Source organism: Aeromonas sp. S15(2024) (assembly GCF_041402265.1).
GTDB lineage: Bacteria > Pseudomonadota > Gammaproteobacteria > Enterobacterales > Aeromonadaceae > Aeromonas > Aeromonas dhakensis.
Window position 1 is genome coordinate 169,731 of the sequence record NZ_JBGLQY010000005.1, and the last position, 99,815, is coordinate 269,545.

Below are 99,815 nucleotides of genomic sequence, written 5' to 3' on the forward strand. Positions count from 1 at the left end.
CGCCAGGGTCAGCTCCTGCTCGGCACTGAGCGGATGCTGCTCCGGCACCACTATGTTGTGGTGCCAGCGGTAGTAGGGAAACGCCACCACCCCTTCGCTCTTGTCGAGCTGCTCGCTGCTGATGCCGATGTCCACCTCGCCGGTCTGCACCAGCCGCACTATCTCCTCCGGACCGCCCTGGCGCAGCTCCAGCTGCACCAGCGGGAACTGCTCGCGAAACGCCTTCACCACCCGCGGCAGGGCGTAGCGGGCCTGGGTGTGGGTGGTCGCCACCAGCAGCCGGCCCGAGTCGCGGTTGGCGAAGGTGCTGGCCAGCTTGCGGATGTTCTCGGCATCCCCGAGGATGCGCTCGGCGATCACCAGCAGCTCCTTGCCCGGCTCTGTCATGCCGAGCAGCCGCTTGCCGTAGCGGATGAACAACTCGATCCCCAGCTCCTCTTCCAGCTCGCGGATATGGCGGCTGACCCCGGACTGGGAGGTAAACAGGGCATTGGCCACCTCGGTCAGGTTGTAATCCCGCCGTGCTGCCTCCCGAATGATTCGCAACTGCTGAAAATTCACGTCATCGCCTCCTGCGCTGACCGGCCGGTCGGGGCCCTCCCCGCCGCCTTGTTGTTATCTTGTCTGGCTGCCCGAGCCTGAACTCTGACCGCCATACTGCCCCTGTTGCATCCCAGGCGGGCAGACCCCGCCCTGGTCACGCTGCTTGCCTGCACGGCCCTCCAGGGGCTTGCTACTTAAATCTGGTAATCCGGGTAGAGCTGGGCCTGTCTGGCCACCAGCCGCACCCCCTGGCCCGGGCTGAAGGCGCGGGCCGCCTCCTTGCTCAGCTCGGCCTCGAAGTGTGCACCGTTTGTATCCCCATTGCCACGCAGTTCCACCCGGATGCGCGGCCCCATGGGCAGCAATCTGGTGATGGTGGCGCTGATGCCGCCCGGCGCATCCGCCGGCACTATCTCCAGCTCGTGGGGACGCACATAGGCGACGGCCGCGCTGCCCTCCGCCAGCTGGGAGCTGATGGGCCCGCCCAGCAGCTGCTCGCCGATGCCGAGCCCCTGCCCGGCCACCCGGCCGCGAAACAGGTTCACGCTGCCGAGGAAGCTGTGCACGAAGGAGCTGGCGGGCTGGTCGTAGACCTCGGCCGGGGTACCGATCTGCTCGACCCTGCCGGCGTTCATCAACACCACCCGATCCGCCACCTCCAGCGCCTCCTCCTGATCGTGGGTGACGAACAGGCTGGTGACGTGCAGCTCGTCGTGCAGCTCGCGCAGCCAGCGGCGCAGCTCCTTGCGCACCTGGGCGTCGAGGGCGCCGAAGGGCTCATCCAACAACAGCACCTTGGGCTGCACCGCCAGCGCGCGGGCCAGCGCGACCCGCTGACGCTGGCCGCCGGAGAGCTGGGTCGGGTAGCGCGCGGCCACATGGCTGAGCTGCACCAGATCCAGCAGCTCCTTGACCCGGGCGCGGATCGCCGCCTCGGCCGGTCGCTCGCGGCGCGGCTTGACCCGCAGGCCAAACGCCACGTTCTCGAACACCGTCATGTGGCGAAACAGGGCGTAGTGCTGGAACACGAAGCCGACGTTGCGCTCTCGCACGTGCAGATCCGAGGCATCCTCGCCGCGGATGATGACGTGGCCGCTGTCGGCCTGCTCCAGCCCGGCGATGATCCGCAGCAAGGTGGTCTTGCCGCAGCCGGAGGGGCCGAGCAGCGCCACCAACTCACCGTCGTGAAAGTCGAGGTTGATGTCGGCCAGCGCCGCGTACTGGTTGAAATGCTTGTTGAGTCCTTGTACCTGAATGCTCATGGCAGCCTCTTGAATTCGGTGATCAGTGAGAGTGAGTGGGCTGGGCACGCAGCCGGGCCAGCAGGGTTTCCCCCAGCAGGGTGAAGATCCCGAACAGGGCCAACAGGCTGGCTACCGCGAAGGCGGCGCCGGTCTGGTACTCGTTGTAGAGGATCTCGATGTGCAGCGGCAGGGTGTTGGTCTGGCCGCGAATGTGGCCGGAGACCACCGACACGGCGCCGAACTCCCCCACCGCCCGGGCGGTACAGAGCAGCAGGCCGTACATCAGGCTCCAGCGGATGCCGGGCAGGGTGACCCGCCAGAACATCTGCAGGCCGCTCGCCCCCAGCATGATGGCGGCCTCTTCCTCTTCCGGGCCGCGCGCCTCCATCTGGGGCAGTAGCTCGCGCACCACGAAGGGCACAGTGATGAAAGTGGTGGCCAGGATGATGCCGGGGGTGGCGAAGATCACCTTGATGTCGTGCTCGCTCAGCCATTCGCCAAACCAGCCGCGGCTGCCGAACATCAGCACGAACATCAGGCCCGCGATCACCGGCGACACGGAGAACGGCAGATCGATAAGGGTGATGAGCAACTGCCGGCCCGGGAAGCGGAAGCGGGCGATGGCCCAGGCGGCGGCGATCCCGAACAGCAGGTTGAGGGGCACCGAGCAGAGGGTTACCAGGGCGGTGAGGCCGAGGGCACTGAGGGCGTCCGGCTCGCTGATGGCGTGCCAGAAGAAGGCCAAACCAGGGCTCAGCGCCTGGATGAAGACGGTGGCCAGCGGCAGCAGCAGCAGGGCGGCAAACCAGCCGAGACCGACCGTGATCAGCAGCCACTTGACCCAGACCGGCTCGCGGATGACAGGGGGCTGGCGCACCGAGGTAGTCGGCGCCGCCTCGCCCGTGGACAGCGTCAGGCTTGCGTTGGATGCGTTCATATCCGGCTCCCTCCGATACGGGCCCAGCTCCAGGCCTGCAACTTGTTGATAAGCAGTAACAAAATGAAAGAGATCAGCAGCATGACCACGGCGATGGCAGAGGCGCCGGCATAGTCGTACTCCTCCAGGTGGCTCATGATCATCAGCGGCGCGATCTCCGACACCATCGGCAGGTTGCCGGCGATAAAGATGACTGAGCCGTACTCCCCCACCGCCCGTGCGAAAGCCAGGGCAAAGCCGGTGAGCAGAGCCGGCACCAGGGTCGGCCACAGCACCCGGATGAAGGTCTGCCAGCGATCGGCGCCCAGGCTGGCGGCGGCCTCCTCCTGCTCGGTTTCGGCTTCCCGCAGCACCGGCTGCAGGGTGCGCACCACGAAGGGCAGCCCGATGAAGGTGAGCGCAATCACCACGCCGATGGGGTTGTAGGCGAGCTCGATGCCAAACGGGGCGACCCACTGCCCGATCCAGCCGTTGGGGGCGAAGATGGCGCACAGGGCGATGCCGGAGACGGCGGTGGGCATGGCGAACGGCAGGTCGATCAGGGCATCCACCAGTCGACGACCGGGGAAGGTGTAGCGCACCAGCACCCAGGCCAGGATCAGGCCGAACAGGGCGTTGAGCAGCGCAGCCACCAAGGCGGCCCCGAAGCTCAGACGAAAGGAGGCAAGCACCCGCGGCGAACCTATCACCTGCCAGAACTCGGCCAGGGTCAGATTGTTCACCGCGAACAGCACCAGCGCCGAGAGCGGCAGCAGCACCAGCACGCCCAGATAGAGCAGGCTGAAGCCGAGGGTAGGGCCGAAGCCCGGCAGCACGGAATAAGAACCAAATCGCATAACGCATCCGTTTGTTATGAAAAACATTAGATACAGCGATTCTGCGCACTCCTGTCAGGGGCAACAAACACCAATAACGCCTTTGCTAAGCACTTTTTTATCTAACAACGACATACAAGGCTTTTAGAGCCATAAAATGAAAAAAGGTCTTTTATATAAATAAAAGACCTAAAAATGGAGCGTCGTGCAATGTACCAAGCTATCCAAATCAGACTGTGGTGGTGTCGGCTACCTGCCCTCCTTCTCTGTTCCAAACCTGTGAGATCAAGGCTCGCCGCTTAGCGAAAACTCAAGGCCGCCCGCCGCTCCCACACCGCCGGCGTCGGTGCCACCACCATCTCGGCCCGCCGATAGAGGGTGCCGAGCAGGTTGAGCCCCTGGTGCCACTCGCCGTGGCCGGACTGGGCATTGAGGTGGCCCACCTCGCCGGCATCGAACAGCGGCACCTGCCACTGCCGGCTCCAGTACTCGGCCCGCTCGAAGCTCATCCAGGGATCGTTGCGGCTGGCCACCAGCTGGGCCGACACCTTGAGCGAGCCTGCCAGCAGCTCGTCTGGCAAGCCGAAGCGGGCCGGATCCGCCGGCGCCACGATAAACAGCGAGGCCACCTTGTCGGGCTGCCGGCGCGCCGCCGTGATGGCCGCCAGCGCGCCGAAGGAGTGGGCCACCAGGTGAGCCCGCCCGCGCCGGCTTTTGAGCTTGCTCGCCAGCTTGGCGCTCCAGACCGTGAGGTCGGGCCGATCCCACGGCAGCCCCACCATCCGCTGCCAGTGGGGGAATTGTTGGTGCCAGCGGCTCTGCCAGTGATCCGGCCCGCTGTTGTGCAGACCGGGAACCAGGAGGATCTTGTTCATCTTGGTGCTCCTATCAGCTGGCACAGGGGCCAGTTCAGTTGACGATGGCCGGCCGCTCAGCGACCCGGCTGGTAGATCTGGTCAAACAGGGCGCCCTGGGCGAAGTGCTTCTTCTGCGCCTTGTCCCAGTCCCCTTCCAGATCCTTGACGGTGAACAGGGTCAGCTGCGGGAACTGGGCTGCGGTCTCCTTCAGGATCGCCGGGTTGCTGGGGCGGTAGTGATATTTGGCGACGATGCGCTGCCCCTCGTCGGAGTAGAGATAGTCGAGGTAAGCCTTGGCCACCGCCTCGGTGCCGTGCTTCCTGGCCACCTTGTCCACCACAGCCACCGGCGGCTCGGCCAGGATGGAGACCGACGGCACCACCAGCTCGAACTTGTCGCGATTGCCGGGCTGACCCAGCACCAGCAGGGCTTCGTTCTCCCAGGCCAGCAGCACGTCGCCGAGGCCGCGCTCGATGAAGCTGGTGGTGGCGCCACGGGCGCCGGAGTCCAGCACCTTCACGTTCTTGTAGAGATCGCCGACGAACTGCCTGGCTCCCTCCTCGCTGCCGCTCTTCTTCAGGGCGTAGCCCCAGGCAGCCAGGTAGTTCCAGCGCGCCCCGCCGGAGGTCTTGGGGTTGGGGGTGACGATGGCCACGTCCTTGCGCACCAGATCATCCCAGTCCTTGATCTGCTTGGGATTGTCCTTGCGCACCAGGAACACGATGGTGGAGGTGTAGGGCGCCGCATTGTTGGCCAGCCGGCTCTGCCAGTCGGCGCCAATCAGCCCCTGCCTGGCCACGGCATTGACGTCGTAGGCCAGCGCCAGCGACACCACGTCCGCTTCCAGCCCGTCCACCACGGCGCGCGCCTGCTTGCCGGAGCCACCATGGGACTGGCTGACCACCACATCGTCGCCGGTCTTCGCCTTCCACTCCCTGGCGAAGGCGCCGTTGTACTCCTGAAACAGTTCGCGGGTCGGATCGTAGGAGACGTTGAGCAGGCGGATCTCGGCGGCATTGGCCTGACCAAGGGCCAGCAGGGAGAGCAGGGTCAGGGCGGTCGTTCGCAGTTTCATGGGGATACTCCATATCTCGTTGGGTTGAGTTCAGCATGCCGCGGGCTTGTTATGCCGAGAACCAAGAAATAACGCTTTGCTTATCTCATTTGCTCATATCAGGAGGCCGCAGGCGCCATTCGCGCACTCTGTGAGCCAGGCCGCGCTGGCCCGGTGCCGGCTGTGCCATCATGGATACAAGGCAGGCAGATGACGAACAGGAAGTCGTTATGTGGATCAATGCAGAACCCGTCAATGGTGCCCTGGTGTCGCTGGCCATCGGCCTCATCATAGGGCTGGAGCGGGGCTGGCAGGTGCGCCAGCTGGGGGACAACCAGCGCATCGCCGGGATGCGGACCTACGGTCTCATCGGCCTGCTCGGCGGGGTCTGCGCCTTGCTGCTGCCCACCCTGGGTCCCTGGCTGCCGCTGCTCGGCCTGCTGGCGGTGGTGATTGGCTGCGGCCTCTCGGTCTGGCTGGCCCAACGCTGGCAGGGGGAGTTCGGTCTCACCAGCTCGGTGGCCATGCTGCTCACCTATCTGCTGGGGCTGATGTCGGTGCTGCTGAGCCCGAGCGAGGCGGTGGCCTGCGCCGTGCTGGCGGCGCTGCTGATGGGGCTCAAGGGCAAGATCCAGCAGGGGATGCTGTTTCTGAGCGAGACCGAATTTCACGCCACCCTGCGCTTTTTGCTCATCTCCCTGGTGCTGCTGCCGGTGCTGCCCAACGAGGAGATGGGCCCGCTCGATGCCTTCAACCCCTTCAAGATCTGGCTGATGGTGGTGGTGATCGCCGGCATCTCGTTCTGCGGCCACTTCGCGGTACGCCTGCTCGGCACCCGCGCCGGGCTGGTGCTCACCAGCATGCTGGCCGGGCTTGCCTCCTCCACCGCCCTCACCCTGCAGTTCGCCCGTCTCAACAAGGAGCAGGGGGGGCTGGAGCGGCTGCTGGCCACCGGCATCCTGCTGGCGGGGGCCACCATGTGGCTGCGACTGCTGGTGCTGGTGCTGCTCATCCACAACGAGCTGGCGATGCGCCTGGCGGCGCCCCTGCTGCTGCTGGCAGCCACCGTCTACGGCTTCGCCTTCTGGTTCTGGCGCCAGCGCGAGGAGCTGACCGACGGCCCGGTGCAACCCCAGACCAGCAACCCGCTCGATCTCGCCACCGCCATCAAGTTCGGCCTGCTGCTGGCGCTCATCGGCTTCATGGCCACCCTGTTGCAGAGCAAGGTGGGCAACTCCGGGGTCTATCTGCTGTCGCTGGTCTCCGGCATCACCGACGTGGACGCCATCACCTTGTCGCTCTCCCAGCTCTCCCACAAGGAGCTGGCGCTGGAGGTGGCGGCCCGCGGCATCCTGCTGGCCGGGCTGGTCAACTCGCTGGTGAAGGGGCTGCTGGCCCTGGGGATCGGCGGTCGCCGGCTGGGGCTGCGGGTGCTGCTGCCCTACTTCGTCTCGGCCCTGCTGATCCTGCCGCTGATCTGGCCCGGTGCCTGAGGTTGCAGCAAGTGACAGCCTGACGCCGCCAAAGTGCTCGCGTATACTGGCTCCTCTTGGCACATGAGAGGAGCGGTAGCATGGCAAGCGATTGGGACAAGGTTCTGGCGGGCGGCGCCCTGGACAGCCAGAGCGAGGAGATAGCGAACGACCGGATCCGCGGTCAGGCGCTGCTGGCACAACTCAACGCCTCCCCGGCCGGTGACCAAGCCCTGCGCCAGCGCCTGTGCGGTGAGCTGTTCGGCCACTGCCCCGACTCCTGCTGGATCAGCACTCCCTTCACCTGCGAATTCGGCCGCAACATCCACATCGGCGAGAAGACCTTCTTCAACTTCAACATCACCATTCTCGACGTGGGCGAGGTGCACATCGGCAGCCATGTGCTGCTGGCCCCCAACGTGCAGATCTACACCGCCACCCACACCATGGACTATCTGGAGCGACGCAACTGGACCGCCTACAACAAGCCGGTGCGGATCGGCGATGACTGCTGGATTGGCGGTGGCGCCATCATCTGCCCCGGCGTCACCATAGGACCCCGTTCCATCATAGGGGCCGGCGCCGTGGTCACCCGCGACATCCCGGCCGACTCGGTGGCGGTGGGCAACCCGGCGCGCGTGATCCGCAGCCTGAGCCCGGACGCCCCCCGCGGCTGGGAGCTGGCCCTGTGATCTGGCTCGCCCTGCTTCCCCTGCTGTGGACGGCCTGGCTCGGCCTGGCCGACGCCAACTGGTGGCCGCTCGCCATCGTCACTACCATGAGCCTGCTGACGATGCTGGCCTACGCCCACGACAAGCGCCAGGCGGTGCGCGGCGGCTGGCGCATCCCCGAGTCCCGGCTCCACCTGCTCGAGCTGTTCGGCGGCTGGCCCGGCGCCCTGCTGGCCCGCCACTGGCTGCGCCACAAGACCCAGAAGGGGAGTTATCGCAGGGTATTCTGGTTCATCGTGCTGCTGCACCTGACCCTGTGGGGGCTCTGGCTCGGCCGTCCGCTCTGGCAGACGGTCTGACGCGAGCAAAGCAGCCTCTCGACATTCCCGTCCACCCCCTTGCCGGCCATTGCAGCCGGCAATCGGGTATGAGACAACAGATGGCAACAAGGCTGTTTTCTCGTTTATTCATCGGCAAGGAGTCATTCATGACCATGTGGACCGGTATCGTGCTGATCGTCTTCATCAGCGCACTGTTCGGCTTTCTCAGCAAGCGGGCCCGCTACCAGTTGGGGGATGCCCGCATCACCGATCGTCTCGGCAAACAGGACGTGCTCATCAACCAGCTGCAGGAGCGCATCGCCAATCTGGAGGCCATCGTCATCGAGGAGGAGAAGCGCCGCCCGTTCAAGGAGCTCTGATCCGGCAAGCCGGGCGGCAAACCGCCAGCCCCCGGGCTGCAAGGATTTGCCGCCGCCCTCTCTCGCGCTCGCTCGCCCTCTGCCTGGCAAAAACTAAATTCACCGCAGGATCAGTCCCCTGCCATTTTCAGACTAAATTTTCGCCAAGCTGGCCCGTTCCCTGCTCCGTCATGACATCAGTAGTACGGAGAGTGACATCATGATCGCCATCGGCACCCTGCTTCCCCTCGCCTCCCTCGCCCTCAAGCTCGGCAGCAAGCTGCTTGGGGACAGCACGCCACCGGCCCAGACCGACCCCCCCGTGCAGGAAGAGCGGCTCGCCCCCACGGTGCAGAGCCTGTTCCAGCGGCTCGGCGTCAGGGATGCCAACAGCGAGCAAAACCGCCCCGCCATCAACCACTTCATGGGGGCGCTGATGCAGACCCTGGGGCAGGAGTTCTCGGGCCAGTCGCTGCCCCAGGCCATCGACGCCGCCCGCACCCAGCTGGCAAACGGTACCCAGAGCACCCGTCTCGACGCCCTGCAGGGCGAACTCGACACCCTCAAGGGCTCCCTTGGCAACAGCGACCTCAGCCTCGAACAACTGCTCTTCGCCTTCAAGCAGACCCTGCCCAATGGCAAGGGGGAAGGCGTCGGCAAGCTGCTCAATGCCAGTGCGTGAACGGCGGTGAGCAATAAAAAACGGCAACCTCCTGGTTGCCGTTTTTGCCGGGCCGGATCCCATGATGCCACGCTAGGGTAGTGAGGAAGGTGGAGTCAGCATCGCCTCTGCCAGCGCACTCTGCCCGCGATCCTGCAGGGCATTGGCCGCGCCCAGACGATCCGCCGCCTCCTTGTTCTGACCCAGCTTGAACTTGCCGACCAGCCCGGTTATCTCGATTTCGATGCCGACGACCGCCTGCACCATGGCCTCGAGATAGTCTCGCGGCGCATCCGCCATCTTCCAGGGGGTTGGCTCTGCGGCTTCATGGGTGCGGGTCAGATTAGCCAGCAGCCGGCGCACGAAGCGGGCATCGTCGCGGATCTGGATGCGACCGTGAGCATGCACCACGCTGTAGTTCCAGGTCGGCACCAGCTTGTGATGCTCCTGCTTGCCCGGATACCAGCTGGGAGAGATGTAACCATCTGCAGCCTTGAAGATCACCAGCACCTCGTCGCCGTCTTTCACTTCCTTCCAGAGCGGATTGTTGCGGGCCACATGGGCACGCAGGACGCCATGATCCCCCTCTCCAGCATCCAGCTCGAACGGTAGGTGGTTGGCATTCAGTCCCCCTTCACCATGGGTGATCAGGGCCCCCAGCGGATAGGCTCGGATCAGCTGGTGCAGCCTCTCGGGATCGGTAACGGCGAAATGGGGTGGTTGATACATAAGGGCTCCTTGAGCGAGGCACTGGCGTCCATGCAGAAGCCCATTCTTGCGCAATCGGGAGTGGCAGGCGATGGCATAGACATATAAAAGAGGGCCTGGGCCCTCTTCGTTTCATTCGGCTTGGCAATCAGCCGCGCTTGGCCAGCCAGGTTTCGGCGGCGACCAGTGCGCCTTCGATCTGCTCGCGGATGACACCAACCCTAACACTTAATGAAATAAAATAATTATTAATCAACATGTTATGATGATTTCGTCGTTGACGAAAATCGGACTAGGTTGATAGATTTCCATTTGATATCCTTTGCTTCTTGAGAGTAGGCAATATCATTCCCTCTTCCATTCTTTTATACCTATATTCTCTCGGTCCCGTCCTTGGACAGGCTAAGGACATCCACTACCCAGTCAAGTCGTCCAGATATAGAAACTTGCTATGTTTCTTGCGGATAAAACAGCCAAAAAACTATCGCATACACACTATTTTCTGGGTCAAAAATGCGCATCTGGCCAAGGTATATAATAGAACTATCGTCTGGCATATCATCACTACCATAAATCTTCCGCCGCAGGGTATCTCGGTGCTCAATACAAATTATGATTACTATATTCATCTACCTCGGTGTCACACAAAACACGGCCAAGGCAACTACTTGGTACAAAAAAAACCGCCATGCAAGGGTATGGCGAAGCACAATTGTCCTTAGGTAAAATTTACCTCTCTGGCAGTAGTGTGCCTCAGGAGAACGAACTGGCATATTACTGGCTTAGCAAGGCTGCAGCACAAGGAGAAAGGGAAGTATTATTGCAATTATGGAAAATAACCGATAAGGACATTCCCCCTCCAGGATTCGATCTAGATAGTATGATTGCACATTACGAGCTGGATGACCTAGATGATCCCGACGTTCAATTTTTGCTGGGGATTAAAGCATCTTGCTTTATATACAGTCAGAGCATTCTCTTACAGCCAGCAACTTGGTTTAGTAAAGCAGCCAGACAAGTGCTCCGATCTGCACAATATCGACTTGCTATTCACTACGCCCTTGGTCTTGGTGTTTCACAAAGCTCTTATAAGGCTTATTTTTGGTCTCATCAAGCTGCAACTCATGATAGTAATCCGACATGGCAGCAGCTTTAATATATAGGCTCGTTCGCAATCAGAAAAACAATAGATATCCAAAAATCTAGCCGACCAACAGCAAAAGAGTGCAGCGATCACTCTCAACACGCTCACTCAACTACCTTTGTCAAAAACACTTCCGAGTATAAATTTATTTTTGTGGGGAAAATCACATTTTCACACTAAAAATAAAACACAAGCAGCCAAGATATATATTGATACTGCTTAAGATTATAAACTCCCCCCCAGAAAGAGGACTATTTATGACTAAAGTAATCAGCAATCCGACAGTTATCATTAAACGAGGGATGCTCACTCCTGCTATTGAGATCGATCTCGACAGGATTACAGGACTGTATGCTAATGAGGGGTGGAATCAACTTGTTCAGTCATTTACCGCAAAATGGATAAAGCAACATCGTGTTACTGGTCCTGCTACCATATGGAAATTTGACACCTTTAGTATCTCATTTGGCCACCCGGGATACTCTGTTTTTATCGCGCAGTTTGGTCTTCCTGATTCATATCTTGAGGCATTACTGGATTGTCTCGCTCAAGAATTGGGGACCAGCGTTCGCTTGTCTGATTTTGTGCAACCCAGTTTACGGGAGGGGTGGGAGCCAAGAATACATATTCAGAATAATGAAGCATGGCAACAGGAAGACGAAATAGAATGGTCTAAAATAAACATATAAGTACATTGTTATATTTGATTTGGTATTTCACCTAAACATGACAGCCTTAACTTAATTTATTGCGAGAAATTAATAGTGGAAAACAATCTTTTCATTGAAGATCATGTGGTACCCCAACTATTTACATCAGCTATTGAAGCATACGAGTTTGAGCATAGAGCACACAAAAATGGAAAATCCTATACTGAATTAGAAACCTTTGGCCTCTTGTGGGGATATTCTATTCCTAAGAAAGGTGACTTGCCCGCAAAAATAATTTCAACCATGTCGACTATTGAAACATCGGCAACAAGGCATAATGAATGGGTTAAGCCTGACATTGAGTCGATTATTGCCAAAAAACAGTTCTTTGAAAAATACTGGCCCAGTATTGAATTGGTCGGTACTTTTCACTCCCACCCTTACTCTAGCTTAACCGAGGTTAATGATCGCAAAGGCTGGCGAGCCTCAGGAAATGAAAAAAATAGTCGCGATGGGGATGTACATTTTTGGCCATGGTTCCATGAAAATATATCACCTGAGCAACCCATGCTAGCACATATTATTGTGACTATTACAGGGCTGCAAAGAAAAGGGTGGGCATATCCAGCCAGATTGGAAGGGGGAGAAAATAGAAAAGGCTATGTTCTCTCTGCGGACGACCGAAAACTATGGCTCAGATCATATTCCAGCGAAATGAAACTGGATGAGAATGACGAGAGAACTTTCGTTTTTTCTGATAATTTGAATCTTGAAATCCCTTCTCTTCAAAATAGATTCTGGTAATAAAAAAGACGATAACACTGGACAGGCACACTATATAGTCGTGTATTCATTCAGTATTCGAAATGCAATTCAATCTATGAAGTGAAAAAACGGCAACCCTTGGTTGCCGTTTTGCTTTCTATCTATCGCGAATAGAGCCGCTGAGATATTAACCTGCTCGCTTGGCCAGCCACTGTTCGGCGGCGGTGAGGGCCGATTCGATCTGCTCCCGGGCGACGCCGCCCTTGGCGACCCGCTTGGCCAGGGTCGCCTCCAGCTCCAGGTTCGGATACACATCTTCGCCCACGACAGGGCTGAAACGCTGGAACTCAGGGATGGAGAGCTCCTCCAGGGGTTTCTTCACCTGAATGGCATAGACCACGGTCTCGCCGACGATATGGTGCGCCTCGCGGAATGGTATGCCCTTGGCGACGAGATAGTCCGCCAGCTCGGTGGCGTTGGCGTAGCCACCCTGAGCCGCCGCCTTGGTGCGCTCGCCGTTGACCTTGAGATCAATCAACACCAGCGCCGCCATGTCGAGGCAGTCGTGCCAGGTGTCCAAGGCATCGAACAGCCCTTCCTTGTCTTCCTGCATGTCCTTGTTGTAGGCCAGCGGCAGCGCCTTGAGGCTCATCAGCATGCCCATCTGGGCACCGACCACCCGGCCGGTCTTGCCACGAATGAGTTCCAGCGCATCCGGGTTCTTCTTCTGGGGCATCAGGGAAGAGCCGGAGGTGACCGCATCGGACAGCTCGACGAAGCCCGCCTCGCCGGTGTTGTAGAAGATAAGGTCTTCGGCGAAGCGCGACAGGTGTGCCATGGAGAGGGACGCCACGTGCATCAGCTCCACCACGTGATCCCGATCGGACACCGAATCCAGGCTGTTGCGGGTCGCGCCGCTAAAGCCCATGTCCAGCGCCAGCGCCTCCCGGTCGATGGCGTAGGCGGTACCGGCCAGGGCACCGCAGCCGAGGGGGCTGGTATCGAGGCGTTTCAATGCATCCTGCAGACGGGAGTGATCCCGCTCCAGCATCTCCACATAGGCCAGGGCCCAATGGGCGTAGGTGACCGGTTGGGCGCGCTGCAAATGGGTGTAGCCCGGCAGCACGGCGGCCTGATTGGCACGAGCGGAGGCCACCAGCCCCTGCTGCAGGCTGGTGATGGAGGCAAGCAGCAGCTCCCCTTGCGCCTTGCACCAGAGTTTGAGGTCGGTCGCGACCTGATCGTTGCGCGAGCGGCCGGTGTGCAGCTTCTTGCCGAGGGTCCCCACGGCGTCGATCAGTTTGCCCTCAACCCAGGAGTGGATGTCTTCGGCGTCCGAGCTCAGGATCTGCTGGGGATCCTGCTGTACCGAGGCCAAGAGCACTTCCATCGCCTGTTGCAGCTGTGCCTGTTCATCGCCGGTCAAGACGCCGACCTTGACCAGGGCGCGGGCCCAGGCCATGGAGCCCTGGATATCCTGCTCCGCCAGGCGGTAATCGAAGCGCAACGAGTCGTTGAACTGCTTGAATCTGCTGTCTGCTCCCTGACTGAAGCGTCCACCCCAAAGTGCCATACTGCTCTCCTTGAATGCGTTGCCGGTAGGCGTTTGCGCCTGCCGTACTCGCGCGGCCTCTTGGCCTGCGCGCAGAAATCTTGCCCTGTATTTTCCTGTATAACAGTGCGGTGGTGAGGAGTGCTGTTGCCGTTAAACATGTCACATCCAGCAACTGCGAACCGGTTCCCTCTCCCTTTGGGAGAGGGCTAGGGTGAGGGCAATTTTCCCCCTCATCCCCAACCCTTCTCCGCCTGTTTTCCACGTAAGCGGGAGAAGGGGGCAAAGCACACCCCTCATTGAAAGCCGCCCCTGTTATCTCACAGAAGCGGCCGGGGCGCTGCCGCTCTTGTCACAGCTCATCGGTTATCCTTCCCCCCGCTCACAGGCGAGGGAATCAGGTCGCCGCTTATGAGTGAGGGGGCCAAGCCCCCTCACCTGTTTCTGCGGCTTGGAACCTATAGGGTTAGCCGTGGGTGTGATCACCACCGATGGCCTGATGCTGCTCTTTCATGGCGCGGATCCGGCTCGCCAGGGTGTAGAGACGGATAAAGCCTTCGGCATGGCTCTGGTCGTACACTTCGTCGGCGCCGAAGGTGGCGAAGTCTTCGGAGTAGAGGCTGTTCGGCGACTTCTTCTGTACCGCGGTGACCTGACCCTTGTACATCTTCAGCACCACTTCACCGTCGAGATCTTCGGCGATGGCGTTGGCAGAGGCAACGATGGCCTTGCACAGCGGGGTGAACCAGCGACCGTCATAGACCAGGTGGGAGAACTCGGCACCCAGCTTCTCGCGCCAGGCGCGGGTCGGGCGATCCAAGACCAGCTCTTCCACCGCGCGCAGCGCGGCGACCATCACGGTACCGCCCGGGGTCTCGTAGCAGCCACGGGACTTCATGCCTACCATCCGGTTCTCGGTGATATCGATGCGGCCCACGCCGTGCTTGCCGGCACGCTCGTTCAGGGTCATCAGGATCTGGTGCGGGCTGAGCGACTGGTCATCAACGGCCACCACTTCACCCTGGGCCACGGTCAGCTTGACGTACTCCGGCTGATCCGGAGCCTGTTCGGCGGAAACGGTCCACTGCCACACCGCTTCGGACGGCTCGTTCCAGGTGCTCTCCAGCTCGCCACCCTCGGTGGAGATGTGCCAGGCGTTGGCATCGCGGCTGTAGATCTTCTTCAGGGTCGCCTTGCAGGGGATCTGACGGGCTTCCAGGTAGGCCAGCAGATCTTCCCGGGAACGCATGTCCCACAGACGCCAGGGGGCGATCACTTTCAGCTGGGGCGCCAGCGCGGCGACCGCACCTTCGAAACGCACCTGATCGTTGCCCTTGCCGGTGCAACCGTGGGAGATGGCGTCGGCCCCTTCCGCCAGTGCGGCCTCGACCATCGCCTTGGCGATCACCGGACGGGCCATGGAGGTACCCAGCAGGTAGGTGCCCTCATAGACGGCGCCGGTCTTCAGGGTCGGGTAAACGTACTCTTTGACGAACTCTTCCCGCAGATCCTTGACGATGCACTTGGTGGCGCCGGAGGCGATGGCCTTTTGCTCGATCCCTTCCAGATCGTCACGCTCCTGACCGACGTCGGCGACGAAGGCGATAATCTCCGCGTCATAGTTTTCCTTCAGCCAGGGAATGATGGCCGAGGTATCCAGTCCGCCCGAGTAAGCCAGTACGATCTTGTTGATTCCGCTCATTTACTTCTCTCCATGATGATTCGATAAAAGGGTGTGATTTGGGGTCGGTTGCCGTTATTTGTGCCCCTGACCATGTCCAAGCAAGGTCAGCAGTACGGCGTTCTGGATATGCATCCGGTTTTCAGCCTCGTCCATGATGAGGGAGCCAGGCCCGTCCATGACCTGAGAGGTGATCTCCAGCTCCCGGTGCGCCGGCTGGCAGTGCAGCACGTGCTGGATGCCGGTCCGATCGAGCAGGGCCTGGTTGATCTGATAAGGCATAAAGATATCTTTTACCTGCTCCATTGGCGTGTTGTCACCCATGGAGACCCAGGTATCCGTGTAGGCCACGTCAAACCCTTCGATGGCCGCCACGTCGTCGCTGATGTGGATGGTCGCCCCCGACTGGGCCGCCAGCGCCTGGGCTTGCAGGAAGATCTGGGTATCCGGCCCGTGGCCTTTCGGGCAGACCAGGGTCACGTCGGTGCCGAGGGTCGCACCCAGCAGCAGCAATGAGTGGCTGACGTTGTTGCCATCGCCGAGATAAGCCAGCTTCACCTTGGACAGATCCCCGTAGTGCTCGCTGATGGTCATGAAGTCCGCCAGCCCCTGACAGGGGTGGTAGAGGTTGCACAGGCTGTTCACCACCGGCACAGTGCCGTGCTCCGCCAGCTCGACCAGGGTCTGGTGATCGAACACCCGGGCGACGATGGCATCACACCAGCGCGACAGGTTGGCGGCGAAATCCTTCACCGATTCGCGCTTGCCGAGTGCGCCGTTCTGCTGATCCAGATAGACGCTGTGGCCGCCCAGTTTGGCGATGCCGATGTCGAAGGTGACCCGGGTGCGCAGGGAGGGTTTTTCGAACAGGGTCACCACGCTCTTGCCCGCCAGTGCCTGGCCGTACTTTTTCGGATCGGCCTTGACCGATTTGCCCAGGGCGATCAGCGCCTCGATCTGGGCCTTGCTCAAGTCGCTGTCTTTCAGAAGATGTTGCATCGGATGTTCCTTGTTCCGGTGGAGATCAGAGAGATACCTGGGTGCCGACGGCACCGCCAGCCAGCAGCTTGAGCAGCTGATCCGGGTAGCGCCAGCTGGCGACACAGACCGGTTTGCCCAGGGTCTCAGCGGCATGCAGGGCGGCTTTCACCTTGACCGCCATGCCGTCGCTGATCACCCCCTTCTCCATCAGATCCAGCGCGGTCCCTTTGTCGAGCTGGGGCACCAGCTTGCCCTTGCCATCCAGGATGCCGCTCACGTCGGAGAGCATCACCAGGTCGGCGCCGAGCGCCTCGGCAATGGCTGTGGCCGCCTGATCCGCGTTGACGTTCATCAGCTGCCCGTCGGCGGTGATGCCGATGGAGCTCACCACCGGCAGGAAGCCCTGCCCCAGGATCCCCGCCACCAGCGCCGGGTTGCCCGGCTGACAGTCACCGACCGCGCCGAGTGCCGGGTCGAGCTGGGTCACCTGGCACAGACCGCCATCCGCCAGACAGAGCCCCACTGCCGGGATGCCGGTGGCGATGGCCTTGGCCATCATCTGCTTGTTGGCGGTACCGGCCAGCGCGCCGGCGATAAACGGGATCTGCTCGAACGGGGTCACCCGCAGACCGTTCTTCTTGGTGGAGGTGAGACCCAGCCCCTTGAGCAGGTCATCCACCAGGCAGCCACCACCGTGCACCAGCACCAGGGGTCTGTGCTGCTCGTCAAGAAAGCTTTTGAGGGTGGCGAACAGGGCGGTCAGCGCCTCGTCGTTCTCGATCAGTGCGCCACCCAGCTTGATTACCAGAGTCTGCTTGTTCATCGTTGCGATCCTTCCTTGAGTCCTTAAATCAGGCCGGTGGCCGGTTCAAATCCGAATTTGATATTTATGCACTGCATGGCCTGGGAGGCGGCGCCCTTGAGCAGGTTGTCGATGGCGGATACCACCACCAGCATGTTGCCCTGCTGTTGCCAGGCGAGGTCGCAGTAAGGGGTGCCCGCGACGCCACGGATGGAGGGCATCTGGCCGGTCAGACGCACCAGCGGCTTGCCCTCGTAGGCCTTGAGATAGGCCTGATCCACCTGGGTCGGCGTCACGCCGTCTGCCAGCTGTACATAGATGGTGGCCAGGATGCCGCGCACATAGTTGCCAAGGTGAGGCTGGAACAGCACCTCCTTGCCCAGGTGGTGGCTGATCTCCGGCTGGTGCCTGTGATTGAAGGTGCCGTAGGGGTTGAGGCTCACTTCGCAGAAGCTGGTGTTGATGGCCGCCTTGCGACCGGCACCGGAGACCCCGGAGACGGCGTTGATGATGGGCTGCCACCCCTTGGCGATGAGACCGGCCTGCTGCAGCGGCTTGAGGGCGCAGAGGGAGGCGGTCGGGTAGCAACCTGGCACGGCAATCAGCTGGGCCGCCTTGATCGCTTCGGCATTCCACTCGGCCAGGCCGTAGGCGGCCTGATCCAGCCACTGCTCGCTCTCATGGGTGAAGCCGTAGTAGGAGGCGTAGAACTGCTGATCCCTGACCCGGAAGGCCCCGGAGAGATCGAACACCGGCAGCCCCTTGGCCAGGAACTTGGGTGCAAGTTCCGCGCTCACCTCGTGGGCGGTGGCCAGCAACACCAGATCGGCCTGGGTCAGGATCCGGGTCATGCCATCTTCGTCCAGCGGCAGCAGCGGCTGATCCAGCGCGCCGACCCACTGGGGATGCAGAGAAGAGAAACGCTTGTGGGCGTCCTGGCTGCCGGCGGAAACATAGAGGCCGAACAGCTTGAGTTGTGGATGGTTCTGGACCAGGGCGGCCAGCTCGGCTCCCGCGTAGCCACTGGCACCGACGATAACGGTGTTAAGCATGTTGAGTATTCCAAGTCAGAGTTCGAGATTCACAGCATGGTGCTGCGGTGCACAAGGGGGTTCGATGCCCCATGCACGAGTGCGGAGGGGCAATTCAGGCGGGTGTGTGTCGTCGGTTATAGATCAGGTGACAGAACATTAACTTTCCCTTACAACTAGAAGCCTTGTCGATGAGCCACGTATTCAGGCAAACTTACAGAATATTCATGCACTCACTTTGCATTTGTATTTTCTAACAGAAACATTCCGGGGAAGCAAGGAGGAGCAGGTGGCCAATCTGGATTTTTTTTCACTCTACAAGAATATTATTGCGATTCCGTCCATCAGCAGCACGGATCCCCGCTGGGATCAGAGCAATGAGGCGGTGATCCGGCTGCTGGCCGACTGGTTCGGTCAGCTCGGTTTTCAGTGCGAGGTGACTGCCCTGCCCGATCTGCCGGGCAAATTCAATCTGGTGGCGACGATAGGTCAGGGTGAAGGGGGGCTGTTGCTGGCGGGCCACACAGATACGGTGCCGTTCGACGAGGGCGCCTGGCGCAAGGATCCCTTCAAGGTGACCGAAGAGGGCAACCGCCTCTATGGCCTCGGTACCATCGATATGAAAGGCTTCTTCGCCTTTATCGTCGAGGCGCTCAAGGAGATCGACCTCAAGACCCTCAGCAAACCGCTGCGCATCCTAGCCACCGCCGATGAAGAGACCACCATGGCTGGGGCCCGCGCCATCGCCGCCGCCGCTGAGCTGAAACCCGACTACGCGGTGATTGGCGAGCCGACCGGACTGGTGCCTGTGGTGGCCCACAAGGGCCACATGTCGGAAGCCATCCGTATCACCGGCAAGAGCGGCCACAGCTCGGATCCCGCCAACGGCGTCAACGCGCTGGAGATCATGCACCAGGCCATGGGTCAGGTACTCAAGCTGCAGCACAGCCTGAAGGAGAAGTACGCCGACCACAGATTCGCCGTGCCGCAGCCGACCCTGAACCTCGGCTACATCCAGGGGGGCGACAGCCCGAACCGCATCTGCGGCTGCTGCGAACTGCACATCGACATGCGCCCCACCCCGCAGGTGGGCCCCGACGAGCTGATGGGCATGCTCAAAGAAGCGCTCTCCCCCATCGAGATCCACCAGCCGGGTTGCCTGCACCTGCAGCACCTGCACGAGCCCATCCCCGCCTACGCCTGCGCCGATGACTCGGAGCTGGTGCGCGAGGCCGAACGGGCCAGCGGTCGGGCCGCCGAATCCGTGAACTATTGCACCGAGGCCCCCTTCATCCAGCAGCTCGGTTGTGAAACCATAGTGCTGGGCCCCGGCCACATCGCCCAGGCCCACCAGCCGGACGAATATCTCGATCTGTCGTTCGTCAAACCGACCACCAGCGTATTGCAGCACCTGATCCGCCGTTTCTGCCTCTGAACTGACGGGAATGTAAGTAAGTTACATGACATCGAACCTCGGGACAGGTGATGGAAATACATGTTCTGAATCGGCCTGTTATTTGACCTTGCGCAGACAATCTGGGTAGATTGTCACCCTAAGATGACGGAGCATATGTTGTAATCGCACAACAATAAGTGAGGTCGTCTCGCACCCCGGATGGGTGTCAGGCACCAACAAGATAAGGATGTGGAATGAACGAAAAGTACGCCGCACTACGCGCCAACGTAGGCATGCTGGGTCAACTGCTGGGCAAGTCCATCAAGGATCATCAGGGACAGGCCTTCCTCGACAAGATCGAAACCATTCGCCAGCTGGCCAAATCCTCCCGCAAAGGCAATGAGACGGACCGGGAACGTCTGCTCGACACCCTGCGCAACCTGAGCGACGACGAGCTGCTGCCGGTGGCCCGCGCCTTCAGCCAGTTCCTCAACCTGGCCAACGTGGCCGAACAGTTCCACACCATCTCCCGTCGCTGCGAAGAGCAGGTCTGCACGCCGGATCCGCTCGAGCAGATGTTCGACAAGCTGAAAGCCTCCAACCTGTCGCAAGAGGCCATCATCCAGGCCGTGCGCGAGCTGGACATCGATCTGGTGCTGACCGCCCACCCCACCGAGGTGACCCGTCGTACCCTGATCCACAAGCATGTGCAGCTCAACGACTGCCTCGAGGCGCTGGAACTCTCCGATCTGCTGCCCCGCGAGCGGGACAAGATCCTCAATCGCATCGAACAGCTGGTCAACCAAGCCTGGCACACCAACGAGATCCGCGAACAGCGCCCGACCCCGGTAGACGAAGCCAAGTGGGGCTTCGCCGTGGTGGAAAACAGCCTGTGGCCGGCCATCCCCGAATTCATGCGCAATCTGGACGAGCGGCTGCAACACCACCTGGGTGTGCGGCTGCCGCTGGATGCCGCGCCGGTCAAGTTCACCTCCTGGATGGGCGGTGACCGCGACGGCAACCCCTTCGTCACCGCCAAGGTGACCGCCGAAGTGCTGGAGCTGGGCCGCTGGATGGCGGTGAGCCTGTTCTACAAGGACATCAAAGAGCTCACCTCCGAGCTCTCCATGTCCGACTGCACCGACGCCGTGCGCGAGCGGGTCGGCGATCACCCCGAGCCTTACCGCGCCCTGGTGCGCGAGCTGCGCGAACAGCTGCGCGAGACCCAGGAGTTCCTCACCGCCAAGGTGCAGGGCCAGGCGAGCGAGAGCCGGGATCTGGTCAAGACCACCGCCCAGCTGCGCGAGCCACTGGAGCTCTGCTACCACTCTCTGCACGCCTGCGGCATGGGCAACATCGCCGACGGCATGCTGCTTGACGTGCTGCGCAAGCTGGCCTGCTTCGGCATCCATCTGGTCAAGCTGGACATCCGTCAGGATGGCGAGCGCCACGGCCAGGTCTTCTCCGAGCTGACCCGCTACCTCGGCATGGGTGACTACGCCGAGTGGAGCGAAGATGACAAGCAAGCCTTCCTGCTCAACGAACTCAACTCCCGTCGCCCGCTCATCCCGACCGACTGGGCGCCGAGCGACGAGACCCGCGAGACCCTGGATACCTGCAAGGTCATCGCCCAGCACGATCCCGATGCGTTCGGCATATACATCATCTCCATGGCCGGCGCGCCGTCCGACGTGCTGGCGGTGCAGCTGTTGCTCAAAGAGGCCGGCTGCAAGTTCCGCATGCCGGTCGCCCCGCTGTTCGAGACCCAGGAAGACCTGATGGCGGGCACCGCCGTGATGGAGCGCCTGCTGTCGGTGGACTGGTATCGCGGTTACATCCAGGGCCGTCAGTACGTGATGATCGGCTACTCCGACTCCGCCAAGGACGCGGGCATGATGGCCGCCGGCTGGGCCCAGTACGCCGCCATGGAATCCCTGGTGGCACTGGCCGAGGCCAACAACCTGCGCCTGACCCTGTTCCATGGCCGTGGCGGTACCGTCGGCCGCGGTGGCGCTCCTGCCCATCAGGCCATCCTGTCGCAACCGCCGGGATCCCTGCGCGGTGGCCTGCGGGTGACCGAACAGGGCGAGATGATCCGCTTCAAGTTCGGCCTGCCCAAGGTGGCCATCCAGAGCCTCAACCTCTACACCAGCGCCGTGCTGGAGGGGAACCTGCTGCCGCCGCCCAAGCCCAAGGAGTGCTGGCGCGCCGTGATGGAGCAGCTGGCCTCTGTCTCCTGCGATCACTACCGCAGTATCGTGCGCGGCCATCCGGACTTCGTGCCCTACTTCCGCGCCGCCACCCCTGAGATGGAGCTCGGCAAGCTGCCGCTCGGTTCGCGCCCCTCCAAGCGCAAACCCAACGGCGGGGTCGAGAGCCTGCGCGCCATCCCCTGGATCTTCGCCTGGACCCAGAACCGGCTGATGCTGCCGGCCTGGCTCGGTGCCCACAAGGGACTGCAGCAAGCCATCGCCGACGGCCAGAAGGGCGTGCTGGAAGAGATGAGCCGCCAATGGCCCTTCTTCCGCACCCGCCTCGAGATGCTGGAGATGGTGTTCCTCAAGGCTGACGTCTGGCTGGCCGAGTACTACGACACCCGGCTGGTGCCCAAAGAGCTGTGGGGCCTCGGCAAACAGCTGCGTCAGGAGCTTGCCGACTCCATCCAGGTGGTGCTGGAGCTGCGTCCGCAGGGCGACTTGCTCGACGACCAGCCCTGGATCAAGGAGTCCATCAAGCTGCGCAACCCTTACACAGACCCGCTCAACGTGCTGCAGGTCGAGCTGCTGGGCCGCTCGCGCAACCACCCGGAGACCCTGCATCCCGAGCTGGATCAGGCGCTGATGGTCACCATCGCCGGTATTGCCGCAGGTATGCGCAACACGGGTTGATAGTCGGGGCTATCAAGCTCCCCTCAATGACAAAGGGCGCCTCGGCGCCCTTTGTCATATCGACAGGGCCCGCTGGAGCCATGCTGCCGGAGAATCCTTGGTCGTTAGGCGTTGCCATGGAATCGCAGGGTCGATTAGCTATCAGGGGCAATCGCCCACTTTACAGCTTTAGAGGATGGTGGATGCAAGCCTGCCGGTCTTGAAGGGGTTTCGCCCGCCCTTCGGGCTGGGGCGAGTGACTTTGGAAAGACCCAAAGTCACCAAAGGTCTTCTCCCCCGCTTCTTCGCCCGACTACGTCGGGTTCCTTCGTCTCACCCGCTTGTCCGACGGCACGCACCGACGGGCCGTCCATGGCCCGGCGCTGCTCGCTCGACATCCTGTCTCGCAGCCTGAACAAGCGGGCTCGCCTCAGCGAATAAGAGGGGGAACCAATACCGTGCCCGTTCTTGGCCAGTCTGTGCGGGAGTAGTGCCCGTTCATGCTACCTGTGCAAGTCCGGTTATTACCTGACTCCTGCCAACAACCTGTTGAAGACGCTCAAAAACGGGCCGCTTACGGGATAGGGAAATCAGCCCGTAGACCTAAAAACCTGCCGCTAAACAATAAAAAGAGGCGCCACTGGCGCCTCTTTGACTGAACGGCTTGTCCGCTGTTACAGGCTGGCACAGATCTGCCAGAGGTCGTACTGGATGGCGGCGGCCGTCACTTCCCGGCCAGCGCCCGGGCCCTGAATGACCAGCGGGTTGGTGCGATAGCTGTCGCTCTCGATGGCAAACACGTTGTCGCACGGCAGCAGGTTAGCGAACGGGTGGTGCGGCTCCAGCGCCTCCAGCCCGACCCGCGCCTTGCCGTCGTGCTCGAAGCGGGCGACGTAGCGCAGCACCTTGCCGACTCGGCGCGCCCCCTCGAAGGCGGTCTGGATCGGGTCATCCAGCTCTTTCAGCCTGTCCATGAACTGATCCGTGCTCACCTTGCGCAGGGAGACGGGCACCAGGTTCTCCAGCTCTATGTCGGCGGAGTCGAGCTCGAAGCCCGCCTCCCGCGCCAGAATCAGCAGCTTGCGGCGCACATCCTGGCCGGAGAGATCCTCGCGGGGATCCGGCTCGGTCAGGCCGTGCTGCCACGCCTCGTCCACCAGCTCGGAGAAGGGGCGTGTGCCGTCATATTGCTGGAACAGCCAGGATAGGGTGCCGGAGAAGATGCCGGAGACCCCCTGGATGCGGTCGCCGCTCTGGCGCAGCATCTGGATGCAGGACTGGATCGGCAGCCCGGCGCCCACGGTGGCGTTGTAGCGCCACTGCACCTGATGGTCGCGGCAGGTCTGCTTGATGCGCTGGTAGAACTCGCTGTCGGCGGCGCCGGCAAACTTGTTGGCGGCGATGATGTGAATGCCGAGCTGGGCAAAGTCCGGGTAATAGCTGCTCACCGTCTCGCTGGCGGTCATGTCCAGCGCAATCAGGGTATCGAAGCCGTGCTGCTCCAGCTGGGCCAGCAGCTCGGGCCAGATCAGCGGCTTGGGATTGAAGTTGTCCTGTACCTTGAGCGGATCCAGCCCCTCTTCATCCAGCAGGCCCCCTTCCGAGCTGAACACCCCGTAGAGGGTGAGTGCCAGGTTCAGTTCATGCTCGAGCCGCGCCTTCTCGCGGGCATAGAGGTTCAGCCAGTGGCCGCCGATGTTGCCCTTGCCGAACACCACCAGGCCGACCCGGTTCGGGCGGCTGAACAGGGCGCTGTGCAGGGCGATCAGCAGCGGCTCCAGCACCACCTGGCGCAGCACGGCCACCAGGCTCAGGCCATCTTTGGCCACCTGCACGAACTCCAGCGGCTGATCCGCCAGCAGCTGGTAGAAGCGGTGACACTGCTCGGCGTTGTCGGTGACGCCGGCCCCCACCAGCGCCACCAGGCTGTAGCCTTCGCGCTGGATGAGAGCGGTGAAGCTGCCCTGCAGCTGGAAGTCGCGCAGCAGCTCGAACGCCCCTTGCGCCACCTCGAGGGTGTAGGCGAGGCGCAGGATCCGGCGATCCGGCTGGCGCTGCAGAGTCAGCGGATTGAGGCGATGGCGGGCCAGATGGGCTTCGATGGCCGCCACCGTCTGCTCATAATGGGTCTGCGGCAGCACCTTGAGCTCGATGAGGGCGATCTGATCCACCGAGGAGACGATGCGAGCGCCGCCGGAGCGGGGAGCGCGGCGCAGAATGTGGGTGCAACCCTCGTCCGGGTTGTAGCTGCAGCGCAAAGTGAGGCGCTGGCGGCTGTCGGCCACCGGCTGCAGGGTGCGCGAGTGGAGCACCGAGGAGCCGAGGCGGGCCAGCTCGTTCGCCTCGGCGAGGCTCAGGCGCTCCAGCAGGCGTGCTTCTTTCACCCGGCGCGGGTCGGCGCTGTAGACCCCGGCCACGTCGCTCCAGATGGTGGTGGATTCGCCGTCCGCCAGCAGGGCCAACAGGCTGGCGCTGTAGTCGGAGCCGTTACGGCCGAGCAGCAGGGAGCGTCCCTCCATGTCGGCGGCGATAAAACCGGTCACCACGATGCGCCCGGCGTGCTCGGCCAGTCGCGCCTTGAGCAGCTCGCTGGAGAGGGCGGTATCCACCTTGACCAGGGCGCCATCCTCGGCGCGCAGGAAACTGCGGGCATCGAGCCAGATGGCCTTGTCACCGCGACTGGTGAGCAGGGCCGCCAGCAGGCGCGCCGACCACACCTCGCCAAAGGCGAGCAGGCCGTTGCGCTCGAAGCGGTCAAACTGCCCCTCCAGGGTCTTGGCGATGAGCTGCATGTCGTCGGCCAGCTGCTGGCTCAGTTCGAGGTGCAATTCCCCCTCCAGCAGACCGTCGATCAGGCTCTGCTGATAGGCCTGCAGGGCCGAGATGGCCTCGCCGGCGGCTTCATCGCCGGCTTCGGCCAGCTCCACCAGCTGGATCAGCCGGTTGGTGGTCTTGCCGGCAGCGGAGACCACCACCAGCTCTCGCCCGCCCCCCTGCTGCTCGGCTTGTTGTTCGAGAATGCTGGCGACCCGGCGGTAACAGACCGGATCCGCCAGGCTGCTGCCACCGAATTTGTGGACGTGACGTCGCTTCAAGCCTGCTTCTGTTGCCACCGCGATCTCTCCTTGTTGCTGCTGTTCCATTACTTCGCTACCTGCTCTGCATGCTGTGCTTGTGCAAACGCCTGGGCCAGATCGGCCACCAGATCCTCACCGTGTTCGATACCGACCGACAGACGCAGCAACTGGCTGCTGATGCCTGCCGCCTGCTGGGCGGCCGGGGTCATGGCCCTGTGGGTCATGCTGGCCGGATGGGCCACCAGACTCTCCACCCCGCCGAGGGATTCGGCCACCGAGAAGAGGGTGAGGGCCGCCAGGAAGGCGCGAATGCCCGCCTCGCTACAATCGAGCTCAAAACTTAGCATGGCGCCGAAACCGGACTGTTGACGGCGCGCAATATCGTGGCCCGGATGGCTCGGCAGGCTGGGGTGATAGATGCGTTTGACCAGCGGTTGCTGCTGCAGGAAGGCAAGGATGCGGTCGGTGTTCTCCTGATGGGCGCGCAATCTGGGAGCCAGGGTGCGCAAGCCGCGCAGGGTGAGGTAGGAGTCGAACGCCCCGGAGGTGAGCCCCAGACAGTTGGCCCACCACACCAGGGAGTCGGCCAGCTCGGGTTCCTTGGCGATCGCCACCCCGCCCACCACGTCGGAGTGGCCGTTGATGTACTTGGTGGTGGAATGCACCACCAGATCGGCCCCCAGCGCCAGCGGCTGTTGCAGCAGTGGCGAGAGGAAGGTGTTGTCCACCGCTACCTTGGCGCCCGCCGCGTGGGACGCCTCGGCGATGGCGGCGATGTCCACCACTCGCAGCAGCGGGTTGGAGGGGGTCTCCACCCATACCAGCGCGGGCTGCTGGGCCAGCGCTTCGGCCAGTGCCGCCGCATCCCCCTGATCGACGAACTGCACCCGGTAGTGGCCCTTGGCCGCCAGGTACTCGAACAGGCGCCAGGTGCCGCCGTAGCAGTCGTGGGGAGCGATCAGCAGATCCCCCGCCTTGAGCAGGGCGGTGGTGACCAGATGGACAGCCCCCATGCCGGTGCCGGTCACCACGGCGCCGGCGCCCCCTTCCAGGGCCGCCAGCGCGTCCGCCAGATTGGTGCGGGTCGGGTTGCCGGAGCGGGCATAATCGTATTGACGGGGCTCGCCAAAGTCGGCAAAGGTGTAGTTGCTGGAGAGGTAGATGGGCGGCACCACGGCACCGTGTTGCTGATCAGTCTCAATCCCGGTGCGCACTGCCTGGGTGGCCTTGTGGGTCATGTCACTCTCCTTGATGTCTCTTCACACGCTGGCATGCTGTTTCTGCCACGCGCCATCCCGCCATTGCAGGCTCATGGTGACCCACACTACGCCAGCTTAAAAAGGCCGTCAACACTTCTAGACGTCTAAATGGCTTTGCTGTTGGATTGCCATTGATTTCCTTAAGGGTTAAAATCCGCGCTCACGGCTAAACGAGAACAGGTGGATCATGGGTACAGAGTGGAACGGCGACTACGTCAGCCCCTACGCGGAGCACGGCAAGAAGAGCGAACAGGTCAAGAAGATTACCGTCTCGATCCCGCTCAAGGTGCTGAAGGTGTTGACCGATGAGCGCACCCGCCGTCAGGTGAACAACCTGCGTCATGCGACCAACAGCGAGCTGCTCTGCGAAGCCTTCCTGCACGCCTTCACCGGTCAGCCGCTGCCCTGCGACGAAGATCTGCGCAAGGATCATCCGGACAGCGTCCCTGCCGAGGCGCGTGCCATCATGGAAGCGCTGGGCAAAGAGATCGAAGATTTCGACGCCGAGTAATCTGCAGCAGATGCCAGACAGCAAACCCCCTTCGATGACGCGGCCCCAGGCCGCGTCATCGCTATCCGCCCCTTTCAGCCTGCGTCGCTACCAGAGCGACGTCTGCAGCCACAGCCACGACCATGCCCAGCTGGTGATCCCCCTCGACGGTCCCATCGAGATCGAGGTGCAGGGCCAGGGGCGGCGGCTTGCGCCCGGCTTTGCCTGCATCATCGCCCCCGGTGAGCGGCACGACTACGCCGCCGATCCGGCGCTCTCGTTTCTGGTGCAGGAGAGTCACTGGCTGCCCGGCGAGCTGGGCGAGCGCCCCTTCATCGAGCTGGACGAGGCTCAGCGCCACTACCTCGCCTTCCTGCACCGCATGGTGGCCGAAGGGCGCCACGTGGCCGGCATGGAGCAGGTGTGGCTGGGTCTGCTGGCAGAGGCGCAGCAGGCAGGCTCGCGCGGCCGTGCCCGCCTCGCCCCGCGCATCGGCAAGGTGCAGCGCCATATCGAGGCGCATCTCGCCGAGCCCCTCAGCAACGAGCGGCTGGCCGCCATCGCCTGCCTCGGCCAGAGCCAGTTCAAGCACGCCTTCCAGCAGCAGGTGGGGATGAGCGTCTCCCACTACATCCGGGCGCGGCGCATGGCGCTGGCGCGTACCCTGCTCGCCCACACCGCCCTGCCCGTCGGCGACGTGGCCAGCCGCTGCGGTTACCAGAATCAGGGGGCCTTCGGCGAGCGCTTCCTGGCCGAAACCGGGCTGCCCCCTTCCCTCTGGCGCCAACAAAACGGCCGCTTGCCGTAACCGGGCGGCTGTTTGCCGAAGACGGCGCAGGTGGTTTCGAGGCATGCTGAGGCTCATGCAAGGTATGGGCAACGAGGAGCCAAGATGCAGACCATAAGCTGGCAGGATTTCGAGATGGTGGAGCTCAGGGTGGGCACCCTGGTGCGGGTCGAGCCCTTCCCCGAGGCGCGCCGCCCGGCCTACAAGGTGTGGGCGGATTTCGGCCCCGAGCTCGGGGTGCGCAAGAGCAGCGCCCAGATCACCGACCTCTATCAACCGCAGACGCTGGTGGGCCGCCAGATCGTCGCCGTGGTGAACTTTCCCCCCAAGCAGATAGGGCCGATCCAGTCGGAGTTTCTGCTGACCGGTTTCTACCGGCCGGACGGCGCCGTGGTGATCGCCATCCCCGAGCAGACGGTGCAAAACGGCGCCAAGCTCGGCTGAAGCCACCACCGGACCGATACAAAAGAGGCGACCCTGGGGTCGCCTCTCTCTTTTGCGGCTGGTTGCTCGCCGTTACTTCAGCAGGCTGAAGATCAATGCCGACACCGCCAGCGCGCCGGTCAGCAGGATGAAGCCGTTGGCCCAGCGCTGGCGGAAGCGGGCCAGCGCCTCCACCTTGTAGATGGCCACCACCGGCATGATGAACAGGATCATGGCGATCACCGGGCCGGAGAGGGTCTCCATCAGCCCCAGGATCCCCGGGTTGATGATGGCGGCGCCCCAGATGGAGAAGAACATCAGGGCGATGCCGAGCTTGTCCGCCTTCGCCAGCGACAGGCCGGTGGGCTTGGCGATCAGGCTTTTCAGGCTCTCGCGGGCACCGAGGAAGTGACCGAGGAAGGAGGAGCTGATGGCGATGAAGGCGATGAGCGGCCCCAGGGTCACGATCACCGGGTTGTCGGTGATGTTGGCAAGATAGGAGAGTACCGAGACGTTCTGGGCCTTGGCCTCGGCCAGCTGGGCCGGCGAGAGGCTCAGCACGCAGGAGAAGACGAAGAACAGCACGAAGCCCACCAGCATGACGGTGGTGTTGCGCAGGATCAGACTGCTCTTGGCTTCCGCCTGCTCGCCGTACTCCCGGCGCTGCACGTTGGCAAAACCGGAGATAGCGGCGGCGTGGCTGAAGGCGAACACGGTGACCGGCAGCGCCAGCCAGACGGTGTTGAGGAAGCTGCCGCCCTCCAGGCTGCCCAGCTGTGGCCACTGCCACTGGGGGATCAGGTAGCAGGAGAGCGCCGCCAGGATGGCCGCCAGCGGATAGACCATGACGGCAAAGGCGCGCAGCATCGCCTTCTCACCGGCCAGCATCACGGCGATCATGGCGAACACCAGCATGCCGGAGAGCATCACCCGGTTCGGGGTCGCCATGCCGAGCTGATTGATCATGAAGCTCTCCACCGTGTTGGTCAGCCCGACCCCGTAGATGAGCAGGATCGGGAAGATGGAGAGGAAGTAGAGCGCCGAGATGAGGCGTCCGGCCATCTTGCCGAAGTGCTCCTGGGCCACCTCGGTGAAGTCGGCGTGGGGGCGCGAAGAGGAAAGCACGAAGCGCGCCAGCCCGCGGTGGGCCAGGAAGGTCATGGGGCCGGCCAGCACGGCGACTATGATGAGGGGCCAAATCCCGCCCAGACCCAGGTTGATTGGCAGGAACAGGATGCCGGCACCGACGGCGGTACCAAACAGGCTGATGACCCAGTGGGTGTCGTGGCGGCGCCAGGGGGTGGCGCTGACGGTGGTGGAGCGGGAACCGGACAGCTCCCCTGTGACGTCTACAGATAAACTCATTACTAATTCACTTTTTGTCAGTGTTTTAATCTGAGTTCATTGTGGTTTATCGGGATTTAATTCTCAAAAATCCCCCCTGAAACATATCACTACCATTACGGGCTTCAGCCAGTGAGATTGGGAATGGAATCGGGATCACATAAATGAGTAAAACTAAATTTAGTCAAATTAACGAAATTTAAAACCAAATTTTCATTCATGGTCAATTTTTTATTTTGGCCAAATGATCGTTTGCAGAATTACCTGAAAAATCGTGCCATTCCTCAGCCCTCCCTTGTGATGATTCACTGTCATTCCCGCGCTTTGCCAGCGGATATTCCTGTTCATCCCCGATAAAACCAGCGGATCACACCAAGCAATCAGGCGGCCATGGGGCCGCCTGATTGCCGTCAACGATGATATATTCACCCGCTCAGTGAGCCAGAATGCTGCCCCAGGCGAGATCCGGATCCCCCATCACGATGAAGTCCGGGTTCTCCAGCGACTCCGTCTCGTTGTAGCGCAGCGGCTGCAGCGCCAGGCTGAGGATGCGGCCACCGGCCGCCTCGACGATGCACTGGGCGGCGGCGGTGTCCCACTCGCCGGTGGGGCCGAGCCGCACGTAGCAGTCGGCCGCCCCTTCCGCCACCAGACAAGACTTGAGCGAGCTGGAGCCAAGCGGGATCAGCTCGTAGTTGATGGCCGGGTTGAGGCGGCGGGTCAGGTTCTCCAGCTTCTGGCGGCGGCTGATGGCCACCACCAGCGAATCGGGCTGATCGTGTTCGTGGTGCATGGCGCTGATGGGGTGCACCTCGCCGTTCGCCTCCTTGAAGGCGCCATGGCCGCGCACCGCCCAGTAGAGCACGTCCGACTCGGGGGCATAGATGACACCGAGTACCGGCACATTGTCCTGTACCAGGGCGATCAGGGTGGCGAAGTCACCGCTGCCGGCGATGAACTCGCCAGTGCCGTCGAGCGGATCCACCAGCCAGTACTGGCGCCAGTTGGCACGCTGGCTGAAGGGGATGTCGGCCGCCTCTTCGGTCAGCACGGGCACGTGGGGAGTGAGCGCCGACAGCGCCTGTTTGAGGTAGGCATCGGCAGCAAGATCGGCACTGGTGACCGGGGTCGCATCCTCCTTCAGCTGACGCTCGAACTGACCGCCGTGATAGATTTCGTGAAGGATCCGGCCCGCTTCGCGCGCGATCTCCTTGACCCCCGGCACCCAGGCCAACAACTCCTGCATCTTGTCATCCTCTGTATTCAAACTGCCCCTGCGGGCTACTCTGCCTGCTCCGCCAGCCAGCGTTGGGCCAGCAGCAGCGCACTGATGCTGCGCGACTCGGTGAAGTCGGGGCGCGCCAGCAATTCGTCGATCCGGGTCAGCGGCCAGGGGATCACCTCGAGGGGCTCGGGCTCGTCCCCCACCCGCTGCTCGGGGAAGAGATCCCGCGCCAGCAAGATGTCCATCCGGCTGGAGAAGTAGCCCGGCGCCAGCGACACCTGCTTGAGCAGGGTCAGGCTGTTGGCCCCGAAGCCCGCCTCCTCCATCAGCTCCCGGTTGCCCGCCTCGAAGGCATCTTCACCCGGGTCGATCAGCCCCTTGGGAAAGCCCAGCTCGTAGGAGTGGGTACCCGCCGCGTACTCGCGCACCAGCAGCAGGGTGTGGGCATCAAACAGCGGCACCACCATGACGGCGCCCCGGTTGCCGCCACGCATCCGCTCGTAGACCCGCTCCTCGCCGTTGGAGAACTTGAGGTGGAGCGACTCCACCTTGAACAGCCGGCTCTCGGCCACGATCTCGGCCTTGAGGATCTCCGGCTTGCTCTTGTCGTGCGCCATGGTCTCGACGCTGAGGTGGACGGGTTTGCGTTGGTGGTGATCACTCATCGGGGCTGGCTGCTCGTTAAAAAATCGTGTTTCAAGAGTAAACGACTCCCCTCTCGAACACCACGGGGCAAGGGTGGGAAAGCGGCGGGAAAAATCCGTTATAATGCCCGCCCGTTTCGACCCGACCACCGAGGCCCCATGCCGACCCCACTGCCCTGGCACCAGATAGACACTGTCCTGCTCGATATGGATGGCACCCTGATCGACCTCCATTTTGACAACCACCTCTGGCAGCAGCTGGTACCCGAGCGCTATGCCGAGCGACTCGGCCTGCCGCTGGCCGAGGCCAGAGTGCAGATCGAGGCGCACTACCAGGCCGTCAGCGGCACCCTCGACTGGTACTGTGTGGATTACTGGAGCGAGACCCTGGGGCTCGACATCCGCGCCTTCAAGCAGGAGATCCTGGAGAAGATCCAGTGGCGCCCCAACGTCATCCCCTTCCTGGCCGCGCTCAAGGCCGCCGGCAAGCAGCTGGTGCTCTTCACCAATGCCCACCCCGCCAGCCTGTCGGTCAAGGATGCGCACCTCGGCCTCGCCGAGCACCTCGATCTGATGGTGAGCACCCACGAGCTGGGCTGGTCGAAGGAGAGCCAGCACTGCTGGCAGGCGCTGGCCGAGCGGCTGGCGTTCGACCCGGCCCGCACCCTGTTCGTGGATGACAGCGAGCGGATCCTGCGCGCCGCCGCCGATTACGGCATCGGCTACCAGCTCGCCATCCAGAATCCGGACAGCCGGCAGCCCGAGCAAAGCATCACCGCCTTCCCGGCGATCCGCGACTACGCCGAGCTGTTGCCGCTCGGCACCTGATACGCTCAAGGCCCTCATCGCGAGGGCCTTGTCATATCGGCTCAGCAGCCAGTCCGCTGATTAAAGCCCTCAAGCTGCATCGCGCGGGGCCAGTACCCCCATGCCGGCCAGGTAGTCGAGGGCACTCGGTGTGAAGCCAAGCTCTGCAAGGTGCGCCGCCGTGAAGGGGGCGCGGTGCAGGGGCAGGCCGCGGCTAACCCGCGCCATCCAGTCCGGATTGCCGATCGCCGCCGTGCCCACCGCCACCAGATCGGCGCCGCCGGCCAGGGCCAGCTCGGCCGAGACGGCGTCGTGGATCTTGCCCGCCACCATGAGCGGCACCCGCCCGGCCAACCCGACCCGCACCGCCTCCAGCAGGGCGCCGCCATCGGGATCCCCCGCCACCGCCTTGAAGCTGTCCCCCATGGAGAAGTGCAGGTAGTCGATCCCCTCGTCCGCCAGCAGGCGCGCCACCGCCAGCTGATGGGGCAGTTCGATGCCCTGGATATGGGCATAGCTCTCGGGGGAGAGGCGCACCCCGACCAGAAAGTCCCGGGGCAGGCGGGCGCGGATGCCGCGCACTATCTCCACCAGGATCCGCGCCCGGTTGGCGATGCTGCCACCCCAGCGGTCGGTACGCCGGTTGTGCAGGGGGTTGAGGAAGTTGCAGAGCAGGAAGTTGTGGGCGGCGTGCAGCTCGACCCCGTGCAGGCCGGCGCCATGGGCCCGCTCGGCGGCGCGCACGAAGGCTTCAATGAGCGTAAGAATCCCCTCCTCCGTCAGCCCCTTGACCCCGAGGGGGTAGCGCCCACCCGGTGCCAGCTCGCACGGGCCGACCGGCGCCCCGTCGTTCAGTTCGGGCAGGGCCCGCATCCCGCCGTGATGCAGCTGCACCACCGCCAGCGCCCCGGCCTGCCGCGCACTGTCGGCCAGGGCCGTGAAGGCCTGCTGCTGGGCGTCGGTCATCAGGGCCGGCTGCCCCGCCCAGCAGCGTCCGCCGGGCTGTACCTGGGTAGCGGCGGCGATGAGCAGGCCGAAACCGCCCCGGGCGCAGCGCGCCAGCCAGTCGAGCTCGGCCTGACCGGGATCGCCGTCGGCGCCGCTCATGTTGTGGGTCAAAGGGGCCAGCACGGCCCGGTTCTTGAGCCGCAATCCGGCCCGTTCGAAGTGGAAGCTGTCGCCAAGTGCCTTGTTCATCGCCCTCTCCTGGGATCGCAATGGAATGTCGCCACTATAATCCCGGGCATTCAGGATATAATCAGGTGCACAAGCAAGGCATTCATTCCCAGCAAGACACAATAGGCCGCCACACATGAGTCACCACAAGCTCGACACCCTCTACCTGATGCGCCTGCTGGTCGCCATCGTCCGCTGCGGATCCTTTGCCGCGGCGGCGGCCCACCTCGGCATCACCCCGAGCAAGGCGTCCAAGGATCTGCGCCACCTGGAGCAGAGCCTCGGCAACACGCTCCTGAGCCGCACCACCCGCCGGGTGCAGCTGACCGACGCGGGGGAGCTCGCCTACCGCCAGGCTGACCAGATGATCGCCCTGCACGAGCAGCTGCTGGACGGCCTGCAGCGCCGCCGCTCGGCACTGTGCGGGGAGCTGCGCATCACGGCGCCGGATCTGTGGGGCGAGGTGGTGCTGACCCCTGTGCTGCTGCGCTTTCGCGCCGACCACCCCGAGGTGCGGATCATCGCCGACTTCAGCAATACCCCGGCCGACCTGCTGCGCGACAACCTGCACGTGGCGTTTCGCAGCACCGAGCTCGGCACCCAGCCTTACCTGGCGCGCCCCATCGCGGTGGACGATCTGGTGCTCTGCGCCAGCGCCGACTACCTGAACCGCCACCCGCCCTTGAGCGGGCCGCAGGATCTGCAGCAGCACCCCCTCATCACCCGCTGTCAGGAGTACAGCCGCCACGAGCGCTGGACCCTGCTTGCCCAGGGACGCGAGATCCCCCTCGAGGTGGCGGGCGAGCTGGCCTTCAGCAGCAAGAAGGCGATCCACCAGGCGATGCGCCAGGGGCTGGGGATCGCCCGCCTGCCGCGCTACCTGGTGGCGGCCGAGCTGGCCGAGGGAGTGGTGCGCGAGGTGCTGCCCGACTACCGTCCCAAGGGGGCCAACTTCTACGCCCTCTACACTCAGCGCCGGGCCGAGTCGGCCCTGGTCGGCCACTTCCTCGACTACGTCATCGAGGCGCTCACCCCCTCATGAGCGGATCACCAGGTGGTACTGCTTCTTGCCCCGGCGCAGCAGCAGGTAGCGGCCGAACAGCCAGTCGCCGTCGGTCACTGGCCCATCCTGGCGGATAACGCCGTTGAGGCTGATTGCCCCCGCCGCCAGCAGCTCGCGAGCGATGCGCCTGGAGTTCGCCAGGCCACACTCCACCAGCAGGGTCACGAGATCCGTTTTCCCCTCGATACAGCTGCTCGGCAGGCCATCCTGGGCCAGCTGGGCCAGATCGCTCTCGCCGAGGCGGGCCACGTCACCGCTGAACAAGAGCTCGCTGATGCGCCGCGCCGCCGCCAGCGCCCCCTTGCCGTGCACCAGCTCGGTCAGCTCGTCCGCCAGCACCTGCTGGGCCAGCTTGCGCCCCTTCCGCTTGGCATCCTCCGCCTCCAGCACCTCAATCTCGGCCAGCGCCATAAAGCTGTAGTAGCGCAGGAAGCGGTAGACATCCTCGTCCGCAGTGCCTAGCCAGAACTGGTAGAAGGCGTAGGGCGAGGTGAGCGCCGGGTCGAGCCAGATTGCGCCCCCCTCGGTCTTGCCGAACTTGGTGCCGTCGGCCTTGGTGATGAGTGGCAGCGTCATGCCATACACCTGGGCCTGATGGAGGCGGCGGGTGAGATCCATGCCGCTGGTGATGTTGCCCCACTGGTCGTTGCCACCGATCTGCAGGGTGCAGCCGAGGCGCTGGTTGAGCACCGCGAAGTCCTGGGATTGCAGCAGGGCGTAGGAGAACTCGGTGAAGGAGATGCCCTGATCCGGGCGGGCCAGCCGCTGGCGCACCGACTCACGGGCCAGCATGGCGTTGACCGAGAAGTGCTTGCCGATGTCCCGCAGAAAATCGAGGGCGGACATCTGCCCCATCCAGTCGGCGTTGTTGACCAACAGCGGCGCCGCCAGCCCGTCGCTCGCCGGCAGCAGCGCGCTTATCTGGGCCGACAGGCTGGCTACCCAGCCCTGCACCGTCTCGGCGCTGTTGAGGCTGCGTTCGCTTGCCTTGAAGCTGGGATCGCCGATAAGACCGGTGGCCCCGCCCACCAGGGCCACCGGGGTGTGGCCCGCCAGCTGGAAGCGGCGCAGCATCAACAGCGGCACCAGATGGCCGATGTGCAGGCTGCCGGCGGTGGGATCGAAGCCGCAGTAGACGGTGCGCGGGGTGGCTAGGTGATCGCTCAGCGCCGCCGGGTCGGAATTCTGGGCCACCAGGCCGCGTCGGGTCAGCTCATCGAGCAGGTGAGGGTTGATCATGGGTGCTCCAACAGCAGGGGAAAAGCCCACATCCTCGCCGCTCCGGCCCGCGCCGAATATGTCCCCTAGGGGACAGTTTTGCCACTCTCGTGCTAGCATCCGGCCATCGTGTGACCATCGCACAACCATCGCGGGAAGCCCGCCACCCGGAACTTATCGCCATGACCCAGCGCCCATGATCCAGCCACTCGCCACAGAAGCCCTGACCCGCAGCATGACCGAGGTGGTCGATGCCCTGCATGGCAGCGGCTTCCCGGCAGCCCTGGTGCGCCTTATCCAGCAGCAGGTGGCGTTCGACTGCGCCCTGCTGCTCGGGGTGGGGCAGCGCCCCGTCTACCTCTACGACAACCTGCACCACCAGCGGGCCCTGCTGTTCGATCGCTACCTCACCCGCCACTTCAGCCAGGATCCCTTTATGCAGGCGCTGGAACGGGGGCTGGGGGCCGGGGTCTGGACCCTGGCGCAGGTGTCGCGCGGGCGGCTCGACCCCGAGTATCGCCACCACTTCTATCAGGCCACCGGCTGGCAGGAGGAGGTGGGGCTGATCCTGCCGGTGCGTGGCGGCCTCACCCTGATGCTGTTTCTCGGGCGACTCGACAAGCGCAGCTCCCTCAGCCGTGACGAGCTGGCCCGGTTGGAAGCGCTCTTTCCACTGGTGCATTCGCTGTGCCGCCAGCACTGGCGGGAGGGAGCCGCCCTGCTGGCCCAGAGTCCGATGCTACCGGGTGGCGCCGATCTCAAGGCGACCGTGGAGCAGGCCATCGCCAGCGTGGGGGGCGCAAGCCTCACCCGCCGCGAGCGTCAGGTGGCGGGATTGTTGTTGCAGGGGTTGGATACCGAGGCCATTGCCGGTGTGCTCGGCATCGGCAGCGGCACGGTGAAAAATCATCGCAAGCACCTCTACGCCAAGCTGCGCCTGCGTTCGCGGGCCGAGCTGTTCCGCTTCTTCCTCAATCACCTCATCACGGCGCCAGCCGCCGCGGCCCCATAACGACACCACCCCGCCGGGGCGGGGTGGTGTTGATGCATGCCAGATCAGACAGCAAGCCGTCAGATGCGGCCCTGGTAGCGCAGCGGGAAGCGCCCCTGCCCATCGGGCTGGCCGAGGAAGGGCAGCCCCTGCTTCATCTGCTCCGGCAGCTCAGGCCCGGGTTTGAGGGTGCCCTGGAACAGGTACTGGCGATTGGCCTGCAGCTCCAGCTTGCCCTGCACCTGTACCGCCTCCGAGCCCTGCTTGAGCTCGGCCACCAGCCGGGAGTCGATGCAGGTCAGCTTGATCTCGGGATCCCCCAGCACCAGCTTGCCGGCCGGGGTATCGGCATCGGCCCCGTACCAGTAGAGGTTGCCGTAGAGGTTGTCGCACCAGGGGTTGCCCTGGGCAAACTGATCGAGCTTGAGCTGCAGCTGGCCAGCCACCGTCACCGGCACGGGCAACTGCATCGGCACCCGCGCCAGCAGCCAGGGGGCCGGCACGTTGAGGGTGATGTCGCGGCCGAAGGCGGCGCCGCTCCAGCCGACCACCCCCTGCCCGTTGAGGCCACTGCGCTCGCCAAAGCGCAGGGAGACCTCAGGGGCAAAACGCAGCAGCGACCAGCCATTGAGCTCCCAGCGCAGCTGGGTCAGCGACTCGCTGGCGTATTGCAGGCGGGCAACCTGGCCGTTCCAGAGGGTACCGCTCACCCCTTCCAGCTGCACCAGGGGCGGCAGCGGCAGATGGCGTACCACCAGAGAGGCCGGCAGCTTGGCCAGCAGGAAAACCAGATAGGCCGCCAGAAACAGCACGGCAATCAGCACTCTTTGCTTCATAGAAAACGACTCGACTGCAAACGCCCGATCAGGCGCGAGGCCCTGCTCGGGACGCGTGGTTTCATTGGGGACGGCTCAGCTGCAAGCGGCGAACCTTGACCAGACCGGGCGCCAGATTCTCGCTGGCCAGCTCGATCACCTGTACCTGCACGCCATGGCGATCCGCCAGGGTCGCCAGCCAGATCAGCAGATCATCGAACGCCACCGTGTCGATCCATACCTGCAGCTCCTGGCCCTGGGGCTGCAGCCGGGCAATCTTGATCTTCTGGTTGAAGGCGGTGCGGTTGACCACCCCTTCCAAGGTGCCACTGGTATCGAGCTGGCGGCCCTGGCCACCCTGCAGCGCCAGCACCTCTTCACCCTTCTCTTTCAGCCAGGCAAGGGTCTGCTGCTGGCTCAATACCTGCCGCTCGCGCTCGTCGATGCGATTGCCGATGGGCTGCCAGATGACCCAGTAGCAGAAGCCTATCAACAGTACGCTGCCGCCCACCGCCACCAGCCGCTGCTCGCGGGCGCTGATGCCGCGCCACCAGCCTTGTAGTTTGTCCATCATGATGATTTACCCTTCAGCACCAGTGCCCCTTCGACCTTGCCTTCGGTGCTGCGCACCTCTCCCTGCTGCACCTCGAAGCGCTTGCCGGCCAGCTCGCGAAAACGCTCGATCTCGGCAAAACCGGGGGCCGTCACCTGCAGCCTGAGCTCGCCGCGAGCCGCGTCGAAACGCAGTACCTCGGGCTTGAGGCCAGGCACTTCGGCAAAGGTGGGCGCCAGCTCGGTCAGTACCATCAACACCCCGTCCTGGGGCGTCTGCCCCAGCTGCTGGAGGTGCTGGGTCATCTGGCTGCGCACGTTGACGATGCGGCTCTCCCCCGGGAAGATCCGGGTGTAGACCTGCCGGATCTCCGCCTTGAGCGCCTTGTCCTGCTCCGCCAGCTGGTAGAGCTGCACGCCGCGCTGGGCAAACGCCACCACCAGCAGCGCTCCGGCCACCACCGCCACCTTGCGCCACTGCTGCCAGTAGCGGGAGTATTCGGTCTGCGGCCGGTAGGGCCCCTGCAACAGGTTGGCCTGACTGGCAAGCGCGCCCCGGGCCAGCAGCAGCATGGGCAGCTCGGGATCGGCCGCCTGCCAGCTGGCCGCCGCAATGGCCGGCGGCGGGGTATGGCAGTGAATGGTCACCGGTGCCGGCTCCGCCGCCAGCAGCACGGCCAGCAGCGGCTCGTCGGCGACTATGCCCTGACAGGGGCCCTGGCGCAGCAGCCACTCTTTGCCCAGTTGCAGCGCCGACCAGCCCTCGCTCGCCTGCGGCAGCGCCAGCACGTCCGGCAGCAGTTGCCGGCTCTTGAGACCGGCCTGCTCCAGCCAGCCGAGCCAGGTCTGCATCTTCTCCTTGTCGACCGCCATCAGGTCCACCTCGTGACCCTGATGACCCAGCACCACCAGGTGCAGCTCATCCACGTCGGAGGCGATTTGCTCCTCCAGCAGATAGGGAAGCGCGGCCGCACTCTGGCGGCTGTATTTGCCCGGCAGGCTCACCCGCCGGAAGATAAGATCGCTGCCGGGCACCAGCACCACCGCCGGGCGGCCACCGGCCCGCTCCTGCAGCTCGCCAAGGGCATGGGCCGAGGCCAGGGTACCGGAGGCGATCACCTCCTCTTCCCCGCCCGACCACACCAGCCACTCGACCGGCTGCTGCGCATTGGTCCCCAGACGGATGACCAGACTCTCGCTCACTAATGTCTCTCCTGCCATGCTCGCTCGCACCCCTCGGGATGGGCGGGCGCGCAGCCATGGGCTGCAGTCCAATCGGGGGATGGCGCGGGCCGGCCAACGACCGTCACCCGCCTCCCTTGTTATTCGGCGCCGCCGTTCAGACGGCGCAGCATCACCAGCTTGTTGTCCTTGCCGCGCACGAAGACGCTCTCCAGCCTGGCCCGGGTGTCACCCACCTCGGCAAGCAGCCTGGCCTCGAAATAGCTGCTCTTGACGTCCAGCGCCGCATCCAGACCCTGGATGTTGCCCACCTGCACCGGCATCTGGTCCGTCATCTCCTTCTTGTTCTTCCACCCCTTCTGGGGACGGCTGGTCAGCACCCGCTTGGCATCGTCCAGCCCCACCTTGTCCAGATAGAGCGCCACCAGCAGGGCCGACTGCTCCGGCCGGATGGTGTTGACGTTCACCACCAGCTTGTCGTTGGGCAGGGCGCACACATAGGGCGCCAGCCGGGCATAAAGTTTGGCGCTCACCCCGCGCACCGCCCGCAGCTCGTCGGTGCCGAGCATCCACTGGTTGGCGGTCAGATAAGGGGGGGTAAGCCCTTCGTAATAGGCATCCTCGGCGCCGTAGCTCGACACCAGCACGGTATCCTTGTCGGTCCAGTCGCGGATGGCATCGGTCAGCTGCACCGCCTCGTAATCTTCCACCTCGAGCTGCTTGAGCAGCGCCTTGAACACCTTGACCGGATAGGGCTGCTTCTCCAGATCGTCGCCGCTGATCCCGTCCTTCAACGGCACGCTCAGGCTGTTGAGGTTGAAGCAGGATTGCAGGTCTCGCACCCTGCCGGTGAGCTTGCCGTCATCCACCGGGAAGACCGCATCCTGGCGCGCCCAGTTCTGCCCCAGGCTGACCACGTTGGGGTCATCCTTGAAATCCTGGGCCAGCACCTTGCTCACCAGCGCCTCCGCCGACATGGCATACCACCAGGCCTGCTTGCCGGCGGTGAGGTTGGCGGTGCGGCGCAGCTCCAGCTGCAACCGGCCGCTCATGTTGCTGGCGATGATCACCATCACCGACAGGATGAGCAGCACCACCAGCAGGGCCATGCCCCCCTGGCGGCCCGGAGTGGTGCGGGATCGGTCCCGGCCGCGCTTAATTGCCATTGTCCGCTCGCTGGCCGCCTGCGCCGACCAGGAACTGGCGGCGAATGGTGCCATAGTCTTCAAGATCCAGCTCTACCGCCAACCCGTAGGGCAGCACGTTGCGCTGGGTCCACTCCTCTTTCCAGCTGCCCTTGTCGTAGAAGTAGAGTCGCAGCGCCGTCACCCGATCCAGCATCGGCTGAATGCGCGGCTCGGTGCCTATCACCGGATCCGGGTAGAGGTAGCTCAGCCGCTCCAGCTTGTGATCCTTGAGCCGCCAGCCGACCCGCTGCAGGCCGGAGCGCGGCAGCATGCCATCGGGGTTGAGCCAGCCGCCGCGCATGAAGGCCATGCCCCAGTCGTCGCTCTGCTGGCCGAAGCGGGAGGCCGCCAGCAGCACCTTGTTGCTCTCGCCGTCGATGCGGCCGCTGCGCGGCACCATCTGGGTGACGTCCCGCTCCAGCACGGAGAAGGCCAGCTGCAGTTCGGAGAGACGTGCCTCCTTGCGCTTGGCCACCTCGTCGCTGGTGAGCACTCCTTGCAGCACCTGATAGGCGCCCAGGCTCAGGCCAGCGAAGATGGCGATGGCCACCAGCATCTCCAGCAGGGTAAACCCCGCCTGACGCCGGCTAATGGAGAGACGTTGGTGAATGTTCATCGGCTGATGCCGGCTCCGGCTTATGGAGACACCTTGATGCAGGTTCATCGGCTGATATAGGTCCGGATCATGGCCACCGGGCTGTCGGCCTTGGGCGCAGTGCGCACTTCCATGTCCAGCGCCTTGAAGTTGCTGTCGGCGGTGGCGACGCCGCGATAGCGCCAGTACCAGGTCTGGCCCGCCATCTGCTCGTCCCCCTCCACCCAGCTGTCACCTGGCCACTTGGCTTCGAGCTTCTGCTGCACCAGCTGGTTCTCCACCACCCAGGTCGCCAGGGTCTTCTGTTCCAGATAGTTGAGGCCGGAGAGGTGCTCGCTGGCGGTCTTCATCACCGCCAACCCGGCGATGGCGAACACCGCCAGCGCCACCATGACTTCCAGCAGGGTCATGCCGCGGGCGTTCATTCCTCTTCCTCCTCGTCCTGCAGCAGGCGCAGGCGGCCGAACTCGTCCGCCTTGACCGTGCGCACATAGCGCTGATCGTCGTCCTGCTGGGTCAGGGTCAGCACGAAGGGGGTCAGCTCGCCACCGGGAAAGATGAACACCTGAGGCGTGCGCTCCTTCTCGTCGCGCCCCTTCTCGTACTTCTCGTCGGAGTCGGTCCGCCAGCTGAAGCCCTCGAGCTCGATGGCCAGCTGCATGTTGTCGGGCAGCTCGACCCGATCCAGCAGCTTGTCGCCGCTCATCACCTGCCACTTGCGATCCTTGGCCGCGCGCTGCATGAACTGCCAGCCGTTGTCCTCCACCCGCAGGCCCACCAGCCGGCCATCCATCACCGAGTACTCCTGCGCCTGCTGCAGCACGGCCATGAAGCGGCGCGCCTGCTTGTCGAGCTCCCGATCCCCCCTGGCGCCACCCATGCTAAGGGTGACGGCAGTGGCAACCAGACCCATCAACATAGCCACCAGCAACACTTCCAGCAGGGTAAAACCGGCCTGGCGACGGGCAGAAGAGGCCACCTTCATTCAGTCAGCCCCGGGATGACTCGGTGAGCGCGACGCGGCGAGATCACTTATTGGAAATCCTTCAGGTTCCAGTTACCGATGTCGTCATCGGTACCGGCTTCGCCATCCAGCCCCATGGAGAAGATGTCGATCTTGCCGAACTGACCCGGGCTCAGCATCTGGTACGGGTTGCCCCAGGGATCCTGCGGCAGGCGCTTGATGTAGCCCCCTTCCCGGTAGCTGCGCGGCTCAGGTGCGGCGGTCGGCTTGTTGACCAGTGCGTCCAGCCCCTGCTCGGTGGTCGGGTAGCGGTTGTTGTCCAGCTTGTACATGTCGAGGGCGTTTTCCAGCGCCACTATGTCGGAGACCGCTTTCTGCTGGTCGGCCTTCTCCTTGTTGCCCATCAGGTTGGGCACCACCAGGCTGGCCAGGATCCCGAGGATCACGATGACCACCATCACTTCCAGCAGGGTAAAACCCGATTGACGACGCTTTTGCATGACTTACTCCCTCACGAAATGAGATGGCATGAACCATCAACGATTAACTGTTAAACCACGATCGTTCGATGACGCCTGTCGGCTAATCGAACCTACGGAGTTGATTGGATTGGTAGGTTCGAATAGCGAAGCGTATTCGAACGTCCGAACCTTACAAATTCACCATATTGTTGAGCTCGAGGATCGGCTGCAGGATCGACATCACGATAAACAGCACCACACCGGCCATGGAGACCACCAGCATGGGTTCGAACACCCCGAGGGCGATGTTCACCTGGGTTTCGAACTCCCGGTCCTGGTTGTCTGCCGCCCGCTCCAACATGTTGTCGAGCTCGCCGCTCTGCTCGCCGGAGGCGATCATGTGCAGCATCATGGGCGGAAAAATTTTGGTTTCATCCAGCGACTTGCGCAGGCTGGTCCCCTCCCGCACCCGCTCGGTGGCCTCACCGATGCGCATGCGGGCAAAGTCGTTGGAGAGCACTTCGCCGGAGATCTTCATCCCCTCCAGCAGCGGCACGGCGCTGGCGTTGAGGATGCTCAGGGTGCGGGCGAAGCGGGCGGTGTTGAGACCACGGCTGACCCGACCGATCACCGGCAGGCGCAAGATCACCTGGTGCCAGTGACGGCGACGCTTGTCGTCGGTCAGCCACCAGCGCCAGACAAAGCCGCCCACCAGCAGCAGCAACAGGAACCAGAGGCCGTAGTGCTGCATCAGCTCGCTGGTACCGATGAGGAAGCGGGTGGTGGCCGGCAGTTGCTGGCCCATGTGTTCGAACTGGGCCACCACCTTGGGCACCACGGCGGTGAGCAGGATGGAGATGACGCCAATGGCGACGCAGGTGAGGACGATGGGGTAGATCATCGCCTGCAGCAGCTTGGTGCGCATGTGCTGACGCTGCTCTGTGTAGTCGGCGAGGCGGTTGAGCACCTTCTCCAGGTGACCGGACTTCTCGCCGGCCGCCACCATGGAGCGGAACAGCTGATCGAACACATGGGGGAAGGCCCCCAGCGAATCGGCCAGCGAATAGCCCTCCACCACCTTGCTGCGCACCGTGGCCACCATGCTGCGCAGGTGGGCCTTCTCGCACTGCTCGGCGACGGCCTTGAGCGCCTCTTCGATGGTGAGGCCGGCCCCCACCAGGGTCGCCAGCTGGCGGGTGATCATCGCCAGCTCAGCGGTGCTGGCACCACGGCGGAACAACACGAAGCGGTTCGCCTCGCGCTTGGCCTTCTCGGTGGTCTCATTCACCTCGAGCGGGGTCAGCCCCTGCTCGCGCAACAGCTGGCGTACCTGACGGGCGGAATCCCCCTCCAGTACGCCGCTCTTGTTGCGACCCTTGCCATCGAGGGCCTTGTATTCAAATGCCGCCATCTCAGTCTTCCCGGGTCACGCGCAGCACCTCTTCGAGGCTGGTCTGCCCCTTGAGCACCTTGTCGATGCCGTCGCGGCGGATGCTGGGGGTATGGCCCCGGATCAACCGCTCGATGGCCAGCTCGCCGCTGGCGCTGTGGATCGCCTCGCGTACCGCCTCGTCCACCACCACCAGCTCGTGGATGCCGGTCCGGCCGCGATAGCCGGTGTGGTTGCACTGCTCGCAGCCCACCGGCCGCCACACCTGCTGATCAGGCGCCAGCTCGATGCCCATGGCGAGGCGCTCCTGCTCGGTAATGGGGCGCGGGGCGCGGCAATCGGGGCAGAGGGTGCGCACCAGCCGCTGGGCCAGTACCGCCAGCAGTGAGGAGGAGAGCAGGAAGGGCTCGATGCCCATGTCCCGCATCCGGGTGATGGCGCCGATGGCGGTGTTGGTGTGCAGGGTCGACATCACCAGGTGACCGGTCAGCGACGCCTGCACCGCGATCTGGGCGGTCTCGAGGTCACGGATTTCCCCCACCATCACCACGTCCGGATCCTGACGCAGGATGGCGCGCAGGCCGCGGGCGAAGGTCATGTCCACCTTGCTGTTGACCTGGGTCTGGCCCACCCCTTCGAGGTCATATTCGATGGGGTCTTCGACGGTCAGGATGTTGCGATCCCGCGAGTTGATCTCGGAGAGGGCCGCGTAGAGGGTGGTCGACTTGCCCGAACCGGTCGGGCCCGTCACCAGAATGATGCCGTGAGGCTTGCGAATGAGTTCGCTGATGATGTTGCGGTTGGCCAGCGTCATGCCAAGCTGCTTGAGTTCCAGGCGCACGTTGTTCTTGTCGAGCAGTCGCAATACCACCCGCTCGCCATAGCTGGACGGCATGGTGGAGACCCGCACGTCCACCGCCCGGCCGCCGATGCGCAACGAGATGCGACCATCCTGCGGCACCCGCTTCTCGGCGATGTCCATGCGCGACATCACCTTGATGCGCGACACCAGCAGGGAGGCGAGCTTGCGATGGGGGCGCAGGATCTCCCGCAGCACCCCATCGATGCGAAACCGGATCACCAGGGCCCGCTCGAAGGTCTCGATGTGGATGTCGGACGCCTCTTCCTTGATCGCCTCGCTCAACATGGCGTTGATGAGGCGGATGATGGGGGCGTCGTCGTCGGCGTCCAGCAGGTCTTCGCTCTGGGGCAGCTCTTCGGCCAGCGCGAAGAAGTCCATCTCGTTGCCAAGATCCTCCATCAGCTGGCGCGCCTCGGAGGAGTCACGCTGGTAGTGGGCCATCAGCAGCTCTTCGAAGGCCTCGCCATCCATCTGCTCCACCGTGAAGGCACAACCCGCCACCCGCCGCACTTCCAGCAGGGTTTGCGGCGTCACGCCCTGGCGGCAAAGCAGCACCGGGGCCCCCTGCCGCTCGGTCAGGATCACCCCGAAGTTGCGGGCGAAGGCAAACGGCAGCTCGGGTAGGGCTGCCGGCATGTCGACGCCATCCAGCTGGTATGCCGCCATTACTTGTTACCCACGAATGGCTGGGATCCGCCGTTCGTCTGCGGGGCCGACTGTGTCCGCTGGAGCTGTTTCTGCACCTCGGGCGAGACGGTCACGTCCTGGCCGTACTGGGGCAGCACCTGGCGCTTGGGCGAGGTGAGATACCCCTCCTGCGCCGCCGCATCCAGTTGTTCGGAGCGGAACTGGGAATACTTGTTGCCGGAGATACCGCTGTAAACGTCGGAGTCACGCAAGATGGTGGGCCGGATAAACACCATCAGGTTGCGTTTGGAGGTGGTATTGGTAGTGGAGCGGAACAGGTAGCCCAGCACCGGGATGTCGCCCAGCAGCGGCACCTTGGAGACCTTCTCCTGGGTCTTCTCGTCCATCAAGCCGCCCAGCACCACTGTCTCGCCACTCTTCACCAGCACGGCGTTCTTGATGGTGCGGGTATCGAAGGTCGGGCCCAGAGTGGCGGTCCCGGTCGCCTGGGTCTGCGCCACGCTGGAGACCTCCTGCTCGATGTTGAGCAGCACGGAGTCCCCTTCGTTGATCTGCGGCGTCACCACCAGCTTGGTCCCCACCGTCTTGCGCTCTATGGTGTTGAACACCTGGTCGCTGGTGGTGGAGCTCTGGGAGCCGCTCTGCACCGGCACTTCCTGGCCGACGTTGAAGGAGGCTTCCTTGTTGTCCATGGTGACGATACTCGGGGTGGAGAGAATATCGTTCTTGGTATTGGTCGACAGGGCCGTCACCAGCGCGGCCCAGTTGCCTTTGTAGAAGCCGGCCGCCATGCCGTCGAAGCCACCGGCCAGTTTGGACAGCGCATCCGTGTTGCCGTTGTCCTTGTAATCCTTGGCCGCGATGGCCACCGAGCCGATGGGCAGGTTGGTGTCGGTGAACTGGGTGCCGCCGCCATTGGTGTTGGCCCACTGCACCCCGAGGTTGAGACCGTCGCCATCGGCGATCTCGACGATGATCGCCTCCACCAGCACCTGGGCACGGCGGATGTCGAGCTTGGCCACCACCTGCTCCAGCTCGGACATCACGTCCGGCTGGGCGGTGATCACCAGCGCATTGGTGGTCTCGTCGGCGGAGATGGCCAGCTTGCCACCGCCGATGCTGGCACCGCCACCGCCTGTGGTAGTAGCCGCGCCGCCCTTCTTGTCCGCTTCGATGCTGGAGCTGACGCCCTTAAGCACCTCCACCAGATCCTTGGCCTTGCCGTATTTCAGATAGAAGACCCGGGTGTTGCCTTGGCTCTGCAGGTCACGGTCGAGCTGGTGCACCATCTGGATGATGCGGGCGCGCGCCTTGGGCTCGCCGCTCACCACCACGGAGTTGGTGCGCTCGTCGGCCACCACCTTGGGGGCCAGCAGCAAGGAGGTGTTGGCCCCCTGGTTGTTGCCGTCCTTGTTGAGGTTGGTCACCAGCCGCACCATTTCACCGGCGGAGGCGTACTTCAGCTTGACGATGTCCACTTCCTGGTCGCCCGCCTTATCGACCCGGCGCACCACTTCCACCAGCCGGTTGACCACGGCGGCGCGGCCGGTAATCAGCAGCACGTTGGAGGGATCGTAGTGGACCACGTTGCCGCCGCCGGCGTTGTCGTTGAGCTGGCGCAGCAGCGGCGCCAGCTCGCGCACCGAGACGTTGCGCACCGGCACGACCCGGGTCACCATCTCGTCACCGCTGCCAGGGTTGCTCTCGTCCACTACCGGGATGGCGGAGGTTTTGGCATCCTTGGAGCGCACCACCTTGAGCACGCCGTTGTCCATCGGGACCACGGCGAAGCCATAGACGTCGAGCACGCTCAGGAAGAACTGGTAGTACTGGTCTTCGTTGAGCAGGTCATAGCTGCGGACGTTGATCTTGCCCCGTACCGACGGCTCTATGATGATGGTCTTGTTCAGGTTCTTGCCGACCGTGTTGATGAACTCTTCGATGTCGGCATTCTTGAAGCTGGCGGAGTATTCGGTGGCCCAGGCTGAGCCTGCCATCATCAACGCCGCGGCCACGGTGGCCAGACGCCAGCCCTTCCCTTTATTTGTCATTCTTGGTGCTACTCCAATTCATTATTCTGACAAGCCGACATAAACGTCGTAGAGCTGTCCTTGCCGCTCGACGGTGACGGTCATTTCCGTTGCGCCAGCCACCTGCTGCATCGCCTGCATGGCCTGAGCGTTATCCCGCAGATCCAGCCCGTTGATGCTGACCGCCATGTCGTTGGCGACCAGCCCGAGTTGATTGAACAGTTCCGGATTGCGACCCGGATTGAGGCGATAGCCGACCATGCGACCATCGACCCGGACCGGGGAAATATTGAGGTAATCAGTGATCTTGCCGGGGTTGCCCATCAGTTCGTTGCGCACCGAGGAGAGCTTGTCGTCCTGCTTGCCCTGCTGGGGCAGCGGCTTGCCGTACTCTTCCCCGTCCAGCATCAGGGTCTCGTCGCGCCCATCCCGCTCGATGATGACACGGTCGGCAAATACCTGGCGGATCTTGGCCTGGGTGCCGTCGATGAGGTCACCGATGCCATAGGAGTTCTGCAGCCCGTTGTGGGCGATGATGGCGATGGACTTGGCGGGATCCGAACTGGCCAGCACGCCATTGAGCTGGGCGTTGAGCTGGGTCTTGGGAGCATCGGCTGCGACAACATCGGCCGCCTGGGCCTGCTGCTTGGCCTTGCCGAACAGCGCCAGCCGGCTGACGCCGCTCAGATCGAGCCGGCTTGAACCCTGGCCCTGACTGGCTACCACCGACGGCTGCCAGGGCTGACTGACGGGGCGGCTGCCGAGATCCAGCAGACGCCAGGTGAGACCGGCACACTGGTGGGCCAGCAACAGCAGCAGAAGCCAGAACAGAGGCTGGCTGAAACGGGAGAGTGGCACGGTTTTACAACGGGCCAGAAGGGAGCTCAACAAGTCATCCCTGAACGGTAGCGTCATGTTTATCAATATTTTCTGGCATCCAAATCGGTTGGCTATTGTGTACGGCAATGGACCCAGAGACAACCGACCGGATGGGAGTAAGCTGCGAAAATTGACATTCCGTCACACCCTTGGGCCCCCTGTTTCTATCCCAGGGCCTGCCTCTGGTATAATCAGGCACCCCTTTCAGCCATTCCGGAGTCGATTCATGCCGAACCCCGCAGAAATCCCAACCCAGGTCCGTCTCGACAAGTGGTTGTGGGCGGCACGTTTTTACAAGACCCGCAGCCTGGCCCGCGACCAGATTGAAGGGGGCAAGGTGCACTACAACGGCCAGCGCAGCAAGCCGGGCAAGCATGTCGAGGTCGGCGCCCTCATTCGTTTCTGGCAGGGCCAGGACGAGCGGGAGGTGCGGGTGCTCGAGGTGAGCGAGCAGCGCAAATCCGCCCCGCTGGCCCAGCAGCTCTATGAAGAGACCGAGGCCAGCCTGAAACGACGGGCGGAAAACAGCGAGGCACGCCGCTTCAACAGCCAGTTTGCCCCGAGCCCCGAGCGTCGCCCCGACAAGCAGGAGCGGCGCCAGCTGATCAAGGTCAAGCAATATTGACCCGCCAAGATGGCCCTTTTATGACGACAGATGGCGGAATAAGTTCCTAACCACCTGTTTATTAATGTTTTTATCTATTTACCCCACCGAAGAACCCAGGAATGCATGATGAGTAACCAAGATCTCCTGTATCGCTATCTGTTCGAAGAGTACGAAGTCCGGGGCGAGCTGGTCCAGCTGGACCACACCTACCGCCACGTGGTGGAGGCTCAGAACTACCCGGTACAGGTGCAAAAACTGCTGGGTGAACTGCTGGTCGCCACCAGCCTGCTGACCGCCACCCTCAAGTTCGAAGGCTCCATCACGGTACAGCTGCAGGGCAACGGCCCGGTACGGCTGGCCGTCATCAACGGCGACAACAACCAGCAGCTGCGCGGCGTGGCCCGCTACGAGGGTGAGCTGCCGAGCGATGACAAGCTGCAGAGCCTGATCGGGGAAGGCCAGCTGGTCATCACCATCACCCCGGAGCAGGGTGAACGCTATCAGGGCATCATAGCGCTGGACGCCGACACCCTGGCCGGCTGCCTGGAGCAGTATTTTACCCAGTCCGAACAGCTGGCGACCAAGCTCTGGATCCGCACCGGCTACCACCAAGGCGCACCGCGCGCCGCCGGCATCCTGCTGCAAGAGCTGCCCGCCCAGAGCGAGGATCACGGCGACGACTTCGAGCACCTGACCCAGCTCACCAGCACCATCAAGGATGAAGAGCTGTTCGGCCTGGAAGCGGAAGAGATCCTCTACCGTCTCTACCACCAGGACAAGGTGCGGGTATTCGATCCGCAGGCGGTCGAGTTCCGCTGCACCTGCTCCCGCGAGCGTTGCGAAGGGGCCCTGTTGCAGATCGAGAAGGAAGAGGTAATGGAGATGGTGCAGGAGCTCGGCAAGATCGGCATGCACTGTGATTATTGTGGCGCCCAGTACGAATTTGACGGGATCGATGTCGAAACCCTGTTCAGCGGGGCTCCCGGTAATGATGCAAACAAGTTACACTAATTGAAGGCGGGCAAAACCCGCCTTTAACTTAAATAACAAAAAAATACCCTATTTTATAAAGTTTGATGGCGATCGCTAAACTCTACCACCTAAGTGATAGGATGAACGCCAGATAGAACCCTACCAACCTCTGAACCCAGGAGAATACAATGACAATCGTGGCAGAACCCACCCTGGCCCAACAATTAGGACTGGACCAGTACGGTATCAAGAACTCCACTGAAATCCTGCGCAACCCTTCCTACGACCAGCTGTTCGCGGAAGAGACTCGTGCCGACCTGGAAGGGTTCGAGCGCGGCGTGGTGACCGAACTGGGGGCCGTCAATGTCAATACCGGCATCTTCACCGGCCGCTCCCCGAAAGATAAATATATCGTCAAAGACGCCACTACCCAGAATACTGTGTGGTGGTCTGACCAGGGTAAAAACGATAACAAAGCCATCAGCCCGGAAGTGTGGTCACATCTGAAATCCCTGGTGACCAAGCAGCTCTCCGGCAAGCGCCTGTTCGTGGTGGACGGCTTCTGCGGTGCCAACCCGGACACCCGCCTGGCCGTGCGCATCATCACCGAGGTAGCCTGGCAGGCTCACTTCGTGAAAAACATGTTCATTCGCCCGAGCGATGAAGAGCTGAAAACCTTCAAACCGGACTTCGTGGTGATGAACGGTGCCAAGTGCACCAACCCGAACTGGAAGGAACAGGGTCTCAACTCCGAGAACTTCGTCGCCTTCAACCTGACCGAGAAGATCCAGCTCATCGGCGGCACCTGGTACGGTGGCGAGATGAAGAAGGGGATGTTCTCCATGATGAACTACTTCCTGCCCCTGCGCGGCATCGCCTCCATGCACTGCTCCGCCAACGTGGGCCAGGACGGCGACGTGGCCATCTTCTTCGGCCTCTCCGGCACCGGCAAGACCACCCTCTCCACCGATCCCAAGCGTCAGCTGATCGGCGATGACGAGCACGGCTGGGACGACGACGGCGTGTTCAACTTCGAAGGGGGCTGCTACGCCAAGACCATCAAGCTCTCCAAGGAAGCCGAGCCGGACATCTACAACGCCATCCGTCGCGATGCGCTGCTGGAGAACGTGACCGTGGCGGCCGACGGCACCATCGACTTCGACGATGGCTCCAAGACCGAGAACACCCGGGTCTCCTACCCCATCTATCACATCGAGAACATCGTCAAGCCGGTTTCCAAGGCGGGTCACGCCACCAAGGTGATCTTCCTGACCGCCGACGCCTTCGGTGTGCTGCCCCCGGTCTCCAAGCTGACCAAGGAGCAGACCAAGTACCACTTCCTGTCTGGCTTCACCGCCAAGCTGGCCGGTACCGAGCGCGGCATCACAGAGCCGACCCCGACCTTCTCCTCCTGCTTCGGCGCGGCCTTCCTCTCCCTGCACCCGACCAAGTACGGTCAGGAGCTGGTGAAACGGATGGAAGCGGCCGGCGCAGAAGCCTATCTGGTCAACACCGGCTGGAACGGCACCGGCAAGCGAATCTCCATCAAGGATACCCGCGCCATCATCGACGCCATCCTGGATGGCTCCATCGAGAAGGCTGAGACCAAGGTGCTGCCGATCTTCAATCTGGAAGTGCCGACCGCCCTGCACGACGTGAACCCGGCGATCCTCGACCCGCGCGACACTTACGCCAACAAGGCCGAGTGGGATGCCAAGGCGCAGGATCTGGCCCAGCGTTTCATCAAGAACTTCGAGCGCTTCACCGACAACGACGAAGGCAAGCGTCTGGTCGCGGCGGGTCCGCAGCTGTAACAGCGACCCCGTTCACAACCAATCTCATACCGGTCAGCCCAGCTGACCGGTATTTTTTTGAGCAGAGCGCGGCGTTTGACTCCCGCCAAACCTTGCCTTGTGGGCCCTTGCGCGTTAGATTCAGCCCAACTTTATACAATATACAATTTTGTAACGATTCCCCTGTGACCCGATCATGACCCCACCCTACAAGACCCGTACCCAAATGGTGATGGAAAACCTCCGTGGCCGGATCCTGCGCGGTGAGTTTCCCGCCGGCGCCCCCCTGCGCCAGGACGCCATCGCCAAGGAGCTGGCGGTGAGCCGCATTCCGGTGCGGGAGGCCCTGATGCAGCTGGAGGCTCAGGGGCTGGTGAAGTTCGAGGCCCACCGCGGCGCCGTGGTCACCATGCTGGACGCCGCGGCCATCGAGGAGCTCTTTTATTTGCGAGCCCTGCTGGAAGCCGATACCCTGTTCCACGCCGTCGACCTGATGACGGAGGAGACCTTCGCCAAGGCGCAGGCGATCCTCGCCCAGTTCGACCAGGCCCTCGAGTCGGGCACCCAGATCGAACACTGGGCCGAACTGAACCACAGTTTTCACGCCACCCTCTATCAGGCCGCCGGCCGCCCCCAGGCACTGGAGCTGATCGCCCAGATCAATCTGAGCTGTGACCGCTATGTGCGCTTCGAGCTGCTGTTCGCCAGCGATGGCGTCGACAAGGCGGAGCGGGAACACGCCCAGCTGCTGGAGCTGTGCCGCGCCCGCCGCAAACACGAGGCGGTGGTACTGCTCAAGCAACATATCGAGGCGGCTGGCCAGTCAATCAAGCGGATCCTGGACAGCGGCCACAACCACTGAACACTCACATCACTACAATCTGGCATTAACGACATGAATCATTTCGAGATTATTGAAACCCGCGTCGCCCAGGTCAGGGCCGAACTGGCCATGATGGAGCTGGACGCCTTCATCGTCCCCCATGACGACGAGCACCTGGGGGAGTACATTCCCGCCTACGCCGAGCGACTGGACTGGATCACGGGTTTCAACGGCTCCGCCGGCCTCGCCATCATACTGGCGCAGCGGGCGGCCCTGTTCATCGACGGTCGTTACACGGTGCAGGCCCGCATGCAGGCACCGGCCGAGCTCTTCGAGTTTCTCCATCTGAACGAAGATCCCCACGTGCAGTGGCTGGCCGAGCAGCTGCCTGCCGGTTCACGGGTCGGCTTCGATGCCCGCCTGCACAGCCTGGCCTGGTATCGACACGCCAAAGAGATCCTGACCGAGCGCGGCATCGAGCTGGTGCGTGTTGATCAGAACCCCATCGATCTGCACTGGAGCGATCGCCCCGCTCCCACCAAGAATCCGGCCATCCTCTACAGCGAGGCGCTGGCGGGCCAGTCCAGCCAGGCCAAGCGTGAGCTGCTGGCCAGCGATCTGCGCAAGCGCGGGCTGGATGCGGTGCTGCTGACCCAGGCCGAGCCCATCAACTGGCTGCTCAACCTGCGTGGTCGCGACGTGGAGCGGCTGCCGGTGGTGCTGGGCTTTGCGGTGCTCTACGCCAACGCCACCATGGATTTCTTCGTCGACACCGACAAGATCGACTGCTTCGCCTTCAGCCAGCACGTGGGGCAGGATGTCTCCGTCTACCCCATCGACAAACTGGGTGATGTGCTCAAGCGCATCGGCGAAGATCAGCAGAAGGTGCTGGCCGATCCCAACACCGCCAACGCCTGGACCCAGCTGGTCATGGAAGAGGCGGGCGCCATCCTGGTAGCCGGTCAGGATCCGACCATGCTGCCGAAGGCGTGCAAGAACGAAGTGGAGCTGGCCGGCATGCGTGCCGCCCATCTGCGCGACGGTGTCGCCGTCACCCGCTTCCTGGCCTGGCTGGATCGGCTGATCGCCAGCGGCGAGTTCGACGGCGTGGATGAAGGCACCCTGGCCGACCAGCTGGAAGCCTTCCGCCGCGAGCAGGAGCACTACGTCGAGCCGAGCTTCGACACCATCTCGGCGCTCGGCCCCAACGCCGCCATGTGCCACTACCGCCACACCAACGGCACCCCGCGCACCTTTGGTCAGGACAGCATCTATCTGGTGGACTCCGGCGCCCAGTATCTGGACGGCACCACCGACATCACCCGCACCATCAAGGTGGGTGAGCTGACCGACGAGCACAAGGCAATGTTCACCCGGGTGTTGCAGGGTCACATCGCCCTGGATCAGGCCCGCTTCCCGCGCGGCACCGCCGGCATCCAGCTCGACGTGCTGGCCCGCATGCCGCTGTGGCAGGCCGGTTACAACTACGACCACGGCACCGGCCACGGCGTCGGCCACTTCCTCAGCGTGCACGAAGGCCCGCAGCGCATCGCCCCCAAGGGCAGCCTGGTAGCCCTGCAGCCGGGCATGGTGCTCTCCAACGAACCCGGCTACTACCGGGAAGATGCCTTCGGCATCCGCTGCGAGAACCTGGTGGTGGTCACCGAACAGGAGCAGATCGGCGAGCTGCCGATGCTGGGCTTCGAGCGGCTGACCTATGTACCGTTCGATACCCGCCTGATCGATCGCAGCCTGCTGAGCCCGGCCGAGTTCCGCTGGATCAACGAGTACCACGTCGAGGTCTACCGCCGTCTCAGCCCGCTGCTGGAGGGTGAGGATCTCGCCTGGCTGGAACAGGCGACCAGCCTCATCTAAGCGCAGACAACTCTGCTTGTCTGATAAAACAGGGCCTGCGGGCCCTGTTTTTTTGCCCGCCGGTTTGACCTGTATCAAGGCCCCGCCGCCCCAGGTCAGGACAATGCCCCTCATGACGACCCATCACTCCCACCCCGCGCGCCCGGCCCGCGCCGACAAGGCGCCCATGCACCCCAGGCTCAAGCGGGAGCAGCAGACGGTCAGCGCCATGATCCGCCTCTACTGCGACCACCATCACCAGGACCCCGCCTGCCGGCACTGCCAGCAGTTGCAGGAGTTCGCCCACCAGCGGCTGCGCCGCTGCCGCTATGGTCACGGCCACAAACCCACCTGTGCCAACTGCCACATCCACTGTTATGCCCCGGCCATGCGCAAGCAGATCCAACTGGTGATGAAGTGGAGCGGCCCGCGCATGCTGTGGCATCACCCCTGGCTGGCCCTGCGCCACCTGCTGGACAGTCGTCGCAAGGCCCCCAGACGCCCCCACAGCCGCCCGCTTCCCCCCTGATCACTCATGCTGGATTCAGGAATCAGCCGGTAGACTCCATCCCGTCCGGACCGCCTCTGCGGTCTGCATCTGACAGTGGAGATAAGATGGGCTGGTTTACCCGTTTTCGTGAGCGTCGGGCCCTGCGTCGCTATCTGGCGATGTCGGCTATCCTGGCCAAAGAGTATGGTGCCCGCGAGCAATACAGTGCGGGGCAGTTGCTGACCCAGGCCAGGATCCATAAACTGCCGCCCCGCTGGCTCCATTACTACTTCGCGCTCTACCGCCACGAGAGCGCGCCCGAGCTTGCCAGTGGCTGGCAACTCGACGATCAGCGGCTGCTCGCACTGCGCCAGTCGCTCGCCGAGAGCCTGTTTCACCACGATATCGCCTATACCGCTCTGGATGTCCGCGAGCTGGCGCGCCCTGCCCAATGGCGAGGCGGCAGCGACCGCAAGGTACAGACCCAGGGCATCACCTTTCGCCAATATTGACCGAAGGAGTTTTGATGCACCACACCCCGCCCCTGCTGCGCACCGCCACTCACACCGACATGCACGCCATCTGGCAGATCGACGTCAATGTATTCGGGGAGGATGTCTATCCCGGCTTCTTCTTCCGCCAGGCCATGGATCTGTGGCCCGAGCTGCTGCTGGTAGCCGAGCTGGACGGTAGGCTGCTGGGCTATGCCCTGGGTGGACTGGGACAGGATCGGTCGCAGGGCTGGCTGCTGTCGCTGGCGGTGCTGCCGGAGGCGCGCGGCTTCGGCCTGGCCGAACGCATGATGCTGCAGGTGGAGCAGTCACTGCTGAAACTGGGGATCGAGCGGGTCAGACTGACGGTGGATCCGGCCAATCCGGCCCAGCGCCTCTACTTTCGACTCGGTTATCAGCAACTGGCCGAGGAGCGCGACTATTTCGGCCAAGGCGAGGATCGCCTGCTGCTGGAAAAACGGCTCGACTGAGCCGGTGGGGACGGGGTTTACAGGGTCCGGGCCTTATAATTGGTTACACTTTGCTGGTTTCATGCTCAATCCGGTTGGCGTAGAGTTGAATCACTGACCGAACAAACCAGATTAGATGCCAGCCCAGGAGGCCCATCATGTTGAAACGCATTACCCTCATCGCCCTGTTGGCCACCACCACCGCCACCACCCTCAGCGGCTGTGCCAACAGCGACGTCTACTCCGGCGATGTCTACACCAAGGATCGCGCCAAGCAGGTACAGACCGTCAGCTACGGCACCATCCTCTCCACACGCCCGGTCAAGATCCAGGCCGATGAGAACTCGTTGATCGGCACCATAGGCGGCGCCGTGGTCGGCGGCCTGCTCGGCAGCACCATCGGCGGCGGGCGCGGCAGCGACATCGCCGCGGCCGGTGGCGCCATCGCGGGTGCAGCGGCGGGCAAGGCGGCCGGTGACAAGCTCAATCAGGTGGACGGCGTCGAGCTCGAGATCAAGAAAGAGAACGGCGAATCCATCGTGGTGGTGCAAAAGGCCAGTCCCACCTTCGTACCGGGCGCCCGGGTCCGCATGACCCAGGGCAACGGCACCATCAACGTGGCCGTGGTCAACTAAGCCATCTAGGCCTCCGCCCATGAAAAAGCCCTCGCTGTGCGAGGGCTTTTTTTATTGCCATGTCGGCCGGGAATTACTGGCGAACCAGCCGGAAGATGGCGTAGCCAGGGTGCTGGGCGTCATCCATCGGCAGAGTGGACTTGTACTCCAGATCCGCACCGGCCAGCTGTTTGGCCTCCTCGCGGGGCGAGGAGTAGAGCCGCACGTCCACGTTGGCCGGCAGGGCCTTCATGTGCCAGTTGTTGTTGGCCGCCGGGCTGAAGCCGGCCGGGTTCTCGGCAGACTGGGCCTTCAGGTACTGGGCGATGATCTCGCGCGTCTCGAAGGGATCTTCATGGACGATGTTGCTGCCGTCGATGCCCGGGAAGTGGCCGCCGCCGCTGGCACGGTAGTTGTTGGTCACCACGTAGAACTTCTGGGCCGGATCGATGGGCTGGCCGTTGAAGGTGAGGCTGCTGATGCGCTGGCCGTCGCTGACCTTGGCCCCTTCCTTGTTGTAACGGGCCGGCTGGGTGATATCCACCTCGTAGTTGACCCCGTCGATCACGTCGAAGTTGTAGGTGGGGAACTTCTCGTTCACCAGCCACTGCACCTCAGTCTTGCCGGAGTCGATCTGGTTGAACTGGCCGGCACTCATCTCCAGCCACTCCTTGACGGTGGCCCCGTTCACCTCGACCACCTGCAGGGTGTTCGGATAGATGTAGAGGTCGGAGACGTTGCGCAGGGAGATGTCGCCCTGGGCCACGTAGGTGAAGTCGTTGATGCCGTTGCGACCGCCACGGAACGGTGCCGCCACCGACAGGATGGGGTAGGACTCCTTGAGCAGACCATCTTTTTGCAACTGCTCGGCGTAGCGGCGCTGGGCATCGCTCACCAGCTGTACCGAGGGATCGTCCTGCACCAGGGCGAAGAAGCTGTGGATGGAGGAGGTGATCTTGCCAAGCGGCTCGTCCAGCCACTGGTTGGTGGCGTCGTGGTCGGCCTGTACCAGGTCCACCACCCGCTGATCCACCGCGCTGCCCTCGCTGGAGTCGATCTTGCGCAGGCTGGCCTGGCTCTGCTTCACCTGCCACTTGCCGTCCACCTGCTCCAGCTTGAGGTCGATGATGCCGAGGTGGTTGCCCCAGTAGCCAGGCATCACGGTCGGAATGCCGCTCAGGGTACCGGCCTGGTTGTCCACCTCCGGCAGATCCGGGAAGTCACCCGGGAAGTTCTTGTGGGCGTGGCCCAGCATCAGGGCATCCACCCCCTTCACCTTGGCCAGGTGCCAGGCGGAGTTCTCCATCATGGCCTCGTAGCTGCTGGCGTTGATGCCGGTGTGGGCAACAACGACGACCACGTCGGCGCCCTTGGCGCGCAGCTCGGGCACATAGTGATTGGCGGTCTCGACCATGTCGGCCACCACCACCTTGCCTTCCAGATGGCGCTTGTCCCACTGCAGCACCTGCGGCGGGGTCAGCCCCAGGATGCCGACCTTGACGGTCTGCAGCTGGCCCTTGTCATCCTTCACCTTGCGCTCCAGCAGCAGGTAGGGGGTGAACTTGTTGCCGCTCCAGTCTATTTGCCCCTTGGCATCGCGCTTGAAGGCGCCCGCCTCGAACACGTTGGCGTTCACATAGGGGAACTTGGCTCCCTGCAGGGTCTTGGTGAGGTAATCCAGCCCGTAGTTGAACTCGTGGTTGCCCAGGTTGCCGGCGTCGTAGCCGAGCTCGTTCATCGCCTTGAACACCGGGTGGGCCTGCTTGTCGAGGTAGCCGGCACCGGACTGCTCGAAGATGTAGTCCGCCAGCGGCGTGCCCTGGATCAGGTCGCCGTTGTCGAGCAGCAGGTTGTTGGGGTTTTCGGCGCGGGCCGCGAGGATCAGCAGCGCGGTGCGGGAGAGGCCGAACTTGCGATCCTCCTTGTTCTGGTAGTAGTCGTACCCCAGCACGTTGGAGTGGATGTCGGAGGTCTGGATCAGACGCAGGGCAACCTCGCCCGGTTGCGTCTTGCTGTCGTTTTCGTTGCTACAGGCAGACAACAGCACGATGGCTGCAATAGCACCCAGCTTCATGGATTTATTCACTGTTTTGTCCCTTTTATTAGAGTGTCGCTTTACCAGCGACGGGAATTTAACAGACGAATATGTCAGCGGATGAAGCCGGGGTGAATTTTTATGAGGTGCGGCACAAAAATAGCCTTATGACGCCAGCAAAGCCCCGCTCGCCAGCTGCAGCGCCAACCCCAGCATGATGAAACCAACAATAGTATCAATAGCTTGCTGTACCCTGCCGCGAGCAAGCCAGGGCGAGAGGGCGGCCGCCCCGAACGCCAGGCTGTAGAACCAGACCAGCGAGGCCAGCATGGCCCCCGCCGCGAAGGCGGGGCGCAGCTCCTCGGCAAACTGGCTGCCGAAGGAGCCGAGCAGCATCAGGGTATCCAGGTAGACGTGGGGGTTGAGCAGGGTCACCCCGAGGGTCATGGCCAGCACGCTCTTGACCCCCATCAGCTGGGGCGAGTCAGCAAGTGCAGCCCCCTGCCCGCGCCAGGCGCTGCGCAGGGAACGGATACCGAACCAGCCGAGGAACAGCACGCCACCCCAGGTCAGCAGGGCCAGTCCGATCGGGCTGGCCGCCAGCAGGTTGGCGCCGCCGAACACCCCGATGCCGATCAGCACGAGATCGCACAGGCAGCAGAGGGTCGCCGTCAGCAGATGGTGGTTGCGGTGGATGCCCCGGCTCAGCACGAAGGCATTCTGGGCACCGATGGGGATGATCATGGCAAGGCCTAGGGTGAAGCCTTGCAGGGTGGTTGCAAACATGGATGAACCGTCCAGCAGAGTGATTGGACGGCACTATAAGGGGCGGCCAGACGTTTAGAGAAATTCATTAATCTGCTGAGCAATTTGTTTTGCTAATGACAGAGGGCTCGACCCAACCCCTTCGAGGTAGAAGGGGCTAGACCCGTTCATGGCTGTCAATTGCAGGATCTGACAATTGTTAGCCAGTCACTCTGCCCCGAGAATCATCGGGTTTTATTGCATCAGCTTGGGGAAGTTGGTGACCACGACCTGCTCGAGATTGGGCAGCAAGATGCCACTGCTCACCCCCTTGGCGATGGCCTGGTAGCGATTCATCGACCCCGTTTTACGGGTGACCTGATTGAGATGGTAGTTCACGGTTCGCTCCGTGATCCCCAGGATGCAGGCGATTTCACTCGACGTTTTCCCTTCACTGGCCCAGAACAGGCATTCGGTCTCCCGGTCAGTCAGGGCCTCCTGAGGGTCATCGTCCCGCAGACTGACCCGCACAATCCGGATCGCCGCCTCGAAGATGTAGTTGGACATCCAGGAGAGGACGGGCGAGGACTCCAGCAGCAGATCGCTCGATGCCCGCTCGGCGGTGATGAACGACAGTATGCCGTTTTCTCCCGCCGCCCCGTGCAACGGAAACGAGATGCCGTTGCGCAGCCCGAACTCCGCCGCCAACCCCATCACGTCCAGACTGCCCTCTTGCAGAAAACGTGCTCGCTCATCCAGCCGGTTCCAGTAAATGGGCAAGGTCTGCTTGCGGGCCAATTGAATGATGGGATCACAGGCCAGCATATGGTTTGCCGTATAGGCCTGCACCCAGGAGTCGGGGCACTGATTGAACAGCACCACCTTGGGTCTTTGCATCGACATGGGAATGATCAGCGCAAACCGGTAGTAGTCGTAACCCATACCGAGCGTGAACCGACCGATCAACTCGGCCAGACGATCCCCGTCCGTTACCGAAGTGAAATGTTCGAGGTACTCAAGCAGTTGGTCTTGTTTCATAGGCTAGCCCCCCTGGCCAGGGCCTCGATTATAGCGCCGAACACTGAAATGGAGACATCTGAATGCTTGTTTTCAAAGGAAAATTAAAAGAACACCCCAGATGGGAGGTAGAAAACGAGCTTTATCGCTTTCGCAATCGCGTCTTCTCCGATCGCCTCGGCTGGGATGTGGAATCTCACCGTGGTCTGGAGCAGGACAGTTTCGATACCCCTGACACCCATTGGGTTCTGATTGAAGACGACTCAGGCCTGTGCGGCTGCATCCGTCTGCTCAGTTGTGCCCAGGATTACATGCTGCCCAGCATCTTCCCCACCGCCCTCGCCGGCGAAGCCCCGCCGCGCAGCAACGACGTGTGGGAACTGACCCGCCTCGCCATCGATGCCGAACGGGCACCGCGCCTGGGCAACGGGGTCAGCGAGCTGACCTGCGTCATCTTCCGCGAGGTCTATGCCTTCGCCAGGGCGAAGGGGATCCGTGAGCTGGTCGCCGTGGTCAGCCTGCCGGTGGAACGCATCTTCCGCCGCCTCGGCCTGCCCATCGAGCGGCTCGGTCACCGCCAGGCGGTGGATCTGGGCGCCGTGCGCGGAGTGGGGATCCGCTTCCATCTGGACGAGCGTTTCGCCCGTGCCGTCGGTCAGCCCCTGCAGGGTGCCTATGACGAAGCCCGCGAGCTGGTCACCGAATAAGGGTGACGCAAAAAAATCCCGGGGTAAGACCCGGGATTAAAAGTTCTCGCTATGGCCCGTTTCCACCCCATGCAAAAACGGACGCAAAAGAGTATCCCCTGAATACCTTTTGACCACCACTGTCACATCTCACAGTGACAAACCCGCTTTGACCCCACAGCCCTTGTCCCGCCTGCGCTGCCGACATTTTCAGCGCTCTCCGGTTGTTCTCTCGCCACCACTTGAGTAGCATCCCTTCTCAATCTCCCTGCTGATAAGGAATGCTGATGAAGGCGTTGGACTACAAGCTGCTGCTGGCGCTGGATGCGGTGATGCAGGAGCAAAACTTCGAGCGGGCCGCCCAGCGCCTGCACATCACCCAGTCCGCCATCTCCCAGCGCATCAAGCAGCTGGAGCAGCAGTTTGCCGAGCCGCTGATCATTCGCGGCCAGCCGCTGCAGGCCACCGCGCTCGGGCAGAAGCTGCTGGCCCACTACCGCCAGGTACGCCAGCTGGAACTGGAGCTGGCCGGCGAGCTCTCTCCCGCCGAACCCCAGGCGCCGATCCGGGTCAGCATCGCCGTCAATGCCGACAGCCTGGCCACCTGGTTTCTGCCCGCCCTGGCGCCGCTGCTGGAACAGCACCCCATCGAGCTCAACCTGCTGGTGGATGACGAGAGCCGCACCCTGGATCGGGTGCGCGAGGGGCAGGCGTTCGGTGCCGTCAGCCTGCACGGCCAGCCACTGGCGGGCTGCTGCGTCGACGAGCTCGGCGAGATGCGTTACCTGCTCACCGCCAGCCCCGCCTTCGTCGAGCGCCACTTCCCACAGGGGCTGACCCTGGCGGCGCTGGCCAAGGCGCCGGCGGTGGCCTTCGATCAGCGTGACGACATGCACGTCAGCTACATGGCCCGCCACTTCGGGCTGGAGCCCGGCGGCTACCCCTGCCACACGGTGCGCTCGTCCGAGGCCTTCGTCGCCATGGCCGAGCAGGGGCTGGCCTGCTGCCTCATCCCGGAACTGCAGATCCGTCGCCAGCTGGCGGAGGGGTCATTGCTCGATCTCAACCCGGATCAGCACCTGGTAGAACGACTCTACTGGCACCGCTGGGTGCTGGAGCGCGGGCTGCACAAACAGATATCCCAGCGCCTGATCGAGCAGGGTCGCCGGGCGCTGCAACGCCCCTGACAGGGCCATTCACCTTGGCTTTGGAGGGGTAAAAACGTATAGTGCTGGGCGATTAACCACCAGGTCTCCACTCAGGTTCCCCATTTATGTTCCAAGACAATCCGCTGCTGGCCCAGCTCAAGCAACAAATCCGCGAAAACATCCCCAAGAAAGAGGGTGTGATCCGCGCCTCCGATCGGGGCTTCGGCTTCCTGGAGGTCGATGAGAAGACCAGCTATTTCGTGCCGCCTCCCTACATGAAAAAGGTGATGCACGGTGACCGGGTGACCGCCCTGATCCGCACCGAGAAAGAGAAGGAAGTTGCCGAGCCGGATGAGCTGCTGGAGCAGTCCGTCACCCGCTTCGTGGCCCGGGTCAAGATGTTCCGCGACCGCCTCAACGTGGTGGCCGATCATCCGCTGATCAAGGATGCCATCAAGGCCCGCGTCAAGAAGGGTCTGGACGAAAAAGAGTTCAAGGAAGGGGACTGGGTGGTCGCCACCCTCAAGCGTCACGCCCTGGTGGACGGCAACTTCTCCGCCGAGATCACCCAGAAGATCGCCGCCCAGGAAGATCACAACGTGCCCTGGTGGGTGGTGCTGGCGCGCCACAACCTGGCCCAGGTCGAGCCGGCGGATCTGCCGGAGTGGAAGGTGATCGAAGAGGAAGAGCTGCCCCGCACCGATCTGACCGCGACCCCCTTCTTCACCATCGACGGCGCCAAGACCAAGGACATGGACGATGCCCTGGCCATCCGCAAGCTGGACAACGGCTGGGAGCTGCTGGTCGCCATCGCCGACCCGACCGCCTATGTGGCCGAAGGGAGCGAGCTGGACAAGGAGGCCGCCCAGCGCGCCTTCACCGTCTACATGCCGGGCCGCAACGTGCCCATGATCCCGCGCACCCTCTCCGACGAGCTCTGCTCCCTGAAAGAGGGCGAGGAACGCAACACCCTGTGCGCCCGTCTGCTGATCGCCGAGGATGGCCTACTGCTGGAGGAGACCGAGTTCTTCGCCGCCCGCATCTGCTCCCACGCCCGCCTCAACTATGACGATGTCTCCGACTGGGCCGAACACGGCAAAGCGCTGGATATCGACGCAGGCGTGCTGGCCCAGCTGCCGCTGATGAAGGCGATGACCGAGGCGCGCATCAAGTGGCGCACCGAGCACGCCCTGGTGTTCCCGGACCGCCCCGACTACGACTTCGAGCTGGGTGAGAACGGTGCTGTGCTGGCCATCCACGTCGAGCCGCGCCGCATCGCCAACCGCATGGTGGAAGAGTCGATGATCGCCGCCAACATCTGCGCCGGCCGCGTGCTGGGCAAGAGCGTCGGTTACGGCATCTTCAACGTCCACACTGGCTTTGACGAGGAGTCCCTCGACGGTGCCATCGATCTGCTGAAAAGCGCCGAGGCCCCGTTCGAGAAGGAAGAGATCGCCAGCCTGTCCGGCTTCTGCGCCCTGCGCCGCTGGATCGACAGCCTGGACACCCGCTGGCTGGACGGCAAGATCCGCCGCTTCCAGAGCTATGCGCTGATGTCCGCCGAACCGGGTGCCCACTACGGCCTGGGGCTGGATGCCTACGCCACCTGGACCTCACCGATCCGCAAGTACGGCGACATGGTCAACCATCGCCTGCTCAAGGCCGTCATCGCCGGCAAGACCCCGGGTGAGCGCCCGAGCCTGGAGCTGACCGAGCACCTGACCGCCTGCCGTCGCCTGCACCGCATGGTGGAGCGTGACATCGGCGACTGGCTCTATGTGCGCTACCTGAAGGCCGATGCGGGTACCGACAAGGTGTTCAACGCCGAGATCATCGACGTGATGCGTGCCGGCCTCAAGCTGCGCCTGCAGGAGAACGGTGCCGTGGTGTTCATGCCCGCCCGCCACATCCTCGACAACAAGGAGCGGCTGGAGTGCAACTGGGACAACGGCCGCGTCTATCTGGACAAGACCGAAGTGGTCTACGAGCTCGGCCAGATCATCGAGGTCAAGCTGACCGAAGCGGTGGAAGAGACCCGCTCCCTCATCGCCAAGCCGGCGGTAGAGCTGGTGCCGGGCCCGGCGCCGGTCGCCCCGGTGAGCGAAGCCGAGGCCGCACCGGCGGCGGAAGCTCCCAAGGCTGAATAAGCCAGCCCTCTCCTCCTTGCAAAAGCCCGCACCCTGCGGGCTTTTTTATTGGGTCATGCCGCCCGCCTGGTCAGTAGATCACTTTTTGTACGCCCCCCCTAGCTTGCCAGTGGCTCGTCACGGGCATAGAGTGGATCCGCCAATGAACGAACGTTCGCTCATATAAAATTTTCAGGCAAGAGGCATCACTATGACCCCCAACAACCTGCGGCTGGAGCAGCGGCGCGAGCAGATCATCCAGGCGGCGCTCGGCTGCTTTATCGAGCGGGGCTTCCACCAGACCGGCATGCGCGACATCGCCGCCGCTGCCGGGGTGAGCCTTGGCAACCTCTACAACCACTTCGCCCGCAAGGAGGAGCTGATCGCCCACATCGCCTCGCTGGAGGCGGCCGAGCTGCAACCCCTGCTGGATGCGCTGGCACAGGGGCCGGCCCGGGCGGCGCTGGCCCGCTTCGCCGCCGGCTACCTCGCCTGGTCGCTCACCCCGGAGAACCTGCTGCTCGGCACCGAGATCCTGGCCGAGCTGACCCGCCATCCCGAGATGGCGGCCACCTTCGCCAGCAACCAGCGCCAGCTGTGCGATGCCCTGGCGGCGACGGTGCGCCGTGGCCAGCAGGCGGGGGAGCTGGCAACCCACCTGCAGCCGGACCTCACCGCCCAGCTGCTGCTGGACGCGCTGGAGGGGCAAGCCCTGCGCCACGCCCTGGCCCTGCATCCAGAGCAGGCACCGGTGGAACAAAGGTTGCCGTCCCTGCTGGACCAGCTGTTGGGCCCAGCCTGCTGATCACCTCAAGGAGTCACCACCATGACGACCCCGCACCATCGACTGGAAGGACTGGATCTGGCCCGCGCCATGGCCCTGCTCGGCATGGTGCTGGTGAACTTTCGCATCGCCATGGGGGTGTTGGCGGGTGGGCCGGCCTGGCTCAAGCCCCTGCTGGATGCACTGGAGGGGCGCTCCGCCGCAAGCTGGCGTGGTCGGCGGCCATGACCCACACCGCCAGGCGGGCCCTGTTTCTGCTGATCGTGGGGCTGCTCAACTACCTGGTGTTTCCGGCCGACATCATCCACTACTACGCCGTCTACTTTCTGCTGGGGGCCTGCTGTCTCCGGCTTCCCTCCCCCTGGCTGCTGGCCCTGATCCCGCTGCTGGCGGCAAGCTTCGTGGGGCTGCTGTTCCTGCTCGACTATGATCGGGGCTGGCAGTGGCACAGCTTCAGCTATCCCGAGTTCTGGACCCTGGCCGGCTTCGTCCGCAATCTGCTGTTCAACGGCTGGCACCCTGTGGTGCCCTGGCTGGGCTTTCTGCTCTACGGCCTCTGGCTGAGCCGCCAGTCTCTGGCCAATCCGCTCACCCAGCGCTGGCTGCTGGCCGGTGGTGTGAGTGCCATGGTGCTGGCCAAGGGGCTCTCGCTCTGGTTGCCGACCCTCTTGCCGAACCCAGAGCTGGCACCGCTGCTGGCGACCCAGCCCATTCCCCCGGCGCCGCTCTACCTGCTGTTCGGCATGGGTTCGGCCAGCACCCTGATCGCCCTCTGCCTCTGGCTGGGACGCGCCCTGCCCGAGGCCCGCTGGTGGCGAGTGTGGCTGCCGGTCGGCCGGCAGACCCTGACCCTCTATCTGGCCCACATCATGCTCGGCATGGGGATGCTGGAGGCGATCGGCTGGCTGCAGGGGCAGGATCTGCCCGAAGTAGTGCTGGCCACCGGCCTCTTCGCCCTGGCGGCCCTGCTGTTTGCCAATCTCTGGAGTCAGCGCTTCGAGCGAGGCCCGCTGGAGTGGCTGATGCGCCGGCTCTGCGGCTGAAGGAGAGCATGAAAAACTGAAAGTAGGCTACAAAATAATTGATTCATTGGTTATTTGAGTGCTAATTCAATCAATCCATCGTCAACATCCTCAGTTTTCAGGTTGGGTGAATTGCTCCAATTGAATACAAATAATAGAAATGAGAAACAGATCACATTGACAACGAGTTTGCGCAAACAGCAAAGAGTGACTTATGTCACATAAAAACGATAGTGGAGGCAGCAAAGATCGAAATGTAGCCGAAATACAGAGAGTGAATGTGATCGACATCACTATGAAGGGAGGGGGGAGGTCGGGGTATTTGAGATCTGCGTCACAAGACACCCCGTTTTCAGCCTAATTTGATCACAAGCTGGTAGATTGAAGTTGCTTAGACGACAGGGATGGCGGTTCGGCAAAACCGGCCAGCCCGACTACCACTTTTAATCAAACAGGCTTAAAACGGGGTCCCGACATGTTATCACCGGATACCAAAGTCAAGATACAGAATTTTGGACGCTTCCTGTCCAATATGGTCATGCCCAACATAGGCGCCTTCATCGCCTGGGGCTTTATTACCGCCCTCTTCATCCCCACCGGCTGGCTGCCGAGCGAAACGCTGGCCAAGCTGGTCGGCCCCATGATCACCTACCTGCTGCCGCTGCTGATTGGCTATACCGGCGGCAAGCTGATGGGCGGTGAGCGCGGCGGCGTGGTCGGTGCCATCACCACCATGGGCGTCATCGTGGGGACCGACATCCCCATGTTCATGGGCGCCATGATGGTCGGCCCGCTCGGTGGCTGGGCCATCAAGCGTTTCGACAAGGCGATGGAAGGTCGCGTCAAGAGCGGCTTCGAGATGCTGGTCAACAACTTCTCCGCCGGCCTCATCGGCATGCTGCTGGCGATCCTCGCCTTCTTCGTGATCGGCCCCTTCGTCAAGGTGCTCTCCGGCGTGCTGGCCGGTGGCGTCGGCTTCCTGGTGGACAACAACCTGCTGCCGCTCACCTCCATCTTCGTCGAGCCGGCCAAGATCCTGTTCCTCAACAACGCCATCAACCACGGCATCTTCTCGCCGCTGGGGATCCAGCAGGCCACCGAGCACGGCCGCTCCATCTTCTTCCTGATCGAAGCGAACCCGGGCCCGGGCATGGGCGTGCTGCTGGCCTACATGGTGTTCGGTCGCGGCGCCGCCAAGCAGTCCGCTGCCGGTGCCTCCATCATCCACTTCTTCGGCGGCATCCACGAGATTTACTTCCCGTACGTGCTGATGAACCCGCGCCTGATCCTGGCGGTGATCGCCGGCGGCATGACCGGGGTGTTCACCCTGACCCTGTTCAACGCAGGTCTGGTCTCCCCCGCCTCGCCGGGTTCCATCTTCGCCGTGCTGTTGATGACGCCGAAAGCCTCCCTCATAGGGGTTGCTCTCTCCATCATCAGCGCCACCCTGGTCTCCTTCCTGGTCGCCGCCGTGTTCGTGCGTGCCCAGCAGCCGGAAGCCGACGAGGCCGATGCATTGGGTGAAGCCACCCGCAAGATGAAAGCCATGAAGGGTGCCAAGCCCGAGAGCGCAGCAGCCAAGAAGCCGGGCGGTGAACTGATGGCGGTACGCAACATCGTCGTCGCCTGCGATGCGGGCATGGGCTCCAGCGCCATGGGCGCCGGCCTGCTGCGCAAGCGGGTGCAGGCCGCCGGCCTCGACATCAGCGTCACCAACCGCGCCATCGATCAGCTTGACGATCAGGTGGACTGGGTCATCACCCACAAGGATCTGACCGAGCGGGCCCGTCGCCACGCGCCGCACGCTCACCACATTTCGCTCACCAACTTCCTCGACAACGGCCTCTATCAGGAGCTGGTACAGAGCCTGACCCAGGCCGCCAACGATGACGTCGCCAACCCGCAGTTGCTGGTGGCTGCCAACGACGACAGCTACGAGCCGCAGGCCGCCGAAGTGTTCACCCTGAGCCGTCATGACGTGCACCTGGGGCTCAAGGCCGACAACAAGGAGGCCGCCATCCGGGCTGCCGGCAAGCTGCTGGCGGAGCGGGGCTACGTGGCGCCCGACTACGTCAACGCCATGCTGGAGCGTGAACAGCTGGTCTCCACCTACCTCGGCGAATCCATCGCCGTGCCGCACGGCACCATCGCCGCCAAGGAGTTTGTGAAGCGCACCGGCATCGTCATCTGCCAATACCCGGCCGGGGTCGCCTTCGGCGAGGCAGCCGATGAAGTGGCGCGGCTGGTGATCGGCATCGCCGCCCGCAACGACGAACACATGCAGGTGATAACCCGCCTGACCAATGCACTGGACGAACCCGGCCTTATCGACCGGCTGGCCAGCACTCAGGATCCCCAGGAGTTCCTGGATCTGCTGGGTGCCGAACAGGCTGCCTGATCGTCCTTCATCGTCTTTGGTTCAAGAGGTTAATATCATGAAAACATTGCATTTTGGTGCCGGTAATATCGGTCGCGGCTTCATCGGAAAACTGCTGGCTGACGCCAACCATCAGGTCACCTTCGCCGACGTCAACGAGACCCTGATCGACCAGCTCAACCACCGCCAGGAGTACAAGGTGCACGTGGTGGGAGCAGATCAGAAGCTGGACGTGGTGCGCAACGTGGCGGCGGTGAGCTCCGCCGGCCACGAGGTGATCGCCCGCATCATCACCGCCGATCTGGTCACCACCGCGGTCGGCCCCAACATTCTGGACAAGATTGCCAGCACCCTGGCCCAGGGGCTGCAGGCCCGCTTCGATGCCGGCAACCTGACGCCGCTCAACGTCATCGCCTGCGAGAACATGGTGCGCGGCACCAGCCACCTCAAGCAGGAGGTACTCAAGTACCTGCCGGTCGCGTATCATGCCACCCTCGACGCCTGCATCGGCTTCGTCGATTCGGCGGTGGACCGCATCGTCCCGCCGGCGGCGGCCAACGATGATCCACTGGAAGTGACGGTGGAGAGCTTCAGCGAGTGGATCGTCGACCAGACCCAGTTCAAGGGCGAGCTGCCGCAGGTGGCGGGCATGGAGCCCACCGACAACCTGATGGCCTTCGTCGAGCGCAAGCTGTTCACCCTCAACACCGGCCACATCGTCACTGCCTACCTCGGCAAGCTGAGGGGCTATCGCACCATTCGCGAGGCGATCGAGGATCCGCTGATCCGCAGCAAGGTACGCCGCGCCATGGAGGAGAGCGGCGCCGTGCTGGTGCAACGCTACGGTTTCGACCCGCGCCTGCACGCCGCCTACATCGAGAAGATCCTGGCCCGCTTCGCCAACCCCTATCTGGTGGACGAGATTGACCGGGTCGGCCGTCAGCCGCTGCGCAAGCTGGCGGCGGGGGATCGGCTGGTGAAACCGCTGCTCGGCACCCTGGAGTACGGCTTGCCGAACGATCACCTGCAGGAGGGGATCGCCGCGGCGTTGCACTATCGCAATGCCGATGACCCGCAGGCGGTGGAGCTGCAACAGCTGCTGGCGGAGCTGGGCCCGGCCCAGGCCCTGGCGCGCATCACCGGCCTGGCCGCCGACAGCGACATCGTCAGCGCCATCGTCACCCGTTATGGCAATTTGAAGTGACCTGATGAGGCGCCACCGTGCCGGCCCGCGCAGGCCGGCCACCTAAGCGCCTCATACGATAAAAACCGGGAGAGAGGCCCACTCTCTCCCAGTCAGCTGGACCCAATGCACTTATGACCACACACCAGGAAGATGAAGTACTGGAACGACTGAACGAGCAGGATGGCCCCCGCGGCTTCTTTCTCGAGGTCGTCACCATCCTGGAAGAGGCGGTCGACTCCCTGATGCGACGCGCGTTCCGTCAGGAGGAGTATGCCGTCAAGTACGCCATCGAACCTTTGCTCAACCAGAGCGGCCCCCTCGGCCAGCTGGAGGTACGCCTCAAGCTCATCTTCGCCCTCGGCCTCATCTCCCTCGAGCGCTATCAGGATCTCGAGGCTTACCTGAAAATCCGCGATTTTCTGGTACGCGACCCCAAGGATTACCGCTTCAGCGACAAGCCGATCCGCGATCTGCTGGCACGTCTGCACGGTGTCAGCCAGGGCGGCATGATGCCGCAGGAGGCCCCCGCCAACGAGGAGGACTGGCCCTTCTACCAGATGCAGCTGAACCGGCTCGATCAGGTGGTGCGCTCGGCGCTGGTGCTGGCGGTGGCCGACTGCGTCACCGAACTCCACAAAGAGAGCCCCATCTAATCCGGCTGGTGGCCGTAGCCAGCGGCCACACCCCGCCCCTCTCCCGCAGCCATGCCCCCGTGACGCCCGCTGTCGCGCGATCCGCTTCCCCCTTGTTCCCGCCGCCGGCTGGTGTCAATCTGACCATCTTCCCCACTACACTTCCTCCAGGTCCATTGCCCCAACCGAGGTCTGCATGATTGCTCTCTCCCTGGCCGGGATCGCCCTGGTCTCAGTGCTGGCCCAGTGGCTGGCCTGGTCGCTGCGGGTGCCCGCCATCCTGTTTCTACTGCTCACCGGCCTGTTGCTGGGGCCGGTCGGCGGCCTGCTCGACCCCGATGCCCTGCTCGGCGACCTGCTGTTCCCGCTGGTCTCTCTGTCGGTCGCCATCATCCTGTTCGAGGGGGCGCTCACCCTGCACCTGGCCGAGCTCAAGGGGATCGGCAAGGTGGTGCGCAACCTCTGCTCCACCGGCATGCTGGTGAGCTTCGCCGTCATCGGCAGCGCCGGTTACTTCCTGCTGGGGCTGGACTGGCGGGTCGCCATGGTACTCGGCGCCGTGCTGGTGGTGACCGGCCCTACCGTGGTCGCCCCCATGCTCAACGTGATCCGCCCGACCCGGGAGGTGGACCGCATCCTGCGCTGGGAGGGGATCGTCATCGATCCCATCGGCGCCCTGTTTGCGGTGCTGGTATTCGAGGCGGTACGCCTCGGCAGTCAGGGGGATCTGGTCGGTCACACCCTGCTGGCGCTGGCCAAGACGGTGGGGGTGGGCTCGCTCATCGGGGTCGGTGCCGGCTGGCTCACCACCCTGCTGATCCGCAAGGACTGGCTGCCGGTCAGTCTGCACAAGTTCGGCGTACTGGCGCTGGTGCTGGTCACCTTCAGCCTCTCCAACTGGCTCAGCCACGAATCCGGCCTGCTGGCGGTGACCGTGTTCGGCATCTGGCTCGCCAATCAGGAGGGGCTGGATCTGGAGGAGGTGCTGGCCTTCAAGGAGGATCTCGCCGTCATCCTCATCTCCTCCCTCTTCATCCTGCTGGCGGCCCGCCTCGATCTGGCCCAGCTCTGGCAGCTCGGCCCCATGGTGCTGGCGCTGCTGTGCGTGGTGCAGTTCGTGGCGCGTCCGCTCTGCATCCTGGTCTCCACCTGGGGATCCGATCTCTCCTGGCGGGCCCGCGCCCTGCTCGGCTGGATCGCGCCGCGCGGCATAGTGGCGGCGGCGGTCAGCGCCTCCTTCGCCATCAGCCTGCATGAGGCCGGCATTGCCGATGCCGACAAGCTGGTCCCCCTGGTGTTTGCGGTGATCATCTCCACCGTGGTGCTGCAGAGCCTCACTTCGGCACCGCTGGCCGGGCTGCTCAAGATGCGCCAGAGCGCCCCCAACACCTGGCTCATCATAGGAGCCAACTCGGTGGCGCGGGCCATCGGCCGGGCACTGGCGGATCAGGGGGTACCGGTCCAGCTCTGCGATCCAGCCTGGGAGTTCTGCCGACAGGCGCGGATGAGCAACCTGCCCTGCTACTTCGGCAACCCGCAATCCGAACACGCCGAGCTGCACCTGCCGCTCACCAGCATCAGTACCGTGCTGGCCCTCTCCCCCAACCGCCACAACAACGCCCTCGGCGTGCTGCACTTCGCCCACCTCTACGGCGAGGAGAAGGTCTACTCGTTGCGCTCCAGCGAGCAGCACGGCAAAGCCAACCGGGAGAGCGCCACCTTCCGCGCTCGCCAGAACCTGTTCGGCCCAGACATCAACTACGCCAGGCTGAGCGGCCTGCTGAGCCGGGGCGGCCAGATCAAGGCAACCCGGCTGAGCGAGGCGTTCGACTGGGCCCAGTACCAGGAGGCCAACCCGGGCGCCATCCCGCTGTTCGTGCTGGACGGCAAGGGGCGGACCCGCATCGTCACCGGACCCGTCGAGCCGCTGGCCGGGGAGCTGCTGATCGCCCTGCAGCCCCCCAAAGAGGGGGCCGGCCAGTGAACTCTGCCGAATCGACCGCCAACCCGCTGCTCGCCCCGCTGCTGGCACTGCTCAGGCAGGCCAGCGGCAGCTACAAGGTGCACGAGCTGCTGGCCGAGCTGCGCCGCCAGGAGCTCATCCCGCCTCTGCCGGGGGACGAGCAGCAGCAGCTGTTTCGGCTCAACTTCCTCATCATGAACGCCCTCTACCAGCTGCAGGCCGAGCTCCACGATGAAGGGTGGTGGCTGCTGATCAGCACCCTGGATATCCGGCTCGAACCGCTCGCTCCTCGCAACACGGCAAGCGCCCTCGCCCAGGGTGAGGCGCTGCGCAGTTACTACCTCGACTGGCAGGTGTTCTGGCAGACAGACCGGGAGGAGGTGGAAGCCCTGCTCGGCAGCTTCTGGCGGGCCTGTGAGCGGGATGAACACAGGGCCGAGGCGCTGACCCTGTTCGCCCTGCCGACCGGGGCAGGGCCTGACGCCATCCGCCGCCGCTGGCGTGAGCTGGCACTGCAACACCATCCGGATCGGGGGGGCGATGCCGACACCTTCATCCGCCTGCGCTGGGCCTGGGAACACCTCAAGACGGCCAAATGAGCCGCCTGATGGCGGCCGCAACCACTAGACTTGAAGTGGCATCAAGCGTCACGGGAGGATGTCATGACAGTCAATGAACTTCGTCTGCTCTACCAGCAACAAGCCTTCAAGGAAGCCGAGATCCTGCAGGATGCCATCCTGCCCGGCTGGATCGTGGAGTTCAGGGGACAGGACGGCAAACTGTACGAGATGACCGACACCCTGGGTTGCCCCCTCAGCTTCGGCTCGGTCGAAGAAGCCCGCCAGCACGTGCATCTGGTGGCGGACTGCCCGATCCAGATCGAGCACCTCTACCGCTTCTTCGAACGCTGAGAAGCTGGCAGGCGCAAAAAAGGCTCCCACGGGAGCCTTTTCTCATTCTGGTTGCAGGGGTTCAGCCCCCTTGCCCTCCAGCCGTCTGACCGGCTTTTGCAGGATCAGGTTGGCCGGATAGGTGACCAGATCGCCGTTGTCATCGCGCACCCGCACGTAGAAGAGGCCGATCTCGGTGATGACGCCGGTGACCGAGTCATCCTTGTCGAGGATCCGGATCCGATCGCCAATCCGGTAGGGGAAGGCGAAGAAGATGGTGATGCTGGCGGTGATGTTGGAGAGGATCGACCACTGCGCCACCATGGCGACCCCCAGCACAGCGAAGAAGGAGGAGGCCAGCACCACCAGCCGCGAGAAGTCGAGCCCCCACACCCCGGCCAGGATCAGCAGGGTGGCGCAACCGAGCAGGAAGTGGAACACGTGCTCCACGTAGAGCACCCGGTTCTCGCTCACCTGCCGGCTCTGGCCGAGGGCCATCAGGCTCTTGTGAATGAGGCCGCGAATGAGGGTGTGGCCCAGCAACAGCAGCAGGGTCACGCCAAAAGATTCCCATGTGGTCATGTCGGCTCCTTACCACCAGCGTCTGTGTTTGAGCCAGACCGCCAGCCCGGCGGCCAGCGCCACCAGGGATCCGCAGAAGATCCAGAAGGCGGTCGGGCTCTCGGCTCCGGGGATGCCTCCCAGGTTGATGCCGAACAGGCCGGTCAGGAAGCTGGCGGGCAGAAACAGCAGCGCCATCACCGACATCTGGTAGGCGCGGCGGTTGGTCGCCTCCGCCATCAGGTTGTTGATCTCGTCCGCCAGCACGGCGGTGCGCGCCACCCCGGCATCCAGATCGTCGAGCCAGCGCCGCAGCCGATCGGCGATGTCGAGCAGGCGGCGCCGGTCGTCCTCGTCCAGCCAGCTGATCTTCTCGTTGGCGAGGCGCGCCACCAGATCCCGCTGCGGCGAGAGGTAGCGGCGGATCATGATAAGCTGCTTGCGGATCAGCGCCAGCCTACCGTTGGCGGGCAGGTCGCGCATCAGCACCTGCTCTTCCAGATCCAGGATCTGATCGTGCAGCTCCTCGACGAACTCTCCGGCCCGATCGGTCAGGGCGTCGCAGATCTCCACCAGCCAGTCGGCCGGGGTGTCGGCGCCGCCCCCCTGCTTCAGCTGTTCGAAGACATCTTTTTCCGACAGCAGCGGCCGCCGCCGACTGCTGATGATGAGGTCCGGCGTGATGAAGATCCGCAGCGCCACCATCTCTTCGGGCCTGTGATCCTTGTTGTGGTTGATGCCGCGCAGGATCAGCAGCACAGTCTCGCCCATCCGCACCAGCTTGGGGCGATTGCTCTGGCCGAGCAGGGATTCGCGCGCCGCCTCACCCAGCAGCGGCGTCTGCAACAGCCAGCGCGCCGCCTCCGGGTTGCCATAGTCCAGATGCAGCCAGCCCGGCTGCGCTGCCGGAATCTCGCTGCCCGCCGCCAGCGGCTGCATGCCCCCCCTGCCATCCAGGGTCAGGCCATAAATCACGTCACTGGGCACCCGATCCATCTGCTCGTCCTTCTCGCTCATGTTCATCGGCCCAGCTTACACCAAAGCCGGACCCGACTCAGCCCCGGGGCAGCCGGCCGCCCCCGGCCGTGCTAAGATGCGCCACTCGTTTCAGACACAGGAAACCATGCCATGCCCATCTGGGTTGATGCCGATGCCTGCCCCATTCCGGTCAAGGAGATCCTCTACCGTGCCGCCCACCGCGCCCAGGTGGTGACGACCCTGGTGGCCAATCAGGGGCTGCGGGTGCCCCCCTCCCCCTTCATCAAGACCCAGCAGGTGGAGAAGGGCTTCGATGTGGCAGATCATGTCATCGCCCAGCAGGTCAAACCTGGCGATCTGGTGATCACCGGCGACATCCCCCTCGCCGCCCTGGTGATCGATGCCGGCGGCGAGGCGCTCAATCCCCGCGGCGAGATCTACACCCGCGAGACCATCAAGGCGCGGCTCGGCATGCGCAACTTCATGGAAGAGCTGCGCTCGGCCGGGGTCCAGACCGGTGGCCCGGCCCCCCTCAACGCGGCCGACAAGCAGCGCTTCGCCAACGCGCTGGACAAGTGGCTGGTCAGGGGCAAGCTGAGCTGAGCCCGCTCCCCGGCGCCCTGCCGGGGAGACCCGTTCATCCCCTTCTGCGCTTAATTCTTTCTTAAGGGAGCTGAACTAACCTTGTGGCTGTTGACCCAACCACCCGCAAGGAGCAAGCAATGAAACTGACCCCCCTGTTGTTACTGATCCCTCTGTTGAGCGGCGCAGCCCTGGCCGATCCCCAATGTACCCAGGCCGACAAGAGCAAGTGGATGAGCGAAGCCGACGCCCAGCAGAAGATCAAGGCGATGGGCTATGACATCAAGAAGTTCAAGGTCACCGAGACCAACTGCTACGAGATTTACGGTTGGGACAAGGATAAGCGCAAGGTCGAGATCTACTTCGACCCGACCGATCTGAAGAAAGTGAAAGAAGAGATCGACGAATAACGCCGCGTTGGGCCGGCAATGCGCCGGCCCCAGCCTTGGAGCCTTGCCATGACCCCTACCTCTGAAGTGAAAGTCTGGGATCCCCTCATCCGGGTGTTTCACTGGGCCACCGTCACCCTCTGCCTGCTTAACTTCTTCATCCTGGAAGAGGGGAGCAAGCCGCACAAGTATGCCGGCTACGCGGTGGGCATCCTGCTCATCATCCGCCTGCTGTGGGGACTGATCGGCCCTCATTACGCCCGCTTCGGCCAGTGGTGGCCGACCCCGGCCCGGGTGCGCTACTACCTGCGCCAGCTGGCCAGCGGGCATCACCCCTACTACCTAGGCCACAACCCGGTCGGCGCCCTGATGATCTGGCTGCTGCTGCTGTCTCTGGTCGGCACCGTGGTCACCGGCTGGCTCACCACCTGGGATGCCTTCTGGGGCGAGGACTGGCTGGAGGAGCTGCACGGCATCCTTGCCAACACCCTGATGGCCGCCGTCGGTGTCCATGCGGCCGTGGTGATCCTGACCGATCGCCTCACCCGCAGCGACCTGGTACGCGCCATGGTGCTGGGCAAGAAACGGGTGCCCGCCGACACCAAGGTGGAAGATCCGCGCAGTTAATGACCGGGCCGCCCGCCGGGCCCCGGTTTTTTGCTGCAATGGCCCGCGACACTGGTAAGATGCGCCGCCATTTTCCCATGTCGTAGCCATCATGACCGCCCAAGGGCACCTGCTGTTTTCCGTTACCTGCACCCTGATCGCCCACAAACTCCAGCTGACGCCGGCCCTGGCCGACACCAGCCTGTGGCAGACCGTGCCCGCCGCCCTGGCCAGCGCCCTGCTGCCCGACCTCGACCACCCCAAGTCGGTATTGGGGCAGCGGCTGCCCTGGATCTCGAAACCCCTCTCTCGCCTGTTCGGTCATCGCGGCTTCACCCACAGCCTGCTGGCGGTGGCGGTCGCCATCTGGGGGCTCAACCAGCAGTTGCCGCCCGATACTCTGCCGGTCGGGGTCAAGGATGCCCTCATCATCGGCTACCTCAGCCACCTGCTGGGGGACTGGCTCACCCCGGCCGGCATCCCGCTCTTCTGGCCCAGCAAGCGCCGCTACCGGCTGCCGGGCTGGCCACTCAGAAGCGGCGGCGCCCTCGAGACCAGCTTTTGCACCCTCACCCTGCTGGCCGCCGGTTACTGGGCCCACTGGCCCGGCTAGGCAGTCGGCCGCCAAAAAACAAACCCCTGCCGAGGCAGGGGTTTGTCGTGGTGAGGGCGGGTGGATGACTTACAGCATCACACCGGCGATCACGGCGGAGAGCAGGCTCACCAGGGTGGAGCCATAGACCAGCTTCAGACCGAAACGGGAGACCATGTTGCCCTTCTCTTCGTTCAGCGCCTTCACCGCACCGGCGATGATGCCGATGGAGCTAAAGTTGGCGAACGACACCATGAAGATGGAGAGGATGCCGACGGTGCGCGGAGAGAGCTGGGCCGCGATCTTGCCCAGATCCATCATGGCCACGAATTCGTTGGTCACCAGCTTGGTCGCCATGATGGAACCGGCCTGCAGCGCTTCACTGCCCGGGATGCCCAGGATCCAGGCGATGGGGTAGAAGATGTAGCCCATGACGTGCTGGAAGTTGACGCCGAACGCCATCTCGAACAGGTAGTTGATGAGGGCGATCAGGGCGATGAAGCCCACCAGCATGGCACCCACGATCACCGCCACGGTGAAACCGGCCATGATGTACTCGCCCAGCATCTCGAAGAAGTTCTCTTTCTTCGGGGTGTGGTGCTCGTCACCCTCGGACAGCGCCTTGGCGTCGGTCACGGTATTGTCCGGCTCATAGGGGTTGATGAGCGACAGCACGACGAAGGTGCTGAACATGTTGAGCACCAGGGCGGCGACCACGTAGCGCGGCTCAATCAGCTGCATGTAGGCACCGACGATGGACATGGAGACGGTGGACATGGCGGTGGCGGCCAGGGTGTACATCTGCTTCTCGTTCAGGTGCGGCAGTATGTTCTTGAGCGCGATGAAGTTCTCGGACTGGCCGACGATCATGGAGCTGATGGCGTTGAAGGATTCCAGCTTGCCCATGCCGTTGATCTTGGCCAGCACGGTACCGATGCCGCGGATCACCAGCGGCAGCAGACGGATGTACTGCAGGATGCCGATCAGCACAGAGATGAAGACGATGGGCATCAGCACCATCAGGAAGAAGGAGAAGGCCCCTTCATTGACCAGGCCGCCGAACACGAAGTCGGTCCCCTGCTTGGCAAACTCCATCAGCTTGGTGAAGCCGGCGGCAAAGCCACCCACTACCGCCAGACCCACTTCGGAGTTCAGCATGAACCAGGCCAGCGCCAGTTCGACCACCAGCAGTTGGCCGATATAGCGCGGCTTGATCAGTTTCCAGTTGCGGCGGTTTGCCAGCAACGCCAGAGCGAGGACCATGACGAGTCCGAGCACAAAGTGAACGTATTCCATACCTGTAGCACCTGAGTGAATTGTAATTTTTGACCGGCGCCATCATAGACATTTGCATATTTAAAAATTCAGATAGCCATCACAATCTGCGGTAAAAATATGCATGTTGGATAATACAAACGTTTTTAAATTAATTAAACGCTCACACAAGCATCCAATCATTGTTCAATAAATAACAAAACACAATATAAACAATCACTTAAAAATAAATCAGGTATTTGTAAAGTCCTGTTTTCACAGCTTAATTACATTCACTTAATACTCGCAAGGCCGCGCAGAAGTGGTCAGAACAAATTTACGACAAATTTATTTAATCAAGGCAGGATGAAAAACGTTTATCTTATTTGCGATGAATGTAGACAGTGCCAAATACATATTTCCGCGACCGCGAACCGCTGCTCCGGATTGCCAGGGGGCAGTCGATGAGCCGGCCCCTTGCCACCGGGCTGACAGTCACGAACAGAAGCAGTCGCTCAAATTTGCAGCACATCCAACGGCGGATTCTGGTACAATGCGCGCCCTTGCGCCCGGCGCAGCCCGTTTTCTCCCATATAGAGTCCTTTTGTGAACAACGAATTTAGCAGCCTGAACCTCTCCCCCGCCCTGCTCGAGAACCTCGCCAGCCTGGGTTATCTGCAGATGACCCCGATCCAGGCCCAGAGCCTGCCCCTGGTACTCGACGGCAAAGACTTGATCGCCAAGGCAAAAACCGGCAGCGGCAAGACTGCGGCCTTCGGCCTCGGCCTGCTCTCCCGCCTTGACGTCAACCGGCTCGAGGTACAGGCGCTGGTGCTCTGCCCGACTCGCGAGCTGGCGGATCAGGTTGCCACCGAGATCCGTCGTCTCGCCCGTACCCTACCCAACGTCAAGCTGGTGACCCTGTGCGGCGGCACCCCGACCGCACCGCAATCGGCCACCCTGAGCTTCGGTGCCCACATCGCCGTCGGCACCCCGGGCCGGATCCTCAAGCACCTGGAGCAGGGCACCCTGGCGCTCGACAGCCTCAAGACGCTGGTGCTGGACGAAGCGGATCGCATGCTGGACATGGGCTTTGGCGAAGACATCAACCGGGTCATCAGCCACGCCCCGCGGGATCGCCAGACCCTGCTCTTCTCCGCCACCTATCCGGAGGGGATCGCCCAGATGAGCCGTGGCGTGCAGCGCAACCCGGTGGAGGTGAGCGTGGAGTCCCTGCACGAGGAGAGCGCCATCGAGCAGAAGCTGTATGAAGTGCCGGCCGGTCAGCGCCTCGAGGCCCTCGGCTGGCTGCTCAGCCACTATCAGCCGGGCTCCTGCGTGGTGTTCTGCAACACCAAGCGGGCCTGCAACGACGTGGCCGATCACCTGGCCGCCAAGGGCTTCTCGGCCCTGGCGCTGAACGGCGATCTGGAGCAGCGCGAGCGGGATCAGGTGCTGGTGCGCTTCGCCAACGGCAGCGCCACCATACTGGTGGCCACCGACGTGGCGGCCCGCGGGCTGGATATCAAGGAGCTGGGCGCCGTCATCAACTACGAGCTCACCTACGACCCCGAGGTGCACGTGCACCGCATCGGTCGGACCGGCCGCGCCGGCCAGCAGGGCCTGGCCCTGAGCCTCTATCAGCCGAACGAGGCCCAGCGCGTCAACATCATCGAGGAGTACCAGCAGGCCCCGCTGCCGCTGGGGGATCTCGATGCCATCAGCCGCGCCATCAAACCCATAGCCCCGCAGATGGTGACCCTCTCCATCGATGCGGGCCGCAAGAGCAAGGTGCGCGCCGGTGACATCTTGGGCGCCCTGACCGGCGAAGGCGGCATTGCCGGGGCCGATGTTGGCAAGATCCAGATCGCCGAGCAGTACTCCTACGTGGCAGTCAAGCAGGGCGTAGCCAAGGCGGCGCTCAAGCGACTGCAGGAAGGCAAGATCAAGGGTCGCAGCTACCGTGCCCGCAAACTGGGCTAAGGTTCAGACCACAGGCGCCCCAGCGGCGCCTGTTTCATATTTATCCGTGCCCATGAGAACAAGGCAGGTGCCATGACGACCCCAGATGTGAGCTGCCAGAACTGCGAGGCCTGCTGCTGCCGCCTCGAAGTGATGCTGTTTACCGATACCGGCGTGCCGGATCGCTATGTGGAAGAGCGGGAAGGTGAAGTGCCGGTGATGCACCGGCTGGAAGATGGCTGGTGCGCGGCGCTCGATCGCAACACCATGATGTGCCGCATCTACGAAGTCCGTCCCCTGATATGCCGTGAATTTGAAATGGGCGAGCCCGACTGTATCGACGAACGGGACAAGTGGTTTATCAAGCTCGATTGAGCCGCCCCTCGATCGCAACACCATGATGTGCCGCATCCATGAGGTACGCCCCCTGATCTGTCGTGAGTTCGAGATGGGTGAGCCGGACTGTATCGACGAACGGGACAAGTGGTTTATCAAGCTCGATTGAGCCGCCCCTCGATCGCAACACCATGATGTGCCGCATCTACGAGGTGCGCCCCCTGATCTGCCGTGAGTTTGAAATGGGTGAGCCGGACTGTATCGACGAGCGGGACAAGTGGTTTATCAGGCTGGATTGAGCCGCCCCTCGATCGCACTCACCGCGATGATGTGCCGCATCCATGAGGTGCGCCCCCTGATCTGCCGTGAATTCGAGATGGGTGAGCCGGACTGTATCGACGAGCGGGACAAGTGGTTTATCAGACTGGATTGAGCCCGGCCAGTTGCTGCTCCAGCCAGTGCAGCGCCTCGTCGGTCTGCTCGAAGTAACGGATCCCCTGAAACGGCAAGCCGCTGAACACCTGATCCGCCAGATACTGCTTGAAACTGCCCGCCAGCACCACCGCCAGAAAGGCGCAGCCGTTGTTGGCGCACCATTCGAACTGACGGCGAAAACGGGCAAGCACCTCGGGCCCTGCCGCCTCGAATTCGGTCGCCACCTCGACTATGCCCCAGGGCCCGGCACTCAGGCTGGCGATCTGCTGGCTGAACTGCGCCTCATAGGCCATGGCCCCCGCCAGATTGAAGGGGCCGCTCGGCCGGCAGATCAGCACCTGGCCCTGTCGCTGCATCTCGAAATGGCCGTGGGGTCGCAACTTCACGTCTGCCTCCTTCCCTGGATTCTTCGCCGTGCAAGCACTCTCTTATGTTGCAACAAGGTAATGATCTCTCTGCCAAAAGTCCATTTTGACAAGGTTCGCCTAGAGGGGTTTGCGTCACCTTCTGACCGGCGGCAAACCGGTTCGGCATGCACTCGGCTACCTCCACGGACAGCCCTCATGTTCTGTTGCAGTTAATAAAACGTTGCTGTTATCATCCGCGCCGCCACCAACATTCCACCAACTGAAACGTTAACCCAAGGCGCAAGGAACAGAGATGAAAAATCGGGACGCGAACCACTATCAGCGCATCTGGCGCTGGCACTTCTATGCGGGTCTCTTCGTCGCCCCCTTCCTGATCCTGCTCTCGCTGACCGGGATCGTCTATCTGTTCAAGCCCCAGCTCGACAACCTCATGTATCCCGAGCTGATGAAGGTCGCCTCCGTCAGCCAACCGCTCAGCGCCGACCAGCTGCTGGTAAAGGCGATGGCGGCCATGCCGGACGCCAGCCTGAGCAAATACCTGCCCCCCACAGGCCCGGAGGCCAGCGCCCAGTTCATCGTCCGCCAGGGGGGCAGCGAGCTGACCCTGTTCCTCGATCCCGCCAGCGGCGCCCTGCTCGGCACCATGGACAACAAGTGGAATCTGCAGGCGGTGGCGCGCTCCCTGCACGCCGATCTGCTGCTAGGCACCACCGGAGATAGGCTGATCGAGCTGGCCGCCGGCTGGGGCATAGTGCTGCTCCTGAGCGGGCTCTATCTCTGGTGGCCACGCAAGGGGCCAGGGGTTGGCGGCATCCTGTGGCCGCGCTGGAGCCAGCGTGGGCGGCTCTGGTGGCGTGACCTGCACGCCGTGGTCGGCTTCTGGGGTGCCGGTTTCCTGCTGCTGCTGCTCTTGAGCGGCATGACCTGGACCGGTTTCTGGGGCGATCAGTTTGCCGCCGTCTGGAACCGCTTCCCGGCCGCCATGTGGAACGAGGTGCCCAAGTCGGCGCCCCTGGCCCGCAGCCTCAACCATGCCCACCAGCAGACCGTGCCCTGGGCGGTGGAAAACACCCCCATCCCCAGCTCGGCCGAGCCCAAGGCCCACGACCACAGCGCCATGGGACACGGTGGCGAGCATGACGGCATGGTGATGGCGGAGCACCGCATCCCGCTGCAGCAGGTGGTGGAGATCGCCGCCGCACGCCGGGTCACGCCGGGCTACAGCATCACGCCGCCGGCCGGGGCGAGCGGTGTCTACACCATCGCCATCTTTGCCGATGATCCGCGCAACGACGCCACCCTGCACATCGATCAATACAGTGGCAAGGTATTGGCCGACGTGCGCTGGCAGGACTACGGCCCGGTCGCCAAGACGGTGGAAACCGGCGTCATGCTGCACATGGGCAAACTCTACGGCTGGCCGCATCAGCTCGCCATGCTGCTCATCTGCCTGCTGGTGCTGCTGAGCTCGGTGAGCGGGCTCTGGATCTGGTGGAGCCGTCGTCCGCAGGGCCGCCTCGCCGCCCCGCCGCTGCCGACCACCCTGCCCCCCATGCGCGGCGCCCTTGCCCTGCTGATCCTGCTCGGCATCTGCTTCCCGCTGGTGGGCGGCTCCATGCTGGTGATCTGGCTGCTGGACAGCCTGCTCTTCGCCCGCCGTCGGGCTCCCAAGCTGGCACGGGCCAGCTAGCGTTACCTCAACCTGACGCACCAACAAGCGGGCTCCCGAATGGGAGCCCGCTGGTTTTCAACCCGTCTTTACTCCTGCTCCACCAGCTGGAGGATCTTCCTCGCCTTCTCGAAGTGATCGAGGCGCTGGGTCTGGATCCACCAGGTCGCCGCCTCCATCAGCAGCTCGGGGTCGTCATTGCGGTTGGCAAAAAACGCATAGAAGGAGACGCCGACCGTCTCCCCCTTCTGGGCAATCTTCTGCTGGCACACCTGGATGATTTTCTGCTTGAGCGAGTCGCGCATGGCGGCCCTCCTGGCCGATGAGTGAATGGCCGGACAGCATACCCCAACCAGCAAAAAGGCTCCCCTGCGGGAGCCTTTCTTCATTGCCAGACAAGGTCGTCAGGATAGCGCCAGCCCGATGGAGAGCAGCAGGCTGTAGAGGAAGGCGCTGATGGCGGTCTTCTTGAGCGAACCGGTCAGCACCTCACCGTCGAAGCTCTGGCGCAGGGTTCTGGCGGCATCGGTGAGCGGCTTCATGGCAGGCAGGAAGATCCAGGGCCAGAAGCTGGCAGGCTGGGTCAGGATGAAGGCGATGGTCGCCAGCAGCGCCGCTCCCAGCAGCACCCAGTGATAGGCGATGGCCCGGTTGCGGCCGAGCCGCACCGCTAGGGTGATCTTGCCGCTGGCGGCGTCGGTCTCGATGTCGCGCACATTGTTGATGTTGAGCACGGCGGTCGCCAGCAGGCCGCAGGCGGTGGCCGGCAGCAGCAGATCCCACTGCAGGGTCTTGGTGAACAGGTAGTAGGAGCCGAGTACCCCCAGCAGACCGAAGAAGAGGAACACCGAGATGTCGCCGAAGCCGCGATAGCCGTAGGGGGTCTTGCCCACCGTGTAGGTGACGGCGGCCACGATGGCGGCACCGCCCAGCAGCACGAAGGTGAGGATCTGCAACCACTGATCGCCGAAGGCGCAGCCCAGCAGGGCGAGGCCGCTGACCACGGCGGCCAGCGCGGTCAGCGCCATGGCCACGCACATCTGCTTGCGGGTGATGAGGCCGGAGACCACGGCGCGCTGGGGGCCGATCCGCTCGCCATTGTCCGCCCCGGATACCGCATCCCCATAGTCATTGGCCAGATTGGAGAGGATCTGCAGCAAAATGGCGGTCAGCAGGGAGAGCGCCATGATGGTGCCGTCGAAGGCGCCGCGGCTGGCCGCCAGCCCGGATCCCAGCAAAATGGAGGAGCACGCCAGCGGCAACGTTCGCAAACGCGCCGCCAGCAACCAAATAGATAAGGTATTTGTCATATTGTGATGGCCAAACAATCAGATATTGATCGTGTTAAGGGTTATCGAACCGGATTTCGGTATACTTGGCCCCTCGGGAGTTGGCTCCCCGGGCGATTTACATGGACGAATGGGCAGATAATATATAGGAATAATCGCTCCTTTGGCATAAACCAACGGCATCCTTCTGCAGGATGGACCGTCACTATCGGCTCATAGACGAAATCCATGTTGGCTCAGACCCATATCAAGCAACAACTGGACGCCCTGCGTCATGGCAATGCCAGCGGCTTCGTGCGACTGCGCGTCGCGATCGAGGTTCGCTCCTTTCTGGGCTGGCTGGCGGCGCAGACTCTCTATCCCCGCATCTATTGGCATGCCAGAGGACAGGACAAACCCGAATACGTGGCACTGGGCTGCCTGCGCGAGCTGACCGAGCCCAGGGCGATCCGCCAGGTCTGCGAGCACACCAGCCAGCCCCATGATGACAGCCCCCGCTACTATGGCGGACTGGCATTCGACCCGACCCAGCCCGGCTGGCAGGGGTTCGGCCCCTGCCGTTTCGTGCTGCCCCGCATCGAGCTGGTGCACCGTGGCGAGTGCATCACCCTCTGCCTCAACCTCTGGCTGCCGGAGCAGACCGGTGGCGACGCCTTCGAGGCCGAACTGCAGGCCGCCGCCGCCGCCCTCGACGCCCTCCAGCCGGAGTCGCCCCTGCCCCCGCTGGCCCGCCACCCGTGGCAGCGGGAAGATTGTCCGAGCCAGCCCCAGTGGCAGACGCTGGTCGAGCAGGTGACCGCCCCCGACTTCCAGGCCCACACCCCCAAGGTGGTGCTGTCGCGCCAGAGCCGGCTCACCCATGAGGGTGCGACGAATGCCACCGAGCCGCAGGCCGTCGTCCCCTGGTCGCTGCTGGCCCGCTGGGCACAGCACGGCCAGGACTGCTTTCACTTCGGCTTCCAGTTTTCCCCCGAGCAGAGCTTCATCGCCTGCTCCCCCGAGCGGCTCTATCGCCGCGAACAGCAGCACCTCTTCACCGAGGCGCTGGCGGGCACCATCCGCCGCTCCGGCGACGAGGCGACCGACGCGGCGCTGGCCGCCGAGCTGCTGGCCGACAGCAAGAACCGGCTGGAAAACCGGCTGGTGCACGCCGATATCCTCAGCCGGCTGGCGCCGCTCACCACTGATGCCAGCCTGACCGAGCCGCGCATTCTCAAACTGCGGCTGCTGCAGCACCTCAAGTGCGACATCGAGGCCGAACTCAAGCCCGGCGTCTGCGACTGGCAACTGCTAGAGGCACTGCACCCCACCCCGGCGGTGGGTGGCGCTCCGCGCGAGGCGGCGTTGGCCTTCATCCGCGAACGCGAGCCCTATGATCGCGGCTGGTATGCCGGCGCCTGCGGCATGCTGAGCCGGGAGACCTCCGAGTTCTCGGTCGCCATCCGCAGCGCCCGCATCACGGCGCAGGCCATCACCCTGTTTGCCGGCGCCGGTATCGTCGCGGGATCCGAGCCTGCCGCCGAGTGGGCCGAACTCGACAACAAGATCGCCAATGTGCTCTCCCTGCTGGGATAGCGTTTCTCATCGACTCCTCACCACGAGAGCCTCATGTCTGCCAGCCAAGCGTTCGCCAGTCACCATGCCACCTTCAACCACGTCTGGTCTTCCCTCTTGCTGGAGGAGCTCTTTCGCCTCGGCGTGCGCGATATCGCGCTGGCCTCCGGCTCCCGCTCGGCACCGCTCACCATGGCTGCCGCCGCGCACCCCGGCTTTCGCCGCCATCTGCACTTTGACGAGCGCGGCCTCGGCTTCATGGCGCTGGGGCTGGCCAAGGGCAGCGGGCGCCCGGTGGCGGTGATCATGACCTCGGGCACCGCGGTGGCCAATCTCTGGCCGGCGGTGGCCGAGGCCCAGCTCACCGGCGTGCCGCTCATCATTCTCTCGGCCGACCGGCCGCCCGAGCTCATCGACAACGGGGCCAACCAGGCCATCGACCAGCAGGGGATCTTCGGCCGCTACCCCGTCTATCAGCAGAACCTGCCGAGCCCCACCGCCACCATCCCGGCCGCCTTCGTGCTGAGCTCGGTGGATCAGGCGCTGGCCCAGCAGGCGCGCACGCCGGGGCCGGTGCACTTCAACTGCATGTACCCCGAACCCCTCTATCCGGGGGATGAGTACCTGGATTTCTCCGCCTATCTGGCCCCCCTCGGCGACTGGCGTCACTCGTCCGAGCCCTGGAGTCCCTGGCAACTGGCGCAGGCCCCCTGCCCCCGTCAACCCGACTGGGACGAGCTGCAGGGCAAGCGCGGCCTCATCATCGCCGGCCGCATTCAGGATCCCGCCCAGGCCAAGGCAGTCGCCGCCCTGGCCGAGCGGCTCGGCTGGCCCCTGCTGGCCGATCTGCAGAGCCAGCTGCGCTTCGATGGTCGCAACCTGGTGCACGGGGATCTCGCCCTGCAACACAGCGGCTTCGTAGCCGAACTGGCCCGCGCCGAGGTACTCCTGCAATTTGGTGCCCGCCTCATCTCCAAGCGGCTCGGCCAGTTCATCAAGCAGCACTCCTGGCAGGATTACTGGCTGGTGGATCCGCAGCCGGCCCGACTCGACCCGGACTACCGGCTGCGCCGCCGCCTGCTGTGCGACCCCGGCGCCTTTGCCGCCGCCCATCCGGTGGCGCACCCACACCTGCCCTGGCACCGGTTGGCGGAGCGCCAGCAGTCCGTCAGCCAACAGGTGCGCAGCGCCTGCGAGCGCTTCTCCGAACTCGGGGTGTGCCACCGTCTGAACCAGCTGATCAGGGGCCAGCTGTTCGTTGGCAACAGCATGCCGGCCCGGCTGATGGACATGCTCGGCGAGGCGGGCAAGGGCCCCAGCCGGGTGATGACCAACCGCGGCGCCTCCGGCATCGACGGCCTCATCGCCACCGCCTACGGCTTCGCACAATCGATCGAGCCAGGCAGCGACGAGCCCACCACCCTGCTGCTCGGCGATCTCAGCGCCCTGCACGATCTCAACAGCCTGGCCCTGCTTGGCAAGTCGAGCCGGCCGCTGGTGGTGATCCTGCTCAACAACGACGGCGGCAGCATCTTTCGCATGCTGCCGGTGCCGACCCAGGACACGCTGCTGGAGACCTACTACTGCCTGCCCCACGGCCTGTACTTCGAACACGCCGCCGCCATGTTCGGCCTCCACTACCAGGCGCCGACTACCCTCGCCGACTTTGAGCGGGACTACGCCGCCGCGCTGGAAAAGGGGGTAACGCTGATTGAAATCAAGGTCCCCAGCAGCGAAGTCGCCGAGGATCTGAAGGCACTGGGAAGCGCGATCCGTGGCAGCTAGTGCCGACCAGCCGACGCTGGTGCTGCTGCACGGCCTGCTCGGCGATGCCAACGACTGGCAGCCCGTGCAGGCAGCCCTGGCCGACCTCCCCAGCCTGGCGCTGGATCTGCCGGGTCACGGCAGCAACCAGGCTGTGCGGGTGAGCGGTTTTGACGAGGCTCACCGCTGGCTCTGCGACGAGCTGGCCGCGCGCGGCATCGACCACTACCGGTTGGCGGGCTATTCGCTGGGCGGGCGACTCGCCCTCTATCACGCCAGCCAGTCGCCGGTTGGGCTGCAGGCCCTGCTGCTGGAAAACTGCCACCCCGGCCTGCCACCGACAGAGCGGCCGGCTCGCCTCGCCCACGACGAAAGCTGGGCCCGGCGCTTCGAGCAGGAGCCCCTGGCCAGCGTGCTGGCGGACTGGTATCGGCAGGGGGTGTTCGCCGATCTGGACGATGCTGCCCGCGCCCGCCAGATAGCCCGCCGCCTTGGCAACGACGGCCAGGCCGTGGCCGCCATGCTGCGCGCCACCTCCCTTGGCAAGCAGCCGAACCTGGCCCCCTGGCTGGCGCAAGGCACGCTGCCGGTCACCTGGGTGAGCGGCAAGCGGGATCACAAATTCCATCAGCTGGCTTGCCTCATGGCGAGTCAGCAGAGCAAAATCAACCACTTGGAGCTGGATGGCGGCCACAACCTGCATGCCCACCAGCCTGAGGCCTTTGCCCGGCTCCTCGCGGAGTGGGTCAACCAACAACAAGAAGAGAAGCGTCATGATTGAAGCAATGACTGAAGCGGAACTCTATGCCCCCGTCGAGTGGCGTGATTGCTCCGCCGGTTACGAGGACATCCTCTATCACAAGTCCGGCGATGGCATTGCCAAGATCACCATCAACCGCCCCCAGGTGCGCAACGCCTTCCGCCCCCGCACCGTCAAAGAGATGCTGCAGGCGCTGGCCGATGCTCGCTACGACGATCAGGTCGGCACCATCATCCTGACCGGCTTCGGTGAAAAAGCCTTCTGCGCCGGTGGCGACCAGAAGATCCGTGGCGACTACGGTGGTTACCGCGATGACGAGGGCACCCATCACCTCAACGTGCTCGACTTCCAGCGCGACATCCGCACCTGCCCGAAACCGGTCGTTGCCATGGTGGCTGGCTACGCGGTCGGCGGCGGCCACGTGCTGCACATGATGTGCGACCTGACCATCGCCGCCGACAACGCCCAGTTTGGCCAGACCGGCCCGAAAGTGGGCTCCTTCGACGGCGGCTGGGGTGCCTCCTACATGGCGCGCATCGTCGGCCAGAAGAAGGCCCGCGAGATCTGGTTCCTCTGCCGCATGTACGATGCCAAGCAAGCCCTCGACATGGGGCTGGTCAATACCGTCGTGCCGCTGGCGGAGCTGGAGCGTGAAACCGTGCGCTGGTGCCGCGAGATGCTGCAGAACAGCCCGATGGCGCTGCGCTGCCTGAAGGCCGCCCTCAACGCCGACTGCGACGGCCAGGCCGGCTTGCAGGAGCTGGCGGGGAATGCCACCATGCTGTTCTACATGACCGAAGAGGGTCAGGAAGGGCGCAACGCGTTCAACGAGAAACGCCGTCCCGACTTCTCCAAATACAAGCGGAATCCCTGATGACACTCGCTCTCTATCGCTACCAACTGCCTTTTACCCAGCCCCTGACCTTTCACGGCAAGGTGGAGGTGGCGCGAGAGGGCCTGCTGGTTCGCGTTGACGACGGCTGGGGGGAGATAGCCCCCCTGCCAGGCTTCTCCCGCGAGAGCCTGGCCGAGGCGCAAGCCGAGACCATCGTCTGTCTGGAACGGCTGGCTGCGGGGCAAGATATCGCCCCGCAGCTCCCTTCGGTGCAATTCGGACTGGACTGTGCCCGCCGCTGCTGGCCTGCCCAGACAGCCCCTCTGCCCGAACCCTACCCCCTTATTCAGGGCTCCCCCCAGGAGCTGCTGAAAAACTGGAAGAACTGGCTGCACAAGACCCCGAACAAGGCCAAGCTGAAGGTGGCCCGTTACCCCATGCGCGACGAGCTGGCGCTGATCCGCCTGCTGTGCGACCGCATTCCCACCCTCAAGCTGGTGCTGGACGCCAACCAAGGCTGGACCCGCGAGGAGGCCTGGGCCTTCTGCGGTCATCTGGATCCAAACCGGATCGAATATCTGGAAGACCCCTGCGCCGACTTTGCCGACATCGCCTTCGTGGCCAATCGCACCAGCATGCCGGTGGCCATCGACGAGCTGCTGGCCCAGGGCAAGCCGTGGGAGCCTATTCCCCAGCTGCGCGCTCTAGTGCTCAAGCCGACCCTGCTCGGCTCGCTGGCCCATTGCGAGGCGCTGGTGGCCCGGGCCCACGAGCTGCGTCTCAAAGTCATCGTCTCTTCCTGTTTCGAATCCGGCGTCGGTCTGAACCAGCTGTTCCATCTGGCCGGCGAATGGGCGCCGGAACAGGCCCCCGGCCTGGATACCCGGCGCTGGCTGGCCGCCGATCTGCTGGACGCCGCCGGCAAACCCGATCCAAGCCTGCTGGAGCCCCTGTTTCACCACGATTGAAGGGGCCTGCATGCCACCCTTGTCTGACCATCACTCCCATCCCGAATCCTGCCCGGTACGTCACTGGGCGCGATCCGCTCCCGCTCGTATCGCCATTCACGCCGCAGTCCCGCTCACCTACCGGCAACTGGACGCCAGGCTCAACAGCCTGTGCCAGCAGCTGGCCATGGCCGGCCTGCAACCGGGAGATCGCCTCGCCGCCGTGGTACGCGGTGCGCTGGAAGATGTGCTGCTGACCTGGGCCTGCGTGCGCAGCGCCATCGTCTTCTGCCCGCTCAACCCCGCCTTTCCGCTGACCCGGCAAACGGAGCTCGCGACCCTGCTCGACGTCAGGGCCTGCTGGTCGGCGAGCGAGATCCCGGCCGGCAGCTGGCAACCGCTACGGCTCGACTTCACCCGTGAGCTGGCGGCGGACGAAGGCGACTGCATGCTGGATCCTGCCTGCCTCAACAACATGATCCTCACCTCGGGTTCCAGCGGCACGCCCAAGGCGGTGGTGCACCGGCTGGCCAACCACCTGGCCTCGGCGCGAGGCTCCACCAGCCAGATCCCGCTCGATGCCGAGTGCGGCTGGCTGCTCTCCCTGCCGCTGTTTCATGTCGGCGGCTACGCCATCCTGTTTCGGGTCTTTCTGGCGGGCGCAGCCCTGGTGCTGGACGATCGCAGCCGCCCGCTCAGGGAGCGGCTCGAGCAGCAACCCATCACCCATCTATCCCTGGTGCCGACCCAGCTCTGGCGACTGCTGGCGCAGGGCTTCGATCCCGCTCGCACCCGATTGCGCGAGCTGCTGCTCGGCGGCGCCGCCATCCCCCAGCCGCTGGTGCACAGGCTCACCGCCATGGGGCTGGTGCCCAAGGTGAGTTACGGCCTCTCCGAGATGGGCAGCCAGGTCTGCACCGGCAGGCCGGCCGCCGCCGGCGTGGTGGGCAAGGCGCTGCCGGGGCGGGAGGTCTGCATCCGCCAGGGGGAGATCTGCGTGCGCGGCGAGACGCTGTTTGCTGGCTATTTCAAGGAAGGGGGGCTGGCGCGGCCGCTCGATGAGGACGGCTGGTTCCACACCCGCGACAAGGGGCATTTCACCGCGGATGGCGAACTGGTGGTGGAAGGGCGGCTCGACAACCTCTTCATCTCGGGTGGCGAGAACATCCAGCCCGAAACCATAGAGCAGCGGCTGGTAGACCACCCCGCCGTGGCACAGGCACTGGTGGTGCCGGTACCGAGCGACGAGTGGGGGCAGAGGCCGGCAGCTTTTATCGACTGGCATGGCGAGCCACTACCTTATACCGAGCTGGCGACCTGGATCCGGCAGACCCTGCCCGGCTTCATGGTGCCGGACCAGTGGCATCCCTGGCCCGATCTCGGGGGGCAACTCAAGCCGCAGCGCAGGCAATATCAACGCATGCTGCAGGAACAATGATCAGCCATGCGACAATTTCAGACATGGTGGAGCCATCCAAATACACACTTTATTCGAAAGAAAATGCTGGGGGCGTCAAAATGCCCCTCACAGGCAGGGGGAAGTGAGAACGATTACATACACGACCCTCTTTTTGCGTGTTTTTTGAACTGAACGAGCCGCCTGTAGTACCATATTCCCCGCCATGCATTTAAACGCAAAGGTAACTAGTTGATAGTTAAAGATATTGCTAATTTCCCATTATTTGAACAAAGACTGCATGGTGGTAAAATGCTCTCCTTGGCAGTAAGACGAGTCACACATGAGTAACAAAAATTATAAAATTGCAGAGGATATCTTTTTCTCCGCTGCAATATTCCGACTCTCGAAAGGAGACAAGGACATCAAGCTCAGCAACAAGGAAGCCGAGCTGCTCGAGATGCTGTGTGATGAGGCAGGTACTGTCATTGCCAGAAGCAAGCTGCAGGATGCCTTGTGGCCGAACCAGGACAATACCGACACCAACCTGAACCGGCAGATCCTCTCGTTGAGACGAAAGCTGGAATCATTCGGTTTGATGGATGCGATCGATACTATCCCGCGGGTGGGATATATCTTCTGCGCCCCCATTGAAGTGGCCGGAGAGACCGAGGAGGCAGTGCCGAATGAAGAAATTCAGACGGTCGCAACCGCCAATGTGCCCCAGGTCAGACGGCAATATACCCGCCGTAAATATGATCGCTATTTCAGCCCACAGCGTATTTTGCTGGTTGCACTCTTGCTGGCATCGCTGACCGCGCTGGTCATCAGCATATATCACTATGCAACGGCCAATACTCTGCGCACCATCAATCTTGGCCATGTTTCTCTTTATATGACCAGTGATACCGAGCAAGCATTGAAGGTAAAGATCGATGCGCTCTCACCGTTGGTCCAGAAAATTTCGCGCAAGGATGATGAACAGGTATCCCTGCTGGTAGGCAAAGAAGCCATCAGCTATTTTTCCATCGACAACAACAGTCGCCAGCTGTCAGAAAATGTCTTTTTATTGCGCAATGGTCATCCGCTTGCCGAAGAGGTGCAATGCGTTATTTCCACCATGGCTCAGCAGGGAAAGAATGTTTCCCATAACTATTACAACAATACCGACACCACAGTTCGATATCACAGCAATTGCCAGGCGCCGGACAACTGGGTTGAGCTGACCAGAAAGAACAAGTTCATTGTTACACTGAGCCGTGAAATAGTCGTGGCAACCATTATAGCTACCGACAGCCAGGGTCAGACGCTGTTCAATCTGGATTCCGTCGGGGATCTGGAGCGGGATGATGGCGATATTTCGGTAGAGGTAAAAAATACCATCGTCAATTACATCGATCAAAAGGCACTGACCAATAACGGCATGGTGGCAACCCTGGTGGCCGCCTTGACCCCCCCTAAACAGAAAGCACAGTTTGTGCAGTTGCCGGGGGGCATTTACCTCTCCAGTTATCTGGGCGGCGTCATCAACTGGCCCAGTCTGGGTAATTCAAAGGTCATTCAGCGCAATGACTTCTGACCTTATTCATAGGCAACGATAAAGTTGGCCACGGCGGAATAATCCCCGGGCTGGATGGTCTTGGCAGCCAGCGCGTCCGGATGCGCTTCCACCCGGGCAAAGAACTGCAGCTCATTGTCTGCCGCACCGCCCAGCAGATAACCGCGGGAGGGGGTGCCCAGATCCAGCGGTGACTGGGTCACGTCATAGAGGCGGATCCCGGCGCCCTTGGCCATCCCGGCGGTAAACGCCAGCCCGCCGCTGAGCTGGGGATCCTGCGAGCCGGTAAAGGTCACCTTGGCCATGCGAAAGATCCCCGGCTTGCAGTTGGTCAGCCGGATGGAGAAAGGCACCTGGACCCCGGCCCCGTTGGCATAGAGCTCCTTCACGTCGACCACCCCCATCTCGACCTCCTGCTCGATGGATTCGGGAGCAATCTCGCACGGCTGATCGATGATCCGGCCATGGAGGTGGACCGTGTTGCCAAGCAACTCCAGATCATTGCTGGCACGGGGAGCTGCCGTTACCGCCAACAGCGGGCACAGCGCCAGGCCTATCCACAATGTCCGCAACATATGACAATTCCTCACTGAAATTCGGCAACTATGGTGGCGGTGGCGTAAAAGTCACCCGCAGGAATATCAGCGCCTACCGGTGTTATCGGCGCGGCAATAAAGCCCCAGTCACCAATGTTTCCTTGCATGGAAACCGGATAAAATGTATTCAAATTCAGCTGAGAACCATCCAGCTGCTTGAACTTTATGCCCAAATCGGAAATGACATTTCCACCCTGATAGCCATCCCGAGTTGTCCGCAGATAGTCTTGGTTGAAAGAGGTTGGTTTTCCAGAAATACCAAGATTGATCTTCAAGGCATCCCCTTCGAAAACACCACCGCGACATTGAAATGTCAGAGGGACCGTCTTTTCAAAATTATTCCCATCCAATCCCGAGCCTGGCAAATCACCAAATTCCACTTCAATAGTCTGCCCACCGTTAATCACGCATTCTTCCGGCACATATAAAATTGCAGATGTAATCGTAATTCGAGACATTGGCAAATTATTGAAATCTGTAGTAGTAGATCCTAAGCGGCCATACATCTCTACGACTTGACGATCCGATATTTGCACACCATTAATTATTTGTTTTCTTACACGGAAGGTTACTCGCCCACGACTACCACTTTCGAAATTATTTATTCTTGTCTCTTTTCCCTTAGTACAAGAGTAATTTGGGTAATCATTACTCTCATTCGGAAATGGGGCCGTAACAAATTTTTTCTTCCAACCGGCTATCCAAATTTCGACCTTCATATCCAGAAAGTCATTTAGTTTTACAAAACCGTCACCGGCTTGAGGCAAGCCATCCGTCATGGTCGCCTTATAGTACACTGGAGATTGTGGAATGCTTCTATCCGGGCAGGTAACGATACCCGAATATTGCCCCCCCAAGTTCCACTCAAACGCCTTGGTAGTAAAACCAGGTTTGTTTTGAATATCAGCCTTATCCAACGATATATAGTAATCATGGGTTGGGTTGGGCGTCACATAGCCATTTGCCAATGCCGTTCCTGCAAACAGCATAAGGCTTGAACAGAAGATGGAACGTAGCATAGGCCTTACTCGCTCTTCACGGCTTTACAGGCATTGCCTGCGCACTGGTATTTGATATCCATATATCCGCCGTAGTCATTGACGTAGCTGATCACAAATTCATTGCCCAGCGCTTCTGGGATGTTGACCGTCTGCTCGGACTTGGGTGCCACCATAAAGGCGGAGAAGCCCTTGATGGCGGTTCTCCCCTTGCCCTGCGGATGGCCGAGGCCCACGTAGGTGATGTAGTAAGGGGTGGGGTTGTTCACCTGCAGGGCCTTGCCCTGCTTGGTGATCAGCACCTGATCCTGCCAGATGGCGCCGCGCTCGGGCAAAATGGCCTCGGGGCGGTAGAACAGCTTGATCTTGGACTGCACGGCAATCTGCATCACGTTGCTCTTCTCGCTCTTGGGCGGGATCTCGCGCAGGTTGAAGTAGTAGATCGACTCGCGATCCTTGGGCAGGCTGTCGATGGCCGGCACGCTGGCGATCCGCACGATGGACTTCTGGTTGGCATCCACCCGCTGTACCGGCGGCAGCACCACGAAGGGTGAAGAGATCTTCTGCCCCTGGGCATCTTCAATCCAGGACTGCGCCAGATAGGGCAGCTTCTGGTTCTCGTTCTTGATGTTGAGGCTGATGGACTTGGCACCACCCGGATAGACGGCGCGAGTACGGTCCAGCACGATGGCAGCGCTGACGTTGAGCGAGGTCATGCCCAGCACGGCCAGACAGGTATAAGAGAGCAGCTTTTTCATCGGTATCCCATTACTTGCAAGTGAGAGTCTTCATCGACAGATCGGTTACTTGTTGCGGTGCCACTATCTTGCACTGGCGGGCGCCGCCCCAGGAGAGTTCAAACGCTTCATTAGGTTTCACCCCGGTCAGATAGACCAGGCCATCTTCATCCACCACCGAGAGCACCCGGCCGGAATCCCTGACGACGGTGGCACCAAACGGCGGCACTGAGCCATCGGACAGCTTGACGTTGGCCAGCAGCTTGAATCCTTCGGCGATTTCGAAGGCATTATACCCAATTGCCCCCTCGGTCAGGGTCCCCTGCTTGATGGCGTTCATCGCATCGATGTCGTCGCTCAGCTGATCCACGTCGACCCGGGTGTCGCTCTTGCGATAGTCGGTCATGTCGCTGATCACCGCGACGCCAAAGCGGTTGGTCACGGCGCGGCCGTTGTTGAAGGAGACGCCGGAGGTCTTGTCGGTATCCACCATCATGCGGGTGCCGCCACGACGGGTCGCCTGATGCAGGGCCGCCCCGTGCTCGGTCGCCGTCAGGCCGCCGCGCAGGCTGGCACCGACCGAGGTGTACTCGCTCTGCACGCTGTAGGCATTGAGGCTGACCGCCCCGATGTCGCTGTTGTGGTTGTAGTAACCCCGCGCCACGGCGTGGCCATTGCTCTGCACGCCCGCCCCCAGCTGATAGGTGTCATCCGGCCGGCTGTAGTCCTGATAGGTGGCCAGGTGGGTCACCTTGCCGTTGGAGGACTGCACGCTGTATCCCGCGCTCTTTCTGTCCCCGATCGGCATGCTCAGGGTCAGCATGACGCTCTTGTCATCCTCGTAGTTCTCGGTCTTGGTCTTGTAGGCCGACACATAGACGGAGACATCCTTGAAGCTGCCGATGTTCACGTTCTTGTTGATGGTGAGGCCGTAGCGATCCTCGGCGTCATGTTCCCAATAGGTTCTGTGGGTGTAGTCCAGGTAGACAGTCAGCGCCTTGGCCGCATCATCCGCCCAGAAGGTCTTGTTGGCGGTGATGGTGTAGAGCTCCTTGTCACCCCAGTTGTTGTAGTCATCGCTCGAGGTGTTCTCGTTCTTCTCCAGCCGATCCTTGTTATTGAGGAACTGCGACATGGTCATGAAGTCATGCTGGGAGAAGCGATAGCCGGCGAAGGTGATCGAGCTGTTGTATTCATCGAACTGCTTGGCGTAGTTCACCCGCACCGACTGACCAATCTTGGTCGACAGGCCGGGCAGCTTGGAAATGGATTGGGTCAGGTCGGCGGAAATGGCACCGAAGGCATAGAGATCGCGACCGATACCCAGCCCCATGGAGTTGTATTCACCCGCAACCAGACTGCCGCCATAGAGTGACCAGGAGTTTGCCACCCCCCAGGAGAAATCACCGGTGACGAAGGCAGGGCCGTGCACGTCGTGCACCGAGTCCGTCTGCTCGGAAGGGGCGCCGACCGCCAGGTTGTATCTGACATAGCCGGGACGGGTCAGATAGGGCACGGTCGCCGTGTCGACCTGGAACGAGTTGACGCTGCCATCCTGCTCTTCCACCCGCACATCGAGGCGACCGCGCACCGAGCTGTCCAGCCCCTGGATGCGAAACGGACCGGCCGGTACGTTGGTTTCATAGAGGACGCGACCGGACTGGGAGATGGTCACCTTGGCATTGGTCTTGGCGATGCCGCTCACTTCCGGCGCATAGCCCTGCAGGCTCGGCGGCAGCATGCGCTCATCGTTGGCCAGGTTGACGCCGGTATAGCGGAAGCCGTCGATCAGCTGGGAGTTGAGCTGCTGCTCGCCCACCGTCAGCTTGGCGGCCATGTTCGGCAGCGGACGATAGGCGTAGATGCGGTTCAGCTCGGAAGTGGTCCGATCGTTGTCGCCCCAGTAGGCATTGGCCTGATAGTCGCCGCGCAGGCGCCAGGCACCGTAGTTGAACCCCAGGGTGCCGTAGCTGCTGATGTTGCGGTTGGAGTAGCCATCGCCCTCGTTGATCTGGGCGTTGATGTTGTAGTCCAGCATCATCCCCGGGATCCCCTCATCCCACTGCTCGGGCGGAATCCAGTTGGGATCGCTGTATTTCATCCACGCCTGGGGCACGGCGATGCGCAGCAGGCCGTTGCCGATGTCGTTGGCGATCACCACGCCGTCCAGCGCCAGCAGGTTGGCACACTGACCGTCGTGCCAGCTGTCGATCTTGGCGATGGCCTCGTCGGTCAGCGCCAGCTTGGGGATCACCTCTTGCGGCAGGCAGGCCACCCCGCCCTTCCCCTTGCCGGTGTCGGTCTCGTAGAAGGGGATTTTCTGCAGGGGCAGCTTGTTCTTGTTGACCTCGATCTCGAGGTAGTAGTCGCCGGGCAGGATGTAGCCTTCGTCGGCAAACTGGGAGAGGTCGATCTTGGTCCGTTCGTCCAGATCGAGCGCATCAATATTAAACTCCGTCTCTGCCCATGCATGATTCGCCACCGCCATCAGGCCGGGCACGCACAGCATAAAAGCCATTTTGGAATAATGTTTTTTTCTCACAGAGTCTGATGTTGAAACGCTCATATATTTACTCTAGGAATTGCATAACGGTCTCACGTAATGAGGTATCTACACTAAGCAATTGGCTTGCTTACATATAATTGAGTTCAAACAGCGTCGTACTGTCCGGAAAAAACAGTTGACTGCTGGTCAGACCAAAATTGAATTCCAGATCACTGTTGACGATATCCGAAATAATAAAGCTCTCGCCGGACACCTTGTGATATTGGCCGTTGTTGAGAATGCCAAGCTCATCGCTCATGGCACCGCGCACGGACATGGAAATAAAAGGCAGTGATGCCTCTGCTGCTCCTTCAACCTGACAGCCGCTGATTTTCAACGTGCCCGGTTGCCTGGCCTGCAAAGGAATACTGCGCTGCACGTCCAGCGTACAGCCCGACTCGGCCAGCCCATCCGAAATCTCGTTGGCGTGGACTGATCCCGCCATCATCACCAGTTGCAGCACCATGGCTGCCATCATTGAAGTTTTCATGAGCAAGGTTCGATGTGAGGAGACAGAAGGTGTGAAGTTGTGGTGGCATCAGCCACCACAACCCTGGTCACACGTTAAGGCAGTCGATTACTCGTAGGAGAGAGTAAAGTTGGTCACTGCAGTGAAAGCGCCGGCTTTCAGCGGGTTGGCGGTCTGATCGGCATAACCTTTCAGCACGGCACTGAAGGGCAGCTCGTTGTCACCGTTGACCAGGCCGAAGGCGGCAGTCGGGGTACCCAGTACGATAGCGGCACCACCCGGAGCGGTCATCTTGATACCGGCACCAGCAGCGTCACCACCACCGATAACCAGCAGGCTGGAATCTACCGGGTCTTTGGCACCGCTGAAGGTTACCTTGACGGCATCTTCCTTGTCGGAGATTTCACAGTTCAGCAGCTTGATGCTGAACGGCTTGGAGTTGGACTCGCCGCCGTTGGCCAGCTCTTTGGTGCTGATCTGACCCATTTCAACTACCTGGTCAACAGACTCAGGGGCAACGGAGCAAGGAGCGTTGATGATTTCACCGTTGAAGGTGACTTTACCTGAACCAGCGCCACCGGCAGCAAAAGCGGAGCCGCACAGCAGCATGGAACCAACACCCATAGCAACCAGAATTTTATTAGCTTTCATTCGTTTATACCTACATTAACGTGTGTTGTACTGCATCACTCCAATCATGCTGGAGTCACGATCTTCAGTGATGCCGCGATATACTGCACAGCATGCCGGCGACTGCCCTCTCATTAAGCCGGTGAGAGGCAACACCAATAACTTACTGTGCCTTTATGGTTTATCTAAATAAGCAAAAGCAGCTCACCGCCAAGGAGCAGTTCCCGCTATACCTCAACTGCACAACTACATACATCCTTGTCGTCTGTACAGAAAGCCGTGTTCCGCTTTTGCTTGATGAACAAATTAACGACTCATATGATGCACATCAAATACATTTTGATTTTTATAAATTCATTTATAAACACATGTAAAACAACGAGTTATGAGCACACAGAGACATTATCGAACACCATGAAATAAATAATGCTTATATAGCAAACACCTACTAAATAACTTTAAATCAGATATATTTACCCACTTAACATCAATTAACAAAAACACAACATGATAATGTTTTTGATATATTTTAGATGACTCTAAAAATACCCAAAAAATAATAGTCAAGACAGCTTGTGGATATAATCAGGTAATCAGGTAATCAGGTAATCAGGTAATCAGGTAATCAGGTAATCAGGTAATCAGGTAATCAGGTAATCAGGTAATCAGGTAATCAGGTAATCAGGTAATCAGGTAATCAG

At 62.7% G+C, this 99,815-nt stretch carries 96 protein-coding genes and 2 pseudogenes (1 of these 98 only partly in view); 52 read left to right on the top strand and 46 right to left on the bottom strand.

Annotated features, from left to right (window positions below; all coding sequences use genetic code 11):
• The 6 genes from cbl to ACB033_RS13100 form a co-directional block, all read right to left on the bottom strand.
• Nucleotides 1-561: the 5' portion of an HTH-type transcriptional regulator Cbl gene (gene cbl, locus ACB033_RS13075; RefSeq protein WP_005308577.1), read on the bottom strand. Its footprint begins 387 nt before the window's first position; 561 of the gene's 948 nt are visible here — the first part of the coding sequence; the start codon lies at nt 559-561; its stop codon lies beyond the left edge, outside the window.
• A gap of 176 nt (nt 562-737) precedes the next feature.
• Nucleotides 738-1,805 (bottom strand): sulfate/molybdate ABC transporter ATP-binding protein, encoded by a 1,068-nt coding sequence (locus ACB033_RS13080; RefSeq protein WP_258118946.1) that lies wholly within the window; start codon nt 1,803-1,805, stop codon nt 738-740.
• A gap of 22 nt (nt 1,806-1,827) precedes the next feature.
• Nucleotides 1,828-2,724: a sulfate ABC transporter permease subunit CysW gene (gene cysW, locus ACB033_RS13085; protein WP_371140551.1), complete on the bottom strand. Its 897-nt coding sequence runs from the start codon at nt 2,722-2,724 to the stop codon at nt 1,828-1,830.
• Nucleotides 2,721-3,560 carry a sulfate ABC transporter permease subunit CysT gene (gene cysT, locus ACB033_RS13090; RefSeq protein ID WP_005308571.1) on the bottom strand — a complete coding sequence of 280 codons (840 nt, stop codon included), beginning with the start codon at nt 3,558-3,560 and terminating at the stop codon, nt 2,721-2,723. Before cysT ends, cysW begins: the two co-directional genes overlap by 4 nt.
• A gap of 278 nt (nt 3,561-3,838) precedes the next feature.
• Nucleotides 3,839-4,414 (bottom strand): alpha/beta hydrolase, encoded by a 576-nt coding sequence (locus ACB033_RS13095; protein ID WP_010635195.1) that lies wholly within the window; start codon nt 4,412-4,414, stop codon nt 3,839-3,841.
• 56 nt (nt 4,415-4,470) lie between these two features.
• Nucleotides 4,471-5,472 (bottom strand): sulfate ABC transporter substrate-binding protein, encoded by a 1,002-nt coding sequence (locus ACB033_RS13100; RefSeq protein ID WP_019840783.1) that lies wholly within the window; start codon nt 5,470-5,472, stop codon nt 4,471-4,473.
• Between the two features lie 209 nt (nt 5,473-5,681).
• Between ACB033_RS13100 and ACB033_RS13105 the strand changes: the two genes are divergently transcribed.
• The 5 genes from ACB033_RS13105 (at nt 5,682) to ACB033_RS13125 (ending at nt 8,955) form a co-directional block, all read left to right on the top strand.
• Nucleotides 5,682-6,944, top strand: coding sequence for an MgtC/SapB family protein (locus ACB033_RS13105; protein WP_010635197.1), 1,263 nt, complete (start codon nt 5,682-5,684; stop codon nt 6,942-6,944).
• A gap of 80 nt (nt 6,945-7,024) precedes the next feature.
• A complete protein-coding gene (locus tag ACB033_RS13110; protein WP_010635198.1) occupies nt 7,025-7,615 on the top strand; it encodes a sugar O-acetyltransferase in 591 nt (196 codons plus the stop codon).
• The gene (locus ACB033_RS13115; RefSeq protein WP_005308559.1) at nt 7,612-7,953 is read left to right on the top strand and encodes a DUF1294 domain-containing protein; all 342 of its coding nucleotides are present in this window, start codon (nt 7,612-7,614) and stop codon (nt 7,951-7,953) included. Before ACB033_RS13110 ends, ACB033_RS13115 begins: the two co-directional genes overlap by 4 nt.
• A 128-nt stretch (nt 7,954-8,081) precedes the next feature.
• Nucleotides 8,082-8,294, top strand: coding sequence for a hypothetical protein (locus tag ACB033_RS13120; protein ID WP_026139150.1), 213 nt, complete (start codon nt 8,082-8,084; stop codon nt 8,292-8,294).
• 199 nt (nt 8,295-8,493) lie between these two features.
• Nucleotides 8,494-8,955 carry a hypothetical protein gene (locus tag ACB033_RS13125; RefSeq protein ID WP_139725787.1) on the top strand — a complete coding sequence of 154 codons (462 nt, stop codon included), beginning with the start codon at nt 8,494-8,496 and terminating at the stop codon, nt 8,953-8,955.
• A 72-nt stretch (nt 8,956-9,027) separates the two neighbouring features.
• Here the strand turns inward: ACB033_RS13125 and ACB033_RS13130 are convergent, their stop codons facing one another.
• The gene (locus tag ACB033_RS13130; protein ID WP_139725788.1) at nt 9,028-9,663 is read right to left on the bottom strand and encodes an FMN-binding negative transcriptional regulator; all 636 of its coding nucleotides are present in this window, start codon (nt 9,661-9,663) and stop codon (nt 9,028-9,030) included.
• Nucleotides 9,664-10,330: 667 nt separating this feature from the next.
• Here ACB033_RS13130 and ACB033_RS13135 point away from each other — a divergent pair.
• From ACB033_RS13135 to ACB033_RS13145, 3 genes are all read left to right on the top strand, one after another.
• Nucleotides 10,331-10,798: a tetratricopeptide repeat protein gene (locus ACB033_RS13135; RefSeq protein WP_139725820.1), complete on the top strand. Its 468-nt coding sequence runs from the start codon at nt 10,331-10,333 to the stop codon at nt 10,796-10,798.
• A gap of 245 nt (nt 10,799-11,043) precedes the next feature.
• Entirely contained in the window at nt 11,044-11,475 is a 432-nt protein-coding gene (locus tag ACB033_RS13140; protein ID WP_371140552.1) for a hypothetical protein, read from the top strand.
• A 75-nt stretch (nt 11,476-11,550) separates the two neighbouring features.
• A complete protein-coding gene (locus ACB033_RS13145) occupies nt 11,551-12,240 on the top strand; it encodes a hypothetical protein (RefSeq protein WP_005308547.1) in 690 nt (229 codons plus the stop codon).
• Between the two features lie 148 nt (nt 12,241-12,388).
• On the opposite strand, the gene argH is transcribed toward ACB033_RS13145, so the two are convergent.
• The 5 genes from argH to argC all read right to left on the bottom strand — a co-directional run bounded on the left by argH (nt 12,389) and on the right by argC (nt 18,269).
• The gene (argH, locus tag ACB033_RS13150; protein ID WP_139725789.1) at nt 12,389-13,774 is read right to left on the bottom strand and encodes an argininosuccinate lyase; all 1,386 of its coding nucleotides are present in this window, start codon (nt 13,772-13,774) and stop codon (nt 12,389-12,391) included.
• A 445-nt stretch (nt 13,775-14,219) separates the two neighbouring features.
• On the bottom strand, nt 14,220-15,455 hold the full coding sequence (locus tag ACB033_RS13155; protein ID WP_139725790.1) for an argininosuccinate synthase: 1,236 nt from the start codon (nt 15,453-15,455) through the stop codon (nt 14,220-14,222).
• Between the two features lie 54 nt (nt 15,456-15,509).
• A complete protein-coding gene (locus ACB033_RS13160) occupies nt 15,510-16,433 on the bottom strand; it encodes an ornithine carbamoyltransferase (protein WP_010635204.1) in 924 nt (307 codons plus the stop codon).
• Between the two features lie 25 nt (nt 16,434-16,458).
• Complete coding sequence (argB, locus tag ACB033_RS13165; RefSeq protein WP_139725792.1) at nt 16,459-17,238, bottom strand: acetylglutamate kinase; 780 nt, start codon at nt 17,236-17,238, stop codon at nt 16,459-16,461.
• A gap of 23 nt (nt 17,239-17,261) precedes the next feature.
• Entirely contained in the window at nt 17,262-18,269 is a 1,008-nt protein-coding gene (gene argC / locus ACB033_RS13170; RefSeq protein ID WP_139725793.1) for an N-acetyl-gamma-glutamyl-phosphate reductase, read from the bottom strand.
• A 268-nt stretch (nt 18,270-18,537) separates the two neighbouring features.
• Here argC and argE point away from each other — a divergent pair, with 268 nt between their 5' ends.
• A complete protein-coding gene (gene argE / locus ACB033_RS13175; RefSeq protein WP_017784641.1) occupies nt 18,538-19,683 on the top strand; it encodes an acetylornithine deacetylase in 1,146 nt (381 codons plus the stop codon).
• A 215-nt stretch (nt 19,684-19,898) separates the two neighbouring features.
• Nucleotides 19,899-22,532 carry a phosphoenolpyruvate carboxylase gene (ppc, locus tag ACB033_RS13180; protein WP_017780408.1) on the top strand — a complete coding sequence of 878 codons (2,634 nt, stop codon included), beginning with the start codon at nt 19,899-19,901 and terminating at the stop codon, nt 22,530-22,532.
• 653 nt (nt 22,533-23,185) lie between these two features.
• Here ppc and ACB033_RS13185 read toward each other — a convergent pair.
• Both ACB033_RS13185 and metB read right to left on the bottom strand, forming a co-directional pair.
• Complete coding sequence (locus ACB033_RS13185; RefSeq protein ID WP_139725794.1) at nt 23,186-25,654, bottom strand: bifunctional aspartate kinase/homoserine dehydrogenase II; 2,469 nt, start codon at nt 25,652-25,654, stop codon at nt 23,186-23,188.
• Complete coding sequence (metB, locus tag ACB033_RS13190; RefSeq protein WP_139725795.1) at nt 25,654-26,826, bottom strand: cystathionine gamma-synthase; 1,173 nt, start codon at nt 26,824-26,826, stop codon at nt 25,654-25,656. The genes ACB033_RS13185 and metB overlap by 1 nt, the downstream gene beginning before the upstream one ends.
• Before the next feature lie 208 nt (nt 26,827-27,034).
• On the opposite strand from metB, the gene metJ reads away from it, so the two are divergent.
• The 3 genes from metJ to ACB033_RS13205 all read left to right on the top strand — a co-directional run bounded on the left by metJ (nt 27,035) and on the right by ACB033_RS13205 (nt 28,568).
• Entirely contained in the window at nt 27,035-27,358 is a 324-nt protein-coding gene (metJ, locus tag ACB033_RS13195; protein ID WP_005308521.1) for a met regulon transcriptional regulator MetJ, read from the top strand.
• Nucleotides 27,359-27,392: 34 nt separating this feature from the next.
• The gene (locus ACB033_RS13200; protein ID WP_139725796.1) at nt 27,393-28,145 is read left to right on the top strand and encodes an AraC family transcriptional regulator; all 753 of its coding nucleotides are present in this window, start codon (nt 27,393-27,395) and stop codon (nt 28,143-28,145) included.
• 84 nt (nt 28,146-28,229) lie between these two features.
• On the top strand, nt 28,230-28,568 hold the full coding sequence (locus tag ACB033_RS13205) for a tRNA-binding protein (RefSeq protein WP_139725797.1): 339 nt from the start codon (nt 28,230-28,232) through the stop codon (nt 28,566-28,568).
• 72 nt (nt 28,569-28,640) lie between these two features.
• On the opposite strand, the gene ACB033_RS13210 is transcribed toward ACB033_RS13205, so the two are convergent.
• The 3 genes from ACB033_RS13210 to nudE form a co-directional block, all read right to left on the bottom strand.
• Nucleotides 28,641-29,912 carry an aromatic amino acid transport family protein gene (locus ACB033_RS13210; RefSeq protein ID WP_124249416.1) on the bottom strand — a complete coding sequence of 424 codons (1,272 nt, stop codon included), beginning with the start codon at nt 29,910-29,912 and terminating at the stop codon, nt 28,641-28,643.
• Between the two features lie 412 nt (nt 29,913-30,324).
• Complete coding sequence (gene cysQ, locus ACB033_RS13215) at nt 30,325-31,137, bottom strand: 3'(2'),5'-bisphosphate nucleotidase CysQ (protein WP_005308514.1); 813 nt, start codon at nt 31,135-31,137, stop codon at nt 30,325-30,327.
• 35 nt (nt 31,138-31,172) lie between these two features.
• Nucleotides 31,173-31,781, bottom strand: coding sequence for an ADP compounds hydrolase NudE (gene nudE, locus ACB033_RS13220; RefSeq protein WP_162519913.1), 609 nt, complete (start codon nt 31,779-31,781; stop codon nt 31,173-31,175).
• 138 nt (nt 31,782-31,919) lie between these two features.
• On the opposite strand from nudE, the gene yrfG reads away from it, so the two are divergent.
• A complete protein-coding gene (gene yrfG, locus ACB033_RS13225; protein ID WP_139725798.1) occupies nt 31,920-32,588 on the top strand; it encodes a GMP/IMP nucleotidase in 669 nt (222 codons plus the stop codon).
• A gap of 69 nt (nt 32,589-32,657) precedes the next feature.
• Here the strand turns inward: yrfG and ACB033_RS13230 are convergent, their stop codons facing one another.
• On the bottom strand, nt 32,658-33,764 hold the full coding sequence (locus ACB033_RS13230; protein ID WP_139725799.1) for an NADH:flavin oxidoreductase: 1,107 nt from the start codon (nt 33,762-33,764) through the stop codon (nt 32,658-32,660).
• Nucleotides 33,765-33,879: 115 nt separating this feature from the next.
• Between ACB033_RS13230 and ACB033_RS13235 the strand changes: the two genes are divergently transcribed.
• The gene (locus tag ACB033_RS13235) at nt 33,880-34,785 is read left to right on the top strand and encodes a LysR family transcriptional regulator (protein ID WP_139725800.1); all 906 of its coding nucleotides are present in this window, start codon (nt 33,880-33,882) and stop codon (nt 34,783-34,785) included.
• Here the strand turns inward: ACB033_RS13235 and tyrS are convergent.
• Entirely contained in the window at nt 34,780-36,045 is a 1,266-nt protein-coding gene (tyrS, locus tag ACB033_RS13240) for a tyrosine--tRNA ligase (protein WP_139725801.1), read from the bottom strand. The two genes, ACB033_RS13235 and tyrS, sit on opposite strands and share 6 nt — an antisense overlap.
• A gap of 175 nt (nt 36,046-36,220) precedes the next feature.
• Here tyrS and ACB033_RS13245 point away from each other — a divergent pair, with 175 nt between their 5' ends.
• Nucleotides 36,221-37,036 carry a helix-turn-helix transcriptional regulator gene (locus tag ACB033_RS13245; RefSeq protein WP_162519914.1) on the top strand — a complete coding sequence of 272 codons (816 nt, stop codon included), beginning with the start codon at nt 36,221-36,223 and terminating at the stop codon, nt 37,034-37,036.
• A gap of 59 nt (nt 37,037-37,095) precedes the next feature.
• Here the strand turns inward: ACB033_RS13245 and exeN are convergent, their stop codons facing one another.
• The 12 genes from exeN to exeC form a co-directional block, all read right to left on the bottom strand.
• Nucleotides 37,096-37,851 (bottom strand): GspN family type II secretion system protein ExeN, encoded by a 756-nt coding sequence (gene exeN / locus ACB033_RS13250; protein WP_024942326.1) that lies wholly within the window; start codon nt 37,849-37,851, stop codon nt 37,096-37,098.
• 61 nt (nt 37,852-37,912) lie between these two features.
• A complete protein-coding gene (exeM, locus tag ACB033_RS13255; protein WP_118881974.1) occupies nt 37,913-38,404 on the bottom strand; it encodes a GspM family type II secretion system protein ExeM in 492 nt (163 codons plus the stop codon).
• Entirely contained in the window at nt 38,401-39,585 is a 1,185-nt protein-coding gene (exeL, locus tag ACB033_RS13260; RefSeq protein WP_139725803.1) for a GspL family type II secretion system protein ExeL, read from the bottom strand. The genes exeM and exeL overlap by 4 nt, the downstream gene beginning before the upstream one ends.
• A gap of 119 nt (nt 39,586-39,704) precedes the next feature.
• Nucleotides 39,705-40,730: a GspK family T2SS minor pseudopilin variant ExeK gene (gene exeK, locus ACB033_RS13265; RefSeq protein ID WP_017765229.1), complete on the bottom strand. Its 1,026-nt coding sequence runs from the start codon at nt 40,728-40,730 to the stop codon at nt 39,705-39,707.
• Nucleotides 40,720-41,367 carry a GspJ family T2SS minor pseudopilin variant ExeJ gene (gene exeJ / locus ACB033_RS13270; protein WP_139725804.1) on the bottom strand — a complete coding sequence of 216 codons (648 nt, stop codon included), beginning with the start codon at nt 41,365-41,367 and terminating at the stop codon, nt 40,720-40,722. Before exeJ ends, exeK begins: the two co-directional genes overlap by 11 nt.
• A 44-nt stretch (nt 41,368-41,411) precedes the next feature.
• The gene (exeI, locus tag ACB033_RS13275; RefSeq protein ID WP_005308487.1) at nt 41,412-41,771 is read right to left on the bottom strand and encodes a GspI family T2SS minor pseudopilin variant ExeI; all 360 of its coding nucleotides are present in this window, start codon (nt 41,769-41,771) and stop codon (nt 41,412-41,414) included.
• The gene (gene exeH / locus ACB033_RS13280; protein ID WP_017765227.1) at nt 41,768-42,331 is read right to left on the bottom strand and encodes a GspH family T2SS minor pseudopilin variant ExeH; all 564 of its coding nucleotides are present in this window, start codon (nt 42,329-42,331) and stop codon (nt 41,768-41,770) included. The genes exeI and exeH overlap by 4 nt, the downstream gene beginning before the upstream one ends.
• Nucleotides 42,332-42,378: 47 nt before the next feature.
• The gene (gene exeG, locus ACB033_RS13285) at nt 42,379-42,810 is read right to left on the bottom strand and encodes a GspG family T2SS major pseudopilin variant ExeG (protein ID WP_005308483.1); all 432 of its coding nucleotides are present in this window, start codon (nt 42,808-42,810) and stop codon (nt 42,379-42,381) included.
• 151 nt (nt 42,811-42,961) lie between these two features.
• Complete coding sequence (gene exeF / locus ACB033_RS13290) at nt 42,962-44,182, bottom strand: GspF family T2SS innner membrane protein variant ExeF (protein WP_005308480.1); 1,221 nt, start codon at nt 44,180-44,182, stop codon at nt 42,962-42,964.
• A gap of 1 nt (nt 44,183) precedes the next feature.
• Nucleotides 44,184-45,689: a GspE family T2SS ATPase variant ExeE gene (exeE, locus tag ACB033_RS13295; protein WP_005308478.1), complete on the bottom strand. Its 1,506-nt coding sequence runs from the start codon at nt 45,687-45,689 to the stop codon at nt 44,184-44,186.
• Nucleotides 45,689-47,722, bottom strand: a complete 2,034-nt coding sequence (gene exeD / locus ACB033_RS13300; protein WP_005308476.1) for a GspD family T2SS secretin variant ExeD — start codon at nt 47,720-47,722, stop codon at nt 45,689-45,691. The genes exeE and exeD overlap by 1 nt, the downstream gene beginning before the upstream one ends.
• Before the next feature lie 21 nt (nt 47,723-47,743).
• Nucleotides 47,744-48,592: a GspC family type II secretion system variant ExeC gene (exeC, locus tag ACB033_RS13305; protein WP_272943020.1), complete on the bottom strand. Its 849-nt coding sequence runs from the start codon at nt 48,590-48,592 to the stop codon at nt 47,744-47,746.
• A 214-nt stretch (nt 48,593-48,806) separates the two neighbouring features.
• Between exeC and hslR the strand changes: the two genes are divergently transcribed.
• From hslR to ACB033_RS13350, 9 genes are all read left to right on the top strand, one after another.
• Nucleotides 48,807-49,205, top strand: coding sequence for a ribosome-associated heat shock protein Hsp15 (gene hslR / locus ACB033_RS13310; RefSeq protein WP_017765222.1), 399 nt, complete (start codon nt 48,807-48,809; stop codon nt 49,203-49,205).
• A gap of 108 nt (nt 49,206-49,313) precedes the next feature.
• A complete protein-coding gene (hslO, locus tag ACB033_RS13315; protein WP_371140553.1) occupies nt 49,314-50,198 on the top strand; it encodes an Hsp33 family molecular chaperone HslO in 885 nt (294 codons plus the stop codon).
• Nucleotides 50,199-50,347: 149 nt separating this feature from the next.
• Complete coding sequence (pckA, locus tag ACB033_RS13320) at nt 50,348-51,973, top strand: phosphoenolpyruvate carboxykinase (ATP) (RefSeq protein WP_017765220.1); 1,626 nt, start codon at nt 50,348-50,350, stop codon at nt 51,971-51,973.
• 175 nt (nt 51,974-52,148) lie between these two features.
• Nucleotides 52,149-52,814 (top strand): GntR family transcriptional regulator, encoded by a 666-nt coding sequence (locus tag ACB033_RS13325; protein ID WP_017783592.1) that lies wholly within the window; start codon nt 52,149-52,151, stop codon nt 52,812-52,814.
• 33 nt (nt 52,815-52,847) lie between these two features.
• On the top strand, nt 52,848-54,650 hold the full coding sequence (locus tag ACB033_RS13330) for an aminopeptidase P family protein (protein ID WP_054544010.1): 1,803 nt from the start codon (nt 52,848-52,850) through the stop codon (nt 54,648-54,650).
• Nucleotides 54,651-54,762: 112 nt separating this feature from the next.
• Nucleotides 54,763-55,158 carry a nitrous oxide-stimulated promoter family protein gene (locus tag ACB033_RS13335; RefSeq protein ID WP_162518692.1) on the top strand — a complete coding sequence of 132 codons (396 nt, stop codon included), beginning with the start codon at nt 54,763-54,765 and terminating at the stop codon, nt 55,156-55,158.
• A gap of 86 nt (nt 55,159-55,244) precedes the next feature.
• On the top strand, nt 55,245-55,631 hold the full coding sequence (locus tag ACB033_RS13340) for a DUF6559 family protein (RefSeq protein WP_052248732.1): 387 nt from the start codon (nt 55,245-55,247) through the stop codon (nt 55,629-55,631).
• A 14-nt stretch (nt 55,632-55,645) separates the two neighbouring features.
• The gene (locus ACB033_RS13345) at nt 55,646-56,101 is read left to right on the top strand and encodes an N-acetyltransferase (protein WP_139725807.1); all 456 of its coding nucleotides are present in this window, start codon (nt 55,646-55,648) and stop codon (nt 56,099-56,101) included.
• Nucleotides 56,102-56,238: 137 nt separating this feature from the next.
• A complete protein-coding gene (locus ACB033_RS13350) occupies nt 56,239-56,715 on the top strand; it encodes a glycine zipper 2TM domain-containing protein (RefSeq protein WP_005308463.1) in 477 nt (158 codons plus the stop codon).
• 73 nt (nt 56,716-56,788) lie between these two features.
• Here ACB033_RS13350 and ACB033_RS13355 read toward each other — a convergent pair whose 3' ends face one another.
• From ACB033_RS13355 to ACB033_RS13365, 3 genes are all read right to left on the bottom strand, one after another.
• Nucleotides 56,789-58,768 (bottom strand): bifunctional 2',3'-cyclic-nucleotide 2'-phosphodiesterase/3'-nucleotidase, encoded by a 1,980-nt coding sequence (locus ACB033_RS13355; RefSeq protein ID WP_371140560.1) that lies wholly within the window; start codon nt 58,766-58,768, stop codon nt 56,789-56,791.
• Nucleotides 58,769-58,894: 126 nt separating this feature from the next.
• Nucleotides 58,895-59,515, bottom strand: coding sequence for an L-lysine exporter (lysE, locus tag ACB033_RS13360; RefSeq protein WP_005308459.1), 621 nt, complete (start codon nt 59,513-59,515; stop codon nt 58,895-58,897).
• 213 nt (nt 59,516-59,728) lie between these two features.
• Entirely contained in the window at nt 59,729-60,511 is a 783-nt protein-coding gene (locus ACB033_RS13365) for a LuxR family transcriptional regulator (RefSeq protein WP_005308457.1), read from the bottom strand.
• Nucleotides 60,512-60,573: 62 nt separating this feature from the next.
• Between ACB033_RS13365 and ACB033_RS13370 the strand changes: the two genes are divergently transcribed.
• The 11 genes and pseudogenes from ACB033_RS13370 to ACB033_RS13420 all read left to right on the top strand — a co-directional run bounded on the left by ACB033_RS13370 (nt 60,574) and on the right by ACB033_RS13420 (nt 73,325).
• A complete protein-coding gene (locus ACB033_RS13370) occupies nt 60,574-61,197 on the top strand; it encodes an acyl-homoserine-lactone synthase (protein ID WP_005308454.1) in 624 nt (207 codons plus the stop codon).
• 266 nt (nt 61,198-61,463) lie between these two features.
• The gene (locus tag ACB033_RS13375; RefSeq protein ID WP_139725809.1) at nt 61,464-62,363 is read left to right on the top strand and encodes a LysR family transcriptional regulator ArgP; all 900 of its coding nucleotides are present in this window, start codon (nt 61,464-61,466) and stop codon (nt 62,361-62,363) included.
• 86 nt (nt 62,364-62,449) lie between these two features.
• Nucleotides 62,450-64,471 (top strand): exoribonuclease II, encoded by a 2,022-nt coding sequence (locus ACB033_RS13380; RefSeq protein ID WP_042008632.1) that lies wholly within the window; start codon nt 62,450-62,452, stop codon nt 64,469-64,471.
• Between the two features lie 190 nt (nt 64,472-64,661).
• Nucleotides 64,662-65,255, top strand: a complete 594-nt coding sequence (locus tag ACB033_RS13385) for a TetR/AcrR family transcriptional regulator (protein ID WP_139725810.1) — start codon at nt 64,662-64,664, stop codon at nt 65,253-65,255.
• Between the two features lie 21 nt (nt 65,256-65,276).
• A pseudogene (locus tag ACB033_RS13390) lies at nt 65,277-66,277 on the top strand (DUF418 domain-containing protein).
• Between the two features lie 454 nt (nt 66,278-66,731).
• Nucleotides 66,732-68,654, top strand: coding sequence for a PTS mannitol transporter subunit IICBA (locus ACB033_RS13395; protein ID WP_139725812.1), 1,923 nt, complete (start codon nt 66,732-66,734; stop codon nt 68,652-68,654).
• Between the two features lie 37 nt (nt 68,655-68,691).
• A complete protein-coding gene (locus ACB033_RS13400) occupies nt 68,692-69,837 on the top strand; it encodes a mannitol-1-phosphate 5-dehydrogenase (protein ID WP_162519915.1) in 1,146 nt (381 codons plus the stop codon).
• Between the two features lie 113 nt (nt 69,838-69,950).
• The gene (locus tag ACB033_RS13405) at nt 69,951-70,472 is read left to right on the top strand and encodes an MltR family transcriptional regulator (RefSeq protein ID WP_005308438.1); all 522 of its coding nucleotides are present in this window, start codon (nt 69,951-69,953) and stop codon (nt 70,470-70,472) included.
• 175 nt (nt 70,473-70,647) lie between these two features.
• On the top strand, nt 70,648-72,435 hold the full coding sequence (locus ACB033_RS13410) for a sodium:proton antiporter (RefSeq protein WP_010635247.1): 1,788 nt from the start codon (nt 70,648-70,650) through the stop codon (nt 72,433-72,435).
• Nucleotides 72,432-73,013 carry a DNA-J related domain-containing protein gene (locus tag ACB033_RS13415; protein WP_010635248.1) on the top strand — a complete coding sequence of 194 codons (582 nt, stop codon included), beginning with the start codon at nt 72,432-72,434 and terminating at the stop codon, nt 73,011-73,013. Before ACB033_RS13410 ends, ACB033_RS13415 begins: the two co-directional genes overlap by 4 nt.
• 63 nt (nt 73,014-73,076) lie before the next feature.
• Complete coding sequence (locus tag ACB033_RS13420) at nt 73,077-73,325, top strand: hypothetical protein (RefSeq protein WP_005308429.1); 249 nt, start codon at nt 73,077-73,079, stop codon at nt 73,323-73,325.
• A gap of 42 nt (nt 73,326-73,367) precedes the next feature.
• Here the strand turns inward: ACB033_RS13420 and ACB033_RS13425 are convergent, their stop codons facing one another.
• Both ACB033_RS13425 and zntB read right to left on the bottom strand, forming a co-directional pair.
• Nucleotides 73,368-73,886, bottom strand: a complete 519-nt coding sequence (locus tag ACB033_RS13425) for a mechanosensitive ion channel domain-containing protein (RefSeq protein ID WP_017780379.1) — start codon at nt 73,884-73,886, stop codon at nt 73,368-73,370.
• A gap of 9 nt (nt 73,887-73,895) precedes the next feature.
• Nucleotides 73,896-74,888, bottom strand: coding sequence for a zinc transporter ZntB (gene zntB / locus ACB033_RS13430; RefSeq protein WP_371140554.1), 993 nt, complete (start codon nt 74,886-74,888; stop codon nt 73,896-73,898).
• 105 nt (nt 74,889-74,993) lie between these two features.
• On the opposite strand from zntB, the gene ACB033_RS13435 reads away from it, so the two are divergent.
• The 4 genes from ACB033_RS13435 to ACB033_RS13450 all read left to right on the top strand — a co-directional run bounded on the left by ACB033_RS13435 (nt 74,994) and on the right by ACB033_RS13450 (nt 77,033).
• A complete protein-coding gene (locus ACB033_RS13435) occupies nt 74,994-75,446 on the top strand; it encodes a YaiI/YqxD family protein (protein ID WP_005308419.1) in 453 nt (150 codons plus the stop codon).
• 119 nt (nt 75,447-75,565) lie between these two features.
• Nucleotides 75,566-75,835, top strand: a complete 270-nt coding sequence (locus ACB033_RS13440) for a PepSY domain-containing protein (RefSeq protein ID WP_126881037.1) — start codon at nt 75,566-75,568, stop codon at nt 75,833-75,835.
• Between the two features lie 48 nt (nt 75,836-75,883).
• Nucleotides 75,884-76,441: a cytochrome b/b6 domain-containing protein gene (locus ACB033_RS13445; protein WP_042008617.1), complete on the top strand. Its 558-nt coding sequence runs from the start codon at nt 75,884-75,886 to the stop codon at nt 76,439-76,441.
• 91 nt (nt 76,442-76,532) lie between these two features.
• Nucleotides 76,533-77,033 carry a metal-dependent hydrolase gene (locus ACB033_RS13450; protein ID WP_371140555.1) on the top strand — a complete coding sequence of 167 codons (501 nt, stop codon included), beginning with the start codon at nt 76,533-76,535 and terminating at the stop codon, nt 77,031-77,033.
• A 69-nt stretch (nt 77,034-77,102) separates the two neighbouring features.
• On the opposite strand, the gene ACB033_RS13455 is transcribed toward ACB033_RS13450, so the two are convergent.
• The gene (locus ACB033_RS13455; protein WP_005308404.1) at nt 77,103-78,308 is read right to left on the bottom strand and encodes a NupC/NupG family nucleoside CNT transporter; all 1,206 of its coding nucleotides are present in this window, start codon (nt 78,306-78,308) and stop codon (nt 77,103-77,105) included.
• A 564-nt stretch (nt 78,309-78,872) separates the two neighbouring features.
• Here ACB033_RS13455 and dbpA point away from each other — a divergent pair.
• The 4 genes and pseudogenes from dbpA (at nt 78,873) to ACB033_RS13475 (ending at nt 80,997) form a co-directional block, all read left to right on the top strand.
• Nucleotides 78,873-80,249, top strand: a complete 1,377-nt coding sequence (dbpA, locus tag ACB033_RS13460; protein WP_043169422.1) for an ATP-dependent RNA helicase DbpA — start codon at nt 78,873-78,875, stop codon at nt 80,247-80,249.
• A gap of 72 nt (nt 80,250-80,321) precedes the next feature.
• Nucleotides 80,322-80,603 carry a YkgJ family cysteine cluster protein gene (locus ACB033_RS13465; protein WP_017783608.1) on the top strand — a complete coding sequence of 94 codons (282 nt, stop codon included), beginning with the start codon at nt 80,322-80,324 and terminating at the stop codon, nt 80,601-80,603.
• A gap of 137 nt (nt 80,604-80,740) precedes the next feature.
• Nucleotides 80,741-80,863, top strand: a pseudogene (locus tag ACB033_RS13470) (YkgJ family cysteine cluster protein); the annotation flags it as partial.
• The gene (locus ACB033_RS13475; RefSeq protein WP_155292443.1) at nt 80,860-80,997 is read left to right on the top strand and encodes a hypothetical protein; all 138 of its coding nucleotides are present in this window, start codon (nt 80,860-80,862) and stop codon (nt 80,995-80,997) included. The pseudogene ACB033_RS13470 and the gene ACB033_RS13475, both read left to right, overlap by 4 nt.
• Here the strand turns inward: ACB033_RS13475 and ACB033_RS13480 are convergent.
• Nucleotides 80,984-81,385 (bottom strand): hypothetical protein, encoded by a 402-nt coding sequence (locus tag ACB033_RS13480; RefSeq protein WP_043169424.1) that lies wholly within the window; start codon nt 81,383-81,385, stop codon nt 80,984-80,986. The genes ACB033_RS13475 and ACB033_RS13480 overlap by 14 nt on opposite strands.
• A 274-nt stretch (nt 81,386-81,659) precedes the next feature.
• Here ACB033_RS13480 and ACB033_RS13485 point away from each other — a divergent pair, with 274 nt between their 5' ends.
• Nucleotides 81,660-83,057, top strand: coding sequence for a PepSY-associated TM helix domain-containing protein (locus ACB033_RS13485; RefSeq protein ID WP_371140556.1), 1,398 nt, complete (start codon nt 81,660-81,662; stop codon nt 83,055-83,057).
• Between the two features lie 68 nt (nt 83,058-83,125).
• Here the strand turns inward: ACB033_RS13485 and ACB033_RS13490 are convergent, their stop codons facing one another.
• Both ACB033_RS13490 and ACB033_RS13495 read right to left on the bottom strand, forming a co-directional pair.
• Complete coding sequence (locus ACB033_RS13490; RefSeq protein WP_010635255.1) at nt 83,126-83,341, bottom strand: DUF6500 family protein; 216 nt, start codon at nt 83,339-83,341, stop codon at nt 83,126-83,128.
• Between the two features lie 99 nt (nt 83,342-83,440).
• The gene (locus ACB033_RS13495; RefSeq protein ID WP_005308387.1) at nt 83,441-84,346 is read right to left on the bottom strand and encodes a 1,4-dihydroxy-2-naphthoate polyprenyltransferase; all 906 of its coding nucleotides are present in this window, start codon (nt 84,344-84,346) and stop codon (nt 83,441-83,443) included.
• Nucleotides 84,347-84,553: 207 nt separating this feature from the next.
• Between ACB033_RS13495 and ACB033_RS13500 the strand changes: the two genes are divergently transcribed.
• The 7 genes from ACB033_RS13500 to ACB033_RS13530 all read left to right on the top strand — a co-directional run bounded on the left by ACB033_RS13500 (nt 84,554) and on the right by ACB033_RS13530 (nt 93,160).
• A complete protein-coding gene (locus tag ACB033_RS13500; RefSeq protein ID WP_371140557.1) occupies nt 84,554-85,900 on the top strand; it encodes an isochorismate synthase MenF in 1,347 nt (448 codons plus the stop codon).
• Nucleotides 85,901-85,933: 33 nt separating this feature from the next.
• Nucleotides 85,934-87,664 carry a 2-succinyl-5-enolpyruvyl-6-hydroxy-3-cyclohexene-1-carboxylic-acid synthase gene (gene menD / locus ACB033_RS13505; RefSeq protein WP_371140558.1) on the top strand — a complete coding sequence of 577 codons (1,731 nt, stop codon included), beginning with the start codon at nt 85,934-85,936 and terminating at the stop codon, nt 87,662-87,664.
• Entirely contained in the window at nt 87,654-88,424 is a 771-nt protein-coding gene (gene menH / locus ACB033_RS13510; RefSeq protein WP_139726297.1) for a 2-succinyl-6-hydroxy-2,4-cyclohexadiene-1-carboxylate synthase, read from the top strand. Before menD ends, menH begins: the two co-directional genes overlap by 11 nt.
• Nucleotides 88,417-89,277 carry a 1,4-dihydroxy-2-naphthoyl-CoA synthase gene (gene menB / locus ACB033_RS13515; protein ID WP_005308376.1) on the top strand — a complete coding sequence of 287 codons (861 nt, stop codon included), beginning with the start codon at nt 88,417-88,419 and terminating at the stop codon, nt 89,275-89,277. Before menH ends, menB begins: the two co-directional genes overlap by 8 nt.
• On the top strand, nt 89,277-90,206 hold the full coding sequence (gene menC, locus ACB033_RS13520; RefSeq protein ID WP_139726296.1) for an o-succinylbenzoate synthase: 930 nt from the start codon (nt 89,277-89,279) through the stop codon (nt 90,204-90,206). Before menB ends, menC begins: the two co-directional genes overlap by 1 nt.
• 10 nt (nt 90,207-90,216) lie before the next feature.
• Nucleotides 90,217-91,623, top strand: coding sequence for a 2-succinylbenzoate--CoA ligase (locus ACB033_RS13525; protein ID WP_139726295.1), 1,407 nt, complete (start codon nt 90,217-90,219; stop codon nt 91,621-91,623).
• A gap of 301 nt (nt 91,624-91,924) precedes the next feature.
• A complete protein-coding gene (locus tag ACB033_RS13530; RefSeq protein ID WP_017785833.1) occupies nt 91,925-93,160 on the top strand; it encodes a winged helix-turn-helix domain-containing protein in 1,236 nt (411 codons plus the stop codon).
• A 2-nt stretch (nt 93,161-93,162) separates the two neighbouring features.
• Here the strand turns inward: ACB033_RS13530 and ACB033_RS13535 are convergent, their stop codons facing one another.
• From ACB033_RS13535 to ACB033_RS13560, 6 genes are all read right to left on the bottom strand, one after another.
• The gene (locus tag ACB033_RS13535; protein ID WP_017785834.1) at nt 93,163-93,714 is read right to left on the bottom strand and encodes a fimbrial protein; all 552 of its coding nucleotides are present in this window, start codon (nt 93,712-93,714) and stop codon (nt 93,163-93,165) included.
• An 11-nt stretch (nt 93,715-93,725) separates the two neighbouring features.
• Nucleotides 93,726-94,754: a fimbrial protein gene (locus ACB033_RS13540; protein ID WP_005308359.1), complete on the bottom strand. Its 1,029-nt coding sequence runs from the start codon at nt 94,752-94,754 to the stop codon at nt 93,726-93,728.
• Nucleotides 94,755-94,759: 5 nt separating this feature from the next.
• Nucleotides 94,760-95,491: a molecular chaperone gene (locus ACB033_RS13545; RefSeq protein WP_005308356.1), complete on the bottom strand. Its 732-nt coding sequence runs from the start codon at nt 95,489-95,491 to the stop codon at nt 94,760-94,762.
• Nucleotides 95,492-95,501: 10 nt separating this feature from the next.
• Nucleotides 95,502-98,036 carry a fimbria/pilus outer membrane usher protein gene (locus ACB033_RS13550; RefSeq protein ID WP_336289496.1) on the bottom strand — a complete coding sequence of 845 codons (2,535 nt, stop codon included), beginning with the start codon at nt 98,034-98,036 and terminating at the stop codon, nt 95,502-95,504.
• A gap of 67 nt (nt 98,037-98,103) precedes the next feature.
• Entirely contained in the window at nt 98,104-98,493 is a 390-nt protein-coding gene (locus ACB033_RS13555) for a hypothetical protein (protein WP_336289576.1), read from the bottom strand.
• Between the two features lie 99 nt (nt 98,494-98,592).
• The gene (locus tag ACB033_RS13560) at nt 98,593-99,135 is read right to left on the bottom strand and encodes a fimbrial protein (protein ID WP_336289495.1); all 543 of its coding nucleotides are present in this window, start codon (nt 99,133-99,135) and stop codon (nt 98,593-98,595) included.
• Nucleotides 99,136-99,815: the final 680 nt, after the last annotated feature.

What these genes read in the sequence shown, in the direction of transcription:
- ACB033_RS13080 (WP_258118946.1), bottom strand. Translation starts at nt 1,805, where the DNA reads ATGAGCATTCAGGTACAAGGACTCAACAAGCATTTCAACCAGTACGCG.
- cysW (WP_371140551.1), bottom strand. Translation starts at nt 2,724, where the DNA reads ATGAACGCATCCAACGCAAGCCTGACGCTGTCCACGGGCGAGGCGGCG.
- cysT (WP_005308571.1), bottom strand. Translation starts at nt 3,560, where the DNA reads ATGCGATTTGGTTCTTATTCCGTGCTGCCGGGCTTCGGCCCTACCCTC.
- ACB033_RS13095 (WP_010635195.1), bottom strand. Translation starts at nt 4,414, where the DNA reads ATGAACAAGATCCTCCTGGTTCCCGGTCTGCACAACAGCGGGCCGGAT.
- ACB033_RS13100 (WP_019840783.1), bottom strand. Translation starts at nt 5,472, where the DNA reads ATGAAACTGCGAACGACCGCCCTGACCCTGCTCTCCCTGCTGGCCCTT.
- ACB033_RS13105 (WP_010635197.1), top strand. Translation starts at nt 5,682, where the DNA reads ATGTGGATCAATGCAGAACCCGTCAATGGTGCCCTGGTGTCGCTGGCC.
- ACB033_RS13110 (WP_010635198.1), top strand. Translation starts at nt 7,025, where the DNA reads ATGGCAAGCGATTGGGACAAGGTTCTGGCGGGCGGCGCCCTGGACAGC.
- ACB033_RS13120 (WP_026139150.1), top strand. Translation starts at nt 8,082, where the DNA reads ATGACCATGTGGACCGGTATCGTGCTGATCGTCTTCATCAGCGCACTG.
- ACB033_RS13125 (WP_139725787.1), top strand. Translation starts at nt 8,494, where the DNA reads ATGATCGCCATCGGCACCCTGCTTCCCCTCGCCTCCCTCGCCCTCAAG.
- ACB033_RS13130 (WP_139725788.1), bottom strand. Translation starts at nt 9,663, where the DNA reads ATGTATCAACCACCCCATTTCGCCGTTACCGATCCCGAGAGGCTGCAC.
- ACB033_RS13135 (WP_139725820.1), top strand. Translation starts at nt 10,331, where the DNA reads ATGCAAGGGTATGGCGAAGCACAATTGTCCTTAGGTAAAATTTACCTC.
- ACB033_RS13140 (WP_371140552.1), top strand. Translation starts at nt 11,044, where the DNA reads ATGACTAAAGTAATCAGCAATCCGACAGTTATCATTAAACGAGGGATG.
- argH (WP_139725789.1), bottom strand. Translation starts at nt 13,774, where the DNA reads ATGGCACTTTGGGGTGGACGCTTCAGTCAGGGAGCAGACAGCAGATTC.
- ACB033_RS13155 (WP_139725790.1), bottom strand. Translation starts at nt 15,455, where the DNA reads ATGAGCGGAATCAACAAGATCGTACTGGCTTACTCGGGCGGACTGGAT.
- ACB033_RS13160 (WP_010635204.1), bottom strand. Translation starts at nt 16,433, where the DNA reads ATGCAACATCTTCTGAAAGACAGCGACTTGAGCAAGGCCCAGATCGAG.
- argB (WP_139725792.1), bottom strand. Translation starts at nt 17,238, where the DNA reads ATGAACAAGCAGACTCTGGTAATCAAGCTGGGTGGCGCACTGATCGAG.
- argC (WP_139725793.1), bottom strand. Translation starts at nt 18,269, where the DNA reads ATGCTTAACACCGTTATCGTCGGTGCCAGTGGCTACGCGGGAGCCGAG.
- ppc (WP_017780408.1), top strand. Translation starts at nt 19,899, where the DNA reads ATGAACGAAAAGTACGCCGCACTACGCGCCAACGTAGGCATGCTGGGT.
- ACB033_RS13185 (WP_139725794.1), bottom strand. Translation starts at nt 25,654, where the DNA reads ATGGAACAGCAGCAACAAGGAGAGATCGCGGTGGCAACAGAAGCAGGC.
- metB (WP_139725795.1), bottom strand. Translation starts at nt 26,826, where the DNA reads ATGACCCACAAGGCCACCCAGGCAGTGCGCACCGGGATTGAGACTGAT.
- metJ (WP_005308521.1), top strand. Translation starts at nt 27,035, where the DNA reads ATGGGTACAGAGTGGAACGGCGACTACGTCAGCCCCTACGCGGAGCAC.
- ACB033_RS13200 (WP_139725796.1), top strand. Translation starts at nt 27,393, where the DNA reads ATGACGCGGCCCCAGGCCGCGTCATCGCTATCCGCCCCTTTCAGCCTG.
- ACB033_RS13205 (WP_139725797.1), top strand. Translation starts at nt 28,230, where the DNA reads ATGCAGACCATAAGCTGGCAGGATTTCGAGATGGTGGAGCTCAGGGTG.
- ACB033_RS13210 (WP_124249416.1), bottom strand. Translation starts at nt 29,912, where the DNA reads ATGAGTTTATCTGTAGACGTCACAGGGGAGCTGTCCGGTTCCCGCTCC.
- cysQ (WP_005308514.1), bottom strand. Translation starts at nt 31,137, where the DNA reads ATGCAGGAGTTGTTGGCCTGGGTGCCGGGGGTCAAGGAGATCGCGCGC.
- nudE (WP_162519913.1), bottom strand. Translation starts at nt 31,781, where the DNA reads ATGAGTGATCACCACCAACGCAAACCCGTCCACCTCAGCGTCGAGACC.
- yrfG (WP_139725798.1), top strand. Translation starts at nt 31,920, where the DNA reads ATGCCGACCCCACTGCCCTGGCACCAGATAGACACTGTCCTGCTCGAT.
- ACB033_RS13230 (WP_139725799.1), bottom strand. Translation starts at nt 33,764, where the DNA reads ATGAACAAGGCACTTGGCGACAGCTTCCACTTCGAACGGGCCGGATTG.
- ACB033_RS13235 (WP_139725800.1), top strand. Translation starts at nt 33,880, where the DNA reads ATGAGTCACCACAAGCTCGACACCCTCTACCTGATGCGCCTGCTGGTC.
- tyrS (WP_139725801.1), bottom strand. Translation starts at nt 36,045, where the DNA reads ATGATCAACCCTCACCTGCTCGATGAGCTGACCCGACGCGGCCTGGTG.
- ACB033_RS13245 (WP_162519914.1), top strand. Translation starts at nt 36,221, where the DNA reads ATGATCCAGCCACTCGCCACAGAAGCCCTGACCCGCAGCATGACCGAG.
- exeN (WP_024942326.1), bottom strand. Translation starts at nt 37,851, where the DNA reads ATGAAGCAAAGAGTGCTGATTGCCGTGCTGTTTCTGGCGGCCTATCTG.
- exeM (WP_118881974.1), bottom strand. Translation starts at nt 38,404, where the DNA reads ATGATGGACAAACTACAAGGCTGGTGGCGCGGCATCAGCGCCCGCGAG.
- exeK (WP_017765229.1), bottom strand. Translation starts at nt 40,730, where the DNA reads ATGGCAATTAAGCGCGGCCGGGACCGATCCCGCACCACTCCGGGCCGC.
- exeJ (WP_139725804.1), bottom strand. Translation starts at nt 41,367, where the DNA reads ATGAACATTCACCAACGTCTCTCCATTAGCCGGCGTCAGGCGGGGTTT.
- exeI (WP_005308487.1), bottom strand. Translation starts at nt 41,771, where the DNA reads ATGAACGCCCGCGGCATGACCCTGCTGGAAGTCATGGTGGCGCTGGCG.
- exeH (WP_017765227.1), bottom strand. Translation starts at nt 42,331, where the DNA reads ATGAAGGTGGCCTCTTCTGCCCGTCGCCAGGCCGGTTTTACCCTGCTG.
- exeG (WP_005308483.1), bottom strand. Translation starts at nt 42,810, where the DNA reads ATGCAAAAGCGTCGTCAATCGGGTTTTACCCTGCTGGAAGTGATGGTG.
- exeF (WP_005308480.1), bottom strand. Translation starts at nt 44,182, where the DNA reads ATGGCGGCATTTGAATACAAGGCCCTCGATGGCAAGGGTCGCAACAAG.
- exeE (WP_005308478.1), bottom strand. Translation starts at nt 45,689, where the DNA reads ATGGCGGCATACCAGCTGGATGGCGTCGACATGCCGGCAGCCCTACCC.
- exeD (WP_005308476.1), bottom strand. Translation starts at nt 47,722, where the DNA reads ATGACAAATAAAGGGAAGGGCTGGCGTCTGGCCACCGTGGCCGCGGCG.
- hslR (WP_017765222.1), top strand. Translation starts at nt 48,807, where the DNA reads ATGCCGAACCCCGCAGAAATCCCAACCCAGGTCCGTCTCGACAAGTGG.
- hslO (WP_371140553.1), top strand. Translation starts at nt 49,314, where the DNA reads ATGAGTAACCAAGATCTCCTGTATCGCTATCTGTTCGAAGAGTACGAA.
- pckA (WP_017765220.1), top strand. Translation starts at nt 50,348, where the DNA reads ATGACAATCGTGGCAGAACCCACCCTGGCCCAACAATTAGGACTGGAC.
- ACB033_RS13325 (WP_017783592.1), top strand. Translation starts at nt 52,149, where the DNA reads ATGACCCCACCCTACAAGACCCGTACCCAAATGGTGATGGAAAACCTC.
- ACB033_RS13330 (WP_054544010.1), top strand. Translation starts at nt 52,848, where the DNA reads ATGAATCATTTCGAGATTATTGAAACCCGCGTCGCCCAGGTCAGGGCC.
- ACB033_RS13335 (WP_162518692.1), top strand. Translation starts at nt 54,763, where the DNA reads ATGACGACCCATCACTCCCACCCCGCGCGCCCGGCCCGCGCCGACAAG.
- ACB033_RS13340 (WP_052248732.1), top strand. Translation starts at nt 55,245, where the DNA reads ATGGGCTGGTTTACCCGTTTTCGTGAGCGTCGGGCCCTGCGTCGCTAT.
- ACB033_RS13345 (WP_139725807.1), top strand. Translation starts at nt 55,646, where the DNA reads ATGCACCACACCCCGCCCCTGCTGCGCACCGCCACTCACACCGACATG.
- ACB033_RS13350 (WP_005308463.1), top strand. Translation starts at nt 56,239, where the DNA reads ATGTTGAAACGCATTACCCTCATCGCCCTGTTGGCCACCACCACCGCC.
- ACB033_RS13355 (WP_371140560.1), bottom strand. Translation starts at nt 58,768, where the DNA reads ATGAAGCTGGGTGCTATTGCAGCCATCGTGCTGTTGTCTGCCTGTAGC.
- lysE (WP_005308459.1), bottom strand. Translation starts at nt 59,515, where the DNA reads ATGTTTGCAACCACCCTGCAAGGCTTCACCCTAGGCCTTGCCATGATC.
- ACB033_RS13365 (WP_005308457.1), bottom strand. Translation starts at nt 60,511, where the DNA reads ATGAAACAAGACCAACTGCTTGAGTACCTCGAACATTTCACTTCGGTA.
- ACB033_RS13370 (WP_005308454.1), top strand. Translation starts at nt 60,574, where the DNA reads ATGCTTGTTTTCAAAGGAAAATTAAAAGAACACCCCAGATGGGAGGTA.
- ACB033_RS13375 (WP_139725809.1), top strand. Translation starts at nt 61,464, where the DNA reads ATGAAGGCGTTGGACTACAAGCTGCTGCTGGCGCTGGATGCGGTGATG.
- ACB033_RS13380 (WP_042008632.1), top strand. Translation starts at nt 62,450, where the DNA reads ATGTTCCAAGACAATCCGCTGCTGGCCCAGCTCAAGCAACAAATCCGC.
- ACB033_RS13385 (WP_139725810.1), top strand. Translation starts at nt 64,662, where the DNA reads ATGACCCCCAACAACCTGCGGCTGGAGCAGCGGCGCGAGCAGATCATC.
- ACB033_RS13395 (WP_139725812.1), top strand. Translation starts at nt 66,732, where the DNA reads ATGTTATCACCGGATACCAAAGTCAAGATACAGAATTTTGGACGCTTC.
- ACB033_RS13400 (WP_162519915.1), top strand. Translation starts at nt 68,692, where the DNA reads ATGAAAACATTGCATTTTGGTGCCGGTAATATCGGTCGCGGCTTCATC.
- ACB033_RS13405 (WP_005308438.1), top strand. Translation starts at nt 69,951, where the DNA reads ATGACCACACACCAGGAAGATGAAGTACTGGAACGACTGAACGAGCAG.
- ACB033_RS13410 (WP_010635247.1), top strand. Translation starts at nt 70,648, where the DNA reads ATGATTGCTCTCTCCCTGGCCGGGATCGCCCTGGTCTCAGTGCTGGCC.
- ACB033_RS13420 (WP_005308429.1), top strand. Translation starts at nt 73,077, where the DNA reads ATGACAGTCAATGAACTTCGTCTGCTCTACCAGCAACAAGCCTTCAAG.
- ACB033_RS13425 (WP_017780379.1), bottom strand. Translation starts at nt 73,886, where the DNA reads ATGACCACATGGGAATCTTTTGGCGTGACCCTGCTGCTGTTGCTGGGC.
- zntB (WP_371140554.1), bottom strand. Translation starts at nt 74,888, where the DNA reads ATGAACATGAGCGAGAAGGACGAGCAGATGGATCGGGTGCCCAGTGAC.
- ACB033_RS13435 (WP_005308419.1), top strand. Translation starts at nt 74,994, where the DNA reads ATGCCCATCTGGGTTGATGCCGATGCCTGCCCCATTCCGGTCAAGGAG.
- ACB033_RS13440 (WP_126881037.1), top strand. Translation starts at nt 75,566, where the DNA reads ATGAAACTGACCCCCCTGTTGTTACTGATCCCTCTGTTGAGCGGCGCA.
- ACB033_RS13445 (WP_042008617.1), top strand. Translation starts at nt 75,884, where the DNA reads ATGACCCCTACCTCTGAAGTGAAAGTCTGGGATCCCCTCATCCGGGTG.
- ACB033_RS13450 (WP_371140555.1), top strand. Translation starts at nt 76,533, where the DNA reads ATGACCGCCCAAGGGCACCTGCTGTTTTCCGTTACCTGCACCCTGATC.
- ACB033_RS13455 (WP_005308404.1), bottom strand. Translation starts at nt 78,308, where the DNA reads ATGGAATACGTTCACTTTGTGCTCGGACTCGTCATGGTCCTCGCTCTG.
- ACB033_RS13465 (WP_017783608.1), top strand. Translation starts at nt 80,322, where the DNA reads ATGACGACCCCAGATGTGAGCTGCCAGAACTGCGAGGCCTGCTGCTGC.
- ACB033_RS13485 (WP_371140556.1), top strand. Translation starts at nt 81,660, where the DNA reads ATGAAAAATCGGGACGCGAACCACTATCAGCGCATCTGGCGCTGGCAC.
- ACB033_RS13490 (WP_010635255.1), bottom strand. Translation starts at nt 83,341, where the DNA reads ATGCGCGACTCGCTCAAGCAGAAAATCATCCAGGTGTGCCAGCAGAAG.
- ACB033_RS13495 (WP_005308387.1), bottom strand. Translation starts at nt 84,346, where the DNA reads ATGACAAATACCTTATCTATTTGGTTGCTGGCGGCGCGTTTGCGAACG.
- ACB033_RS13500 (WP_371140557.1), top strand. Translation starts at nt 84,554, where the DNA reads ATGTTGGCTCAGACCCATATCAAGCAACAACTGGACGCCCTGCGTCAT.
- menD (WP_371140558.1), top strand. Translation starts at nt 85,934, where the DNA reads ATGTCTGCCAGCCAAGCGTTCGCCAGTCACCATGCCACCTTCAACCAC.
- menB (WP_005308376.1), top strand. Translation starts at nt 88,417, where the DNA reads ATGATTGAAGCAATGACTGAAGCGGAACTCTATGCCCCCGTCGAGTGG.
- menC (WP_139726296.1), top strand. Translation starts at nt 89,277, where the DNA reads ATGACACTCGCTCTCTATCGCTACCAACTGCCTTTTACCCAGCCCCTG.
- ACB033_RS13525 (WP_139726295.1), top strand. Translation starts at nt 90,217, where the DNA reads ATGCCACCCTTGTCTGACCATCACTCCCATCCCGAATCCTGCCCGGTA.
- ACB033_RS13530 (WP_017785833.1), top strand. Translation starts at nt 91,925, where the DNA reads ATGAGTAACAAAAATTATAAAATTGCAGAGGATATCTTTTTCTCCGCT.
- ACB033_RS13535 (WP_017785834.1), bottom strand. Translation starts at nt 93,714, where the DNA reads ATGTTGCGGACATTGTGGATAGGCCTGGCGCTGTGCCCGCTGTTGGCG.
- ACB033_RS13540 (WP_005308359.1), bottom strand. Translation starts at nt 94,754, where the DNA reads ATGCTACGTTCCATCTTCTGTTCAAGCCTTATGCTGTTTGCAGGAACG.
- ACB033_RS13545 (WP_005308356.1), bottom strand. Translation starts at nt 95,491, where the DNA reads ATGAAAAAGCTGCTCTCTTATACCTGTCTGGCCGTGCTGGGCATGACC.
- ACB033_RS13550 (WP_336289496.1), bottom strand. Translation starts at nt 98,036, where the DNA reads ATGAGCGTTTCAACATCAGACTCTGTGAGAAAAAAACATTATTCCAAA.
- ACB033_RS13555 (WP_336289576.1), bottom strand. Translation starts at nt 98,493, where the DNA reads ATGATGGCAGCCATGGTGCTGCAACTGGTGATGATGGCGGGATCAGTC.
- ACB033_RS13560 (WP_336289495.1), bottom strand. Translation starts at nt 99,135, where the DNA reads ATGAAAGCTAATAAAATTCTGGTTGCTATGGGTGTTGGTTCCATGCTG.